The following is an 83,478-nucleotide window of genomic DNA, read 5'->3' on the forward strand; positions in this document are numbered from 1 at the left end:
CTAAATCACCCAAAAAGCTATTTCTAAGGCAAAATTTAACATCTTCCAGACATCGTGCTTCCTTTGCCAATAATGTTAAGGAATATTTCGCCAACAGCATCCCAAAGAGACAGCAGCCTTAATTATGCCTCATCAAAAATTAGATCCACAAGTCATGGACTTGGTACTTAGTCGTCGTAGCTACGGATTAAGAGCTATTTCTCCTCAGTTAATCAGGGATCAACAAAGAGTTGCCGATTATTTTTATCAAAACGGAGTGCTGCCTAAACCTGTGAATATTCAAGCAGCCGTATTAACATCTGAACAATATGGAGCTATTACTCCGAGAACAATTAGCCAAAAATAGCAAAAGCTGCCCTCTATCTCCTGCCTTTCTTGATAAAATCTGCTAGTACTTTCCAACTAAATACTTTAGTGCAAATCGAAGCCTAAGTTGTGTAGAATTTCTCGCAACTTATGTCTTCCTGATTAAGATTCAGCAAATGCCACTCTCTTGGAAAAGTGTTCTGTCCAATCACTGGAAATTATAAAATTTTTTCAAGCGATCGCTTGAAAAAAAACAAAATTTACTGGTATGTCCGACTTCCTGTAGAGTGTTACAAATTCTTAAATTTTTGGTGAAAAAGCTGCATATTGCTCAGGTGTAAGCATTGCTTCTCTGACATCGATTTGTTTGGGAATTAAATTCAGTTTGTAGAACTTATTAGCAACTTCCTGTTGTAGAGTAATTAGCTCTTGAGTGATTGGTGTAATGCCAAAAATTCTTCTGTTTGTACTTTTTCGCATGGTTTCTAAATCAATCCCCAAAATAGGAGAAAGAGTAGCTGCTACTTCTTCTCGATTCTGAGTAGACCATGTTTCTAATTTTTGAATTCCTTCTAATACTGCCTTAATAATCTCTGTTTGCTGAGCAGCAAAATTCTGGCTGGCAAGGTAATATCCTCCTTGTTTATTAATTCCTGTGCCATCAATTAATTTGCGCATTGACAGATTGTTCGGCTGCTGCATAGAAGGGGTCCCAAATTGCCCAAGCATCAATACTACCTCTGACAAAAGCAGCACGAGCATCGGCTGGTGTTAAATATGTAGGTTCAATATCACTATACTGCAACCCACATTTTTCTAAAATTTGCACTAGCATATAATGAGCGCTAGAGCCTTTTTGAAAAGCAATTTTTTTACCTTTCAAATCATTGACTCTTTTGATGCCGGAATCTTTAGGTACAAGTATTGCTGAACCAGCCGGACTAGGGGAAATTCCAGCAACATAGGTAATCGCTGCACCTGCTGCTTGGGCAAAAATTGGCGGTGATTCTCCTACGTTTCCGAAGTCTATACTGCCAACATTCATAGCTTCTAAAAGCTGTGGCCCCGCAGGAAATTCAATCCATTCTACAGATACACCTTCAGGTTGTAAGCGTTTCTCTAAAAGCCCTTTACTTTTAAGGAGAATTGCCGATTTTTGATAGCCGATTCTAATTACTGATGCTTTGCTTGCAGTTGGGTTATTAACAGATACAGCAGTAGTATTGCTGCCATTATTGGCTGTACAGGCAGCAAATAATAAACTGAGGCATAAGCCAATCATAAAAGCCCCAACCAATGGGATAGATACGACAGATATACGAAACTTCCATTTTTTAAAATGGACTATTAAACGCTGGATCATGAGATGAAGCACCAAAATTTATCCTGAACTAACCAAATTCTACATTAAATCGATCAATTTACCGTATTTTGATTACAAAAAAATTCACTTCCCCTACGGCTAAAATGCCAAACTGGTGCGGAGAACACCTACCCAAATCGAGTCATTAGCGTCATTATGTTCTGGTTTGGTAATCAAATAAAAGATTGGTGTGATACTAATGTTGTCATTTACACGGAAACGATAAAAAGTTTCGATGTGTAAAGATGTATCCGGGTCTTCACGATTTTGTCCAGCTACCTGAAAGTTATTACTTGTTACCTTTGGTGGTATCCCTAGAGTAATACCACCAACATTCCCTTCTTTAAATAAATCTGGGAAAGATAAATTCAAAGCACTATTGATAATAGTGGCATTACTATTATCATCGCCTTCTTGATTAGCCAGAGTATAACCAAACCAACCACCAACATGAAATCGAGGATTTACTCTCCAGTTAAATTGCAAGCCATAGTTATCAGATGTGGTGGCATTTTGTAAAAATGGATTTCTGGCAAAAGCGCTACCTGTGCCACCGGTAAGATTCAAACCAGAGTTAGCTGTAAAATATTTGCGGGTGTAAGTCAGACCTAAATTAAACTGGTTACTGGGTGTAAAAGTAAGCTGTGCGATCGCAGCAAAGGAACTGTCAAAAAGTCCACTATCAGGACTGTTTGCCTGAGTATCATCAGAAATATAAGCCGCGTGTAGTTGCAATTGATTACTAAATTTATAGGCTATAGCTGCACCAGCACCATCAAAGCCAGGGCGATATACAGTCGGGTTGAATGCTCCAAACCGAGAAAAACCACCTTGTAAAGCACTACCATTGATGGGGTTTAAGGTAGGGACATAAACTGGAAAATTGAGTGTTCTCGTCCCTATCCAAACTGTAGCTTTGTCACCTACAGGAAAGGTATAGTATAAAGCTGATAAATACACTTCATCATCTTCAAACTTCCCAGCATCCAAGGTAAAACGAGTCATGTGAGTACCCGTAGTTGCAGCCAAGTTAGGAATATTCATGGCTTGTAAAGACGTGACTAATTGATCTCTACCTGTAAAGCTAGTTTGCAAGGACAGTTGGGAACGGTAAGAGAAAAAAGTGTTAGTGTTATCACTGGTATCATCTGCGGGAGTATTATTTGCCCTGTTACCAAAGGTATCGGCCACCACAAAAACCGCATTACCGATTAATTTAGTAGTTGTGGAAAATTGTTCTGCTTCTACCTTTGCTGTTCTGACTTCTAAATTATCGATTTTTCCCCTTAAACTAACCAATTCAGCCCGAAATTGCTCTGTTAATCGTTCAAGAGTCGCCAAATCTTCTTTACTAGATAGTTCAGCTGTAGACGATGCAATCAATTGTCTAATTTGTCCTAAGCAAGCATTTAACCCAGCCGCAAATTCGTAGCGAGTCAAAGCACGATTTTTGCGATATGTGCTGTCAGGGTAGCCAACAATACAACCGTACCGTTCCACCAAAGATTGCAATGCTTGAAAGGCCCAGTCTGTCGGCTGTACATCAGAAAGTTCAGATACTGATGTTACAGAAGATTGGTTAACTGGTTGTGGGGTAGCTTGGACAAGTTTAGGGTTAATGTTGATTAATTCTGCTGACTCAGATGTATCAACTTTACTTAATGGTAATAATGTCCTTTCTTGATTGGCAAGAGTTTTGATACTTGAGGTTAAGATTAACAACACCGCAAAGATTGGCAAAGTCAGTAATAAATTCCAAAGAGTTTTTTTCATCTTGATAAACACACAATTCGGTCTAGTACAAAATCTTTTGTAATTCCCTATTAGTCCAGTTACGTCAGAAAGCTATCTTGTGCTACAGGCTAACGTAGCAAAGATACTCGGGGATTTTTAATTATTGGGTATGATGAAAAGCGCACAACGTGCAGGCTAAAGCACAGATGAGGTAATCTATCCCAAAAAAAGTCTTTAACGTGAGATTTTTCCAAATCGCAGCCTGAAGTTGACACAAAAGAACTTTGCTTTGCCCCCACAAAGCGTTTCATCTGTAGTCAAATTATCCAGAACTGCTATTGAGATTAATATACGGCAAATCGGTCGAATTAACGAGCTTTAGATTTTACAAGATAGTAGCATTTCATAAAAACTTTAGTAAATGGGTGTTTCTCACTGCAATTATTTAAGATTTAAAATTAATAAATATAGTTGCCCTGCTCAACGATATCTGGTAACGTGTATACTTTAGATAGTAACTACGACCAATCGGTAGAATTACAGTATTTTAAGATTTTTATCATAGCTAATGCAGATCAATTATTCAAAGATATGAAATACAAGCAACTTGGTGAAAGTGACCTAAAGGTTTCCGAAATTTGTCTGGGAACTATGACTTATGGACATCAAAATACTCTTGAAGAAGCGCATCAGCAACTAGACTATGCTGTTTCTGAAGGAGTGAATTTCATTGATGCTGCCGAAATGTACCCAGTACCACCACGTGCTGAAACTCAAGGTACAACGGAAGCTTATATTGGGGAATGGCTACAAAAGCAACAGCGTGAAAACTTGATAGTTGCCACCAAAATTGCTGGGCCCGGTCGTCCTTTTAAATGGCTACGGGGGGGAAATATCAAAATTGACCGTGATAATATTAAGCAGGCATTTGATGATAGTCTTCACCGATTAAAAACAGATTATATAGATTTGTATCAGATTCATTGGCCTGATCGTTATGTTCCCACTTTTGGGCAGACAGCGTATAATCCTGAATTTGAAAGAGAAACTGTTCCCATCTCTGAACAATTAGAAGTATTTGCAGATGTTATCAAAGCTGGAAAAATTCGCTATGTAGGTTTGAGTAACGAGACTCCTTGGGGAGTTAGTGAATTTGTACGTGTGGCGCAACAATTAGGATTACCCAAAGTTGTTTCGATTCAAAATGCTTACAATTTACTCAATCGGATATTTGATTCGGCTTTAGCAGAAGTTTCCCGTCATACTAATGTTGGTTTGTTAGCTTATAGCCCTTTAGGATTTGGTTTATTATCTGGGAAGTATGTACAAGGTAGACCAAAAGAAGATACAAGAATCACTTTATTTTCGGGTTTTGGACAACGCTATCTCAAACCAAATGTGAATGAAGCTGTAGCAGCTTATGTAGAAATTGCTAAGAAACATAATTTAAAACCTGCTCAATTAGCTTTGGCTTTTGTAGAGAGTCGTTGGTTTGTCAGCAGTACCATTATCGGTGCTACAACACTGGAACAATTACAAGAAAACATTGATAGTGTGAATGTAATTCTTGACCCAGAGATTTTAGCAGAATTAGATGCAGTTCACACGCGTTATCCTAATCCTGCACCTTAGGTGATTTCTCACAAAGAATATACTCAGGTTGACGAGTTTCGACAACTCTTGGAGACGCTACGCGTAGCTTGCTTCCCCGGAGGGGTACGCTCAACTATCGATTTTTTAGTTAACTGAGCGCAGTCGAAGTAGCCTGTCGTAAAGCCTGCGGCATAGCTACGCTTCGGGCGCAGCCTCTGGTAGAGAAGTGTCGAAACCAACGGTGGCGGTAGATTTATTGACGGAAATTGCCTTAGTTTTCTAAGAATTTTATATGTCTTCTTGATTTTTTAGAAAAAGTATGCAAAGCTTTCTTTATATAAAATACACTAAATCGATCGACAATTAGTAGAAATAGTATTTGAGAAGCCAACATACTGATGACTTTAGCTGAACAAGCTATTTGGTTTGGTTGTTGGTTTATTGCATCTAACGTTCAAGTTTGCGTTTAGCAGTAAGTATTGTAACTGTCTTGTCACAAAGGTTTTTATGTTCATGCAAGCATTGATATTGCAGCGAGGGATTTGATGAGTAATAACCTGTATTCTAGGAATTCATCTGACAACGATTTTGACCAGACCTTGCTTGGTGATGTGCTGGTGATTGGTGGTGGCCCAGCAGGTACTTGGGCTGCTTGGAGTGCAGCTTCTGCTGGTGCGCGAGTGGTTTTGGTCGATAAGGGCTATTGTGGTACGAGTGGTTGTGCAGCAGCATCAGGTAATGGTGTGTGGTATATACCACCAGATCCTGATAGTCGGGAAACAGCAATGGCCAGTCGGGAAGCATTAGGAGGTTTTTTATCCAGCCGGGATTGGATGCAACGAGTGCTGGATCAGACTTTTGCGAACGTCAACCTACTTGCTGAGTGGGGTTATCCTTTTCCTGTAGATGACGAGGGTAGACCCTATCGGCGTAGTCTCCAAGGCCCAGAATATATGCGCCTGATGCGGAAGCAAATTAAACGGGCAGGGGTGAAAATTTTAGACCACAGTCCGGCTTTGCAGTTATTAGTAGATGCAGAAGGTGCAGTAGCAGGAGCGACGGGAGTTAACCGTCAAACTGGTACAAAATGGGTTGTGCGATCGCATACTGTAATCATTGCCACCGGGGGCTGTGCTTTTTTAAGCAAAGCACTGGGTTGCAATGTATTGACCGGGGATGGATACTTAATGGCAGTCGAAGCGGGTGCCGAATTGTCGGGGATGGAGTTTTCCAACGCCTACGGCATCGCACCCGCTTTTTCATCCGTCACCAAAACTTTATTTTACAATTGGGCAACCTTCACATACGAAGATGGTACGCCAATCCCAAATGCAGGTTCACAAAGGGGGCGTTCTGTAATTGCTCAAACTTTATTAACACAGCCAGTTTACGCCATCATCGACAAAGCCACAGAAGAGATGCGGGTGAATATGCGTTTAGCACAACCCAACTTCTTCTTACCTTTTGATCGTGCTGGCATTGATCCCTTTACACAGCGCTTTCCTGTAACTTTACGTTTAGAAGGGACTGTGCGTGGTACGGGTGGGATTCAGATTAATGATTATACTTGTGCTACTTCTGTACCTGGACTTTATGCAGCTGGAGATGCAGCCACAAGAGAATTGATTTGTGGCGGATTTACAGGTGGTGGTAGTCACAATGCTGCTTGGGCGTTGTCTTCAGGATACTGGGCGGGACAGTATGCAGCTACCTACTCTCTTGATTTAGGAAAGCAAGCGAACCAACGCCAAGTTGAAGCTGTGGGTGGGGTAGGATTTACATCTGGTAGTCAACGCCAAATTAATAGTGCAGAAGTTATCCAAGCTACTCAAGCAGAAGTATTCCCCTACGATCGCAATTATTTCCGCACTCAAGAAGGGTTGACAGCTTCATTGCAGAGATTAAATTCTCTCTGGCGAGAAATACGTACCAGTCAAGCAGCAGATAATCACAATATTCTCCGTACTAGGGAAGCCGCCGCAATGGTAGCTACAGCCCGATGGATGTATAGCAGTGCCTTGGAACGTAAAGAAACGCGGGGAATGCATAGGCATTTGGATTACCCAGAATTAGATCAAAAACAGCAACATCATTTAATTAGTGGCGGTTTAGATCAAGTTTGGGTGATACCGGAAGGGCTGAAGAGTGAGAAAGAACTGGCAATAGCATCTTCTTGATCTCTTATCTTCAATCTAAAATCCCAAATCTAAAATTGCCATGATTGAATTAGTCAGTGAGTCGCGGTGCATTGAATGTAATATCTGCGTCAAGGTTTGCCCGACTAATGTGTTTGATAAAGTACCTGATGCGCCGCCTACCATTGCCAGACAAAGCGACTGTCAAACTTGTTTTATGTGCGAATTGTACTGTCCAGTTGATGCGTTATATGTTGCCCCCGAAGTTGAACCCCTGGCGGAGATAGACGAAGAGTCACTTAAAAAAGCGGGATTTTTGGGAAGTTACCGCGAAAATATTGGCTGGGGAGGCGATCGCACTACTACAGCTAAACAAGATTCGACTGCCCAAATTCTCAAACAGATGAAATAATCTAGCAACTTTGATAGAGATGCGTAATATCGTGTCTCTATATTTTAATTTTCTAGTTCTGGGGGAGAAAAAACCAGTCGTATTGGACGCAGAAATTAAGTAATTTAATTTTTGGATGTCCGTAAGTACAAAAATAATTAAGGGAGTTATCAACGATGAAACTCATTATCCCAATAGACGTGGCGGCTGAACTAGAACCAAAATTACCAGATGATGTAGTAGTTGTACGTGCGGATAGCGAAGGCAACTTAGATGGTGATGCTACAGATGCCGAAGTTTACTATAGCTGGTTTCTCCTCAAGCCGACAACTTTACAACGAATTCTCGCTTCTGCACCGCAATTGCGTTGGCATCATGCACCAAATGCGGGTGTAAATCACATTATTACACCAAAATATATTGAACGTAATCTTATTTTGACTAATGGGGCGGGAGTTCATGCTATCCCTATTGCCGAGTTTGTGATTGGCTATATGTTGTCCTATGCCAAACAACTACCAAGGTTACAAAAACTGCATACTCAACACCGCTGGCAAAGAGGTTTTCAAATTGAAGAATTGTTAGATAAAACTTTATTAATTATCGGTGCTGGTGAAATCGGACAAGAAATTGCTGTCCGCGCAAAAGCTTTCGGGATGCGTATCTTGGGCAGTCGCCGTCACCCACAACCATTACCTAACTTTGAAAAAGTGGTGGGTGCTAATGAGTGGAAACCATTACTAAGCGAAGCTGATTATGTTGTAGTTGCTACACCATTGACATGGGAAACCAAGGGTATGATTGATGACGAAGTATTCCAATTAATGCGTTCTCATGCTTATTTAATTAACATTGCTCGTGGGGCAATTGTGGATGAATCTGCACTTACAAAAGCATTACAAGCAGGTAAAATTGCCGGGGCTGCTTTAGATACTGTATTTACAGAACCACTACCAGCAGAAAGCCCATTGTGGTTATTACCCAACCTTTTTATTACACCCCACTGTTCTGCTCATTCTCCTAGAACTAAAGAGCGATCGCTGGCTTTGTTCTTGGATAATTTAACACGTTATCGCCAAGGTCAACCTTTACGTAACATTGTAGATCAAACAGCAGGTTATTAATTCATTTGGACTATTGCGATGATTCCTTTATCTCAGTCCAGATCAAAAAAATCAGTAGCTTTTTATTGACAACTCTGTTTATGAGTTTTCTATTCGTGGTGATTCTGCGATCGCCTATGGTCGAGATGTGATTCCCTTGGTAAAAAAAGAAGTACAGCGACGAGAACAACAAATAGAAACAGTGGCTTAAACCACCTACAATATTATGTTTCACACAACTATTCCCGAACCCTTAGAAACAGACCAATGGTTTGTTGATAGTCTTGAACTATCTTTAGAATTGAGAGTCAAATGTCACAATCACCTGTTTTAGAACTTACCACAGCACCATGTTCTCCTGATTTATTTGAGCTTGTCGCGTCGCTAGCGGCTGATTTTGCCACACGTGCAGCCATCCACGATCGCAACGGTTCTTTTCCGTTCGAGAATTTTCAAGCTCTCCACCAAGCACAGCTGTTAAGTCTCACCATTCCCCAAGAATTCGGTGGTCAAGACGTAAGTTATAAGACTATCTGTAGAGTAATTGAAAAGATAGCTAGTGGTGATGCTTCCACGGCTTTAGTGTTGACCATGCACTATTTACAACATAGTAATGCCGCCCGGACTCGTCGTTGGCATCCCGCAGTTTATGAGCGCTTGTGTCGGGAGTCAGTCACAGGTATTGCTTTACTCAATGCGGCTCGTGTAGAACCAGAATTAGGTACACCCGCCAGAGGGGGATTACCTGCAACTATTGCCCAGCAAACAGAAAATGGTTGGCTGGTAACCGGCCATAAACAATATACTACAGGCAGTCCTATCTTAAGTTATTTTGTCGTTTGGGCACGCACAGATGAGAAAGAACCAAGAGTAGGCAGTTTTCTTGTGCCGCGCGACCTTCCTGGTGTGAAGATTGAGGAAACTTGGGATCATTTAGGGATGAGGGCTACAGGTAGCCACGACCTGATTTTAGAAAATGTCTTGATTCCCCAAGAATACGCTTTGGATATTCATCCTGTTAAAGCTGTGTTAGTACCAGACCCCCTGAAACTTGCAAGTGGTAGTTTATGGTTAAGTGCGTTATATCAAGGAGTAGCCACAGCCGCACGAGATTGGTTAGTTGAGTATTTGAATAAGCGATCGCCTACTAACTTAGGTACTAGTTTAGCAACTTTGCCCAACTTTCAAACAGCTATTGGTGAAATTGAAGCCTTACTGTACGCTAATCAACGATTAATCTACAGCCTAGCGGACGACATTGATCAAGGTGAATATGACACTAAAGTTGCTTTACAAGCACAAACAGTAAAATATCTAGCTACAAATAACGCTATTCGTGCTGTAGAAATAGGACTCAAACTAATTGGTAATCCGGGATTATCTAAAAAAAATCCTTTAGAAAGACATTATCGAGATGTGCTGTGTAGTCGCATTCATACACCACAAGATGATGTAGTTTGTCTCTCTCTAGGCAAGTCAGCATTAAAAACTAAAACTTAAAAATGTGAAATTAGAAATTATCTAATTTCTGCATTTTATCTAGAGGCAAAACAGATGTTTGATGGAAAAATTGAAAGAGAATTATTAGATGGAGAGCCTTGGTTAATTAGGCAACCATGTAAACTACCATATTATCTTCGGCTATTAGTCGATCAAGAACAAGAAAGAAAAGATATTTGGGAGTTAGAAGAACACAATATATCTACTCTGAACCCAAAACAGAATAATTCAAAAACTACGAATTATTTTGAGCCTGATACCAATTCTGTATAGCACCCATTCTTTTTAAAGATGGGATGAGAGACACCCCGTTGACGGTTAACAGTTAACAGTCTTGCATGTTATCCCATCCCCTTTTAGCAATACCCACCTAATTTATAGGTAGCATATTCACTACAATACAGACGATTTCTCTTATGAAACTGGGATTTGTTTATTTTGAAGAAATTGCTGTAAATGGGGTTGTTCTAATTTAAAGTTGAATTATTGAGCCTTTTCCTTATTCCTTGCTTAATTTCACGCCGTTCCTTAGATTTGACTTTTATTCTATAGCGGCTACAGAAATGACATGGTGTTGCCAGAACAAGCACCACCTTGTAGCCATAGTACGTTAGTCATCGGCTAGATGTTTTTGTATTGTTTACCATACGTGATTTAGGAAATAGTGCTTGTGGAACCTCACGTATTTATCAATATTTATTTATTAATATTAATATACTTTTTATGAAATTATCTATTGTTAAATAAAAATTAATCATTAACAAGAATTAAAATCTAATTAAGATTACCTAAAAGGTTGTATCAATAACAGACTTTGTAAAAAATTTAATAATAAACTAAACACCCTAATTTTAGATAGCACTAATCAATTATCTCTGGAAAGTTAGATCCCCGATTTTTAGATATGAATAGGCTAATGTACTCTTGCGAAAGTTTCTAACACACAACCCCTAAGCATTCACTGCTTTCGGTGGTGAGAGATAAAATGTAGCTTTGGTGGAGTGGGGTTATTATTTTTGATTTATGCAAGAGACTCCATGACCACGGTGAGCGCAAAGCGCACGCTACGCGAGCGCAGCGAAGGAATGAAAATATTTCTTCCCCAGTCCCTATTTTCAAGGCAGGTCTAATATTTTCAAGTTGAAATCCTTGCAAATTAGAAAATATTGCTGCTAACCAAAAAAAAAGTAAATGGTAAATAATTTTTTTAAGATCAGAGGGATAGTTATATTTTGATAACTAAGTTAGGTATTAAATATATAATCTGTTCTCAGATAAATATAGAATAACTTCGTTGTGTTAGGTCATGATACAAAACATATTAGAAAAAAGTAAGGTGTTTAAAGCTGACATTAATATTGGCAATTTCACCCTAGAATTTTAGAAATAGAGTGTTTTATAGTAAACAAATTGATTCACTCAATTCTTAGGCATGGGGTATAAGGAAAGAAATAAGTTACAGGGGATAAAGTTTATGAACTATCTCTTGTTCTCTATTCTTAGCCCTAGTCTCAGACAAACAAGGGGAATTCCGCCTAAAGGACTCGAAGCCTGCGTAAATCAGTATGGCCCGTGATTAGACACCTAAAGCGTGTCTTAATCATTCGTGGGCGTTGACTCAATTCCCAATTGGCTAGAGTACGGCAGAGTTATGACCCCCAGCATTACAGATTCAGCAGTGAAGGCTGCGTTAGCAGCTGTTGCTTCAGAGTCAGCCTCAGCAGAAGAAAAAATCCAGATGCTGATCGAGATAGCACAGGGTTTTCAAAAAAAGCCCAAAGCTGCCCAAGACTTGCGAAATGCAGTTGGGTTATATTACCGGGCCTATGAAATGTGTGGTGAAGAGTATCCCTTATTAAAAGCCAGGGCCCAAGTTGGGATGGCAGGGACGTTACAGGCAATACCGGATGCTGATTACCAACTGCTGATGCAAGCGAAAGTCGGTTATGAAGAGGCATTACCGATTTTACAACAATTAGCAACGCCAGAGGAAGTGGCAGAAACGCAGATGAATTTTGGGCTGGTGTTACAGTCGCTAGTGCCATTCAATTTGGCGCGGATAACCGACAGCATCCAGGCTTATCATGAGGCGTTGCGGGTGTTTACTTGGGAAGATTACCCCCAAGAATACGCGATTTTGTATAACAATATTGCGATCGCTTACCTTTCTATGCCCTTAGCATCGGAACGAGAATACTTGCGTCAAGGGTTAGCTGTGCAATCATTTGAGGTGGCACTAAAGCACATTAATTTGATTGAGCATCCTAGAGAATATGCGATGTTGCAAAACAATTTAGGTAACGCTTTGCAATATTTAGTAAGTTCTCATCCTGTAGAGAATAACTTACGTGCGATCGCAGCTTATGACGAAGCGCTAAAAGTGCGTAATCCTAAAGATACACCTTTAGAGTACGCTAACACAATTTCAAACAAAGCCAACGCCCTATTCAACTTACCAGACAACCAAGAAAAACCTGAAGCTGGTAATCCTAACAATCTTTTGCAAGCGCGTGCTTACTATCAAGATGCTTTAAAAATATTTACGGAATACCAACAAATTTCACAAGCAGAAGTAGTAATCCAAGCCCTACAAGATGTAGAAGCAGAAATAGGGAATAAGGAATAGGTTAGTTATACTTTCTCCCTCATCTCCCTACTCCCCTAATTCCTAACAATCAGGACAAAACAGCATGAGAGATATTTTAACAACGCCAAATCTAATAAGTTTTCTCACAAGTTTAGCAGATGGTGACTTGAACATAGCAACAGAATTTGTATGGTTAATCATCGCCACCGCCTTATCTATGGTTGGCGGTGCAATTGGTGGAATGCTATTAGCTGGGAGAGATATAGGCTATCAGTTTTCAGCAATGCTAGGTGCATTATTTGCCCCTGCGGGTGTAATTCCCGCCATCCTCTTAGGGCTTACTGTCTTAAATTTATTGACAAATTATTAGGAGATAACATGTTAGAAATAGGTTGGTTTTCTGCTAAGTTATTTTTTAAAGGAAAGCTAATACGCGACCCAGTGTATTTTGTCAAGCAAACTACTATCGGTATTGCTATAGGTTTTTTACTGCTAGTACTACTTGCACAAGCCCCGATTCCTTTCTACTTACCAATAATATTATCTAGCTTAGTGACGGGCATGATTATGCCATTTCTCCTCAAAGATTTCAAGATGAAGTGATTGGTCATTGATGAATAAACAATGACAAATGACAAATGACAAATGACCAATGACAAACCTTGAAGAATTAGTTCAGGAAATTAATCGTTTTGAGGCAATTATATCCGAGTGGGATGAAAGCCAACGGTGTGTAGCGGTGGGTCTAAAAAGAGCAATTGAAGCTTTGCATAAAGCTGCATTAACTAGTTTGATTAAAAGCTTGAAAGAAGAATCAATGCCAGCTTTGCGCCATGCAGTTGCAGATGAAGTAGTGTATGCAGTGCTACTGTATCACGAATTAGTCAAACCACCAAAACCTCCACTTTCACAGCGCATTCAGACAGCACTTGAAGAAGTTCGCCCAGCTTTAAAAAGCCATAACGGTGATGTAGAATTAGTGGCAATTAAACCACCAGATACAGTAGAAGTTAAATTAATTGGAACTTGCAGCAGTTGTCCGACTTCTACTTTAACTTTATCTCAGGGAGTAGAACAAGCAATAAAAAACCATTGTCCCGAAATTAGCAAAGTAGTGGCAGTCAATAACAGTTCTACTGTTAACAACGCTAATTCTAGTTTAATCAGTCCATTCTCTGCAAAAATAACTTGTACTTGGATGAAAGTAGCGACCCTTGATGAAGTTCCCGAATTTAGTGTAGTGGTAGTACAACTTGCTGGTACTTCACTAATTTTACATCGTCAAGGTGCTACAGTAAAATGCTATCGTAATGGTTGCGCTCATCTAGGATCTCCCTTAGAAAAGGGTAAAGTTGAAAATGGTATTATTAGCTGCCCTTCTCACGGATTCCAGTACAAATTAGAGACAGGTGAATGCTTAACTGCGCCTGATATTTCGCTTCAGTCGTATCCAGTTAAGATTAAAGGCGATAAGGTTTTTGTGAAACTGCAAAAATGATGCAAAGGTAAGACAGCAAATATACTTGACGATTAGTCAATCACAGCTACTTTGCTTTTTGATTTCAGTAGTTCGCGCATTAATTTTAGTATTTTGTGCAAGCAAAATGCCTGAATGCTTTCTCAATATCTTTAAATTAATTCTCATTTGTGTAATTCAGGTATTGATTTTAGTGTTTTGAGAAAGTAAAAAGGCATATTACTTTCTCAAAAGGTCATTTGACTTATTCAAACCCCAGTTTGCTTACTCATTTTGGTGTTTTCCGCAAGCAAAATCAGCTTTTACTTACTCAAACCCCAGTTTGCTTTCTCATTTCAGTACATCGCGCACTCATGCAAAAGATTCGCTATGTAGCAAAAGTTACTAAAGGCTATCTTGATTTTTTTAAGCTTGATTAATACAGAAACTGATTAGAGGTTTTAACTGAATTTGAAAAAAGCATAATGCAAAACCGTTACTGTTGTTACATGCTAATCAACATTAATGTTTTTAAATAATTATCAGCCTCTATCTGCGGTTCATGGATATCCCAATCATAATTAATTCCATATCACAATTACCGCTAGAAGTAACAGAAAATCCTCAATATTTACCTTTATCACCTCAAGGTGCAGAGGTAATTTTAGGTAACATTATTGAACCAGAACAATTAGTTATACCTGTAGCACCCAATGCCACAACAATGTTTGGGCCTCGTGGCGCTTGTTTGTTATCAGAAACTGGCCCTTTATGGGTATCAGATACCGGACATCATCGATTATTAGGATGGCAAAATTTACCCACAAGAGATAGTCAATCAGCTGATTGGGTAATTGGACAACCCGATTTTTACCATGAAGGACAAAATGCTAAAAATACACCGGGAAGGGCAACTGTAAGTGTACCAACAGGGATTTGTGCTTGCGGCGAAGGGTTAGCTGTAGCCGATGCTTGGAATCATCGGGTTTTGATTTGGAAAAGCTTACCAGAAGATAACAATGTTCCAGCAGATTTGGTATTAGGCCAAGTTAATTTTACCGATAATGAACCAAATCGAGGAAATCAAGCAGCATCTGCTAGTACAATGCACTGGCCTTATGGTGTTTTCTACCATCAAGGACGGCTATTTATTGCTGACACTGGGAATCGAAGGCTATTAATTTGGCATCACTTACCAACAGAAAATGGTCAACCTGCTGATTTAGTTCTGGGACAACCGGATATGATATCTCGTAATGAAAACGGCGGTGATTCTCCAACCGCAGCGAGTATGCGTTGGTGTCACGACATCGCCTTTTGGGGAGAGAATTTGGTTGTCAGCGATGCAGGTAATCACCGAGTGATGATTTGGCAGGGAATGCCAACAGAAAATAATACTCCTTGTGCAGTGGTTTTAGGACAAAAAAGCTTTGATTTTGTGGAAATGAATCAAGGAGTTTATTACCCTAGTGCTGGTAGTTTAAGTATGCCTTATGGTGTGGCGGTGGCTGGCGATTGGTTAGTAGTTGCAGATACTGCTAATTCTCGTTTGTTAGGATGGAGAAAGCCAGAATCAATTTTATCACTGCAAGGTGTAATGGCAGATGGGTTGGCAGGACAAATAAATTTTCAAAGTAAAGGTGAAAATCGTAATTTCGGATTGCCAAAACGAGACAGCTTAAATTGGTGTTACGGGATAAAAATTTGTGGCAATACGGCAGTAATTGCTGATTCTGGAAATAACCGAATTTTGCTGTGGCAGTTTAACTATGCCGACTGAAGAAATTAGAGTTCGTGGTACTGTTCAAGGAGTAGGATTTCGCCCTACTGTATATCGTCTTGCTAAAGCTTGCGGTTTGGGTGGAGATGTTTGTAATGACGGACAAGGTGTATTAATCAGGGTATCTGGTAGTGAAGAAGCAATCACCAAATTTGTTGCCAGATTGCAAACCGAATGTCCACCGTTAGCAAGAATCAATGAATTAACAAGAATTAGTTATAAAAGTGAATTACAATTTGATAATTTTGTGATTTCTACTAGTGTCAGTAATGCCATTAAAACAGAAATTACTCCTGATGCAGCCACTTGTCGCCAGTGTCAAAAAGAAATATTCGACCCTTTTAGCCGCTTTTATCGTTATCCATTTACTAACTGTACTCATTGCGGTCCTCGCCTGAGCATTATTCGTGCCATTCCTTACGACAGATGCAATACCAGTATGTCTGCGTTTGCTATATGTCCCGAATGTGCAAAGGAATACCATGATGTTGAAAACCGCCGTTTTCACGCCCAACCTGTAGCTTGTCATGCTTGCGGCCCTTCAGCTTGGTTAGAACGCGCCGATGGGAAATCGGTTACTGCTTCCATGTTTTCCATGCTGGATGATGTGGATGCCGTTTGTACTTTATTGCAAAAAGGCGAGATTGTCGCAATTAAGGGCTTAGGTGGTATTCATTTAGCTTGCGATGCAACACAGGAAACCGTTGTACAAAAACTGCATCAGCGCAAAAGGCGCTATCACAAACCATTTGCTTTAATGGTACGAGATATTGAGATAATTGAACAATATTGTACTGTCAATGCCAAAGAAAAGGAATTACTGGCAAGTTCTGCTGCACCAATTGTTTTATTACAAGCGACAGGTAAAAAAGTAGTAGCACCATCGATAGCAGTAGGGCAAAATACCCTTGGCTTCATGCTACCTTATACGCCTTTACATCATTTAATTCTCCGGCGGATGAATCGCCCAATTGTTTTAACAAGTGGTAATCTTGCTGATGAACCACAATGTATTGATAACGACGAAGCAAGAGATAAATTAGAGACAATTGCTGATTATTTTCTTTTTCACAATCGAGAGATTATTAATCGTGTAGATGATTCAGTTGTGCGTGTTATCGGCGATAAAGTTCAAATAATTCGCCGTGCCAGAGGATATGCGCCAGCAGCAATTAGTTTACCATTAGGATTTCATAATATATCGCAAATTTTAGCAATGGGTAGTGAGTTAAAAAATACCTTTTGCCTGTTGCGTGAAGGAGAAGCTATTCTTTCTCAACATCTAGGAGATTTAGAAAATGCCGCGGCTTTCAACGCTTATCAAGAAAATTTAAATTTATATTTAAATTTTTTTGAGCATCAGCCAGAAGTAATCGCTATTGATAAACATCCTGAATATCTCTCAAGCAAACTTGGTAAAGAATTTGCGGATACAAATCAAATCAAAATTTACCCAGTTCAACATCATCACGCTCATATCGCCGCTTGCATGGTAGAAAATGGGATTCCTTTAGATGCGCCTCCGGTATTAGGGATTGCTTTAGATGGTTTAGGTTACGGTGATGATAATACACTCTGGGGCGGAGAATTTCTTTTAGCAGATTATCGTAAATTTCAGCGACTAGCAACATTTAAACCAGTGGCAATGATTGGTGGTGAACAAGCAATTTATCAACCTTGGCGTAATACCTACGCCCAATTAATATCTGCTAACCTTTGGGATGATTGCCAACACCAGTACGCTGATTTAGAAATCGTAAAATTTCTGAAAAATAAGCCACTAAAACTACTGAATCAACTTATGGAGAAAAAAATTAACTCTCCTCTAGCTTCCTCAGTGGGACGGCTGTTCGATGCAGTGGCGGCGGCTATCGGTATTTATAGAGATGAATGTAGCTATGAAGGACAAGCTGCGATCGCAATGGAAGCTATAGTAGATGTTAGCAGCTTAAATAATGATGAAGAAACGCTAATCTATCCTTTTAAGTTTAGCTTTTTAGATAGTATTTATTGTATAGACCCGTGTCCAATGTGGCAAGCCCTGCTCAATGACTTACAGCAGCAGATTCCAGAACCAATTATAGCTGCCAAATTTCACAAAGGTTTAGCTAATGCCATCGTGGAAATGGTTAAGCATCTTTACCAAGAAAATCTGATTTCTCAGGTAACGCTAACCGGAGGAGTATTTCAAAATTGTATATTGTTACAGCAAGTTACCAAAGGATTAGAAACATTGGGAATAAAAGTACTTACTCACAGCTTAGTTCCAGCTAATGACGGCGGTTTATCTTTAGGACAAGCAGTTATTGCAGGTGCACAATTAATACATGAGTCTTGATATTTTACAAGCTTTCTGTCACAAATGATTCTCTCTGTGTTCTCCGCGCCTCTGCGGTTACTTTATCTTAAAGAATAAAAAAATGTGTTTAGGAATCCCCGGACAAATTATAGAAATTACCAACGTTAACCATAAATTAGCCCTAGTTAACATTGGTGGTGTTAAGCGCGAAGTAAATATTGCTTGTATCGTTGATGAACAACATCCCCTCGAAGCTTGTATTGGTGATTGGGTATTAGTTCATGTTGGCTTTGCCATGAATCGAATTAACGAACAAGAAGCGGCGGAAACATTACAGCTATTCCAAGAATTAGCAGCAGCACAAGCAGGAATTAGTACTTAAATAATAGACTTTTCTTGTTTTACGTAGAGGTGCAGACAAAGAGTTTAATTCCTTTCTTTTTTTATTTGCGCCCTTCTCTACGAGACGCTGCGCGTAGCTTGCTTCTCCGTAGGAGTATGCGGTTTGTTAAAAAATACCCCGTAAAGAAAGCGAAATTAATTGATATCCAAAAACTATTTCTCAATCCTTATGAAATATGTTGACGAATTCCGCGAACCTCAAAAAGCTGAAGCCATACGCCGCGAAATCGCCAAATTATGCAACCAGCTAGAAAAACCCATCAAAATCATGGAAGTATGCGGCGGGCATACCCATTCCATATTTAAATACGGTATCGAAGAAATTTTACCCCAAGCCATTGAACTAATTCACGGGCCTGGCTGTCCAGTATGCGTTATGCCAAAAGGCAGATTAGATGATGCGATCGCAATCTCTCAAAATCATAACGTCATTTTTGCCACCTTTGGCGACGCAATGCGAGTTCCCGGTTCCAAAACAACTTTATTGCAAGCCAGGGCACAAGGTGCAGACATCCGTATGGTGTACTCTCCCCTAGATAGCCTGCAAATTGCCAGAGATAACCCCGACAAACAAGTAGTCTTCTTCGCATTAGGCTTTGAAACCACAGCCCCCAGCACCGCCTTCACCATTCTGCAAGCAGCAGCCGAAAAAATTGATAACTTTAGTATGTTTTCCAATCACGTCCTCGTGATTCCCGCCCTGAAAGCACTATTAGATAATCCCGACTTACAACTAGATGGATTTGTTGGCCCTGGCCATGTCAGCATGGTAATTGGCACTGACCCTTATGAATTTATTTCCCAACAATATAATAAGCCAATTGTTGTCTCAGGATTTGAACCCTTAGATATTCTCCAATCAATTTGGATGCTGTTGCAACAGCTAGTAGAAAATCGTTGCGAAGTCGAAAACCAATATAACCGAATTGTCCAAAAAAGTGGTAACACAGTAGCCCTGCAAGCCATAAATAAAGTTTTCGCCATCCGAGATAGTTTTGATTGGCGTGGCTTAGGTGACATCCCCTATTCAGGATTAAAAATTCAACCTGAATATGCCCAATTTGATGCCGAACTTAAATTTACCATTCCTAACCTCAAAGTAGCCGACCATAAAGCTTGTAAATGTGGAGAAATTCTCAAAGGAGTCTTAAAGCCTTGGGAGTGCAAAGTATTCGGTACAGCTTGCACACCAGAAACACCAATCGGTACTTGCATGGTATCTTCCGAAGGCGCTTGTGCAGCCTATTACAAATATGGACGACTCTCCACCATTGCCAAAAGTACAATCGCCCAAAAACCAAAAATAACTCAAGAACCTCTCCCCGCCTGCGGCTTCTCCTCAGACTAATACATCTCATAAATACTCTGCGTACCTCTGCGCTTCCCTCTGCGTCCCTTTGCGTTTAAAAAAAATTTAATATGAATTTCCCCCCCACAAACCCAATACAAAATCCCCTTTTCCAAAAAATAGAACAAGTCCGCCGTCGCCAAGCTAAAGTGCAAGACACTCATATAACTCTCGCACATGGCAGTGGTGGTAAAGCCATGCGCGATTTGATAGATGATATCTTTGTCAGCAATTTTGATAACCCAATTCTCTCACAACTAGAAGACCAAGCTAGCCTCAATTTAGCCCCTCTCCTCCAACAAGGAGACAGACTCGCATTTACAACAGATTCTTATGTTGTAGACCCTTTATTTTTTCCCGGAAGTGATATAGGAGAATTAGCTATAAACGGCACAGTTAATGATTTAGTTGTCAGTGGTGCTAAACCTTTATATCTAACTTGTAGCGTAATTTTAGAAGAAGGATTACCTGTAGAAACCTTGCGCCGTGTTGCAAACAGTATGAAAACAGCCGCAGAAAAAGCGGGTATTCAAATTGTCACTGGTGACACAAAAGTTGTACATCGTGGTGCTGCCGATAAACTCTTTATTAATACTGCTGGTATTGGTATTATCCCGCGAGGAGTTAGTATTTCTGCTCACAATATTAAACCTGGAGATGCAATAATAATTAATGGTGAAATAGGCAATCATGGGACAGCAATTTTAATTGCCCGTGGGGAATTAGCCTTAGACACTAATATTGAAAGTGATTGTCAGCCGTTACATAGTTTAGTAGAAACTATTCTCCATGTATGTCCCCAAGTTCATGCTATGCGAGATGCTACACGCGGTGGTTTAGCGACAGTCTTAAATGAATTTGCCCTTAGTTCAAATGTGGGAATTCGTTTATACGAAGAATTTATTCCAGTGCGTGAAGAAGTCAACGGAGTTTGCGAAATTCTCGGTTTAGACCCGTTGTATTTAGCGAATGAAGGTAAGTTAGTTGTAGTGGTTCCAAAAAAGAATGCTGAAACTGTTTTATCAGCTATGAAATTACACCCAGCAGGTAAAGATGCTTGTATTATTGGCGAAGTTATTCCTTCTCCGCCAGGTATCGTATTATTAAAAACAGCTTTTGGTGCTGAAAGAATTGTTGATATGCTGGTAGGCGACCAATTGCCACGAATTTGTTAATATTTAATAGATTTTATAGTATGCACGAGCTTGGGATTACTCAAAATATAGTGGCAATTGTGACTGAAAATGCCAAAGGCGCAAAAGTGCTGCAAGTTTTATTAGAAATTGGCAAACTTTCAGCTATTATGCCCGAAGCTATCCGATTTTGTTTTGATATTTGCACTCAAGGTACAGTTTTAGAAGGGGCGACATTAGAAATTTTAGAAATTCCCGGATTAGGGCGATGTCGCCAATGTGGTGCAGAAGTTTATTTAGATAAACTATTTGGAATTTGTAATTGCGGTAGCGTGCAATTAGATTTAATTACTGGTGAAGAACTTAAAATTAAAGAAATAGAAATTGAGTAATTATGTGTGTAACCTGTGGTTGTTCTGATGATGGCGAAGTCAAAATTACAAATTTAGAAACAGATGAAGCTGAATATAATCATACTCACACTTTACCAGATGGGACTGTTATCAATCATTCCCACAGTCATAACACTCATATAGAAGCACCTCAAATTCATGCCAAAATACACAATACAACAATATCCTTAGAACAGGATATTTTGGCAAAAAATAACTTGATAGCTGCTCAAAATCGGGGATGGTTTAAAGGTCGAAATATTCTAGCCTTAAATTTAATGAGTTCTCCCGGTGCTGGTAAAACAACTCTTTTGACGCGAACAATCAATGATTTAAAGCATCAATTATCTATTAGTGTCATTGAAGGCGACCAAGAAACTGCTAATGATGCCAAAAAGATTAAAGAAACTGGTTCTAAAGTCATCCAAATAAATACCGGAACAGGCTGTCATTTAGATGCATCAATGATAGACAGAGGTTTACAACAACTGAATCCGCCACTGAATTCAGTTGTGATGATTGAAAATGTCGGAAATTTAGTTTGTCCAGCTTTATTTGATTTAGGAGAACAGGCAAAAGTCGTGATTCTCTCCGTCACGGAGGGAGAAGATAAGCCGCTAAAATATCCGCACATGTTCCGTGCTAGTGACATAATGATTCTCACGAAAATCGATTTGCTCCCTTACGTACAATTTGATGTTCAAAAGTGCATAGAATATGCTAAAAAAGTAAATTCCAAAATTCAGATTTTTCAGGTTTCTGCAACCACTGGTGCTGGGTTAGAAAATTGGTATGCGTGGCTAACTGTATCGTCATAGCAAAAACTTTGCGTCCCTCTGCCTTTAAATTCAAACCTATCATCACAAAATTAAGTCACCGATAATCCCTCTGCAGGTTGATGAAAAGTGGTGCTATTTGGAGAAATAGCTTGGATAAAAATTGCAACACCCTGCACTTTAGGAGTACAGGGTGGAAGACAGCTATATTTTGCGTGATTCCCAGTTTCTATTTACCTCAAAGCCAATCTCGATAAGCTGATATTTCATTTACGCTGATTTCAAATGGCATCCCCTTGCCAAATGGCGGATAAACGCGGATTTTACCGTTGCTAGCAAACCGCTCTAGCCTATTACCCAACTGGGCAATATTGCTGACTATATGCCAGTAAGATACTAAGTCAGGGCAGTCAACAATTAATGTTAAAATGCTAGCATTTGTTGTGACATACCACTGACAATTAGATAACAGGACTCGCGTAATGCGATCGCAGGCTAGATAAAAGCATCTACCTGTAGACTGTTCTAGCTCCATTTGCAGCATTCCATCCTCTTTTGTTACCTCAGATGGAGGTAAATCATCGGGAGGAAGCTGGTATAGTTTAGAAGACATAATTTCGCACCTCTTGGTTGTAGCGCGTCAAACTCTCCAAGTTTTTTTGCATATCCGAAGATGAGGGTTTGAGTGCTAACGTACCTAAATTTAATTCGTCTTGAAATTTCTTGATTTTGTCTCGACAAGTCTCCACATCACCAATAATTGAATTCTCAATCAAATAATCTTCATCGAAACAAATGTTTGTGCGATCGAATGGTTTTTGGTTGGGATTCGCACTATTCTGCAATACTTCAGCCGAATTAGCTGTCATTTTTTTGCTAAATTGGCGGATGAAAGGTAACGCCTCACTCACTGCCTCATCAAATGTTTTACCAACATAAAAAAAGCGTGCCAGCACGAAATTTTCCGCACCACTAGAATTTAAGGCTCGATATTTAGCAACAGTATCCTTCAATCTCTGTAGGGAGAATGGCGGCCCACCCATCAAGCTGAAGGAATGTTTAGCAGCAAACTCGATACCATCATCACCACCAGTGGCAACATACACTGGTATTTGACTCTGCAATGGTTTTGGGTAAATTGTTAAGCGATCGCATTGATAATACTTGCCATTAAATGATACATCAGTTTCATATAACAGCTTGTGAATCAGTGCTATCGCCTCTAGCGTCTTAGGACGTGCTTCACTTGGGAGTGTCGCAAAATGCTTATTTTGTTGGGGGAAGGGGCCGCCTTTAGCAACTCCAAATAATAATCGTCCATTGCACAGGTTATCCAGAGTGGCGATATCTTCCGCTACCCGAATTGGGTTATGGAATGGCAGTAACACCGCCGCAGTACCTAATTGGATAGTTGAAGTCAGCCCCGCCAAGTGTGCCATTAACAGCAACATAGAGGGGCTGAGATTGGATTCACTAAAATGATGCTCACTCACCCAGGCTGACTCAAAACCTAAACTTTCTGCCTGTTTTATCAGCGCGACTTGCTCAAAGATGGCACGACGAGCATCTTGGTGATGATTATCGTAATTGCAGAAAATTCCAGTTTTCATTACTTGCGTTAATACTTTGTGCTGGCTATTCTAGTGGTCAATAGGTTCGTAGTAAGCACTTTAGTGCTTAAATATTTGAGGACTAAAGTTTTCACTACAAACACCTTTACTCCTCTCCATTAATGCGATCAAAGACTAATTTGCAACCCACTGTAACTCCAACCATAGACGTGGGTTATTGTGTTTGATGTTCGACATCGGATCGCGCAATAATCGCTTGGCATTCATGCAGACTACCTGTACTAGACCCATGTTGCCTGCTACTTCTCTGAGTATTTCTTTGTGAGCTTGCACACAGGAAATCATTTCGTCAGAGCAATAAATTCCTATATATTGCAAGCGTCTAGCAGGTCGTCCCCAAAAACAGGTGATGACTTTCACATAACACCCGTTTAGTAATTCTCCAACTTTTGGGTAGTAGTCGTTGAGGACTCTTGTGAATTCTTTGGCTAAGATATCTTCAGCAATCATTGGAACTGATATTTCTGTAGCGTCTATCACGCTATTTAATATAACATAACTTTATCAATTAAACATGACAAAATAGCCTAATAGGCTTAAATAAAATATTAAACATTACAAAAAAAAGAGGCATACATTGTTTAGTATTACCTCAGCTTTGCGTAAAGCATCTTTATATTTAAATATAAAAGTATTGGTTTAAAGACCTCTAGTGCAGCACGACGGAAATAAACATACCATTTGAAATGGTGCAAGACTTTGGAATACAATTATGCGTGACTTTTGACTTCCGCCTTGCAGTATTAAACTTTGCGAATGGAATTCGCAGTTATAAGACACTTAACCCACCTGCGTAGGTTAAACCAGTTGTTTGAGCAAGTTGTTTTTCTTAGTCAGTGTAGGCGAACTACCCTGCGGGTGACGCTCCTTCTCTGCGAGACGCTACGCGAACGTCGCTAACGCTGAAAGCGTTCTCGTAAAAGTAGCCGCAAAGCGTCTATGTCTGCAAGATTAACCGCGATTTCTAATCAACAGGTATATTTGTAAATGTGAGATGCACCTAAATACTCTAATATCAAAAATTATGAATTCAAATAAAATGCATTTAAATAGCATATCTTAATATTGAATTCTAAATTTTGTCTTTTTAATTATTATCGAGCATTACGTTCACAAACTAATACCTCTGCTATAATATCCGGCACATTTACAAAGTCCGTAAATCCTTCAGAACCACGGATTGGCGATATAAATGTATAGTTGGGATCGCACACTCCATTGTCATATACTTGAATAAACCATCTATCGGGAAATCCTTCTACACCTAATTCTACAGTGTACCAACTCTCGCCAATCAGACGAGAGTTAAAGATTGTAAACCACTCCCGATTATCTTCTGAAATATTCCAATCTGCCATCAGCAGTTCTAAAGCTATTTGTCCTGCATCCGTTGAAGTTAACAGCATTTTTACTCCTTATTTGCGGCTTCATTATTTGCAACTTCAGGATTGGAAACTTCCGGGTATAAACCCAGTTCTTTAGCTAGCTCACGCGCTACAAAAAATAAAAACTTAGCGCCATCTTGATTGCCTTCATGGGCAAACATAGTTGCTACTTGTAACATTGTCTCTACAAATCCAGAATCAATCAATTCTGGTTTACTTTCCAAAACTTCTGGTTCCTGACCATTAGGGCATTTGAGTAGCTCATCAATCAGATTGAAATATAGTTGTTGGCGTTGCTCTGACATAGTAATTTTGTTGATTTTAGTGAGTTAATTGTGAATTGGTTACTGTTCAATACTGTGCTGCCATAGCCTTTCCAACATTTCAACTTGTTCTTTTAAAACAGCAGCACGATGAACAAGATATCTGTCGTAAAAAAGAATCCCTAACCCAACACAAATAGGGGTTAGCAAGAAGAACCATTGTAGGATCGTGGCAAATTTAGATTGTTCAGTAACAGTCAGCATTTGATGAATCACATTACGGTCAGAGGATTTGATGTTAGTCTGAGGGGAATGTGTACCCTCTGTCCGGGGAGCCAAGATAGGAGCATTTCTACTAGTCTTGTTAATTTCGCAGGCTAAATTCTGGGATTTTACTAACTCCAAATGCCGTTCCCAGACTATGCCAAATACTACTATTCCTGGAGAAAGCACTACTAAGGTAACTACGCAAACTGTGAGAAGATTTAAAAGTTTGGCTTTCATCTCGGCTCTCCCTTGCTAGGTAGTATGCACTCAGCAAGAAAATATCTTTTGCTGTTTATCTTAAGTAGCTATATATTTCTACTTTTCAAACAGTTTTGATATTAAAATATGTGTAAATGGTAGTTTTACAATCGTTAGTTGCCAGTCATTTTTATAATTACCACTGACTACTGACCACTGAAAAGTTACCAAACTTTTCACAAAACGTAGGATTAATCAGTCAGAAATAACGCACTCAGATTCAAAGAATGTGATTTCATCTTCCTTTCAAAAGAGAGATTAAGAAGTCCCCCCTAGTTCACTAAGCTTTCGCTCAGGAATGTTGGGGGGTAGAGGGGAATCTCTGCGTAAATCCTATACGATTTATATCAGCCGCTCTCCACAAAACAGTTTACCCTAGCCCTGTTAAGATTATTAAATTCATTAGAATAGTACTCAAGGCTTGTAATTCCCGCCCGATAAGCCTTACAAAAATTCATTGGGGTATGGGTGCTAGTGTTATTGGGACGGGGTTCTAGTGTTTACGAGGTGGGGTTCTGGTATTTCTGTACTCAACCTGAAAGCAGTGTAGGCAATGATTAAGGACTGTTTTTGATGCATTTTTTAAAAGACAAAAACTGCACTCAAAAGAAAATATCAATGTCTTTTGATAAAGATAGACTAAAAAATTAGAAAAAACAATTAAATCTTGTGAAAGTAAATTATATTTCTATAACATATAGGAGATATTAAAAATAATGGTAAAAATTATGCATATATACAGATTTTTAGTCTGAAAAACAATAGTCAGCAATTCCAAATGGTAAAATACAAGTATGGCAAGCTAGCCCTCTGCTGAAGTGAGAATCAATGGAAGCATCTGATAAAAGTTCTTCCTAAGCTTTCATATTTTGTGATTTAGTTAGAATACAGAGTATATGCAGTCATTGACACTACACTACAAATTAAATACACAAAACCTTATTGTTACAAGTAAATACTTTGTACTAAGATTTAGGATTTTAGGAGTTAAATAATGCGGATTGCTAAAGACATAACAGAACTGATTGGGCGGACTCCTTTAGTTCAACTGAACAAAATTCCTCAAGCTGAGGGAGTAGTAGCAAGGATAGTTGTCAAATTAGAAGGGATGAACCCAGCAGCTTCGGTGAAAGACCGCATTGGGTTAAGTATGGTACTCTCAGCAGAAGCAGCTGGCTCAATTTCCCCTGGAAAAACCATTTTAGTTGAGCCTACCTCTGGTAATACAGGAATTGCTCTAGCGATGGTAGCAGCAGCGCGTGGCTACCGTTTGATTTTGACAATGCCAGAGACGATGAGCCAAGAACGACGGGCTATGCTCAGGGCTTATGGTGCTTCTTTGGAGTTAACACCAGGCGTTGAGGGAATGCGGGGAGCTATTCGCAAAGCCGAAGAAATTGTGGCCAATACTCCTGATGCTTTTATGCTGCAACAGTTCCGCAACCCTGCTAATCCTAAAGTTCACCAGGAAACCACCGCAGAAGAAATTTGGACAGATACAGACGGGGAAGTGGATATCGTCATTGCTGGGGTAGGTACTGGTGGAACCATTACTGGGGTTGCAGAAGTACTCAAACAGCGCAAGCGGACTTTTCAGGCGATCGCAGTTGAACCCAGCAACAGCCCAGTTCTCTCAGGTGGTGAAGCCGGGCCACACAGAATTCAAGGAATTGGTGCCGGATTTATCCCCGATGTTCTCCGCCTAGAATTGGTTGATGAAGTAATTAGAGTCAGCGATGAACAAGCGATCGCTTATGGACGCCGTTTGGCAAAAGAAGAAGGTTTATTATCTGGCATATCCTCTGGTGCAGCTTTGTGTGCTGCAATTCAAGTAGGGAAACGTCCAGAAAATGCCGGGCGGTTAATCGTGATGATTCAACCTTCCTTTGGCGAACGTTACCTCAGCACACCCATGTTTCAAGACTTGTCCTTAGAAACTGCTGGCGTCCGTTAAAGACAGTTCTAGGGGCATACAAATGTATGTCCCTACTTCATGCAAATGAAAATTGTTGTAACTACTAAAGAGTGTTATTTCACCCTTTAGACACCACCAGCAACGTTCTTGCTAACTTCCTGGCAAACTGGAATGCGGATTTGAAACTCCGCTCCCTCGCCTGATTCTGAGGTGCAAGAGAGCGAACCACCATGTTTTTCGGTGATGATTTGGTAACTAATCGACAAGCCCATACCTGTTCCTTTGCCCACAGGTTTTGTAGTGAAGAAAGGATCGAACAGACGTTGCCGAACAGACTCTGGTATACCTAGACCATTGTCTATAATCCGAATTTCGACTTGATGAGCATCAATTTGTTCAGTGTCAATAGTAATAGTTGGAGTTGTTATTTGTGCTTGATTGTTCGCTAATGACTCTTCTAAAGCATCGATCGCATTACTCAACACATTCATAAACACTTGATTTAGCTGCCCTGCATAGCATTCCACTTGGGGCAAGTTGCCGTAGTGTTTAATCAACTCAATACCGACACGATCTGACTTTGCTTTGAGGCGATGTTGCAGAATCATTAGAGTACTATCAATTCCCTCATGAATATTAACGGCTTTAATCTCGGCTTCATCCATGCGTGAGAAAGTTCGCAGGGAAGCGACAATATGGCGAATTCGGTCTGCCCCAACCCACATAGAAGACAGTAGCTTGGGCAGGTCTTCCAGCAGGAAATTTAGATCGATCGCCTCCGCTTCTTCCTGAATCTCTGGGTGGGGAGATGGGTAATGTTTCTGGTAAAGTTCCAGCAGTCCCAGCACATCTTGGGTGTAGGCATTGGCATGAGTTAGGTTGCCAAAGATAAAATTGACTGGATTGTTGATTTCGTGGGCAACGCCAGCTACTAGTTGCCCTAAGCTTGACATTTTCTCAGTCTGCACAAGATGAGCCTGAGTTTGTTGCAATTTATGGAAAGATTTCTCGAGTTGTTCCGCTTTTTCTCGCTCTCGCGTTTCGGATGCTTGCAAAGCTTCATTATTAGCTTCGAGTTCTTGTGATTTAGCTTCTAGTTGTTCCGAGTAAGCTTGCAGATTGGTGTAGAGACGAGCGTTATCGATGGCAATCGAAATTTGTGCTATCAACAGACTCAGCACATTTACCCGTTCTGGGGTAAACGCACCAGAAATGAGATTATTTTCCAGATAAAGAATACCAGTAAACTTGCCAGAGTGAATTAATGGTAAACACAAAATGGATTTAGATTGGTAAGTGGTGATATAAGCATCAGCTGCAAAACGAGAGTCTTTAACAGCATCGCCTAAAACCAGATTGTTTCTGGTTCTTTCGACATAATTGAATAAGGCAATCGGAAGTAAAGGTGAATTAGTTTTATCCTCTGCATTAACAACAACACTAACCTCCTTACCTACAACTATTCCCGTCGCTTCTAGCATCCATTTCTTCTCGTGTTTAGCAATAAAGTAACCTTGTTGAGCGCCAGCATTTTCGATGACATTTTTCATCAATTTTTCGAGCAAGCGACTCAGCACCATTTCTTCTGACAAGACTTGTGAAGCTTTCATCACCGTGATCAAGTCGAGAATTTGGCTGCCTCCGGTAGTCGTAGAGTGGGTTTGAATAGTTTGCAGGTAATTCGTTTGTAGGTTTTCTGGATTTGATTGCACAATCAATTGGGGATAGCGTGCTTCTAAATCTTTGACTTTAGCGATCGCTCCCCAATTGCCATAGGCGTAGTAAGCATTTGTCATGTATGTTTGAGCGATCGCTTCTTTACCCCATGACAAATAGAATTTGGCAGCGAGTTCGTGGGCGAGTGCTTCTTCGTTGATATATTCGTTTTGTTTGGCAAGTGTGATCGCGCGATCATACATCTCGATGGCTTCGATTTTTTCCCCTAAAACACGATGCCGTTCTGCCTCTACTAGATAAAATTTGTGTAATTGATTCATTGGGGCATGATGCGCCCATTTTTGCATTTTTTCTTGATTAGCTTGGACGCGATCGAGAATTGCCTTTTGCTCTGACTCTTGGCGATCGAAATATACTGCTAGCTGTACTAAAGAATCGTAAAAATGGAATAGAGGAACAACAGGTAATCCTATCACTACGTCCAAATATTTCTCTGCTATGACAGTATTTTCAATCGCTTCTGAGTAATTTTCAAACCAATAACTAAGTAAAAGTTTGTTCCAATATATGTAGGCAACTCCCAATCTGTCGTTCGCTTGCTCGTGTAATAGAAACGCAATCTGCTCATCGCAGGCTTCACCCTTTAGAATGCAGGGATTTTCACTTTTTCCGAGCAGATTTAATGTAGCCTGCCGATAGGTTTCTAGATAATGAAGCGGTGTTTCTTGCTTGATTTTATGAATAGCATCTCTATTGATTGCCATCTCTTTTTCAAGGACAGTCAGTTCTTTGCCGCTAAAGTAAGCCAAATAAGAGTACATTAGTAGACCATAAGCAGCAAATTCTAAATCACCTGTCTCCAGTCCGCTAGAGTAAACTGACAGCAAAGGTTCTAGGGTTTCTCTCAGATGATCTTTCCAAGGTCGGATAAATGTATTTACTATCAGGAGTGTCTTGGCTTTGATTTCTTGAGCATTTAACTTTGACACTAGAGTTAAAGCCAATTGACCGAACTGATAACCTGAATCAATATCTCCTACAACTCCGCAAAGAAGAAGACCATAATTGGCATAAGCAAAGGGAGAAACAGAAGCATTACCATATTGAACGGATAAATTTACTTGTTTGCACACCGTCAATGGAACCAGTGCTGGCGCAGCCATGTATGCAGGAGCGAAGATACTTGACATGAGCCTCATAGCTGCTAATTTATAGCGATCGCTCATTTGAGGCAAATCAATTAAATCCTCAATTCGCCTTCCACTCAAAATTGCCGCAGTTTCCCCTAGTGCCTGCCCAATATCTGATGGGTTCGGCTCTTGGGGAAACTCCACCCCTAAGAGCTTTAAAACTTGTAGCCCCGTATTAACTGCTTCTAGCAGCCTGTTTTGCCCTATGTAAGCTTGGATCTGGACTTCATACACATTCACTTTCTCCAACAGCGTTTTGGCGCAGTTTTGCACTACCTCAACGAACCTCTGCATTCCTTCAAAATCACCGTTTAAAAAAGCTGCTTCTGCTGCTTCCTCATGCAGTGCTAATGTTAGGTCATACTGAGTGTGCCAACTATCTTCTGCTAACAATCCTAAACCGACTTGCAAATATTTAACGGCAGAATCATGCGCTGTAGCAGCTTTTGCTCTTTGACCTGCGATAAGATTGAGTTCAGCAAATTCATATTTTTCTGTTTCAAATATCAGTAAATCAGCACCGTAATTGAGTTGATTAACTAAAGCAAATATATTTTCTTTGCGTTCTTCTGATGTAGTATTTAGCAGCAGTAATTGACCAATTTTCAGATGCGTTGCTTTCTTCTGCTCATCAGGAATCAGAGAATACGCTGCTTGCTGTACTCGGTCATGTAAAAATTTGTAATCAACTTTGACATCTGTTAAAGCAATTCCCCCTAATTCCTCCTGGCTAAACGCTAAGGGAATTTTGTAATCCTGATTTAACGGCAGAATTAACCCAGCTTTCAGGGCTGACCACAATTGCGCCGCAGTTGTTAGAGAAGATGCTTCGTTAACGATCGCTAATACATCCAGATTGAACGTGTTGCCAATACAAGCAGCCAGTTTGAGTACTTCTTGCGTTTCTAGAGACAGTTTACGAATATTTCTCGCCGTCAGTTCAACCACATTCAGGTCAGTAAGACCAATCGCTTGAATATGTTGGATATTCCACTGCCATACTCCTGAATGGAACTCATACGTTAACAAGTCTTCTTGATGTAGAGTTTTCAGCAGTTGCGTTAAGAAGAAAGGGTTTCCTCCAGTTTTGTGAAACAGTAATTCTGCTAGTGGTTTGCTGGCTTCTGTGTCATTCAACGTATCGCTAATTAACGCTTCCACATCCGTTAACTGCAATGGTGTCAAGACGATGTTATCTATCACCGCACTAGAAGATTGAATTTTGTCCAAACTCATCATAAGCGGATGGGTGGGCGATACTTCATTATCCCGATACGCGCCGAGTAACAATAAATATTTGCGCTCGCTATCCGTCATCAATAGCTCAATTAAGTTCAGCGATGCCGAATCTGCCCACTGCAAATCATCCAAGAAAAGAACCAGAGGATGATCTTGGGTCGTGAATACGCCAATGAATTGCCCAAAAACGCGATTGAAACGATTTTGAGATTCAGCCGCACCCAGTTGTGTTACGGGTGGCACAGTTCCAATAATTAGTTCGACTTCGGGAATCACATCGATCATGACTTGCTCATTCTCTCCCAACGCGCTTAGGAGTTTCTCTTTCCAAACTTGGATTTGGGCTTCGCTTTCGGTGAGTAATTGCCCAATTAAAGATTGGAACGCCTGAATCAATGATGCATAAGGAATATTGCGCTTGAACTGATCAAACTTGCCTGCAATGAAATAACCTCTTGCTCCCACAATCGGTTTATGAACTTCATTGACGACACTCGTCTTTCCAATTCCCGAATAACCAGAGACGAGCATGAGTTCGCTGCTACCACCTGCCACACGCTTAAACGCAGCCATCAATGTTGCTACTTCTGCTTCGCGTCCGTATAGCTTTTGCGGAATCAAAAAATGCCCCGATTTATCCTGTCTTCCCGGTACAAAGTTTTCAATCTTTCCAGTCGTTTGAAGTTGAAACAAACATTCCTCTAAATCCGCTTTCAGCCCCCAGGCGCTTTGATACCGTTCTTCTGCTGTTTTCGCTAATAATTTAAAAATAACTGCACTAATCGCTTCTGGCACATCTTCCAGAACGCGACACACGGTTTCGCTACAAGGTGCGGCTGGTATTTTGGCAATGTGAGAGTGAATTAACTCCATCGGATCAACAGCTTGAAAGGGCAAAATACCCGTCAGCATTTCATATAAAGTGACACCCAGCGAATAAAAATCGGTGCGATAGTCAACCGCTCGATTCATTCTGCCGGTCTGCTCAGGTGACATATACGCAAGCGTACCCTCAAGCAAATTAGGATTGCTCAAGGTGGGATTTTCTTTATCAAGGCGCGAGGAGATACTGAAGTCAATCAGTTTGGCTTCCCCAGAATCGGGGTCAATTAAAATATTGTGCGGCTTAATATCTTTGTGAATAATCTGTTGGGCGTGCAGTTCTCCTAAAATATGTGCTAGATTAATCCCCACTTTGAGGAAAGTAATCAAGGTGGTTGTTTGAGTTGCAATCAGTTCTTGGAGCAAGCAACCTGGGATGTCTTCCAAAACCAAAGCCAGTCCATGCTGATAATTCTTCAACTCGTAGGCTTTAACAATGCCAGGAATTTGCAGAGGCTCAATAATTTGATATTCGTGGCGCAGTCGAGCTATGTCTTCTAAGAGTGGATGTTCGCACAAGAGAGTTTTGACAATGACAGAGACATTATCGGTTTCTCGCCGTCCACGATAAATGACGGTTTTACTACCGGAGTGAAGGGTTTCGAGGAGTTGATAACCAGATAAAGTAGCTGTCATTGTTTTTTATTCTTGCAATATTAAGCATACTTACTATGCCCATGCAAGTTTAGCTTTGTAACATTTGTGACAAAACTCAGCATAGTTTCACGAGATGTTACAAAGATCACTCCAAAATTGTTCAGAGCATCGTCGCATCTTAGCCCCCTCCCGGCTTGCGGGGAGGGGGTTGGGGATGGGGTTTAGTACCTACTCAACAGAGAACTGCTATATCTTGTACTAATGTTTACAGTTACCTTGCTTTTGGTGTTCATGACCATGTTCATGATGATGACCATGACCGTGGGAACAGCCTTGCAAATTCTCCTTCATCAGATTGTCGCTGATTTGTTGCAAAGATTCATCCACAGCTTGTAAGCCAATCCAAGCATCAATTTTTTGTACATCAAATCCTACCTCGCGCTGTTCGCCTACTTCTAACAAAGGACGGCGAATCAACAACGGCTCTTTCAGCATCAGTGCCAAAGCGGTTTGTTCATCCACTTTTTCAGGAACCACCTCACCAGATTTTACCTTTGGAGCGGAAGGATTAAACCATTCGGCTACGGGGCGATCGCCAAAAAACGAACGCAAACGCTCAACTGTCCACGGTTCTGTTAGCAGGTTGTATGGTATTACCTCGTGACCAGCAGCTGTTAGCAAAACTTTTTGCTTAGTACCACCTTTACAGCCTGGTTTGCTATAAAAAATTACCCTTGCCATTCAACTACCTCTTAGTAGAATACTATTCGTTTTTAGGGGCGCACAAATGTGCGCCTCTACCGCGTGATGCTAAAAGTTTTTAGCACTACACTTAACTGGGTCAAACTCAAATCTCTCATTTGGATCAGTTTCACCGTAGATATTAAAAGTCACAGTTGGTTCATCGCCCACTGCTTCTACACAGTGAATTGCATCGGGAGTGAAGCTAATAATATCCCCTGGAAATAGAGTTATCTCTCCCGTCTGCTCAATTTTGTCCTGAAATTCTGGGCTAGGAGTGCGTCGCCAAAAACTATTTTTCTCCTGGCCTTGTAAGACCGCCACTATTCCCCACGTCCCATGATTATGAATGTTTGATCGGGTTCCAGGTGCAAATGTTACTGTTTGCACAGTCAACGGAAAACCCAATTCATCATATAGGAGTAAAACAGAGGTTCCTGTTTTGGGCGAAGGCTCTAAACGTTGACTTCGCACCCAGTAGGAATTTACTATCAAACGCCTTACGAGCATTCGGATTTCTGGTAGACGACTGCTTTCGTCATCCACACTATTGAGAACATCTTCTACCTCAGTTAAAAACCGATAAAGGCGGTAATTTTCTCTCAACAAATCCCATGCTCTTACAGATTTACAGCCTTGATACTGACCGTCCCCCGTTAGCAGCCAATCCCTACCTTTCATAACTTTTAAATTGATAGCTGAGAAGATTGGATGATAATAATCGGAGAGACATTAGGAACCTTATTATCTCCAGGAACTTTAGTGGGTATGGTGATAGGAGGAAAGATAGAGTTGCTATCAGTAGCTGCTCCTAATAGGGAGTAAGAGGAATATGATGTGGTAGATAACCAATTGTTCATGATTTTTCACCAAAAGGGCATTGGGAATTGGGAATTGGGCACTTGTACTGAGCGACTCGTGCCGAGCGGAGTCGAGGTAAGTCGTTGGCGCAGCCTTGAGTAGAGAAGTATTGGGCATTGAGAATGAGACATGAGTTATTCTCCTTGTCCTCATCTCCCCACTCTTTCTTGTCCAGAAGTGCATTGACTAATTAATCATCTTCTTCTGCTGAACGTGTCAAAATATCCAGGAGAATACCGGCTCCAAAATCATGCTTTTCGTCTATCTCTTTGACTTTGGCGCTGATTTCTTTTGCCTGCTCAATTTCTCCTAAGTTGGCTAGCACTAATCCAGAAGCAGCATAAGCATTTAAGTACAATCGAATTTGTGGATCTTCTTTGCGATTGACTAATATAGGCTTAAGTTGCTCCCAGTCATCAGGCAATTTTTCTACTTCTTTAATTTTATCTAATAATTTAACTGTTGTTTGCAGTGCAAGAGAATAATTATTTTTATAATAGAAAAATCTATATGCTGCTACTAACACATCTGTATTCTCACCAGTTTGGGCTAAAGCTTGTTGAATATATTTTTCCGATTCTGATGTGTTATCCCAATTTTGTGCAGCTAAAATTAAGAGATTTTTAACGTCATCTGGAACCTGGAACCATGAGAATTGGTTTGTATTAGCTTGCATCACAAATTTATTGGTGAGTGGGGAGTAGGGAATGGGGAGTGGGGGAGATGAGGGAAATAATTAATGCCCAATGCCCAATGCCCCATGCTCTATTTAAAACAAAGTTAGAACGTACACCAGGGTAAATAGAACAATCCAAATAATGTCTACGAAGTGCCAGTAAATTTCTGTCATTTGGATGAAAGTATGATTGGTTGCAGAATATTCACCGGGAAGACGCGATCGCCACAATGCACGTAAGATCAATAACAGTCCCACGAAAACGTGCAAACCGTGGAACCCAGTCATGATATAAAAGCAGTTGGCGAAGACGTTAGTAGTCAGTCCGTATCCTAATGTTGAGTACTCATAAACCTGACCACCTAAGAAAATTGCCCCCATGATTGCGGTAATTGCGTACCATAGTTGCATTCCCTTGACATTATTCTTTTTAATCGCCGTATCACCGAAGTGAATGACGAAACTACTAGACACTAGGATAATGGTGTTAATCGTCGGCACGAGTAGTTCTACTTCACTTCCTTCTGGAGGCCAAACTGCTGTAGTACCCCGAAAAAACAAATAAGTGGCAAAAAATCCCCCAAACATAAGGGATTCAGAAGCGAGGAACGTCAACAACCCCCAAACTCTTAAATCTGGATGTTCTTCGTGTCCTGCACTGTGATCTTCGCTTGTGGTTGTAGCTATAGTCATAGATTTTTTGACAATATTATGCGCTGCGTCTGTTGTGGAAGCTTGAATGAAGAATGAAGTGTGAAGCGGCAAAATTTTCATTCTTCATCCAAAATCCTTGTTTAACTCAACTCTTCACTTGTTCAGGAATTCTCAAAATTCCGAGTTTCGAGTTCTGAGGCTCAAGTTCCGAGTTCTGAAGCTCAAGTTCCGAGTTCTGAAGCTCAAGTTCCGAGTTCTGAAGCTCAAGTTCCGAGTTCTGAAGTTCAAGTTCCGAGTTCTGAAGCTCAAGTTCCGAGTTCTGAAGCTTAAGTTTTGAGTTCCAAGCTTGAAGTTCCGAGTTCTGAAGCTCAAATTCCGAGTTCTGAAGCTCAAGTTCCGAGTTCTGAAGCTCAAGTTTCAAGTTCTCAAATCAAATGACTAGAAATTGCAGCCAGCTTGAGAGCGATCGCATCACTCACTCTACTACCTAAGCACTAACTTCCGGTGTTGCAGATGGCTGTACTTCATTACTATGACTATGACCGTAGTCATAAGGGCCATGAGTCACAACCGGCAACACTTCCCAGTTTTCAATTGCAGGTGGTGAGCTAGTTGTCCATTCTAAAGTCAAAGCTTGCCAAGGATTATCACCAGCCAAAGGCCCTTTCAACCAACTGTAAATCATGTTGATGGCGAAAGGAATTACCGATATCCCCAAAACAATTGAACCGAAGGTACAAATTTGATTGAGGTCGATAAATTGCGGATCATACATTGCCACCCGTCGGGGCATTCCTTTTAAACCCAACTCGTGCATGGGTAAAAAAGTTAGATTTGTGCCGATGAAGGTGAGGGCGAAATGAATGCGTGCCAAGCTTTCATTCAGCATTCGTCCGGTCATTTTGGGGAACCAGTGATAAATGCCGGCGTAGATGCCAAACACGGAACCGCCAAACAGAACGTAATGGAAATGTCCAACTACATAATATGTGTCGTGGACGTGAACATCAAAGGGGGCTGTTCCCATCGTCACACCACTTAAGCCGCCCATGACAAACATGGACAACAAGCCAATGGCGAAAAGCATCGCACCTGTGAAGCGGATTTTACCACCCCAAAGGGTAGCAACCCAAGCAAAAATCTTCACGCCAGTGGGAACTGCAACTATAAGAGTGGAGATAGTGAAGAACATCCGCATCCAGCCGGGTGTGCCACTGGTAAACATGTGGTGTACCCAGACAAACAAACCGACAACGCAGATGGCTACACTAGAATAAGCGATCGCTTTATAACCAAAGATTGGCTTACGGGCGTGAACTGGAATTACCTCCGACATGATGCCGAAGATGGGCAGAATCATTAAATATACTGCCGGGTGAGAATAAAACCAGAATAAGTGTTGATAAATTACAACGTTACCGCCTGCATCTGGTTTAAAGAAGGAAGTACCAAAGTTGAGGTCAAACAATAGCAGAACTAAACCAGCTGCTAATACAGGTGTGGAGAGCAATGCTAGAATAGAGGTTGCCAAGATTGCCCAGCAAAATAGGGGAACTTGATCCCATTTCATGCTAGGAACCTTCATCATCAAAATGGTGATTACAAAGTTCAGTGAACCCAAAATTGAAGAAGTTCCCACCAAGACGATCGCAAGTATCCACATAGTTTGAGCGATTGGCGCTGTCACCAAACTCAAAGGTGGGTAAGCTGTCCAACCAGATTGCGAACCGCCAAAAATGAAACTACCTAATATGAGTAATCCTGCTGGTGGGTTTAACCAAAAGGCGATCGCGTTCAGCTTCGGGAAAGCCATATCCCTAGCACCAACCATCAACGGCACTAAATAGTTACCAAATCCGCCAATAGCACTAGGAACAATCCACAGGAAGATCATGATCGTCCCGTGATTGGTCATGAAAGCGTTATACAGATTGGGGTCGAGTACGTCTGCATCTGGTGTTGCTAATTCGACACGCAGAGCGATCGCCATCAGTCCGCCGATGAGATAGAACACAAACGCCGTCACCAGGTATTGAATACCAATAACCTTGTGGTCAACATTAAATGTAAAATAGTCTTGCCATTTCCACGCCTTCGGATGAGAGGTGTGGCCAGCCACCATTTCCGGTTTCTTTCCTTCTGGTGGAGTATTTCGTGGAAATTCTACCTGCGTCATATTTTTATCCTTTGTCATTTGTTGTTTGTCCGTTGTCTTTTGTCCTTTGTCATTCGTCAGTTATTAATGACCAATGACCAATGACTAATGACTAATGACCAATGACCAATGACTCTAGAGTTGCTGCACTAATTCCCATATCGTGGGTGTGAGGTGCGAGAAACTCTGATGTTGATAAGTCGGCTGGATTAATTGCAACGACTTGATTTAAATTTTGCTGTCGAGCAATCTGGTTTTCTGTCCGCCAGTTATCATATTCTTCTGGTGTGTGGACAATTACTTGTGTCCGCATTGAACCGTGATAACCACCGCACAACTCAGCACAAACTACGGGATATGTACCTGGTTTGGTAGCGACAAATCGTAGTTCGGTAGGGATACCGGGAAGTGCATCTTGTTTCAAGCGGAAGTTTGGCACCCAGAATGAATGAATTACATCTTGTGCTGAAAGGTTGAGTTGTACATCAGCACCAACGGGTATGTGCAATTCCCCAGAGGTAATGCCACTATCAGGGTAATTAAATAACCAGGCGTATTGTATGCCTTTGACATCAACAACTAAGTCGGCTGGTTTGTTTAGAGTTTGAGGAGACGCGCCAATACCGATTGTTGGGGCGATCGTTGGGGCAGTTGTTGCTTCAGTATCGCTTAATGTAGCTGCAATAGCCGTTCCCGGCTGATGAGCAACATGAGCTGCTGAATGAGGATGACCGACAGGCTCAAAACCGCCCATTCGGTTAAAAACATCTACACTGTAGATGCCCAAGCCGAGAACAATCACTGTTGGGATTGCTGTCCAAAAGATTTCTAAGGGAACGTTGCCTTCTACTCGCACGCCATCGGTATCATCACCGCGACGGCGACGAAACTGAATCAAAAAAAGTACAATTGTTCCTTCTACCACTAAGAAGAGTGCGATCGCAATGGTAAACATGACGTTAAAAAAACCGTCTACCAAAGGCGCTTGTAACGATGCTTGCACCGGCATCAAAGTGTGATTCTGACCAATCCAAATACTGATTGCTGTAACTACTATCCCAGCAACCAGAGTCCATAGTGAAACAGGAACTTGTTGCATACATGCTACCTGTGTAAACAGTTTTTAAAGGTGTGATTTTCTGGTATTAGGTATTAGGGGAGAGGTTACAGGTTACAAGTAATAGGAATTCATCTATTCCCTGTAACCTGTACCCCATTCCCTTGTTCTTTCCCCATTCCCTATTCCCCATTCCCTTTTCACTTATTAACTTTCTAACGTGCAGCCATAAAAAATGGGGGAAACTTCCAGATTTTTTCCATATCTTTCCCCCAGAAAATTACAAATTATATTTTAACTCCTATGAAAAAGTTAGCCCCCTGCTCCCAGAAAAGCTAGTTGTTCCAAGAGGGCACTGTTAGACCTAATATTGATTAGGCTATATTAGCAGCAAGTTTAAATTTGTTAATAGCTAACACTTTGCGATTTACGGATTTGTTTACGGTGAACTATTTATTAGTTCAAGTAAATATTTAGTATTCCCCTCAAGTTACCTTGCCTAGCGCATTTGCGCTTTCTCTAAACAGTGCCTCCTTGAATGAACAACAATTTTGACTAACTTCAAAAACTTTAGTTGTTTAATGCAACATGCGTGTAGCAATTCTTGGGGCAAATCCGTGAACACGCTTCACAACCAATACAGTTTTCTGGAGAAGTAACTGCCATTACTTTCCGTTCAATTTCTTCATCATCTTCATCTTCTACAAATTCACCTTCTTCATTGAGCGCCTTCAAACCTAGCACGTTGTACCCGCAGACTTTAACGCATCTGCCACAGCCGATACATTTGTCCTTGTCAATTTCTTGAGCAAATTTTGGTGTCCAAGCTTTACCGCCAAATGTCAAACCTGTTAGTTGTGCCATGAATAAATCCTCGGCATTTTTGCCTGTCAATCTGTTTGTGCATTAATCATCATATTATCCTAACCTTTTATTCTTTTGTATTCAAAACTTACTTTTTGATCATCAATTTTCGATGACTTTGAACACAAAATAACATTGTTTTTAATTTCAAATTATAGATAAAACTTATTGATAATAATTGTCTAGTCGTAGGAGGGGAAAGTAACCCGTCCATACTCTGTGTTGGTGACAAAAAGGATAATTATTATTTCCAGCAGATACAACTATCTTCACAAGAGTGATGATATTTTTTTTCAAATATTTTTAGGATTAGGCGGATTAGTATATCTAAATAGTATTGGTTTATACAAAAAAGAATGTTCGATAGTTACATTTTTATATATGCAATATGTATTTTAAAAGCCAACAATTTCTGATTTACGCTTAACTAATCTATTTATATAAATGATGACAAAAGATATTATTTGTTTATCTACAAGAAAGTAAAGCTAATTATGAAGGAACTGTAAACTTGGTAGCAGAATATTATCATGCATTAAATATTAAAATCATTAATAAATCAGATGAAATTCCAATTAGAACATGATTCAAGATTTTCCAAAAACACTTCATGGTTAAAGCTAAGATGTTCATTAAATGTAAATTTAAATAAATATTAAGATTTTTTATAAGCTCGGTACGAACAAATTAATCATTATTTTTATGAAATGTATAGTTAATAAATAAATTTTATCCGGCTCAGTTTTAAAGCCTTAAATAGCTTCCAATTGGATGCAAATAATGTGGATGTGGGGAGTGAGTGTGGTGAGAAAAGATTATTCTCGCCAGAAAGATAATGTGGTAGCGAGTCATGAATGAACAGGACTCATCCAGGGGAGACCTGAGCCAGACATCTCAACGATTAGAGTGGGAAAAGAGCCAAATGCCTTATACAATTCCTAACAACAGTTGCGTTGGATGTGACAACTGCCGCCCCCAATGTCCTACGGGTGCAATCAGAATAGAGGACAATGAATACTGGATTGATCCTGGTCTTTGTAATAATTGTGAGGGCTATTATTCAGAACCGCAATGTGTAATAGCTTGTCCAACTAATTCTCCGATTCCTTGGCAGTCAAAAAAGGGGAGATGCAAAATAGAACCGAGAGATGCTAGCAGTTTAGACTTGTTTTCTAACGGCAAGAATAATCCATTTGCTTCAGCGATCGCAATTTGGGAAGCTTGTAATGTACTAGCGCAGCGAACATCTCTACATTGGGAAACCGATGAAGACGGGTATCTATGTTATGGGCGACAAATCAATCAAGGCCGAGGTGCGATCGCTTTTCACATCCAAGATCCATTTAAAGTTAACGACAAAGCTACGGATATAGCATCAATTGAGGGGCTTGACATCAGAGCCACTTGCATACATCTGATTTTTGCAGCCTATGCTACAGCCTTAGAGCAACCTTGGGAACAAGAATTTGCGATCGATGAGCGACAAATCGAGAAATATTTGGGGATGGAGAAACGCAAAGACTTAAGCAAAGCTGCCAAGCTAGCTTTAATGAAAAATATCGTTCAGCAAGCTTGCTCGTTGATTATCTCCATTGACTGGCCCCAACAAGGCCGAATTAACGGATTCTCTATTACAGGTAGCCGCTTATGGCACTTAGTAGATATTCAGCATCACTTTCAAGAAGACAATCTTGGATGCAAATATCTTATTGGGCTAACTTTTAAAGTAAAAGCAGGTATTTGGGCACAATATTTCTTAAACAAACAAGCATGTAAAGAGCGAACCGCATTCTATCAATACGGCAGTCTTCCCAAAACGCTGCTAACCACAGTCATGAGCATTTGGCAGCAACATGAAGGCGCAGTCCGACTAATGCTGTGGTTGCTGTTTAAAACCAAAATGGGTAAGGAACAACGCATTACGATTCCTACCTTGCTGCGTATTGCTTACGGTGAAGAAAAAGTTGCCCTTGCATCCAGACAACGAGAAGAACGCAAACGTCTACTGCGAACCTTTGAAAGCGATTTGGAAATTCTCAATCACTATGGAATGAAACCACTTTTCGATCCAGTTACCTATCCGCCAGAAATTCAACCTTTATGGGCCAAGTTAATTGATCTTCCTGAAGATCCAGATGAAGCATTGGAATTTTGGACTAATGACGGTGGCGCTGAAACTCGCCTCACAGACACAGGACCCCGTGGTAAATGGAATCTCTTAATGAATGCGCGGATTTTGGCTTTTGAACTCCCACCAGAATGGGAACAGCAAATATCAGAATCAGAAAAGAAGAAAACAAGAACTGCTAAAGCCAAAAGGAAACCCAAAGCTACAAGCGATTTACTGGGTGAACAGATTTTGCAAGCACGAAAAAATTTGAATCTCTCTCAAAGAGAATTGGCAAAACTTACAGGTAAAAGCCAAAGCTGGATTCGAGATATCGAAAATGGTCGTTTAAAAGCCAAATTAGAAGACCAAGTACTTTTGCGAAAAGTCTTAAATATGACTTAATCTTGATTCGGAATTTAAACGCAGAGGGGAGGCAGCGCGTTGCGGGGGTTCCCCTCTGCGTTTAAAAACTCTTCTCTTTTAAGTACTATAACTCATCACCTTACTAGAAGTAAGCCAAAGACTACCGACAGCATATTTAGTAACTACCAACTCTCGTGTAGCATTGCATGAACTCTTTAGTTGTTGAGTCTTAGTTTCATCTTTGATAAGTTTAGCCTGGTAAGTGTAGAGAGAACCAGAAGGTTGTTCAAAACTTAGCTCACCCAAAATAGTTTTATTGTCTAGACTTTGCTCCAAAATTTTGCCTGTAACTTTGTTTTTAAACCAATCCCATCCATTGCAGAGGATTAGTTCTTTTTCCAAAATCTGAAGTGCAGCAGGCAGAATTCCCCAGCCTCGATAGACTTTATTTAAGCATTGAATATCGCCAGTCCGAGTCAAAACCGATCTAAATGAATCTACATCAAGACGACCGTAGTATCTCCCTTCTGGCAAGTCGATGACTGTTGGTGCAAACCGATGTCCACCAAAGTGCGATGATTTCCAAATTCGCACTTTGTCTAAGCAAAAATCAGCATTACTCTCTGTAATTTTGAAGTAAAAAGGAGCGCCATATCTAGCACAGCACTTATCATGGCTACCGTGGGTACAAACTAGAATATCTTTAGTCGCACTGGTTTCTACCTCATAATTAGAACTGATACCCCATAACCATTTTTGGACAACTGCTGCTACTTGCTCAATATTTCCTAGCTTAAACTCTTGCTTATGGTATCCATTACTAAGCCCCTCTTTTTTTTGATAAATCAAAAGCGTAGTGTGGTTTACTTTGTGTGATACATCATTAGCAATTAAAAGGAATCTAATCGATACTTTAGCACGCTTCACTTCCTCTACCAAAATTCTTAAATTTTGGGGTACCCATTTGGAATTAAAAGCTTCTGATGTCCAAGGTAAAGGACACTCAACTAAAATATAAGTTTGATAATTGGTGGCGCTACCAATAACATCTTCTCCCGCTTGCTGTGAATTGTCAGAACAAAAAAAACTATTCATCTCGCTGTACTCATTAGCGTATTTTAGGACAAAAGGTATTACACAATACAAGTGTGTTCTTAGCTACAATATCCTTGGCTAAAGGAGATAAAAAAGAACAGTATTCATTCCTAGTTAAAACTAGGTAGCCAATTTATAACATCATTATTAATCGAGGTCTTTCCGGTTAATAAACTCTCCACAATAAAGATAAACAGTGTCAAGATAGATTTTTCCGTATGAGGGGCGTTAATTTTGTATCTAGTTTTATTGTTATTTGGTATTTTATAAATTTTCACTTGCTGAAGCCCGACTTTTCTGAACTTGGTTTTTGGACCAAAATCAAATATGTTCAATGTTGTGCGATCGCTTGTTACTCTCTAAGCGATTAACTTGCTTATAATATCAATGTAACTGATATTACAATCAAATATATTCCTCGCAACAACATAGTTATTTAAAGTTTTGCTGAAGTTATTTTCATAGCTACTAGTTAAAGTTCTTGTTTGTACACATAAAGATATAATTTTCTGTTGATTTTGTGAGTTAGATATTCCTAAAGATAGATGCAAAAACACCTGACAAGCAGATAATCGCTTCGTAAGCCAATACTGTTTTAAAAAAATTTTATCTGCTGTTAATGTATTTATCCATACATATATTGCAAATAATTCTCAATTAGATTAGAAAAAATAAAAACAATTAAATTAGGGGTAAATGCTTTATTGCCCCATATTTAATACGCGGTAAGTTAATGATCAAAAATAATGACTAATTTTTAGCAGCGTCACTGAAATCAACATTAACTAACCTGGTATTTACCCTTTTAGCTAATCTAACTTCCTGAAGCTTATGTCAGGGTTTGATTATATGCATCTATTTTGACTGTAGCTGAACTCAATAATAAATGCAAGTATTTGAGAATTTTTATAGTTTCTTTACCATTTTTTGCCTCTAGAAGGTTGCGTAGATCAAGATTAACGGGCATTTTATAGTGGAGATAGCTCGCTTAAGCAACCATTGATTCTTTCAATATAATAGATATTTTGCAATTGTGACAAATTGTTGCCAATAAGGGTACGCGGCTGTACGCCCCTAGTAATCCAAAGATTTTTAATTATGGCGATCGCATATTTCTATTTTCATGCAGAATTGAATTATTTTTTACCACGGCATCATAAGCAGGTAAAAATCTCTCATATTTTTGAGGAGAGAAGCTCCATTAAGGACATGATTGAGTCTTTGGGTGTTCCTCATCCTGAAGTTGATTTTATAAACGTTAATGGTGAATATGTAAATTTTTCTTACATAGTTTTAGATGGAGATACTATCAATGTTTATCCAATTTCAGCTAGGGATACTATTATACCAAGCATTTCTGTTCTGCCAAAACCCCTCAGTATTATCCGCTTTGTTTTAGATATCCATTTGGGGAAGCTTGCGACATCTTTACGACTTTTAGGTTTTGATACTTTATACAGCAATGACTATGAGGATGAAAAATTGGCGGAAATATCCTACAGCCAAGCACGGATTCTCTTGACTCGTGATAAGGGTCTATTAATGCGTAGTTTGGTAAGGTATGGGTATTACGTTAGAAATACTAACCCTCAAGAACAAATCTTGGAAGTACTGCAACGTTTTGACTTGTTTAAATTAATCTCACCATTTAAACGGTGTTTGCGCTGCAATGGATTATTAGAACCTGTAGATAAACAATCTATTATTGACGAATTACCAGAAACTGTACGATCGCAGATTGATCAATTTCAGCGTTGCCAAGACTGCGATCGCATTTATTGGAAAGGTTCCCATTATGAACGGTTGCAACAATTTATTGACGAAGTGCTGGACTCAAGAACAGGTGAGTAAGTCAATAATTATCAATCCAATTGCAAGCTGCTTGCACCGGGGATGTTAGCAAAATCACCAACATTTTCTGGGCTTTCTTCTTGACTATTAAAAGCATTCTTAATGGGGTCATCCTCGATCTGTCCGCTAACTTCTTCCGCTGCAAGGGGAGCCGCCTCCTTCTGCTCATCGAGATTGATAGAGCGAGGAGGTTCTTTGGCGTGAGACAAATCAATAATTGGATGTTGTTGCTCGGAACTCATGAGTTTCTAAAGAATAATGTGGTTTTCTCTAGTGTTAAATGTATCTTGAGCGCAAACATCTTTCCTGAGAAAGAAACCATGTTTTGTAATGGTATAGATAGAAGGAGTATAAAAGACTATGACAATTATCCTAGCTCTCGATTTTGGCGGAACTAAGCTGGCGGCTGCATTGGTAAATATCGGCTCGAGAAAGTGGTTGCGTTATGAACGTCGTCTCTCGCCAGCTAATGCAAATGCTAGTACTGACTTGGAAATTATGCGATCGGTTATTTACTCATTGGTACAAGACGCAAAACCTGCTGGGGAAATTTTGGAGAAGGAAGCGCAGAGGCGCGGAGGACTCAGAGATGGAGAGGTTTTGAGGGGTTTGGGGGGGAGAATTGTTGGCAAGTGGTGCGTCAGGTGGCGCGGGAGACGGCTTTACCAGAAGTTGATTTTGAAATTGTCCCAACGATTTTGGGGGATGATGCACCGTTGTGGGGGGCGGTGGCTTTAGCAGAAATGGGGATGGCTTGAAAGACAATCACTTTCCTGTGTTTTTTAAGTTAATTATTAGATTTTTAACTAAAAGCTATCAGATTAAGTTCTTGTAAATAAGACACATAGTAAGAAATTTGCAGTAACGAATTACCTTTTTCGTTTCCTTCGTACACGAAGGATAGTTTATGGAGTCTTCATCAAACAAGCTCGTCTGTAAAAAACTAGTTAAGAATGTGGTGAAATTAAAGAATAATTAATCATTTCAGCTGACTATTACTGCTGAATACCCTGGCGAAACTCTCTAAGCGCTTCCAAGGGAGACGACAACAAAATACAACGATTGAGCAGGGATAAATCTAATTCTGGTAATAGCTCACTTGTAACAACTTTCTCATATTCTTGCTCTCGTAAGCAGTAAACTTCAATCGTGCCATCTTCCCAAAACCAAACTTCTGGGACTCCCATTAATTTGTACTTCTGTAACTTTATGGGACTACCGCTAGTAATCACTACTTCAATGCACAAGTCTGGTACAGGTTTGTCCATTCCAAAGCAATAAGATAAATCTGCTTGATATTCTACTATCTCAGGAATAACCTGGCTAAAACTCCCACTGGGAAAAAATTCAATGCCCTGTTCCAAGAAATACTGCCCCAAGAGCAAACCAGTTAAACACTTAATTGCCTCATGAGGCTTGCCAATACTCACAATTTCTAAGATACCCTCACAATAAAACAACCGCACTCCCGGTACATTTTCAAAGCTAGCTTGAATCGTTTTAAACTGTTCCCAACTTAATCCATGTTTGAAGAAGTGTTGTTCTTCTGGGAAGTTAACAGCATTTTCTAACGTTTGAGTCATAATATTTTTTACTCTCGCAGTTAGTACTCACGAAATTTATCTTATTTCCATCCTAAATCAAAACCAAATTATCCCGGTGAATCACGGTTTCCACACCCGCATAGCCTAAAATTGCGGAAATTTCCCGCGAATGACAGCCGCGAATCTTTTGCAATTCATCGCTGTTGTAATTCACAAGTCCTCTAGCAATTTCGTTACCGTTTATGTCACACAATTGCACTGCATCCTGTGTGCGAAACTCTCCTTCTACTAGCTTAATTCCAGCTGCTAATAACGATTTTCCCCCTAGAGAAATTGCCGCGATCGCACCTTCATCTAAATACAATTTACCCACAGGTAAAAGTCCGTAAGCTATCCAACGTTTACGCGCCGAAGTTGGTTCAGGTTGCGGTTCAAAATGCGTCCCAATCAGTTCACCTTGGATAATTTTTTCTATATTCTGGGGAAATCGCCCTTGGGTAATTACGGTACGAACTCCAGCAGCGATCGCAATTCTCGCAGCCGAAATTTTTGTTACCATACCGCCAGTGCCCCACTGAGAACCTTGGGAACCTGTTTGTATTTGTAATTGAGCTAATTCCTTAATACTACTCACTAAAGCGATCGGCCGCGCATCTGGTACCGAACGCGGATCGGCTGAGTATAACCTATCGACATCGGTAAGCAAAAATAGCCAATCTGCTTCTACTAGGCTGGCAACTAATGCCGAAAGGGTGTCATTATCACCAAATTTTAGTTCGTCTATGGCTACGGTATCATTTTCATTAACTATAGGTATAACTCCCAGTCCCAATAGTTCCTGAAAAGTGTTGTAGGCGTTAAGATAGCGGCTGCGCTGTACCAAGTCGCTGCGAGTTAGTAATACTTGAGCGATCGCCTGTTGCAGAGTAGTAAATAAATCATCGTATATCCGAATTAATCTGCCTTGTCCAACTGCTGCTACAGCCTGTTTTAGTGCGATCGCTTTAGGACGTTCAGTTAAGCCTAACCGCGCACAACCCACTCCCACAGCCCCAGAAGAAACCAAAATCACCCGGTGTCCTTGGTGTCTTAAATAACAGAGTGTTTCCGCCAAAGTAGCAATGGTAGAAAGTGCTAATTGTCCCGTTTCTGGTTGGGTTAGGCTCGAAGTACCGATTTTGACAACAATTGTTTTAGTCATTACTCATTGGTCATTGGTCATTAGTCATTAGTTATTGGTCATTAGTCATTAGTAACTGACGAATGACAAAGGACAAATGACTAAAGAAATTGTAAAGCGCCAATCCCTCTATAGTGAAGGCTGACGCTTTACGGGTTTATATTTATTTTGTATGCTGTAGGGTCTTATTTGGCTGACCCCATGTTATTAATACTTATGATCCCCGATTTTTGGATTCCAGTAAGATTCCTTAACCATTTTTTTAGATTTACTTTCCTGATGATTTTTTAGCGTTTGTGAATCTTGCTTTTCTTGGGGGTAATAGAAGCTCCAAGTATTTCAGATATCCAAACTTCAAAGTTGCGAACAGGATGAGAACGCAGGGCTGCGTCTGCATGGACAATCGGTTCAACTAGAATGGTAAACATCCCCAAGCGATTACCTGCTATGACATCAGTAAATAAGCGATCGCCTACCATCCCCACTTGATGCACTGGTAGATCCATTCCCCTCAATGCTGCCCTAATTTTGCGTCGGGAGGGCTTGGCTGCACCTAAGTAGTAAGGTAGATTAAGCGATCGCGCAATTCCACCAATTCGCGCTTCACTCAGATTGTTACTCACCAAACACAATGCAGTACAGGTGCGAATTTGCTCCACCCAATCTTGTAGTTCTGGGGAAGCCAGCCCTACTTTAAAGGGTACTAAGGTTTCATCTACATCCAATACCAGCCCCTTAAGCCCGTATTTTTGGATAATATCTGGTGTTAGGTTCAACACTGAACCTTCTAAAATCAAGTCAGGCTGTAAAAGGTTGTTCCAGGCCATAGTCAACAGTTAAATTTAAATAGCTCTAGACAAATGAGCATAACCCAATATAGTTTAGTTAGTCGAACTCCATCCTAGAATATCTCCCTGAACATTTTGAGATAAAATCCCTAAAATTTTATCGATCTCTTTAATGTAATAATTATTTAAATCAATAAATATATCATTTTCTTCTAACTTCAAAAACTTCCAAATATCCCCCGTTGTTACCGCGCCATAAATTTTCCTAATTTCGTTTCCTTCTTGCTGATTAAATAATTCTGCTGCCAACATTGTCGCCGCACATTGACCTAATCCACCCTTAATATTTTCATTTTTAGCTCCAATAATAACCACCACAGGCACATTAATTGTTAATTGCTCTTTAGCACGGCTGATGATAAAATCACAATAGCCATTTAGACCTTTTTCGGCATCTACATTAAAATCTGTCCCTGAAAATAAACTAATTGGATAATTAGCCCTGCGTCTTACCTCCAACAAAATCGGAGTGATAATCATTTCTGAACGAGCTTTTTCAGTATTAATTGCTAAAGCCAGTTCTGCCGTTTCTTCTAAAGAATTTATGAGTTTCTCGCTTGGCTGTAAAGGTTCTATGTGGGCACATAAATCAGTTTCTTCATCAATGTGGATGCTGAATGACTTTTTAAATTTACTTAATGTAAAGTCACTATAAGCCATTTTCAGCACCTCATACCAATTTTGGATTTTGCGGAAAGTTGTAAGGAGGGTTTCCCTCCGTAGCAAACTTTTCAAGACGGATAATTGAATTGAAAATCACGATCAAAATGCTTTTTTCAGAATCTTAAACAACACTAATTCTCCCAATTTAATGTCAATGTTTCATGGCTTCCACATTGAATGGGATATGGTAAAAGGTTTAGCTAAATTTTGATTACAATGAAAATTTTCAATTAAAAAATTCAAAATGTAACATTTCCATTTTGAATTTTTAATCTTATTCCACTTCATTAAAAAGATGTTCTTCTAACAGAGGCTGCACTTTGCGAAACTCCTCTGGAGAAAGTAATTCAGGCTCACCTGTTTTAGCTATTCGTGCAAAAAACAACAAAGGATCGAGGGGTGTATAAATTGCATACTCCTGATCTTCATCATAGAAGCTAGCGAGTAGCTGTAATTGTTCTGGATCTAAATCTGCCTCTTCGTCTTCGATTTCTAAGGTGAAGAGTTCTGATTCTTCAACGGGCGGTAAATCACCTGCAACAGTCAGAGCATAAGCTGTATTCTTTAATACCAAGTTTTGCTCAGATAGTACAGCTTGAGCAGTGGCAAAAATTTGCTCAATGATGTTGTCATCTTCTACCAGAACCGCTTCTTCTTCCTCACCGTCACCTTCCCAAGAAAAAATTTCTACAGGTGAGTCTACAGGAAGAAGTAAAACATATTCTTGTTCATCGACTTCGAGGGAATGCTCTATGTAACATTCGAGCGATCGCCCTTTATCATCGGTTAAAGTGATGGAACCCGCATGAGCGTTATCATTTTCTTCAGGAAATGGAGAGGAAAACATAGCCGAAATGTAGAAATTTAATAAATACCAGCAACTTTGTAAAACGCTTAACTATTGAACGACATAATTATGCCAATTAAATAGCATTATACGTAGATACAACTGCTGGCTAATCGTTTTCAGAATATCATGTTAAAAGGTATCAATATTCAATAGCCGCAACTGAACTGTGGGAGTTAGCACGCTTAACATCCAACCATTGTTGTAAAATCAAAGCGGCTGCCTTGCGGTCAATCAAACCTTTATGGCGTGACGGGGAGCGGTTCTCAGCTATCAGCAGTTGTTCTGCTTGAAATGAAGTTAATCGCTCATCCACATATTCCACAGGCAGTTTCAGTGCTTTAGCAAGTCTTGTAGTAAATTTCTGAACTTGACGTGCCTGAAATCCTAATGAGCCATCCATTGAATAAGGTAAGCCCATAACTAGGATTTGCACCTCTCGCTCATTAACTATTTGCCGGATTTGCTCGACATCCTGCTCAAAAGATGTGCGTTCAATTGTGGTAATCCCCGTAGCAATTAAACCCGTGCGATCGCACCCTGCTACTCCAATTCGCTTGCGACCAAAATCTAGTCCCAAAGCTGAAATAAATGGTTTTGCTTGCTGCTGGGATATCACGCTAATTCTCCTGCTGTGCATCTGCTGATTCAGGGATCGACGATGCTTCCATGCTAGGGTTTTTTCCCGAAAAGTTAATCGGCTCTGACAAGCTTTGCAGTGGTTTATCTGACAATGGCAACTTTGCTGATTGTATCCATGACATCCCACCTGGTATAGGTTTACGTGCTGGTTGTAAACCTTGCAGCATATCAGTCCACTGAATTCCTTCTAAGGAGACAAATTTAGACTCCCGTAGCTTGTGCCACACAGAACGGGACATAACTAATGTATGTTCTATGCGTTTTGCCCCAATTCGTTCCAAATATTCTTCTCGCTCTGCCTGATAGTCTGAGGAAGCTAATTGTAACCCTTGTTGGGGAAAATCTTGGGTAATCCGAGCCAGCTGAGATAATAATTCTGGATACAGCCAAGTATAAGCGGGATGAACCGTCAGCGTTGCGACGTGCGGAACTTCACCCTTCCGATCAAGTTGCACCTGAAAATAGCCGATCGCAGCTTTGCGTTGCGGTTCAAATACGTAACCACTTACTACTTCTGTTTTGCTCACCCATTGCATTACTGCATCAGTTAAAGCACCGAACAAACTGGTTTTAAAGTCGCGGGTGTTACGGTCAAAAACCTGACGTACCAAAGGTGGCATAGATGCCGTATCTAGTTGATATAGCAACTGGGCATCAGCATTACTTACTGGCAAGAGGTTGGGTAAGTCTGGCTCTGCTTGTGCCAATTCAGTTAGTAATTCTGGCTCAATTTCCCAGTACGTCATTTCTGCCAGACGTTGGAATCCATTTTGTCGATATAGTGCTAGCGCCTCTATATCGTTGATATTAACTTCCAGTAACCAAGTGCGAGCTTCTAGAATCGATTCAAAGCAATGACGCAAAAGTTGCGAACCAACTCCTTGTTTATCGACACCACGCTCTAACAGCACTTGATCAATCCGCCATGTACTGCGTGTCCGGTTAAACGGTGACACTTGAATCATTCCTAGAAGCAACCGCCCTTGCTCTGCTATGTAGGCACAGAGGCGATACTGTAGCGGGTTAGGAAACCAACTCAAAAATTTGAGTAATCCATACCAGCGACGCAGCCTTTGCATCTGGCTGATGGCAAAACCTGCTCCCTTGGGAGTAAGGGCTGCGAATGACTCTTGAGTTATGCGCTCAATCCCGTCCAGATCCCGGTATTGGACTGGTCGGATAACAACGCTGAGGTTTCTGGGAAGTAATGAAGTCATTTTTATTCGAGCCGCTATTTAGCCTTAAGTAACTGCTCTTCAAAGGAACTGCTGCAATAATTATTTTAACTAGTTTCTGCTCTCTACTATTGCGCCAAAAGGGTGATTTTAGTAACTCAATACTGAAAAAAGCAGAAAAAGCAGACCTTGTGAGAACACCATTGGCATTAACCCAACATCTGCCTTTATTTTATTTGAATTTTGATTAAAATTTGTATATATTTATAACCCTTGTCGAGAAACTAGCTTTTCAAAGTGGGCTTGGGTTTGATGGAGTAACTGCTGGCGACTATCTACCAGTGTTTGCTTCAGGGTTGGAACAAGATTACGAGCTTGCAGAGTCATATGAAGTTGCAGGTTGGCAACATATTCACTGAAATCTTGATTCATTTCATCTGCGCCCGCATCTGTTAATAAATTTAATTCCATTGCCACTGTATTCTCCTGTGTTAATCCTGTGCTGTCTCTCTTCATCACCAAAAACTATCATGTTGTTTGGACTAACTTCTTAATTTGCAATGAAGTTTAACGCTTCTTAGGGATAGCCCATTAAAATCTCAAACCAACACCACCTTGTACAGAGATAGCTGTACCACCGCTATCACGGTAGGCATCAAAAGCGATAATGGCGTTGCCAAAAAGGACTGTATTGCTATTTGGGATCACATAATCAATGCCTGGTTGTAAAGCAAAACTAATTTTGTCGCCCACAGGAGAGGAGCCACCACCACTAGCCAACACCAACCCAGCACCCAGATAAGCATCCGCTTGCCAGTTAAGGGGTAAATCGTAAGAAACCGTTGGCACAACTGCCGTATTATTACCAATTAACACTTGAGCGCGGAGCGAAAGTGGTGCTTCCAAAAGCTTGTAGCGTCCAGCTATCACTCCTCCGAGTTGGATACCATCGGTAAAACCAACACTAGGGCCTATACCTATATAACTGCCATAAGCTACTTGAGCTTGTGCTGGTTTAGTACTCCCCAGACTCAAGACCAAGCTAGCCCCCAAAACTGAAACCAAATATGGAATATATTTCATAACCAAACTCCTCACACCAATTTGTCATTTGTCATTTGTCATTGGTAATTGGGCATCGGTTCTTCTCCCCCTGCTCCTTTGCCCCTCTGCTCCCCCTCCATTCTACGGGCAACGGGGATGAATGCCTCCTTGAGTACAAATGTACGCTAATTGCTTGGCATCTAAATTTTTGGCTTTAGTAAAATCAACTCCTTGAACTACGGTAGATACTGAGCCTAAATCTGGGGTTTTGACAAATTGATCTGCTGGATCTTGTTTGCTAGGAGCGAGAATTGCCCCCTTAAAATCTGCTCCAGCGACATTCGCCCCGCGTAAATCTGCAAGACTTAGGTCGGCATTTTGTAAGTTAACGTTTTCCATCTGGGCAGAACGCAAAACTGCACCAGCTAAACGAGTGGCGCTCAAGTTAGCATTGCTGAGATTCGCACGATCCAAATAGGCTCCTGATAAATCTGCCCCTTGCCAATCAGTGTTAATTAAATTGGCAAAGGATAATTGCGTTCCGATAGCAGTAACGCGACCTAAACGAGCAGCGTACAGATTGGCTTCGTTCAATTTAGCGTCACCTAAATCTGCTCCAGTCAAGCTGGCTTTTTCCAAAACTGCGTTTCGCAGATCGGCTCCTACTAGTTGGGTGCTGTTGAGTTTAGCGTCAATAAGACGCGCGTTGGATAAGTTAGCTCTGTTGAGAGTAGCGCGGCTCAAATCAGTACGGTTCATCAAGACGCGGCTGAGATTAGCATCAGTAAGATTGGCTTGCTGCAACTGAGCTTGGCTTAAATCAGCCATAACATCGTCGTAGGTATCCCAGCGCCCATCTTCACCCATGCCCCGAAAGCGGCTACCCTTAAAGCTGGCTTGGTTGAGATTTGCAGATTTAAACTTAACTCCTGATAAATCAAGGTTATCTAGTACCAAGTTGAAGAAGGAACTTCCTGGAGTACCGCTTTGACCTAATTGGGTGCTACTAAGGTCAACGCCCTCGATTTTACCGCTATAAACAGAGAGAATCTTGTTGATTGTCCGCTGGTTTCTTTGTAGCCGCCCTTGCCGCAATTCCCGTTCTTGGGTTGCAGTACTGCCCACAGACTCTAGTTCGCTAACCAGAAACTGATTCTTATTTTTTAATTCCGGGATGGCTTGGGGCCCGACAGTTGTCAAAGCTTGTTGAATCGTATCCAGGAGGCTGGGGTTGGTTTCGCTAACCAAAAGATCCGTCAGAAATTTAATGGACTGTGGGTCATTCAGACCACCCATAGCTAAAATTGCGCTTTGGCGTTGCTCATTAGTCGCCCCAGAGTTAGGAGTTAATTGTTTGACAAGTTCGAGGAACTGTTGGCTGTTGATTTGCTTAGTTGCTCGCTGGGATTGTTGAATTTGGATATAAACTTGAGTGCCGATTAAAGTTGCCAATACAGCAGTCATGCTCGTAAGCCCTACCCCAAACAAAGTCAGATTAGGATTTTGCTGTATGCGCCGCCATATATTAGGCGACTGGCTGGTTTGGGCTGCCGCTAATTCTTCTCCCTCCTGCGATTCTTCTGCTTCATCATTATCGCCAGTAGACTGAGCTTGTCTGTTGTTAGCTAAGAGTGAGGATGGTAAGGGGCGAGTCGCATCTATTGTATAAGTGCCTGCGAGTTGATCATGGAGTGCGCGACGCCCCCGGCGCGATGGTAAGCCTATCCCTTCACCCACAATCATTAACAAAGATAAAAGTGTGAATAATCCTAAATTCGGAAAAGCAAAGCTGTAGCGCCACAACAAATAGGCGATAGAAATGGGTACAGTCCAACGCCCAAATCCTTCTCTAATCACAACTGCCCCCAAACCAGGTGGTTTCCCTTGCTCGTTGACAACTCGTACTTTAAACCAACGTTTAGGAATTGTACTACCAGTCTTAGCCAGTAGATACAATTGCCACCACGAAAGCGTTACAGGCGCTAACAGGGCGATTATCCACAGAATATTAGTCGGCCATGCCACGTTACGGATGCCATAGCTTACAGGCAGAGCTAGGGGTCTAGCGATCGCTCTTTCTGTGACTACCAGCACGGGGTTAAGCGGCACTCGATTAAAATCGCTTCTAGAATTGGCATAGACACCAATGCCGAAGGGAATCAACCCACTGGTAACCACTAGTGTGATTTCAGCCGCCCAAGCAGCAAAACGTCTACTTGCTAGCAGCAGCGAACTGGCTCTTTCCGGTTGTTTTGACTGACCAGATTGATTACTTCTCCTGACAATTGGTGTCGTCATCGTATAATTCCCTTTAACATTATTTCTACGCCGCGATCGGCACAGTTAAAATAGACTAAACTTATCGGCAAAAAGAAAAGCATATTGAAATAGAATGCAGTCATAAGTCAGAAGCTTTTTGTATCATGGCTCCTGACTTCCATAACTACACGTATGCAAAGTAAATGCATATCAGCTTATTACTTACGTTGAAAGCTACTAGACACAAAAATTTTGTATCCAACATACACTAACACTGCCAAAAGTGCCAGACTAATTACAGATGCAACCAGTTTAAACACTGCTTGCAGCATTGCCAAGCCTACTAGCACCGTCACACCTGAAACTACCAGCTTTTTTGTCCCAGATAAGCTGTTGAACCAAATCTGAAATCGCTCCAGTTGCAAGTTAAACTTGGCAAAAACAGACTGAGGCATCTGTTTTTGCTCTTGTGGTTGGGGAACTACTTCCGGTGAAGAATTAATATCTGCCTCTAGCTTATTGAGGCGACGCTGTAAGTCTTCTTCTCTTTGAGGATTCATCAATCTTTTCTACCTCAGCTAGGTTACTTATTCCACAACAGACCAACCAAATTCTATTTTTGGTGGTTGTCTTAGTGATTTTAGCTAATGTCTGTGTGTGCAATACCTTTCTGGGCAGTAAAAATTATAATGATTTTTGGAATTTTAGCCTGTTACGGATTGAAGTGCAGAATGTCAGATAGAATATTTTGGTGTAAAAGCGTCACCAAGCATAGATATTTTGCACGATTAATGGTCTTTATGCCCATCAAATCTTCACAAATAACCCTTAAATAAATGGTATTACTTTATACAGTAGCTTTGGGAACCAAGATGGCTTGCTGTCGTCTATTAAATTAGACTGTATAACAATATTGCTCTAAAAAAATTTCGAGCATTAATTAAAATGAAAACGCTTAGGCTACTTGCAATTGTTCCCACAGCTTTGGCGATGAGTTTGGTGTTGACTGAGGCTAATTTGGCACAGACACCAACAATCAAAATTAATCGGAATCTCCAACCAGATCCACTGGTTTTGGACGGAAAGTCTGGGGGAACTGTTAAAAGTAATTGTGGCAATATTAGCACTGAACCCAATCAAGTTATTCAGGTTACAGAGTCACTACCTTATTTACGATTAACAGTAGAGAGTGAAGGCAAACCAACGCTATTGATCGATGGCCCTGGTGGACGCTTTTGTGTAATGGCAGATAAATATTCTGGAGGCAAGCCAGAACTTTCTGGTTTTTGGCAGGCAGGAACATACTCGCTGTTTGTGGGCGAACAATCCCAAGGAAAGCCAAACTTTAACTACACCCTCTCAATCTCGCAAGAAACAAAGAAATAGTCATTTGTCCTTTGCTAATGACCAATGACTAATGACTAATGACTAATCTTCCAGTGATTTGGCTGGGACTTCGACGGCTTTGACATCAATTGTGCCTTCTGGTGTGAAGCGCTGAAAATGACTATCTTGTACTAACAGTGACTCCCCACAGTTAGGACACTGCAACTGACTGTTATTTAAACCTGTAAATTCATATCTACAGACGGGACACTGGTCAGCAACCAAGTTGCGTTGCAGCCACCAACGAAAGCCAAAAAAAGCCACAATGGGTGCCAAAAACAGCAACCCGACAATAATTACCAACGACTTAACCAACCAACCCAAGCCCAGTGATGCCAGCAACCAAACAACTGCCAGCAAGGTGAGCCAAGGGCGGAGATTTAAAAGATTCAATTGAAATGATTTAAAGCTCATTTTTTAAATGTCGTCCTGCTCTCCTTCTAGGATAGCGATTTTAGTTATTGGTCATTGGTCATTTGTGATTTTGACTCAAATGGACTTCATTACTGAGGATAGAAGAATTTTTTGCAAGTGCTGTTGAAAGGCATCTATGCCAAACAGAGCGATCGCTTGTTCTCGTAGCCATTCTCCATTACATCGCTCGTCATCCCCTTTAAGCATTTCTATACAAGCTTCGGCTACAGCATCAGGACTGCGGTGCGGTACTCGCCACCCCAGTTTACCATCCTGTAAGGGGTCAGCCGAGCCATCGTCGTCACCGGATAATACAGGCACTCCACAAGCCATTGCCTCAAGATAAACTATACCAAAGCCTTCTTGCGAAGGCATAATATAAGCATCAGCAAGGCGGTAATGTTCCATTAATTCTTCTGTGGCAACGAAACCAGCAAATACGACGCGATCGCTCACACCTAAATATGCAGCTAGTTTAGCTAATCGCGGTTGGTCATCACCGCGACCAATTACTAAATATTTCACTTCTGGGAAAACCTGAGTGATTTGTGGTAATGCTCGAATCGTGACATCTACACCCTTGTAAATATCCCCTGACCATAACCGCGCTACTGTCATTAACACCTTAGCACCAGTTAAACCATACTTTTGGACTAATTCTGGCTGCTTGGAACCAAGAGTAAATTTATCCCCATCAATTGCACAAGGCATCATCTGTACCATTTTGGGGTTTAGATTATTAGCAGCACAAGCGCGATCGCGGCTGTAGCGGCTAATTGTCCAAATTCCAGCTGCTGATGTTAGGGCGCGACGTTCGTGATTTTTGAGGGGTTCCCAAACTTCTTTGCCGTAAGTTAGCACGGTGTAAGGAATTCCCAAAGGCTGGCAAAGAGTTTGTACTAACACTGCTAAGTTAATATGACCGCAGAAAACTTTCTGCGGACGGCTTTGCAACAGACATTTAAGTAAAGCTGCTGCCATTTGTAGTCTCCCCACATGAGGAGACTGATTTTTAAAGTAATGAAATTTTAAGTTCTCCTTTTCAAATGGATTTAAACTATCAGAACTATCTCGCAACAAAAAGACTTCCGCCTTGTAGGCTTGGCTTAATCCCAGATAAGCGCGAAAAATATCTTTTATATATGATTGAATACCACCTTCGTGGGCAAAAATTTCTAAAAACACGAAGACATGGTTAGTTTTTTTGTTAACTTTATCACCTACTTTGAGGTTTTCTGTCACTTTAATGATATTCATACTTAGGTTATTTATACTCGCGGTAAGGGCGCAATCACGTAGTGCCCTTTGTTCCTAGCCTTTCTTCAGGAAGCCTGCTTCGGGGCTGTAAAGGCGATCGCACCGTTTTGTAACCGCTCTAAATCTGTTTTTACCATTTTTTCTAAAAGTTCTTCAAAACTCACTTGGGGTTCCCAACCAAGGTTTCTTTTAGCTTTACTGGGGTTAGCTACTAGTTGAAAATGCTCATCCTGTCGTAAAAGACTGGTATTTAAGACTACATGATGCGTCCAATCCAATCCGACAGACTCAAAGGCTGTGGCAACTAAATCTCTAACACTGTGCAGTTTACCTGTGCCAATAACATATTCTTCTGGCTCATCGACTTGCAACATTAACCACATTGCCTCTACGTAATCTCCAGCAAAGCCCCAATCGCGTTTAGCATCTAAGTTACCCATTTCTAAGGTGTCAGTCAAACCCAATTTAATCGATGCAGCTGCTAAAGAAACTTTGCGTGTAACAAACTGAGGTGGCCGTAAAGGAGACTCATGGTTATATAAAATTCCACTACAAGCAAATAGCCCATAGCGCTGCCTGTGATGCACCATACTCCAGTGGGCGTGCATCTTAGCCGCAGCATAGGGATTTTTGGGGCGAAAAGGCGTTTCCTCATCTTGAGGCGAAACAAATACATCGCCAAACATTTCTGAACTGCTGGCTTGATAAAATCTGGTAGACAAACCAACCTGACGTACTGCTTCCAAAAGCCTAGTAGCCGTACCAGTTATCAAATCCAGGGTTCCTAATGGATCGTTCCAAGAGTCGGGTACAAAACTGGGAGCCGCTAAATTGTAAATTTCTTTGGGACGCAGTTGTTCAACTGCGGTCAATAGCGCCGCATTATCCCTCAAGTCAACCGTAAAAATTTCTACCTGATTTGCCAGTGTTCCCAGTTTTGTCAAATTAGGTTGTCGATGCGGAGGTACTAATCCTACAACTCGGTAACCCCGGTTGAGGAGCAAATGGCTGAGATAGTAGCCATCTTGCCCAGTTATTCCTGTAATTAGGGCTGTCTTAGTCATACATATTTTGTCCCCTATTCCTTCTATCTCTTTAAGCACAAAATGGCACTTGTTAGAGAGCAAAAAATAAAGCTCTCAATACTGCTGACAGATCCTAACAAGGGAGCAAGTATAACTCGAATGCTATCTTTACTGTATTCATTAATTCTTTTTATACAACAATATTTTTTAAGGCTTTACAAACAAATCATAATAACTCAGGAATTTAACTTAAAAAATATATTACCTTAATCCACGTATTATTGAAAAATGAGTATACTCTTATCAATCAAATAACTAGATATTTGATCAAATACTCCTTCCAGTAGTGCTTTTGTTTTAAAGTGAGTGGCTCAACTTTGGGTAATATCTCCCTTAGCCCAGCGACCATTATAGGAGAAATTCTGTTTGTCTTATTCCTAAATATAATCAAATTACGTGCAGCATTTCGTACAGAAGACTAGTACACTGTGGCGAAGTTTTGCCTAACTTTAACGATTTGCTCAAAGCAACTTGTTATGTTAACTGAGATAGTAGGTCGATTTAATGCCGTGTTGTACTAGCCCTTACAAGCTGCTGGTACTCCTTGCCTATTTAAAACCCCAAATTGGCATCAGAAGTATTTTTAACTTCCTTTACCTTTGACTGCTTCATTTTTACTTTTGTGCTTCTACTGAGTATTTGACGATTAGGAGGCAATTTCTACCATCTGCACCACGTTCGTATACAACACGATCAGCCAACCGCCGCAAGAGAAACCATCCATACCCGCCTACTTGTAGAGTACCTGGGACTGGCTCTGCGATCGCATCAGGATCGAAAGGTTTTCCATAATCCCAAATTCTAATCTCTAGTCGGTCAATCCAGAGATAAATATTGATTTCAATGGTAGTTTCTGGGGGTAAAGCATGATGAGCGTGACGAACAGCGTTGGTAAAACCTTCTGCTAGTGCTAAATTTAGGCGATCAAGTTGGGTTTTTGACCAGCCAAGTTGAGACAAATGTTGCAGACAAAATTGCTCAAACCATTCTTGCACGTGGTTTAGGAGACTGAGTTCGCTCTTAACCGTCAGATGGTCTTGCTGCACTATGCTAAACCTTAACTGTGAATTAGATATAAGTAAACCCAAGTTGCTAGTTATTAAATTTTGCACTATTCGGAGAATTTCTCTGATGATGATATAGAAGAATTTAAATTGAGATATTCTATGTTCCAAAATACAAAATATGAAAGATTTTGGCATTTCGAGGGTTGTAACTAGCAACTTACGTTAAGTAAATGAAAATTGTTTGTATTTGATGATTTTTGGTGATTTTAGATTTTGGAATAGCTTTTCCATCCAAAACTTTAGATATTCAGATGCAATCTGAATTATTAAAATTGACGCCTGTAAATTTCTTTCAAAAGCACATCTGCATCTACTTTTGAAACTCACAGGCGTCAAAACACTTTGTGGTGACTAATTTAGAATAGTCCCAAGGTCAAAGATTTATCCAATGGCAAGGCAGCACCAATACCCAGCCATATGGTGACAAGGGTACCAAAAAGGAAAACTGTGGTTGCAACTGGACGACGGAAGGGATTTTGGAACTTATTAACATTCTCAATAAAGGGAACGAGGATTAGCCCCACTGGTACCGAACCCATTGCTAACACTCCTAAAAGTTTGTTAGGAAGCGATCGCAAAATTTGGAAAACTGGATACAAGTACCACTCTGGTAAAATTTCCAATGGTGTGGCGAACGGATTTGCTGGTTCACCGGTCATAGCGGGATCTAGCACAGCTAGAGCTACAATCGCAGCGAAGGAACCCATGATCACGATTGGAAATACGTAAAGTAGGTCATTAGGCCAAGCGGGTTCACCATAGTAGTTGTGACCCATGCCTTTAGCGAGTTTAGCTCTTAACTGAGGATCGCTCAGGTCAGGTTTTTTTTGTGTTGACATTTTGAAATGTGCTCTCCTGCTTAAGTTAAATTAAAGCATTTGTGAAAGCTATCAGCTACTAGGCAACTCTAGCAGGCAGCAAACAGTGCTTGTCTATTTCCGGTCAGCCGCCTGGAGAGTCTCTACAGCTTTAGGCTTCAGATACAAGTGTTTGTTTTTTGGAACTTATGTACAATTAATTTCTCGTGTTTCATAAGTTTAGAACAAACAACTTCATCTGAAAACTGATAAGTGTTGCCGAGAGCTAATAACTGAGATTACAAAGGACCGGAAATGCCTTGCTTGCGGATCATCAAGAAGTGAAACAGCATGAAGACTGCAATCAACCAAGGCAGCACAAATGTGTGTGCGCTGTAGTAACGAGTTAGTGTTGCTTGACCAACACTCGAACCGCCGCGCAGCAGGTCGGAGATCAGAACGCCAACCACGGGAATTGCTTCTGGTACACCGCTAACGATTTTCACAGCCCAGTAGCCAACTTGATCCCAAGGTAGGGAATAGCCGGTAACTCCAAAGGAAACTGTGATCACAGCCAGGATTACGCCACTTATCCAGGTCAATTCGCGGGGCTTTTTGAAACCACCAGTCAGATAAACCCGGAAGGTGTGCAAAATCATCATCAATACCATCATGCTGGCAGACCAGCGATGGATGGAGCGAATTAGCCAACCGAAGTTGACTTCATTCATGATGTACTCCACTGAGGAGAAAGCTTCAGTGACTGTTGGCCTGTAGTAGAATGTCATCGCGAATCCAGTAGCAAACTGGATGAGAAAGCAAACCAGGGTAATTCCACCCAGGCAGTAGAAGATGTTGACGTGAGGAGGGACGTACTTGCTAGTAACGTCTTCAGCGAGTGCCTGAATCTCCAGGCGTTCCTCAAACCAGTCGGAAACGTTGGCCATACAATCTCAAATTCCTAAAAGTCGGTTGCGGTTGATAAATCCCGAAGTTCTAAATCGGCGACCAAAATTCTGATGGTCTCAAGCCTCGGCATCCTGCGGGTTTGCCTTTAGGTTTTCCCGTTCGACAAAGGGGTTGCCACAGGCTAGGGTTCTCATAAGCCACCGCTCAGACTTCTCTCCCAATTAGCAATTTTGGGATTTTAGTAAAGGCGAGTTTTTTTGGTTGTCAGCTTTCAGGGTGCTAAGAGTCTTCAGAAACTTTACACTCTGTAAAGATGGAATATATTGCGATCTCTTTACGCCCCTGCACAGAAAATGGTGGACACAAAGTAGATTTTATCCTTTCGTGAGTGAATACAACGCATCAGTTGACTGAACAACTTGATGAGAGAAATGCACCACTTCTATAAAAAAAGTAACATAATCGAGAGATAGATTTCATCAACAACAGGGGAAGTGGGCATTTATAGGCAATTTGGGTTGAGGTGGAATTGATAATGGGTTTCATGAACAAACAAGTCTTTCGGGTTGGATTTTCATTGCTAATGGCGTTTTGGTTGGCGTTTGGTACGCTCACACTGCCAGCGATGGCTTTAACGTCGGAACAAAAGCTGGTTTCGGAAGTTTGGCGAATTGTTAATCGCACTTATCTAGATGAGACGTTTAATCATCAAAACTGGGCGGCTGTGCGGCAGAAGGTTTTAGAGAAGCCACTGTCGGACTCAAATGCCAGTTATGCGGCAATTGCGAAGATGCTCAAGAGCCTCGATGATCCTTTTACGCGCTTTTTAGATCCAGAACAGTACCGCAGCTTACAGGTCAATACTTCTGGAGAACTGACTGGGGTAGGATTGCAAATTGCCCTAAATCCTGAGACTGGAAAGTTGGAAGTAGTGGCTCCTATTGCAGGTTCACCAGCAGATAAAGCGGGAATTAGACCACGCGATCGCATTATCAAAATTGAAGGCATTTCCACAGAAAATCTGACCCTTGATGAAGCTGCGACCAGAATGCGTGGGCCGAGTGGCAGCCTTGTTACTCTCCTCATCGAACGCGACGGAGAACCAGAAACGGAAATTAGATTAACGCGCGATCGCATTGCTCTTAATCCTGTGGTTTCAGAATTGCGTGTTTCCACTGAGGGTACGCCCATTGGCTACCTTCGTCTTACTCAATTCAATGCTAACGCTTCAACAGAATTGGCACACGCTATTTCTAGTTTAGAAAAAAAAGGTGCTGATGCCTACATTCTAGATTTACGAAATAATCCTGGGGGGTTATTACAATCAGGAATTGAAATCGCCCGGCTGTGGTTAGACTCTGGCACTATTGTCTACACTGTTAACCGACAAGGCATTCAAGGAAGTTTTGAAGCCTTTGGGCCAGCCTTGACAAACGATCCTCTGGTGATTTTGGTGAATCAAGGAACTGCCAGTGCTAGTGAAATTCTTGCAGGGGCACTCCAAGATAATGGTCGTGCCCAGTTAGTAGGTGAAACCACTTTTGGAAAGGGTCTAATTCAATCCTTATTTGAATTATCAGATGGTTCGGGCTTGGCAGTCACAATTGCTAAGTATGAAACTCCTCAACACCGGGATATTAACAAATTAGGTATTAAACCAGATAAAGTGATTTCCCAAGGCCTAATTAACCGGGAACAGATTGGCACTGAAGCGGATTTACAATATCAAACAGCAGTGGAACTTTTGAATAAAAACTCAGTGGTGGCGGGAAAGGTTTAAAAAGTTAGGAGTTAGGAGTTATGCTATCAGTTGCCACAGTTTTAACTGGTAATGTGATCACAAACTCCGTTCCTTGACCCAGTACAGAGTTGCATATCAGTTTGCCTCCGTGGGTTTCTTCGATAATTTGATGAGCGATCGCAAGTCCTAAACCTGTCCCTTTACCGACAGGTTTAGTCGTAAATAAATGGTCAAATATCTTTTGTTTGACTTCTTTGCTCATTCCTTTACCATTATCAGCAATGATAACTTTTATCCAGTTATTTTCTAAAGAAGTTGTAATTTTAATTCGATTGCAATTAAGCTGGATGTCCTCAAAGGTACGTCCATTATTCGATTCTTCCAAAGCATCAATAGCATTGGCTAAAATATTCATAAATACCTGATTTAATTGACCTGGAAAACATTCAATTTGGGGTAGCTTTTCATAGCTTGTGACTACTTCAATTTCGGGGCGCTGTTCGTTCGCCTTCAGACGATGTTTCAAAATTAAAATTGTGCTATCTATGCCTTGGTGAATATGAAATGGCATTTTGTAATCTCTATCAGCACGTGAAAAAGTGCGGAGACTAGTGCTAATATTTTTCAGCCTGTCACAAGCCATAGACATAGAATCAATCATTTTTGGCAAATCTTTTAAGCTATAATCCAAGTCAATTTCTTCGGCATGGTCAAGAATTTCTCTACTTTTGTTGGGTAAACTTTCTTGATAAAATCTGAGATGTTCAACAATATCGGCAATAGTAGGTTTAGCTTGTTTTAGACTGGCAGCAATAAAACCGAGAGGATTATTCATTTCATGAGCTACGCCAGCAACTAAATTGCCTAGTGCTGACATTTTTTCACTTTGGACTATTTGTAATTGAGCATTTTGTAGATCAATTAGCGCTTGTTGCAAATCAAGCGATTTTTGCTGTAAGGCAAGTTCTAATTGTTTGCGTTCGCTAATATCAATCACTACCCCATCCCATAGGATTGCCCCATCGGCTTGTCGCTCTGGCCGAGCAGCAGATTGAATCCATTTCACGGTTCCTGAAGGCAGGATAATACGCCATTCTTGCTCAAACGGGGTCAAAGTTTCGGCAGAGTGGGCGATCGCTTGTGCAATAGCTGCTTGATCCTCAGGATGATTCATGGTGTAAAGGCTATGTGTCCCTGCCATCACCAACTCTGGCGCTAACCCATACAAGTCGAAACAGCCAGAGCTAACATAGGGTGTTGAAGTTGAACCGTCGGCTGCTAGACGGAATTGGTACACCATACCAGGAATATTATTCGCCAAATTTTGGAAGCGGATTTCACTAGCTTGCAATTTTGCTAGAGATTGTGTTAACTGTTGAGCATACTTCTGGGAATTTTGATAATGTCGCGCGTTTTCCAGAGAAATTGCAGCTTGAGCGCAAAGTAAATTCAGCATTTTAACGCGATCACTGTTAAAGGCTCCGGTTGCCAAATTGTTTTCTAGATACAAAATGCCCAGCAACTTACCCTGATGGAAAATCGGGCAGCACAAGATACTCTTGGGCTGTTGTTGTTGAATATATGGGTCATTAATTAATTGAGGATGCACCCTGGCATCAATAATCACTACTGGTTGTAAGCTGCGTTTGACGGTATTAATTAAGCCAACTGGCACATCAACAGAGTCTTCAATGGGCTGCGGGTTAAGCAACATTGGGTAAAAATCGACGTGAGCAATTTCCTTGTTCTGTGGAGATGTCATACCAAGGGAAAGCTGTGCTAGCGCCTGAATTAGCAAACGATCTGACTCCAAAAGCATGAACACACACTTATCGGCTCCCGCATTTTCAATGGCGATATGCAGTAATACCGAGAGCAGTTTTTCTAGTTCGATTTCGCCAGAAAGGGTTTGAGAAGCTTTGAGAATGGTAGCTAAATCTAAACCAACAGAGACGTTGCTAGTGCTAAAAGTGGCAAAACTGCTGGAGGTGATACTCTCCAATGTGAAAATAGTTTCGTTAGTTGAGAGGGCAGAGGGGGTTTGCTGGAGAATGAGGGCGAGAAGTTGAGGATAGCGTCGTTCCAAGTCGGCAACTTTGGCTTTAGCTCCCCAGCGTGCATAGCCGTAGTAGGCTTGGGTCATGTATTCTTGAGCAATTCGGTTTTTACCCCAGTCGAGGTAAAATTTAGCGGCTAGTTCATTGGCAAGTGCTTCTTCTTGGATGTAGCCGTTTTCTTTGGCTCCAATGATGGCGCGATCATACAAATCTATGGCCTCGGCTTTATTACCTTGTACTCGCTCTCGTTCTGCCTCGACTAAATGAAACTTGTGCAAGAAATTCATCGGTGCATGAGTTGCCCAGTATTTAAGTTTTTCTTGGTTGGTAGCGATGCATTCTTTAATTTGCCTTTGCTGCTCTGGGGCTGAGAGTTGCCCAAACCATGCTAATTGGGCTAAAGACTCATAGAAATGAAAGATTGGAACATATAAAAAAGCCAGGACAGCATCCAAATACTGTCTTGCTTGCCCAGCCTGTTCTGCGGCTTGTTCAAACTCTGAAAACAAATAGGACACAACCAGTTTGTTAATCCACAGCAATGCTAATCCGGTACGATCGCCTGCTGTTTCATGTAATGGCAGTTGATGCTGTTCATTGTAGGCTGCACCGCTCAACACCACCACGTTATCTGCATCCTCCATTAAATTCAGCAGAATTTGTCGAATCATCTGAGAATAAGTCAGAGTTAAATTTTGCTGGAGATGCTTGAGCGCTTCACAATATCCGGCAACTTCCGACTCTAGTTGCGTTAAATTCTGTCCGGCAAAATAGGAGTAAAAACCGTAGTTATACGCAGAGTAGCCCGCGAAAGCCAAATCGCCCACATTTAAACAACTACAATAGGCAATTTGTAAAGGGTGTAATGTCTCACGCAGGTGCATTTTCCAATGCCTTGTGTATACATAGACTAGTGATAAAGTTTTCCCCTTCAATTCGGAATTTTGATAATGTGATAGCAGATCGAGGGCTAACTGACCGTATTCATAACCTAATTCAACCTTGCCGAACACACCACACATCAATATTCCATAAGAGGCATAGCTAAAGGTCGAGGTTGACTCATTGCCATACACAACCGACAGATAAACCTTTTTTAAAACCATTAATAAATACAGCAGTGGCTGATATAGATAAGCGCAGGGTGCTGCTGATGTCAAAATTCGAGCCGCCGCTAGGATGTTCACATCCCTTGCTTGGTTGAAGTTGAGTAACTCGCCGGGTAACCGCTCTCCAATCGCATCTGAAACCGTACTAAAGGCAGCTGCCACATCCTCCTGAGTAGGGGTTGCGGGCAGTTCCACTCCCAATTGCTTTAAAATGGCAAGCGCCGCCCTGATCGCTTGGGTAAATTGACCTTGGGCGGTGAATGCCTCAATCTTCACCTCATAAACGCTGATTTGATCTAATGGAGTTTTGGCATGGTTTAGGACAAGGCAGGCATTGACTGCCATCTGCTCTAAATCACCGCTCAGATAGGCGGCCTCGGTGGCGACTTGGTGGAGTGCTAAGGTCAACTCATACTGATGCTGCCAACTGTTTTGGGCGAGCAACCCAATGCCCACCTGAGCATATTTGCAGGCGGCAGTATAGGCAGTTGCCGCTTTTGCCTTGCGACTTGCCATCAGGTTAAATTGCGCTAATTTTTGACGTTCTGCGGATTGGGCGATTAAGTCAGTCGCAACATTAAGTTGACTAACAATTTCAAAAATGCGTTCTTCCCGGTTGCTTTCGGGGGTGTTAGTTAGAAGTAACTGTCCAATTTTTAGGTGAAAGGATTGTTTTTCATCGGCGGGAATTAGAGAATATGCCGCTTGTTGTACCCGGTCATGTAAAAATCTATATGCAACAAGCTCAGAATTTTCTTGATCAACTAGTTGATGTTCTTCCCCAATATAAAACTTATAAACTTCACTTTGGGGTAAAATAAAACCTTCCTGTAAAGCTTTCCATAAACTTGCAGCCGCTTTGATTTGGGATTTTTCAGAAACGATCGCCAATGTTGCCAAATCAAACTGATTGCCAATACAGGCTGCCAGTTTCAAAATATCTTGAGTGTTGGGTGGCAATTTTTGAAGTTGTTGTGCCATAAATTCCACCACATCATCAGTGAAAGCGATCGCTCTGACTTGCTCTACATTACACTGCCAAAAACCTGCCTCCCAATCAAAAATAATCAGCCCATCTTCATACAGCGCTTTCAAAAACTGAGTCGTGAAAAAGGGATTACCTTTTGCTTTTTGATAAACCAACTCTGTCAACGGCAGTGCTTGTTCAGGTGTGCAACTGAGGGAATCAGCGATTAAATGGTTTATATCTGCTTGACTTAAAGCAGCTATAGTCAAAGTATTGATGCAGGAGGATGTCTTTTGAATTTCATCTAGCGTCAACATGAGTGGATGACTTGTAAACACCTCGTTATCGCGGTATGCACCAATAATGAATAGATAGCCGCAATCACTCTGAGTCATCAACAAGTTCAGCAAACTGAGGGATGCTGAATCTGCCCACTGCAAGTCATCAAGAAACATTACCAATGGATGCTCTCTGGTTGTGAACACCTGAATAAACTTTTGGAACAGCAGATAAAAACGGTTTTGTGCTGCACTACCCGATAGTTCCGCAATCGTCGGCTGTTTGCCGATTATCTGCTCCAGTTCAGGAATCACCTCGATCAGAACTTGCCCATTCTCTCCAACTGCTGCTAAAATCTTGCTCTGCCATTGCTCCAGTCGGATATCGCTTTCACTAAGTAACTGTCCGATCAGATCACGAAAGGCTTGTACAAAAGCAGACAGAGGAATGTTGCGGTTGAACTGATCATATTTACCTTTGATGAAGTAGCCGTTCCACCGGACAATCGGCTTATGCACTTCATTAACGATTGCAGTTTTGCCAATGCCAGAGGAACCTGCCACCAGCATTAGTTCGGAGCCACCATTGGCAACATGACCAAATGCGTCCAGTAACGTTTGCACTTCCGATTCGCGTCCATAGAGTTTTTCGGGTATGAGAAAGCGATCACTGATATCGCGCTGTCCCAAATCAAACCAGGTGTGCTTGCCTGTTTTTTGCCACTGCTCTAGGCAGGTCACTAAGTCATGTTTAAGCCCTATAGCACTCTGATAGCGGTCTTCGGCATTTTTCGCCATCAGTTTACGGATAATCTCGCCCAGCATCAAGGGCAAATCGGGGTTGAAATCGTAGACGAAGGGTGGAAGCTTTGCAATGTGGCAATGCACCAACTCCATTGGTTCATGGGACTTAAAAGGCAATTGCCCGCTTAGTAATTCAAAGAAAGTCACACCTAATGAATAGAAGTCGCTGCGGTAGTCAATGCCCCTGTTCATCCGTCCAGTCTGTTCTGGCGATAAATACGCTAGCGTTCCCTCCAGTCCGTTGGGATTTTGAATCTCTTGGGTTTCTCGTGGTAGAAGCGAGGCAATACTGAAGTCAATCAGCTTGATTTGTTTCGTCTCAGGGTGAATTAAGATGTTGACTGGCTTAATGTCTTTGTGAATGACGCGCTGTTGATGCAACTGGTTTAAAGTGTCAAGCAGTTGTAAAGCAATGGGTAAGAATTGCTCTAATGTCAGTCTTTTTCCTTGGGTAAATTCCCGCAAGGAAATGCCACCAAAGTCTTCTATGACTAGGGCGTAGCCATTGTGATAGGCTTCCAGGCTGTAGGGTTTGATAATGCCGGGAATATCTAGGTTTTTAGCGATCGCATATTGGTTGCAAAACTGTACTAATTCGCTAAAACTTGGGTATTCTCGTTTTAAGAGCTTGATGACAACTGGTAGGCGATCGCATTCTCGTACTGCCCGATACACTTGGGTGCGAGAACCTGAATAAAGCTGTTCTATAATCTGGTAGCCAGCAAGCCTTAAAGTTCCATCAAGTTTTGCGCTCATAAATTTTTACGAGAATTCCTGTGTATTAAGGTTAGAATTCCCTGGACAATCTCTTGCTTAACAAACGTTACAAAACTTGTATTGGGCATTAGAGGCAGTACAGGAGACAGATGCCAGGAAAGCACTTTAGTAGATATGGCGATCGCTTTTTAATCGCTTCCCAAAATAACATCTGAACTCACGTTAACGAGTATTTAATACTCATAAATAAGTCTTTAAATACTCGCAAACCCATGATTACTCTCCCTGCCCCCTACCTCTAAAGTAGAGGCTGTATCCGTAGCAAAGCTGAGAAATCTAGAGAAGCGAGGTGTTGATAAGCCTGATCTATGAAACGCTTGCCTCTGAGAAAACCTGTGTTAGCTCCCGGACAAATGTATCTGAGAGTTTCTGGTGTAAAACGTTCTAATAATAATCGAAGACTGTTAATTTGCCTTGGCCAGTGAAAGGTTTTGGGTGTCCGTAATGGTACTGGTTCACCCTGCTGGTTAGGGACTAAATGGCGACCAGAAAACAATATACCTCCAAGTTGACTGTAGTATAAGCAAGATGAGCCGGGAGAATGACCTGGTGTCCAAATCACTTGTGTTGATGCATCAAGCGTAAATTCTTGTCTAAAGGTAGTTAAGTTTAAACCTGGTAATAAATAAGCTTCTTGCTCTTGAATCAGGACTTCGCAGCCAAAGGTTTGCTGAATTTCAGCAGTTTTGCCAATAGCGCCTCGATGGGTGAGAAATAACCAACGCACGCCTCCATGCGCTCCTAAAAAATCTTGATTTGTTTGGTCTAAGGCAGGGCAGTCGATGAGGATATTGCCTTCATTTCTTACAATAAGATAAGAGGTTCCCCCTAATGTGTCCCGATTGGGTGGAAAAGCAAAAATGCTCTCTTGTGCGAAGTCCGATTGCAGGGAACCTCCGCTAGGAACTTCGTCAGGAAAGACAGCCCGTGGTGGCTTAGTTGTATTACTTGGCACTTGAGGTAAAGGACACATGATAAAAAAGCCGAAACTGAGGAGTTGTGGACAATCTGGTTACAGTGTGGAAATTTTAAAGAACTGAAACTTGAGCGTTAACTAGCACTGTTAACCGTTGTGATTCATGAGGCAGGAGGCAGGAGGCAGAAGGCAGGAGGTAGGAGTAACCCACGTTTAAAAGCGTAGGACTTAGGTTGTAAAAGCTTTATATCTTGCGGCACTTTCTGCTAGAGAGAATTGTTCTTTCTTTTAAAGTGGGTTTTTGACCCAGAACTAAAGTTTTCATTCATAACTCTTTCCTCCTGCCTCCTGCCTGGTTGTTGAGTGTAGTCCAAACACTGCCTCCTGCCTTCTCTTAAAAAATTGGGATTTGAGGTCTACCTTGTAGTTAATGCTATGGTGCTGAGGCTACTGGTTGTGCGTTTTGTCAAAATTACTGAACGATAACATGGCATTTTGGTTTCTGTTTATTCTCCTACTGGGGCTAGCTACTTATCTAATGGTGCAGCACAGCGTCGCTCACATCACCCGGACGCCAGTATGGTTGTTGTGGCTGGTTTTAATGACACCAGCATTTCTGTTAAGTGGATGGACGCTGATATACGGGGCGAAACAACCTCCGCCGTCAGCGCTTATTATTTGGTCGTTATTTATCTCCACACTGTTGTATTGGACGTTATTTCAATGGGGGCGTCGAGCGCCAAGAGATACACAGGCCCAAACCCAAGCCCCAAACTCACAGCCGCCTATCCAGCCTATTGCAGAACCAATAGTGCGTCCCATTGAGCCAACGGAAGAAACTCAACTGCGAAATTGTTTTCCTTGGTCTGTATACTACGTTCAAAATATTGAGTATCGACCACAAGCCGTAATTTGCCGTGGCCAGTTGCGAACTAAAGCCAGCAACGCCTACCAGCAGATTAAGACTAATATTGAAGCACAATTTGGCGATCGCTTCTTGCTGATCTTTCAAGAAGGTTTTAATGGCAAACCTTTCTTTGTGCTGGTTCCTAATACTCAAGCTGCTAAACAGGCAAATACACCACAGCGCGAGCAAGAACGATTAACTCGACCTGGATTAGCACTTCTATTGGTGGTAGCTACTTTGCTAACTACTACTTTGGTGGGTGTGGAAATTGCTGGTGTTTCTCTTCCGCCTCTATGGGAAGTTGGCGCTTTGTTCAAAGTTCTATCTAACCCAGATGTTCTATTCAAGGGATTGCCCTATGCTTTAGGACTAATGACTATTTTGGGCATTCACGAACTTGGGCATTATTTGACGGCTAGATTCTACAAGATTCGCTCGACGTTACCTTACTTTATTCCCATACCTTTCTTCTTGGGAACTTTTGGTGCATTTATTCAGATGCGTAGTCCCATTCCCAACCGCAAAGCTTTATTTGACGTTAGTATCGCTGGGCCACTTGCAGGTTTTATCGTGACTTTGCCATTACTCATATGGGGCTTGGCTCATTCTGACGTGGTTTCTATCAGTGAAAAAACCCGACTTTTAAATCCTGATGCCCTTAATCCCAAGTATTCCATTTTACTAGCGCTACTCTCGAAGTTAGCTTTGGGTAGTCAGTTAACAGCACAATCAGCCCTTGATTTGCATCCAGTTGCAGTAGCTGGTTTTTTGGGACTAATTGTCACAGCGTTAAATTTAATGCCTGTGGGACAACTAGATGGAGGCCACATTGTCCATGCAATGTTTGGACAACGAACTGCGATTGTCATTGGTCAAATTGCTCGTGTGTTGTTGCTATTACTGGCTTTAATCAGAGAAGAATTTTTGGTGTGGGCGATTATCTTATTATTTATGCCATTGATTGATGAACCTGCGCTGAATGATGTCACTGAATTGGATAACAAACGTGACATTTTGGGATTACTGGCAATGGCTTTGCTGATTGTAATTATTTTGCCATTACCACAGGCGATCGCTAACTTTTTGCAAATTTAAAAAGTATCAACGCAGTAAGAAAAATATATCTAAATTTTTCCCAACTATGGAATTAACCATAGCTTGGTATTTTTTTATTGAAAGCAAAAATCGTTTCTGGGCAAACAATTTCTCTGTTTGATGCTATAGCGGTGGGAGCGAAAGAATTAATATAGCGGACTTCGGTGCAATACAATCTGAACCTCACCCCGTATTTGCTTATGCAAATACTCCCCTCTTGTTAGCAAGGAAAGAGGGGTTGGGGGTGAGGTTTAAATAGGAAGAATATGTTGTATTGCAACTAACTCGATACTGAATTAGCCGCCTCGGAAGCCTTCGCAGCAGGTGGAAAGCCACCCATGCGAATCTCAGAAGTGAAGGAAGTGATACTAAATCCACCAAAACTCTTGAGGACATTTGCCCGCATTCGCAAATTGGGGCTAGCAAACCACAAACGCTCTTCTGACCTTATGGTTTCATCTTCTGTAGTTAGGATCAAGGCCCCATCACTGTCAAATTTATAGTGTCCAGCAACTGGGGTTTTCTTGGCATCAACTATTTCCCGGAGTAACTTCCCTTGGCTTGGATTATTCGCATCAGGTACCGAAACTAACACAGTTGAACCACTATGTTTTGTTTGATCCTTTTCCATTGTGCCGTTCCAGGTAATTTTAGTAGCACAAGAAGCGGAGCTAGGATTAATTTCGTACTGTTGACACAGTTTTATCACTTCTGGATCATCTACTGCTAGCGTCTCAATGACGATGTCTGACTTACTATGTTCAGATTGCTTAAAAGCCAAATGTTGACTAGTCCGATGAGAAAACCATTTACCAGCGCTTAACTGAAAAAACTCTTCAATATTCATGAATGAAATTACCCTGCATCAAAATGCTAAAATTCGTACTTAATTATTAAAAGATAGCAGGAGGCTCTAATACTAAGCTTGATTATTTATTTCTTCAAGCTTCTTGAGGCCAATTCTGGCTGCCTCAGCAACGTTGAAATGATTGTCTTTTTCTAAGTATTTTAAAGCTGAGACACTCTTGGGAGTAGGAAGATTCCCCAAGGCTTCTGCCAAACGCTGCCTGACTAACCAATCATCTGATTGGGCGAAGCGCAAGATATTATCGACAGACTCAATGTCTTGAATTTCTCCCAGTGCAGAGATTGCAGCTTGTTGCAACACAACTTCTTTGCTATCCAATGCCTGAATAAGTATTTGATGGGCACGAGGATCTTTAATGTTACCTAGAGAAACAGCTGCACTAAAGCGTACTAGCCAATCCGTATCTTCATAAAATGCCCGTGAAAGTACTTCAAAGGCTCTAGCATCACCCAAATATCCTAAAGCACCGGCGGCATCAGCGCGAATCCCATAATCGGGGTCATTTTCGAGAATTCTTACCAAAATTGAATAACATTCTGGCGTTGGCTTGATTCCAAGGGCAAATATTGCCATCGATCGTAGTTGCAAAGATTCGTCATCTAGTACCTTTTTAATCAAAGGAACAGCATCCTCAGGGGAGGCATGACGCAGATTGGCAAGGGCTACCATGCGATCGCGTAAATTCGGACTTTCTAACTGAGTAGAAATTTCTTGTAAGCTTAGAGCTGCCATTTAGTTCAAAGCGTTTTCTTTACTTATCTTAATTTACCTGATCCGTTCATCAGGCTGTTGCCATAGTGAAGTAGGAGTTTGGCGACTTTACAAAATGGCTCAATTATGATTTAAAAAGAAACAAATGTTAAGCTGTTACGCATTTAACTTGAACATTTACATGAAGGCTGATGACTGATGACCGTTAACCGTTAACCGTCAACAGTTAACCACCGTAAAGAGTGTTTATACTTTTTTAGCGCGCATCAGGTTACTTCTGGCTAGATTGTGTAACGAATTTAGCCCTAAGATGCATATTTAGATTAGCTTTTAAAACGGAGAGGGAGAGATTCGAACTCTCGTAGACGTTTCCACCTAACAGACTTTCCAGGTCTGCGCCTTAAACCACTCGGCCACCTCTCCAGGTGCCACAAGTTACGATCATACTATAGAATCCCAGAAAATGCAAAGATAAAGAAAGATATTTTAGATTGAATCTAAAAGTCCTAATCCCAAAACGCAAATCCAGATGTCCCGTACATACATAATTAGAGTTCGCGATCGCGCCACTGGTCAAACCCACACCCTAGAAGTCCCAGAAGACCGCTACATTTTGCACTCTGGTGAAAAACAAGGGGTAGAACTGCCGTTTTCCTGCCGTAACGGGGCTTGTACCACTTGTGCGGTGAGAGTTTTATCGGGAGAAATTTACCAACCGGAGGCGATCGGATTGTCGCCACATTTACGTCGGCAAGGTTATGCCTTGTTATGTGTGAGTTACCCCCGTTCTGACTTGGAGGTGGAGACACAAGACGAAGATGAAGTCTACGAACTCCAGTTTGGCCAATATTTTGCTAGGGGGAAAGTTAAAGCGGGTTTACCGTTAGATGAGGAATAAACAATTGAATAAGGCAGGGGGCAGGGGGCAAGGGGGAAAATTTTTGATGGTTGTGAGCCTTGGTAACTGGGTGCGAAAAATAGCCATTTTGGCTTGCTTATTGCTCTTGGTAAGTTGCCAAGGTAAAAACCAACTGCCCAATAATGAGGCTCAGGTGAAAGTAGCGCGGGTAGTTAGTGGGCAAAGTTTGGAAGTATTAGGCATGGCTGAACAACCAAATTTGATTTCCCAAGTGCGGTTAGTTGGGATTGATGCACCAGATTTGCGACAGCGGCCTTGGGGGGAAGCAGCAAAAGAACAGTTAGAGAATCTAATTGGTGGTGCAGAACAATCGGTAACCCTAGAGTTTGATTTAGAAGCAAAAGACAAAATCGGGCGAACTTTAGCTTATGTGTGGAAAAATAAGGTGTTGTTGAATGAAGAGTTAGTAAAACAAGGAAATGTGTTGTTTGTTGGGCGATCGCCCAACCACAAATATGACCTGCGTTTAGAACGTGCCCAACAATGGGCTAGGCTCATGGGCCAAGGAATCTGGAACTCAGAAAAACCCATGCGCCTCACTCCCGCCGAGTTTCGCCGCCAAAATCTTTGAAGAATGGGAATGGGGATGAGGGAGACAAGGGGACAAGGCGACAAGGGGAATAACCCATGCCCCATGCCCCATGCCCCATGCCCCATGCCCCATGCCCAGTATCCCAATAACTAATGACTAATCTACAAATTTTTCTAGATATTGCTACTGAAGCGGCATTAGCTGCTGGTGTCATTTTACAAGGTTACTTAGGTAAATTAGAAGACGCAATTATTGAAAAAGGTCGCCCTGGCGATTTAGTTACTGCTGCTGATAAAGCTTCAGAAGAGGTGATTTTAGAAATTTTGCGCCGCCACTTTCCCGATCACTCCATCCTTGCTGAAGAATCAGGGAAGTTAGGTAATCAAGAAAATGAATACCTTTGGGCAATAGATCCCCTAGATGGCACAACCAACTACGCTCATCAATACCCATTTTTTGCAGTTTCCATCGGACTGTTAATTAATGGCGTTCCGCAAGTTGGTGTGATTTATGACCCTTTCCACAATGAGCTATTCCGTGCTGCTGCTGGCTTGGGAGCAACACGTAACCGTCGCCCCATTAAGGTTTCGGTAACATCTGAACTAAGTAAAAGCCTACTAGTGACAGGATTTGCCTACGATCGCCGCGAAACCTCTGATAACAACTACGCAGAATTTAGTCACCTCACCCATCTTACCCAAGGAGTCAGACGTAGCGGTTCCGCCTCGCTAGATTTAGCGTATGTTGCCTGTGGACGTGTCGATGGTTACTGGGAACGAGGGCTTTCTCCTTGGGATATTGCCGCCGGAATAATTTTGTTACAAGAAGCTGGAGGCAAAGTCACCGCTTACGATGGTACTCCCGTCAAAATTGAGTCAGGTAGAATTCTTGCCACAAATAGTTATATTCACGGTTCCCTCAGTAGCGAACTTTTACAAGTTCCACCACTGTCAGCATGAGTGTAGCAGGTGGGGGCTTTCCCCTCTACTTTGGGTAAACTAAAAAGAATCTAACTGCTCCTTTGGTGCAAAACTTCTATATGTCTTTCAAAATAGACCGTGGACTATTTAAATATGATTTCATAGATCATCACGCAGTATTGTGCGTTCCAATAGATGCGGATGCCAAAGAGATTCGGAAACGCTATCTCAAAATTGCCCGTCGCTTACACCCGGACAGTAGTTTTACTGAAAGTGCTGAACAAAAACAGCTAGGGAACGAATTGTTATCAAAGTTAGTAAACCCAGCTTACGAAACACTGTATGGCGATCGCACTCGCACGGAATATATTCTAATTTTGTCGCAAATTGGCAGGCGCTTAGTACAAGAGTCTACTTCGGTAACTCTCAATACTGACTTGGCTAAACAGTTAGCCCAAACGCCTAATCTCGATCATTTCTATAAAAGTGCGATCGCTAAAATCGGCGAAACCCAATACGATTCTTTAGAGCAAGTGCCGCAAGTCATTGCCCAAGTTAGTGAATTGAATTTAGTGTATTTAATGCGGAGTGCAAGCAAACCATCCGCACCGCCGCCACCTGCTCAACCCAAAGTTCAATCAGGTACGCCTCAGCCAAATACACCAAAGAATACACCACCAGAACCAGCGCCACCAAAAGAAGACTCAATTATAGAACAATATGTACGTCGCGCTCAGTCTTTGATTGACAAAAACCAATTTGCCCAAGCCAAAGTAGAGTTGCAAGATGCCCTGAAGCTAGAACCGAAAAATAGTCGCTGCCATAGCTTAATTGCAATGGTGTATTTAAAGCAGAATCAGCTAAAAATGGCGAAAATCCACTTCGATAATGCTCTAAAATTAGACCCCCGTGACGAAACGGCTCTGCAATGGAAACCGAAAATAGATAAAGCTCTAGGACAACAACCTAATGATCATAAGGTGACTTCATCCCCCAATAATGGAGATAAGCAACCAGATAAATCTGGTAGTGGTGGTTTGTTCGGTGGTTTGTTTGGTGGGAAGAAAAAATAATGGTGTATCAACCAGCAGCAGGAGCCAGGGATTTATTGCCCTTGGATGTGGAGAAAAAAAGCTGGATTGAAGATCGGTTACAGCAGGTGTTTCACCGTTGGGGATATCACAGGATTATCACCTCGACTTTAGAGCGTATGGATACCCTGATGGCAGGAGAAGCAATCCAGCGCCAGATGGTGATTCAACTACAACAAAATGGCGAGGATGATGAATTAGGGCTACGTCCAGAATTAACAGCATCCATTGCTCGTACTGTTGTCACTCGGATGGCAAATACAACTTATCCGCAACGGTTGTACTACAACGCTAATGTGTTTCGCCGCACTTGGGAAAGTAGACACAATCGCCAGCAAGAGTTTTATCAAGCTGGGGTGGAATTATTAGGTGCTGGCGGATTGCTGGCGAATGCGGAAGTACTGTTGTTAGTAGCCGATTGTTTAGCAGCACTAGGCTTGCAAGAATGGCATTTGATTTTAGGTGAGGCGGGAATTACGCGATCGCTCTTGAGTGCGTTTCCTGCTAATTTACAGGATAAAGTTCGCAGTGCGATCGCTCATCTTGACCGCATTACCATAGATAGTTTACCCCTAAGTGACAAACTGCGCGATCGCGCCAGAATCATGCTGGATCTGCGAGGCCCCAGTGCGGACGTGTTACAAAAAGTTAGTAGTTTGGATCTAGATGAAGAACAGCGAGAGGCAGTAAATAATCTCAAATCCCTAGTAGAATTACTGGAATCAGAGAAAAAATTTCCCTTAATCCTCGATCTCAGCCTTATCCAAACCATAGATTACTACACTGGTATCGTCTTTGAAGTTGTCAACGATACCGATTCCCAAGCCAGAGTTTTAGGGCGTGGTGGTCGTTATGACCGACTTTTGGGGTTATATCATCCCCAAAGAGAAAACATCCCCGGAATTGGTTTTGGACTCAATATCGAAGATTTATACCAAGTTTTGTTGTCTACTCAGCAATTACCACAAGCAACCCCAGCGAGTAATTGCTTAGTTGTCCCAGAGACAATGAGTGCTAACGCCCCTGCCTTTGCCTACGCGCAAAAGCTCAGAGATTCTACTGATTTGGTGCGGGTAGAAATTGATTTGGGGGGAAGGGATACAGACGCTATTCGCCAATATGCAAGCGATCGCGGCATTGCCCAAATTGCCTGGATTAAACCTGATGGCTCCCCAAAAATAGAATCATTGCGTTAATGGGAATTAGGCATTGGGCATTGGGAATTTTGATTATTTCTCCCTGCCCCCTGCCCCCTGCCCCCCTGCCCTCTTCCCACTCCCCTGCTAGGCTAGAAATAGCCGATACAGAAAAGAGGGAATTGAGAATATGCCGCACACAATTGTTACAGAAGTCTGTGAAGGCGTAGCTGACTGCGTAGATGCTTGTCCAGTAGCTTGTATTCATGATGGGCCAGGCAAGAATGCCAAGGGAACAGATTGGTACTGGATTGACTTTGCCACTTGCATCGACTGTGGTATATGTGTCCAAGTTTGCCCAGTAGAAGGGGCGATTCTTGCAGAAGAACGACCGGAGTTGCAAAAAACTCCTTAATAGTCCATAGTCAACAGTCAATAGTTATGTTTAACTTGACTGTTGACTAATGACTAATGACCAATGACCAATGACCAATGACCAATGACAAATGACTATTTACTAAATGTTCAAAATGTCCACGCTGGATACATCAAAGATGTAGATATCCTGCAAGGTGTAAATTTTCAGGTTGCACCAGGGGAATTGGTAACAGTGATTGGCCCCAACGGTGCTGGTAAATCTACTTTAGCAAAAGCAATTTTTGGGCTTTTGATCCCCCACACAGGCACAATTACTTTCAAAGGTGAAAATATTGTGGGGCTAAAGTCCAATCAAATCGTTCAACGAGGAATGTGCTACGTACCGCAAATCGCCAATGTTTTCCCCTCTCTGAGTGTTGAAGAGAACTTGGAGATGGGCGCGTTTGTGCTTAACGTTCCCCTGAAACCAATCAAAGATAAAATATTTAGTATGTTTCCCAGACTGAGCGATCGCCGTCGTCAACGCGCTGGTACTCTCTCTGGAGGAGAACGCCAGATGCTAGCGATGGGCAAAGCTTTGATGCTAGAACCTAGTTTGCTGATTTTAGATGAACCATCTGCTGCTTTGTCCCCGATTTTGGTGACACAAGTGTTTGAGCAGATTAAACAAATTAATCAGGCGGGAACTGCGATCGTATTAGTGGAACAAAATGCCCGTAAGGCTTTAGAGATGGCCAATCGCGGCTATGTACTGGAGTCGGGACGCGATGCTATCTCAGGCCCTGGTCAAGAACTGTTGAATGATCCTAAAGTGGGTGAGCTCTATCTGGGAGCAGGGAAAAGACATTAATCATCTTTAATCACTCTTGCTCCCATTCAACATAACACCACTTTAAATAAGGAAACTTTGCCAGGCGATAGCGATGCCTAGTTTGGACTGCGCCTACGCTATCTATATAACTAATACAAAAGCTAATAAAAATTCCTGCCACTGCCGCGACCGTCGTTATCCATGCTCAAAGAATTCTCCCTAATAATCGCCTTTCTAATCACATCTACAGCGAGTAGAAAGGCAAAACAGGACATTCATTCAGGAAAAAATGATCAAAATGCAAATTAATCGGATTTGCCAGAACCCCGATTTAACAGGAAGGCGTATTGAACTTCCTATATATAAAGCTCTGCATCACTTTTTGATATACTGCTAAGTCACAACAACTCCTGTAAAGCTTCTCCAGAGGGAACCTGGGGGATTTTTTCATGGTATAAAAACGTCTATGTTTACCCTAATCAAAATTGATTGAGTGCTTTTGGCAATTTGGCATCCAAAATTTTCATGTTGCAGTTTTAATTGATATATCAACAGGGTTACTGGGACATTGAGAAAATTCTACAAGGGATTAATTCCCGTCTCAAAAATCCCACCCAATGGCCAGTTGTTGACGCTCACGCTCTGTAAACTACCTGAAATGGTGGATGCAGTAAACAAGCAGAGCAAAGCGTCATCGCTTCACCACAACTGGCTAGAAATCAAACAGAAAACAAATAGTACAAATGGACTCATACCATTTCATGAAATACCTTATACAGATGTAGGAGCGTACAAATGTACGCTCCTACATTCGATTCATTATGTTGCAAAGATTTTTGGCGGAGATATTAGCATACCAAAGCGATCGCTACCATTTATTTAACTTGAAGCTGCTTTAGTTTATTATTTGCTGATAGTAGTAAATCTTGAGCTTTTAGATAGGCTGTTGTGCCATTTTGCACCTTTTCTAATTGATTAACAATACTTTGCAATTGGCTCAACACTTGATTTCTATCCATATCATCAGCATCAGTAGGAATTGAAGCAAGTAACCTTTCGATTTCTCGTTGCGCCGTCTCCAAAGCTTCCACAGCATCTGCTTCAGATTGCCGCCTTACCTTAACTTGACCTAAATTCGCTTCATAAATTGCTAGTAACTTCTGTGCCTCAGTATAACCCGCCACATCTTTTGAAGAAATTTCTTTGAGCCGCTCAATTGCCTCTATCCACAAATTTTCTATCTGTTGCCATTCAGTTACACTATGCGGCGGATTTTGACCAGCTTTAGCAGCTTGCCACGAAAATTGCCGTGCTGCGGTGATTAAAGCAGTGATGCGATCGTTCCCTGCCGCCAATCCAACAACTTCCTGAAACTCACGCTTATAATTATCTAGTTGATTTTAGACAGTTTTTCCTGCCAGAGTTTGATTAGGAATCTGCTCTAATTGATTCAGCGCCGTTTGCCAAGCAGCTGTTCGAGTCTGCTTATCAGTTACTGTTGCAGCTTGTTCATATTGCTGTTTTGCATTTAACAGGGTCTGCATATTATCGGTAAGCAAAGACTGAGCATTCTTTTCCTGAAAAACCTTAGCTTCTAGCTGTCCAACTTGACTACGGAATGCATTAAAACTGTAGACACTAAAGCGCGAGTTGTACCACCAATATCTGTATTCAGACCAATCATTAACAAAGGAAGTTGGTAACTGATCTAGATGTTTTTGTGCTTCTTGTAGCTTCTGTTCTCCCAAAGCCAAATCAGCAGGACTGGTAGCTTTTTCAATCAATTGTTCAGCTTGCTCGACTGATACCAACGCCTGCCGATAATGATTATCCATGCTGATGTAGCTGGGTAGCAACAAAAAAGGCGCATGGAGCATCACCGGACGGCGAATCACGGGGTAAGGCTGGTTAGCCACCCAAATTACACCAACGGGAATGCCTATAAGTATTGCTATCCAAATAAGTTTACTACCTATACCCCGCTTGGCTTTGCTATGCAGTTGCTGAGAAGATATTTTGAGCGCCTGCCTTTCTAACTCCATTTCATGCTCTAATTTAGCTAGGTTTTTGGGGGTTGCAGATTGTACGCTGGGGGCAGACGGATTTATCTCAGAGCTATTTGGAGAATTTTTACGCAAAAAATCAAAGTTTATTTTGTTTAAAAAAGCCATAAATATAGTCAGTACTATGTTGATTATTCCCAAAACAACACTGAGAGGTTGTTTGAAAAGTGGTTGGCTATGATTTTAGGCACTTATTGATCCCCCCTAACCCCCCTTTTTAAGGGGGGAACCGGAATCAGAGTCCCCCTTTTT

General features: G+C 41.3%; 76 protein-coding genes and 1 tRNA gene. 32 read left to right on the forward strand and 45 right to left on the reverse strand.

The genetic code is table 11. The features are described 5' to 3' along the window. Positions 1-124: 124 nt before the first annotated feature. Positions 125-346 carry a hypothetical protein gene (locus H6G26_RS19495; protein ID WP_242053803.1) on the forward strand — a complete coding sequence of 74 codons (222 nt, stop codon included), beginning with the start codon at positions 125-127 and terminating at the stop codon, positions 344-346. 260 nt (positions 347-606) lie between these two features. Here the strand turns inward: H6G26_RS19495 and H6G26_RS44285 are convergent, their stop codons facing one another. The 3 genes from H6G26_RS44285 to H6G26_RS19505 all read right to left on the reverse strand — a co-directional run bounded on the left by H6G26_RS44285 (position 607) and on the right by H6G26_RS19505 (position 3,442). Further along, positions 607-984, reverse strand: a complete 378-nt coding sequence (locus tag H6G26_RS44285; protein ID WP_347242480.1) for a hypothetical protein — start codon at positions 982-984, stop codon at positions 607-609. Then, complete coding sequence (locus H6G26_RS44290; RefSeq protein WP_347242481.1) at positions 968-1,588, reverse strand: aliphatic sulfonate ABC transporter substrate-binding protein; 621 nt, start codon at positions 1,586-1,588, stop codon at positions 968-970. The genes H6G26_RS44285 and H6G26_RS44290 overlap by 17 nt, the downstream gene beginning before the upstream one ends. Positions 1,589-1,768: 180 nt before the next feature. Further along, positions 1,769-3,442 (reverse strand): iron uptake porin, encoded by a 1,674-nt coding sequence (locus tag H6G26_RS19505; RefSeq protein WP_190730831.1) that lies wholly within the window; start codon positions 3,440-3,442, stop codon positions 1,769-1,771. 552 nt (positions 3,443-3,994) lie between these two features. On the opposite strand from H6G26_RS19505, the gene H6G26_RS19510 reads away from it, so the two are divergent. The 17 genes from H6G26_RS19510 to hypB all read left to right on the forward strand — a co-directional run bounded on the left by H6G26_RS19510 (position 3,995) and on the right by hypB (position 22,340). Further along, a complete protein-coding gene (locus H6G26_RS19510; protein WP_190730898.1) occupies positions 3,995-5,035 on the forward strand; it encodes an NADP(H)-dependent aldo-keto reductase in 1,041 nt (346 codons plus the stop codon). A 506-nt stretch (positions 5,036-5,541) separates the two neighbouring features. Then, positions 5,542-7,173: an FAD-binding protein gene (locus H6G26_RS19515; RefSeq protein WP_190730832.1), complete on the forward strand. Its 1,632-nt coding sequence runs from the start codon at positions 5,542-5,544 to the stop codon at positions 7,171-7,173. A 40-nt stretch (positions 7,174-7,213) separates the two neighbouring features. Beyond that, complete coding sequence (locus tag H6G26_RS19520; protein WP_190730833.1) at positions 7,214-7,543, forward strand: 4Fe-4S binding protein; 330 nt, start codon at positions 7,214-7,216, stop codon at positions 7,541-7,543. Between the two features lie 155 nt (positions 7,544-7,698). Beyond that, entirely contained in the window at positions 7,699-8,646 is a 948-nt protein-coding gene (locus tag H6G26_RS19525) for a D-2-hydroxyacid dehydrogenase (RefSeq protein ID WP_190730834.1), read from the forward strand. 291 nt (positions 8,647-8,937) lie between these two features. Further along, a complete protein-coding gene (locus H6G26_RS19530) occupies positions 8,938-10,125 on the forward strand; it encodes an acyl-CoA dehydrogenase family protein (RefSeq protein WP_190730835.1) in 1,188 nt (395 codons plus the stop codon). A 54-nt stretch (positions 10,126-10,179) separates the two neighbouring features. Beyond that, on the forward strand, positions 10,180-10,398 hold the full coding sequence (locus H6G26_RS19535; protein WP_190730836.1) for a hypothetical protein: 219 nt from the start codon (positions 10,180-10,182) through the stop codon (positions 10,396-10,398). 1,378 nt (positions 10,399-11,776) lie between these two features. Continuing rightward, positions 11,777-12,751, forward strand: coding sequence for a hypothetical protein (locus H6G26_RS19540; RefSeq protein WP_190730837.1), 975 nt, complete (start codon positions 11,777-11,779; stop codon positions 12,749-12,751). Positions 12,752-12,815: 64 nt separating this feature from the next. After that, positions 12,816-13,082, forward strand: coding sequence for a hypothetical protein (locus H6G26_RS19545; protein ID WP_190730838.1), 267 nt, complete (start codon positions 12,816-12,818; stop codon positions 13,080-13,082). Between the two features lie 8 nt (positions 13,083-13,090). Continuing rightward, positions 13,091-13,315, forward strand: a complete 225-nt coding sequence (locus H6G26_RS19550; RefSeq protein ID WP_190730839.1) for a hypothetical protein — start codon at positions 13,091-13,093, stop codon at positions 13,313-13,315. Positions 13,316-13,364: 49 nt separating this feature from the next. Next, positions 13,365-14,210, forward strand: coding sequence for a NifU family protein (locus H6G26_RS19555; RefSeq protein WP_190730840.1), 846 nt, complete (start codon positions 13,365-13,367; stop codon positions 14,208-14,210). 520 nt (positions 14,211-14,730) lie between these two features. Continuing rightward, positions 14,731-15,948 (forward strand): hypothetical protein, encoded by a 1,218-nt coding sequence (locus tag H6G26_RS19560; RefSeq protein ID WP_190730841.1) that lies wholly within the window; start codon positions 14,731-14,733, stop codon positions 15,946-15,948. Further along, positions 15,938-18,286 (forward strand): carbamoyltransferase HypF, encoded by a 2,349-nt coding sequence (gene hypF / locus H6G26_RS19565; protein WP_190730842.1) that lies wholly within the window; start codon positions 15,938-15,940, stop codon positions 18,284-18,286. Before H6G26_RS19560 ends, hypF begins: the two co-directional genes overlap by 11 nt. A gap of 82 nt (positions 18,287-18,368) precedes the next feature. Further along, positions 18,369-18,629: a HypC/HybG/HupF family hydrogenase formation chaperone gene (locus H6G26_RS19570; RefSeq protein WP_190730843.1), complete on the forward strand. Its 261-nt coding sequence runs from the start codon at positions 18,369-18,371 to the stop codon at positions 18,627-18,629. Positions 18,630-18,818: 189 nt separating this feature from the next. Further along, positions 18,819-19,997 (forward strand): hydrogenase formation protein HypD, encoded by a 1,179-nt coding sequence (gene hypD / locus H6G26_RS19575; RefSeq protein WP_190730844.1) that lies wholly within the window; start codon positions 18,819-18,821, stop codon positions 19,995-19,997. 71 nt (positions 19,998-20,068) lie between these two features. Then, positions 20,069-21,172, forward strand: coding sequence for a hydrogenase expression/formation protein HypE (gene hypE / locus H6G26_RS19580; RefSeq protein ID WP_190730845.1), 1,104 nt, complete (start codon positions 20,069-20,071; stop codon positions 21,170-21,172). A gap of 20 nt (positions 21,173-21,192) precedes the next feature. Continuing rightward, complete coding sequence (hypA, locus tag H6G26_RS19585; RefSeq protein ID WP_190730846.1) at positions 21,193-21,522, forward strand: hydrogenase maturation nickel metallochaperone HypA; 330 nt, start codon at positions 21,193-21,195, stop codon at positions 21,520-21,522. Between the two features lie 2 nt (positions 21,523-21,524). Continuing rightward, positions 21,525-22,340 (forward strand): hydrogenase nickel incorporation protein HypB, encoded by an 816-nt coding sequence (hypB, locus tag H6G26_RS19590; RefSeq protein WP_190730847.1) that lies wholly within the window; start codon positions 21,525-21,527, stop codon positions 22,338-22,340. A gap of 196 nt (positions 22,341-22,536) precedes the next feature. Here the strand turns inward: hypB and H6G26_RS19595 are convergent, their stop codons facing one another. The 6 genes from H6G26_RS19595 to H6G26_RS19620 all read right to left on the reverse strand — a co-directional run bounded on the left by H6G26_RS19595 (position 22,537) and on the right by H6G26_RS19620 (position 26,081). Next, complete coding sequence (locus H6G26_RS19595; RefSeq protein WP_190730848.1) at positions 22,537-22,911, reverse strand: hypothetical protein; 375 nt, start codon at positions 22,909-22,911, stop codon at positions 22,537-22,539. Continuing rightward, the gene (locus H6G26_RS19600; protein ID WP_100900568.1) at positions 22,901-23,908 is read right to left on the reverse strand and encodes an LLM class flavin-dependent oxidoreductase; all 1,008 of its coding nucleotides are present in this window, start codon (positions 23,906-23,908) and stop codon (positions 22,901-22,903) included. The genes H6G26_RS19595 and H6G26_RS19600 overlap by 11 nt, the downstream gene beginning before the upstream one ends. A gap of 135 nt (positions 23,909-24,043) precedes the next feature. Next, positions 24,044-24,379, reverse strand: coding sequence for a hypothetical protein (locus tag H6G26_RS19605; RefSeq protein WP_190730849.1), 336 nt, complete (start codon positions 24,377-24,379; stop codon positions 24,044-24,046). 644 nt (positions 24,380-25,023) lie between these two features. Further along, on the reverse strand, positions 25,024-25,335 hold the full coding sequence (locus tag H6G26_RS19610; protein ID WP_190730850.1) for a hypothetical protein: 312 nt from the start codon (positions 25,333-25,335) through the stop codon (positions 25,024-25,026). A 2-nt stretch (positions 25,336-25,337) separates the two neighbouring features. Continuing rightward, complete coding sequence (locus H6G26_RS19615) at positions 25,338-25,619, reverse strand: hypothetical protein (RefSeq protein WP_190730851.1); 282 nt, start codon at positions 25,617-25,619, stop codon at positions 25,338-25,340. Positions 25,620-25,658: 39 nt separating this feature from the next. Continuing rightward, positions 25,659-26,081, reverse strand: coding sequence for a hypothetical protein (locus tag H6G26_RS19620; protein WP_190730852.1), 423 nt, complete (start codon positions 26,079-26,081; stop codon positions 25,659-25,661). A 1,015-nt stretch (positions 26,082-27,096) separates the two neighbouring features. Here H6G26_RS19620 and cysK point away from each other — a divergent pair. Beyond that, on the forward strand, positions 27,097-28,056 hold the full coding sequence (gene cysK, locus H6G26_RS19625; protein WP_190730853.1) for a cysteine synthase A: 960 nt from the start codon (positions 27,097-27,099) through the stop codon (positions 28,054-28,056). An 86-nt stretch (positions 28,057-28,142) separates the two neighbouring features. Here cysK and H6G26_RS19630 read toward each other — a convergent pair whose 3' ends face one another. The 10 genes from H6G26_RS19630 to fdxB all read right to left on the reverse strand — a co-directional run bounded on the left by H6G26_RS19630 (position 28,143) and on the right by fdxB (position 40,610). Continuing rightward, the gene (locus H6G26_RS19630; protein ID WP_190730854.1) at positions 28,143-33,641 is read right to left on the reverse strand and encodes an ATP-binding sensor histidine kinase; all 5,499 of its coding nucleotides are present in this window, start codon (positions 33,639-33,641) and stop codon (positions 28,143-28,145) included. Between the two features lie 219 nt (positions 33,642-33,860). Further along, entirely contained in the window at positions 33,861-34,343 is a 483-nt protein-coding gene (locus tag H6G26_RS19635; protein ID WP_190730855.1) for an ArsC/Spx/MgsR family protein, read from the reverse strand. Between the two features lie 69 nt (positions 34,344-34,412). Continuing rightward, positions 34,413-35,024, reverse strand: a complete 612-nt coding sequence (locus H6G26_RS19640; protein ID WP_190730856.1) for a cupin — start codon at positions 35,022-35,024, stop codon at positions 34,413-34,415. Positions 35,025-35,029: 5 nt separating this feature from the next. Beyond that, complete coding sequence (locus H6G26_RS19645; RefSeq protein ID WP_190730857.1) at positions 35,030-35,203, reverse strand: hypothetical protein; 174 nt, start codon at positions 35,201-35,203, stop codon at positions 35,030-35,032. A gap of 191 nt (positions 35,204-35,394) precedes the next feature. After that, positions 35,395-35,880: a hypothetical protein gene (locus H6G26_RS19650; protein WP_190730858.1), complete on the reverse strand. Its 486-nt coding sequence runs from the start codon at positions 35,878-35,880 to the stop codon at positions 35,395-35,397. A 93-nt stretch (positions 35,881-35,973) separates the two neighbouring features. Further along, on the reverse strand, positions 35,974-36,573 hold the full coding sequence (locus tag H6G26_RS19655; protein ID WP_190730859.1) for a heme-copper oxidase subunit III: 600 nt from the start codon (positions 36,571-36,573) through the stop codon (positions 35,974-35,976). A 106-nt stretch (positions 36,574-36,679) separates the two neighbouring features. Continuing rightward, positions 36,680-36,955, reverse strand: a complete 276-nt coding sequence (locus H6G26_RS19660; RefSeq protein ID WP_190730860.1) for a hypothetical protein — start codon at positions 36,953-36,955, stop codon at positions 36,680-36,682. A 66-nt stretch (positions 36,956-37,021) separates the two neighbouring features. Next, positions 37,022-38,710 (reverse strand): cytochrome c oxidase subunit I, encoded by a 1,689-nt coding sequence (gene ctaD, locus H6G26_RS19665; protein WP_190730861.1) that lies wholly within the window; start codon positions 38,708-38,710, stop codon positions 37,022-37,024. A 91-nt stretch (positions 38,711-38,801) separates the two neighbouring features. Next, the gene (locus H6G26_RS19670; RefSeq protein ID WP_190730862.1) at positions 38,802-39,788 is read right to left on the reverse strand and encodes a cytochrome c oxidase subunit II; all 987 of its coding nucleotides are present in this window, start codon (positions 39,786-39,788) and stop codon (positions 38,802-38,804) included. 528 nt (positions 39,789-40,316) lie between these two features. After that, complete coding sequence (gene fdxB, locus H6G26_RS19675) at positions 40,317-40,610, reverse strand: ferredoxin III, nif-specific (protein WP_190730863.1); 294 nt, start codon at positions 40,608-40,610, stop codon at positions 40,317-40,319. A 922-nt stretch (positions 40,611-41,532) separates the two neighbouring features. Here fdxB and H6G26_RS19680 point away from each other — a divergent pair. After that, the gene (locus tag H6G26_RS19680; protein WP_190730864.1) at positions 41,533-43,122 is read left to right on the forward strand and encodes a helix-turn-helix domain-containing protein; all 1,590 of its coding nucleotides are present in this window, start codon (positions 41,533-41,535) and stop codon (positions 43,120-43,122) included. A 78-nt stretch (positions 43,123-43,200) separates the two neighbouring features. Here the strand turns inward: H6G26_RS19680 and H6G26_RS19685 are convergent, their stop codons facing one another. Further along, positions 43,201-44,178: a sucrase ferredoxin gene (locus H6G26_RS19685; protein ID WP_190730865.1), complete on the reverse strand. Its 978-nt coding sequence runs from the start codon at positions 44,176-44,178 to the stop codon at positions 43,201-43,203. 1,098 nt (positions 44,179-45,276) lie between these two features. Between H6G26_RS19685 and H6G26_RS19690 the strand changes: the two genes are divergently transcribed. Beyond that, entirely contained in the window at positions 45,277-46,029 is a 753-nt protein-coding gene (locus H6G26_RS19690; RefSeq protein ID WP_190730866.1) for a Mut7-C RNAse domain-containing protein, read from the forward strand. Between the two features lie 11 nt (positions 46,030-46,040). Here the strand turns inward: H6G26_RS19690 and H6G26_RS19695 are convergent, their stop codons facing one another. Then, positions 46,041-46,271 (reverse strand): hypothetical protein, encoded by a 231-nt coding sequence (locus tag H6G26_RS19695; protein ID WP_190730867.1) that lies wholly within the window; start codon positions 46,269-46,271, stop codon positions 46,041-46,043. Positions 46,272-46,389: 118 nt separating this feature from the next. On the opposite strand from H6G26_RS19695, the gene H6G26_RS19700 reads away from it, so the two are divergent. Beyond that, a complete protein-coding gene (locus H6G26_RS19700; protein ID WP_229561022.1) occupies positions 46,390-46,767 on the forward strand; it encodes a hypothetical protein in 378 nt (125 codons plus the stop codon). 257 nt (positions 46,768-47,024) lie between these two features. Here the strand turns inward: H6G26_RS19700 and H6G26_RS19705 are convergent, their stop codons facing one another. From H6G26_RS19705 to H6G26_RS19755, 11 genes are all read right to left on the reverse strand, one after another. Then, positions 47,025-47,612 carry a Uma2 family endonuclease gene (locus tag H6G26_RS19705; protein ID WP_190730868.1) on the reverse strand — a complete coding sequence of 196 codons (588 nt, stop codon included), beginning with the start codon at positions 47,610-47,612 and terminating at the stop codon, positions 47,025-47,027. Positions 47,613-47,664: 52 nt separating this feature from the next. Further along, entirely contained in the window at positions 47,665-48,774 is a 1,110-nt protein-coding gene (gene proB / locus H6G26_RS19710; RefSeq protein ID WP_190730869.1) for a glutamate 5-kinase, read from the reverse strand. A gap of 266 nt (positions 48,775-49,040) precedes the next feature. Then, complete coding sequence (locus tag H6G26_RS19715) at positions 49,041-49,580, reverse strand: YqeG family HAD IIIA-type phosphatase (RefSeq protein WP_190730870.1); 540 nt, start codon at positions 49,578-49,580, stop codon at positions 49,041-49,043. A 54-nt stretch (positions 49,581-49,634) separates the two neighbouring features. Then, positions 49,635-50,261: a hypothetical protein gene (locus H6G26_RS19720; RefSeq protein ID WP_190730871.1), complete on the reverse strand. Its 627-nt coding sequence runs from the start codon at positions 50,259-50,261 to the stop codon at positions 49,635-49,637. A gap of 277 nt (positions 50,262-50,538) precedes the next feature. After that, positions 50,539-51,111, reverse strand: coding sequence for a DUF3727 domain-containing protein (locus tag H6G26_RS19725; RefSeq protein WP_190730872.1), 573 nt, complete (start codon positions 51,109-51,111; stop codon positions 50,539-50,541). A gap of 142 nt (positions 51,112-51,253) precedes the next feature. Beyond that, entirely contained in the window at positions 51,254-51,730 is a 477-nt protein-coding gene (ruvX, locus tag H6G26_RS19730; RefSeq protein WP_347242482.1) for a Holliday junction resolvase RuvX, read from the reverse strand. A gap of 1 nt (position 51,731) precedes the next feature. Beyond that, positions 51,732-52,970 (reverse strand): GNAT family N-acetyltransferase, encoded by a 1,239-nt coding sequence (locus tag H6G26_RS19735; protein WP_190730874.1) that lies wholly within the window; start codon positions 52,968-52,970, stop codon positions 51,732-51,734. Positions 52,971-53,192: 222 nt separating this feature from the next. Next, positions 53,193-53,399 carry a hypothetical protein gene (locus H6G26_RS19740; protein ID WP_190730899.1) on the reverse strand — a complete coding sequence of 69 codons (207 nt, stop codon included), beginning with the start codon at positions 53,397-53,399 and terminating at the stop codon, positions 53,193-53,195. Between the two features lie 120 nt (positions 53,400-53,519). Next, the gene (locus H6G26_RS19745; RefSeq protein WP_190730875.1) at positions 53,520-54,011 is read right to left on the reverse strand and encodes a hypothetical protein; all 492 of its coding nucleotides are present in this window, start codon (positions 54,009-54,011) and stop codon (positions 53,520-53,522) included. Between the two features lie 102 nt (positions 54,012-54,113). Next, positions 54,114-56,270, reverse strand: a complete 2,157-nt coding sequence (locus H6G26_RS19750; RefSeq protein ID WP_190730876.1) for a pentapeptide repeat-containing protein — start codon at positions 56,268-56,270, stop codon at positions 54,114-54,116. 179 nt (positions 56,271-56,449) lie between these two features. After that, positions 56,450-56,791, reverse strand: coding sequence for a hypothetical protein (locus tag H6G26_RS19755; RefSeq protein WP_190730877.1), 342 nt, complete (start codon positions 56,789-56,791; stop codon positions 56,450-56,452). A 385-nt stretch (positions 56,792-57,176) separates the two neighbouring features. On the opposite strand from H6G26_RS19755, the gene H6G26_RS19760 reads away from it, so the two are divergent. Continuing rightward, the gene (locus tag H6G26_RS19760; RefSeq protein ID WP_190730878.1) at positions 57,177-57,617 is read left to right on the forward strand and encodes a hypothetical protein; all 441 of its coding nucleotides are present in this window, start codon (positions 57,177-57,179) and stop codon (positions 57,615-57,617) included. Positions 57,618-57,659: 42 nt separating this feature from the next. On the opposite strand, the gene H6G26_RS19765 is transcribed toward H6G26_RS19760, so the two are convergent. The 6 genes from H6G26_RS19765 to petB all read right to left on the reverse strand — a co-directional run bounded on the left by H6G26_RS19765 (position 57,660) and on the right by petB (position 63,184). Further along, the gene (locus tag H6G26_RS19765; protein ID WP_190730879.1) at positions 57,660-58,031 is read right to left on the reverse strand and encodes a hypothetical protein; all 372 of its coding nucleotides are present in this window, start codon (positions 58,029-58,031) and stop codon (positions 57,660-57,662) included. Positions 58,032-58,106: 75 nt separating this feature from the next. Beyond that, a complete protein-coding gene (locus H6G26_RS19770) occupies positions 58,107-59,288 on the reverse strand; it encodes a glycosyltransferase family 4 protein (RefSeq protein ID WP_190730880.1) in 1,182 nt (393 codons plus the stop codon). A gap of 65 nt (positions 59,289-59,353) precedes the next feature. After that, positions 59,354-60,352: a GDP-mannose 4,6-dehydratase gene (locus H6G26_RS19775; protein WP_190730881.1), complete on the reverse strand. Its 999-nt coding sequence runs from the start codon at positions 60,350-60,352 to the stop codon at positions 59,354-59,356. A 635-nt stretch (positions 60,353-60,987) separates the two neighbouring features. Further along, complete coding sequence (locus tag H6G26_RS19780) at positions 60,988-61,485, reverse strand: anti-sigma regulatory factor (RefSeq protein WP_347242483.1); 498 nt, start codon at positions 61,483-61,485, stop codon at positions 60,988-60,990. Positions 61,486-61,796: 311 nt separating this feature from the next. After that, the gene (petD, locus tag H6G26_RS19785; RefSeq protein WP_190730883.1) at positions 61,797-62,279 is read right to left on the reverse strand and encodes a cytochrome b6-f complex subunit IV; all 483 of its coding nucleotides are present in this window, start codon (positions 62,277-62,279) and stop codon (positions 61,797-61,799) included. A gap of 257 nt (positions 62,280-62,536) precedes the next feature. Then, positions 62,537-63,184: a cytochrome b6 gene (gene petB / locus H6G26_RS19790; RefSeq protein ID WP_094332660.1), complete on the reverse strand. Its 648-nt coding sequence runs from the start codon at positions 63,182-63,184 to the stop codon at positions 62,537-62,539. 497 nt (positions 63,185-63,681) lie between these two features. Here petB and ctpA point away from each other — a divergent pair, with 497 nt between their 5' ends. Further along, on the forward strand, positions 63,682-64,926 hold the full coding sequence (gene ctpA, locus H6G26_RS19795) for a carboxyl-terminal processing protease CtpA (protein WP_190730884.1): 1,245 nt from the start codon (positions 63,682-63,684) through the stop codon (positions 64,924-64,926). Positions 64,927-64,930: 4 nt separating this feature from the next. On the opposite strand, the gene H6G26_RS19800 is transcribed toward ctpA, so the two are convergent. Together H6G26_RS19800 and H6G26_RS19805 are read right to left on the reverse strand one after the other, a co-directional pair. Then, on the reverse strand, positions 64,931-70,858 hold the full coding sequence (locus tag H6G26_RS19800) for an ATP-binding sensor histidine kinase (protein WP_190730885.1): 5,928 nt from the start codon (positions 70,856-70,858) through the stop codon (positions 64,931-64,933). A gap of 259 nt (positions 70,859-71,117) precedes the next feature. Then, the gene (locus tag H6G26_RS19805; RefSeq protein ID WP_190730886.1) at positions 71,118-71,852 is read right to left on the reverse strand and encodes an MBL fold metallo-hydrolase; all 735 of its coding nucleotides are present in this window, start codon (positions 71,850-71,852) and stop codon (positions 71,118-71,120) included. 430 nt (positions 71,853-72,282) lie between these two features. Here H6G26_RS19805 and H6G26_RS19810 point away from each other — a divergent pair, with 430 nt between their 5' ends. Next, entirely contained in the window at positions 72,283-73,797 is a 1,515-nt protein-coding gene (locus H6G26_RS19810) for a site-2 protease family protein (RefSeq protein WP_190730887.1), read from the forward strand. A 280-nt stretch (positions 73,798-74,077) separates the two neighbouring features. On the opposite strand, the gene H6G26_RS19815 is transcribed toward H6G26_RS19810, so the two are convergent. From H6G26_RS19815 to H6G26_RS19825, 3 genes are all read right to left on the reverse strand, one after another. Continuing rightward, the gene (locus H6G26_RS19815) at positions 74,078-74,644 is read right to left on the reverse strand and encodes a phycobiliprotein lyase (RefSeq protein ID WP_190730888.1); all 567 of its coding nucleotides are present in this window, start codon (positions 74,642-74,644) and stop codon (positions 74,078-74,080) included. A gap of 72 nt (positions 74,645-74,716) precedes the next feature. Next, positions 74,717-75,397, reverse strand: a complete 681-nt coding sequence (locus tag H6G26_RS19820) for a HEAT repeat domain-containing protein (protein ID WP_190730889.1) — start codon at positions 75,395-75,397, stop codon at positions 74,717-74,719. 315 nt (positions 75,398-75,712) lie between these two features. Next, positions 75,713-75,799: transfer RNA gene (locus H6G26_RS19825), tRNA-Ser, on the reverse strand. A 106-nt stretch (positions 75,800-75,905) separates the two neighbouring features. Between H6G26_RS19825 and H6G26_RS19830 the strand changes: the two genes are divergently transcribed. From H6G26_RS19830 to H6G26_RS19860, 7 genes are all read left to right on the forward strand, one after another. Beyond that, the gene (locus tag H6G26_RS19830; protein WP_190730890.1) at positions 75,906-76,274 is read left to right on the forward strand and encodes a 2Fe-2S iron-sulfur cluster-binding protein; all 369 of its coding nucleotides are present in this window, start codon (positions 75,906-75,908) and stop codon (positions 76,272-76,274) included. Positions 76,275-76,320: 46 nt separating this feature from the next. After that, positions 76,321-76,866: a thermonuclease family protein gene (locus H6G26_RS19835; protein WP_190730891.1), complete on the forward strand. Its 546-nt coding sequence runs from the start codon at positions 76,321-76,323 to the stop codon at positions 76,864-76,866. A gap of 113 nt (positions 76,867-76,979) precedes the next feature. Beyond that, positions 76,980-77,786 (forward strand): inositol monophosphatase family protein, encoded by an 807-nt coding sequence (locus H6G26_RS19840; protein ID WP_190730892.1) that lies wholly within the window; start codon positions 76,980-76,982, stop codon positions 77,784-77,786. 80 nt (positions 77,787-77,866) lie between these two features. Then, positions 77,867-78,820: a J domain-containing protein gene (locus tag H6G26_RS19845; RefSeq protein ID WP_190730893.1), complete on the forward strand. Its 954-nt coding sequence runs from the start codon at positions 77,867-77,869 to the stop codon at positions 78,818-78,820. After that, entirely contained in the window at positions 78,820-80,034 is a 1,215-nt protein-coding gene (locus tag H6G26_RS19850) for an ATP phosphoribosyltransferase regulatory subunit (protein WP_190730894.1), read from the forward strand. Before H6G26_RS19845 ends, H6G26_RS19850 begins: the two co-directional genes overlap by 1 nt. 130 nt (positions 80,035-80,164) lie before the next feature. Beyond that, positions 80,165-80,389, forward strand: a complete 225-nt coding sequence (locus H6G26_RS19855; protein WP_190730895.1) for a 4Fe-4S dicluster domain-containing protein — start codon at positions 80,165-80,167, stop codon at positions 80,387-80,389. Between the two features lie 84 nt (positions 80,390-80,473). Beyond that, positions 80,474-81,202 carry an ABC transporter ATP-binding protein gene (locus H6G26_RS19860; RefSeq protein WP_190730896.1) on the forward strand — a complete coding sequence of 243 codons (729 nt, stop codon included), beginning with the start codon at positions 80,474-80,476 and terminating at the stop codon, positions 81,200-81,202. A gap of 836 nt (positions 81,203-82,038) precedes the next feature. Here H6G26_RS19860 and H6G26_RS42700 read toward each other — a convergent pair. Then, complete coding sequence (locus H6G26_RS42700; protein WP_242053804.1) at positions 82,039-82,518, reverse strand: hypothetical protein; 480 nt, start codon at positions 82,516-82,518, stop codon at positions 82,039-82,041. A gap of 45 nt (positions 82,519-82,563) precedes the next feature. Next, positions 82,564-83,334 (reverse strand): hypothetical protein, encoded by a 771-nt coding sequence (locus tag H6G26_RS42705; RefSeq protein ID WP_242053806.1) that lies wholly within the window; start codon positions 83,332-83,334, stop codon positions 82,564-82,566. Positions 83,335-83,478 lie beyond the last annotated feature (144 nt).

Source organism: Nostoc sp. FACHB-888, assembly GCF_014696655.1.
Classification (GTDB): Bacteria; Cyanobacteriota; Cyanobacteriia; order Cyanobacteriales; family Nostocaceae; genus Nostoc.

What these genes read in the sequence shown, in the direction of transcription:
- H6G26_RS19670 (WP_190730862.1), bottom strand. Translation starts at nt 39,788, where the DNA reads ATGCAACAAGTTCCTGTTTCACTATGGACTCTGGTTGCTGGGATAGTA.
- H6G26_RS19760 (WP_190730878.1), top strand. Translation starts at nt 57,177, where the DNA reads ATGAAAACGCTTAGGCTACTTGCAATTGTTCCCACAGCTTTGGCGATG.
- H6G26_RS19530 (WP_190730835.1), top strand. Translation starts at nt 8,938, where the DNA reads ATGTCACAATCACCTGTTTTAGAACTTACCACAGCACCATGTTCTCCT.
- fdxB (WP_190730863.1), bottom strand. Translation starts at nt 40,610, where the DNA reads ATGGCACAACTAACAGGTTTGACATTTGGCGGTAAAGCTTGGACACCA.
- hypD (WP_190730844.1), top strand. Translation starts at nt 18,819, where the DNA reads ATGAAATATGTTGACGAATTCCGCGAACCTCAAAAAGCTGAAGCCATA.
- H6G26_RS19535 (WP_190730836.1), top strand. Translation starts at nt 10,180, where the DNA reads ATGTTTGATGGAAAAATTGAAAGAGAATTATTAGATGGAGAGCCTTGG.
- H6G26_RS19840 (WP_190730892.1), top strand. Translation starts at nt 76,980, where the DNA reads ATGACTAATCTACAAATTTTTCTAGATATTGCTACTGAAGCGGCATTA.
- H6G26_RS19800 (WP_190730885.1), bottom strand. Translation starts at nt 70,858, where the DNA reads ATGAGCGCAAAACTTGATGGAACTTTAAGGCTTGCTGGCTACCAGATT.
- H6G26_RS19845 (WP_190730893.1), top strand. Translation starts at nt 77,867, where the DNA reads ATGTCTTTCAAAATAGACCGTGGACTATTTAAATATGATTTCATAGAT.
- H6G26_RS19740 (WP_190730899.1), bottom strand. Translation starts at nt 53,399, where the DNA reads ATGGAATTAAATTTATTAACAGATGCGGGCGCAGATGAAATGAATCAA.
- H6G26_RS19690 (WP_190730866.1), top strand. Translation starts at nt 45,277, where the DNA reads ATGGCGATCGCATATTTCTATTTTCATGCAGAATTGAATTATTTTTTA.
- H6G26_RS44290 (WP_347242481.1), bottom strand. Translation starts at nt 1,588, where the DNA reads ATGATTGGCTTATGCCTCAGTTTATTATTTGCTGCCTGTACAGCCAAT.
- H6G26_RS19655 (WP_190730859.1), bottom strand. Translation starts at nt 36,573, where the DNA reads ATGACTATAGCTACAACCACAAGCGAAGATCACAGTGCAGGACACGAA.
- H6G26_RS44285 (WP_347242480.1), bottom strand. Translation starts at nt 984, where the DNA reads ATGCGCAAATTAATTGATGGCACAGGAATTAATAAACAAGGAGGATAT.
- H6G26_RS19815 (WP_190730888.1), bottom strand. Translation starts at nt 74,644, where the DNA reads ATGAATATTGAAGAGTTTTTTCAGTTAAGCGCTGGTAAATGGTTTTCT.
- H6G26_RS19770 (WP_190730880.1), bottom strand. Translation starts at nt 59,288, where the DNA reads ATGAATATCATTAAAGTGACAGAAAACCTCAAAGTAGGTGATAAAGTT.
- H6G26_RS19615 (WP_190730851.1), bottom strand. Translation starts at nt 25,619, where the DNA reads ATGTCAGAGCAACGCCAACAACTATATTTCAATCTGATTGATGAGCTA.
- hypE (WP_190730845.1), top strand. Translation starts at nt 20,069, where the DNA reads ATGAATTTCCCCCCCACAAACCCAATACAAAATCCCCTTTTCCAAAAA.
- H6G26_RS19855 (WP_190730895.1), top strand. Translation starts at nt 80,165, where the DNA reads ATGCCGCACACAATTGTTACAGAAGTCTGTGAAGGCGTAGCTGACTGC.
- H6G26_RS19830 (WP_190730890.1), top strand. Translation starts at nt 75,906, where the DNA reads ATGTCCCGTACATACATAATTAGAGTTCGCGATCGCGCCACTGGTCAA.
- cysK (WP_190730853.1), top strand. Translation starts at nt 27,097, where the DNA reads ATGCGGATTGCTAAAGACATAACAGAACTGATTGGGCGGACTCCTTTA.
- H6G26_RS19680 (WP_190730864.1), top strand. Translation starts at nt 41,533, where the DNA reads ATGCCTTATACAATTCCTAACAACAGTTGCGTTGGATGTGACAACTGC.
- ctaD (WP_190730861.1), bottom strand. Translation starts at nt 38,710, where the DNA reads ATGACGCAGGTAGAATTTCCACGAAATACTCCACCAGAAGGAAAGAAA.
- ctpA (WP_190730884.1), top strand. Translation starts at nt 63,682, where the DNA reads ATGGGTTTCATGAACAAACAAGTCTTTCGGGTTGGATTTTCATTGCTA.
- H6G26_RS19520 (WP_190730833.1), top strand. Translation starts at nt 7,214, where the DNA reads ATGATTGAATTAGTCAGTGAGTCGCGGTGCATTGAATGTAATATCTGC.
- H6G26_RS19810 (WP_190730887.1), top strand. Translation starts at nt 72,283, where the DNA reads ATGGCATTTTGGTTTCTGTTTATTCTCCTACTGGGGCTAGCTACTTAT.
- H6G26_RS19765 (WP_190730879.1), bottom strand. Translation starts at nt 58,031, where the DNA reads ATGAGCTTTAAATCATTTCAATTGAATCTTTTAAATCTCCGCCCTTGG.
- hypF (WP_190730842.1), top strand. Translation starts at nt 15,938, where the DNA reads ATGCCGACTGAAGAAATTAGAGTTCGTGGTACTGTTCAAGGAGTAGGA.
- H6G26_RS19750 (WP_190730876.1), bottom strand. Translation starts at nt 56,270, where the DNA reads ATGACGACACCAATTGTCAGGAGAAGTAATCAATCTGGTCAGTCAAAA.
- H6G26_RS19640 (WP_190730856.1), bottom strand. Translation starts at nt 35,024, where the DNA reads ATGAAAGGTAGGGATTGGCTGCTAACGGGGGACGGTCAGTATCAAGGC.
- H6G26_RS19620 (WP_190730852.1), bottom strand. Translation starts at nt 26,081, where the DNA reads ATGAAAGCCAAACTTTTAAATCTTCTCACAGTTTGCGTAGTTACCTTA.
- H6G26_RS19630 (WP_190730854.1), bottom strand. Translation starts at nt 33,641, where the DNA reads ATGACAGCTACTTTATCTGGTTATCAACTCCTCGAAACCCTTCACTCC.
- H6G26_RS19725 (WP_190730872.1), bottom strand. Translation starts at nt 51,111, where the DNA reads ATGTTTTCCTCTCCATTTCCTGAAGAAAATGATAACGCTCATGCGGGT.
- H6G26_RS19570 (WP_190730843.1), top strand. Translation starts at nt 18,369, where the DNA reads ATGTGTTTAGGAATCCCCGGACAAATTATAGAAATTACCAACGTTAAC.
- H6G26_RS19495 (WP_242053803.1), top strand. Translation starts at nt 125, where the DNA reads ATGCCTCATCAAAAATTAGATCCACAAGTCATGGACTTGGTACTTAGT.
- hypB (WP_190730847.1), top strand. Translation starts at nt 21,525, where the DNA reads ATGTGTGTAACCTGTGGTTGTTCTGATGATGGCGAAGTCAAAATTACA.
- hypA (WP_190730846.1), top strand. Translation starts at nt 21,193, where the DNA reads ATGCACGAGCTTGGGATTACTCAAAATATAGTGGCAATTGTGACTGAA.
- H6G26_RS19595 (WP_190730848.1), bottom strand. Translation starts at nt 22,911, where the DNA reads ATGTCTTCTAAACTATACCAGCTTCCTCCCGATGATTTACCTCCATCT.
- H6G26_RS19525 (WP_190730834.1), top strand. Translation starts at nt 7,699, where the DNA reads ATGAAACTCATTATCCCAATAGACGTGGCGGCTGAACTAGAACCAAAA.
- H6G26_RS19515 (WP_190730832.1), top strand. Translation starts at nt 5,542, where the DNA reads ATGAGTAATAACCTGTATTCTAGGAATTCATCTGACAACGATTTTGAC.
- H6G26_RS19505 (WP_190730831.1), bottom strand. Translation starts at nt 3,442, where the DNA reads ATGAAAAAAACTCTTTGGAATTTATTACTGACTTTGCCAATCTTTGCG.
- H6G26_RS19685 (WP_190730865.1), bottom strand. Translation starts at nt 44,178, where the DNA reads ATGAATAGTTTTTTTTGTTCTGACAATTCACAGCAAGCGGGAGAAGAT.
- H6G26_RS19715 (WP_190730870.1), bottom strand. Translation starts at nt 49,580, where the DNA reads ATGGCCTGGAACAACCTTTTACAGCCTGACTTGATTTTAGAAGGTTCA.
- H6G26_RS19820 (WP_190730889.1), bottom strand. Translation starts at nt 75,397, where the DNA reads ATGGCAGCTCTAAGCTTACAAGAAATTTCTACTCAGTTAGAAAGTCCG.
- H6G26_RS19555 (WP_190730840.1), top strand. Translation starts at nt 13,365, where the DNA reads ATGACAAACCTTGAAGAATTAGTTCAGGAAATTAATCGTTTTGAGGCA.
- H6G26_RS19775 (WP_190730881.1), bottom strand. Translation starts at nt 60,352, where the DNA reads ATGACTAAGACAGCCCTAATTACAGGAATAACTGGGCAAGATGGCTAC.
- H6G26_RS19600 (WP_100900568.1), bottom strand. Translation starts at nt 23,908, where the DNA reads ATGAAAACTGGAATTTTCTGCAATTACGATAATCATCACCAAGATGCT.
- H6G26_RS19560 (WP_190730841.1), top strand. Translation starts at nt 14,731, where the DNA reads ATGGATATCCCAATCATAATTAATTCCATATCACAATTACCGCTAGAA.
- H6G26_RS19695 (WP_190730867.1), bottom strand. Translation starts at nt 46,271, where the DNA reads ATGAGTTCCGAGCAACAACATCCAATTATTGATTTGTCTCACGCCAAA.
- H6G26_RS19735 (WP_190730874.1), bottom strand. Translation starts at nt 52,970, where the DNA reads ATGACTTCATTACTTCCCAGAAACCTCAGCGTTGTTATCCGACCAGTC.
- H6G26_RS19545 (WP_190730838.1), top strand. Translation starts at nt 12,816, where the DNA reads ATGAGAGATATTTTAACAACGCCAAATCTAATAAGTTTTCTCACAAGT.
- H6G26_RS19635 (WP_190730855.1), bottom strand. Translation starts at nt 34,343, where the DNA reads ATGGCAAGGGTAATTTTTTATAGCAAACCAGGCTGTAAAGGTGGTACT.
- H6G26_RS19805 (WP_190730886.1), bottom strand. Translation starts at nt 71,852, where the DNA reads ATGTGTCCTTTACCTCAAGTGCCAAGTAATACAACTAAGCCACCACGG.
- H6G26_RS19835 (WP_190730891.1), top strand. Translation starts at nt 76,321, where the DNA reads ATGGTTGTGAGCCTTGGTAACTGGGTGCGAAAAATAGCCATTTTGGCT.
- proB (WP_190730869.1), bottom strand. Translation starts at nt 48,774, where the DNA reads ATGACTAAAACAATTGTTGTCAAAATCGGTACTTCGAGCCTAACCCAA.
- H6G26_RS19540 (WP_190730837.1), top strand. Translation starts at nt 11,777, where the DNA reads ATGACCCCCAGCATTACAGATTCAGCAGTGAAGGCTGCGTTAGCAGCT.
- H6G26_RS19550 (WP_190730839.1), top strand. Translation starts at nt 13,091, where the DNA reads ATGTTAGAAATAGGTTGGTTTTCTGCTAAGTTATTTTTTAAAGGAAAG.
- H6G26_RS19510 (WP_190730898.1), top strand. Translation starts at nt 3,995, where the DNA reads ATGAAATACAAGCAACTTGGTGAAAGTGACCTAAAGGTTTCCGAAATT.
- H6G26_RS19745 (WP_190730875.1), bottom strand. Translation starts at nt 54,011, where the DNA reads ATGAAATATATTCCATATTTGGTTTCAGTTTTGGGGGCTAGCTTGGTC.
- H6G26_RS19610 (WP_190730850.1), bottom strand. Translation starts at nt 25,335, where the DNA reads ATGCTGTTAACTTCAACGGATGCAGGACAAATAGCTTTAGAACTGCTG.
- H6G26_RS42705 (WP_242053806.1), bottom strand. Translation starts at nt 83,334, where the DNA reads ATGGCTTTTTTAAACAAAATAAACTTTGATTTTTTGCGTAAAAATTCT.
- H6G26_RS19700 (WP_229561022.1), top strand. Translation starts at nt 46,390, where the DNA reads ATGACAATTATCCTAGCTCTCGATTTTGGCGGAACTAAGCTGGCGGCT.
- H6G26_RS19755 (WP_190730877.1), bottom strand. Translation starts at nt 56,791, where the DNA reads ATGAATCCTCAAAGAGAAGAAGACTTACAGCGTCGCCTCAATAAGCTA.
- H6G26_RS19645 (WP_190730857.1), bottom strand. Translation starts at nt 35,203, where the DNA reads ATGAACAATTGGTTATCTACCACATCATATTCCTCTTACTCCCTATTA.
- H6G26_RS19605 (WP_190730849.1), bottom strand. Translation starts at nt 24,379, where the DNA reads ATGATTGCTGAAGATATCTTAGCCAAAGAATTCACAAGAGTCCTCAAC.
- H6G26_RS19705 (WP_190730868.1), bottom strand. Translation starts at nt 47,612, where the DNA reads ATGACTCAAACGTTAGAAAATGCTGTTAACTTCCCAGAAGAACAACAC.
- H6G26_RS19720 (WP_190730871.1), bottom strand. Translation starts at nt 50,261, where the DNA reads ATGGCTTATAGTGACTTTACATTAAGTAAATTTAAAAAGTCATTCAGC.
- petB (WP_094332660.1), bottom strand. Translation starts at nt 63,184, where the DNA reads ATGGCCAACGTTTCCGACTGGTTTGAGGAACGCCTGGAGATTCAGGCA.
- H6G26_RS19650 (WP_190730858.1), bottom strand. Translation starts at nt 35,880, where the DNA reads ATGCAAGCTAATACAAACCAATTCTCATGGTTCCAGGTTCCAGATGAC.
- petD (WP_190730883.1), bottom strand. Translation starts at nt 62,279, where the DNA reads ATGTCAACACAAAAAAAACCTGACCTGAGCGATCCTCAGTTAAGAGCT.
- H6G26_RS19860 (WP_190730896.1), top strand. Translation starts at nt 80,474, where the DNA reads ATGACAAATGACTATTTACTAAATGTTCAAAATGTCCACGCTGGATAC.
- H6G26_RS19850 (WP_190730894.1), top strand. Translation starts at nt 78,820, where the DNA reads ATGGTGTATCAACCAGCAGCAGGAGCCAGGGATTTATTGCCCTTGGAT.